92 protein-coding genes and 3 pseudogenes (1 of these 95 running past the window's edge) are annotated in these 115,343 nt (G+C 52.2%); 45 read left to right on the forward strand and 50 right to left on the reverse strand.

The genetic code is table 11. The features are described from left to right. Positions 1-53 precede the first annotated feature (53 nt). From CFLAV_RS02430 to CFLAV_RS02445, 4 genes and pseudogenes are all read left to right on the forward strand, one after another. Complete coding sequence (locus tag CFLAV_RS02430; protein ID WP_007413012.1) at positions 54-1,445, forward strand: homoserine dehydrogenase; 1,392 nt, start codon at positions 54-56, stop codon at positions 1,443-1,445. A 59-nt stretch (positions 1,446-1,504) separates the two neighbouring features. Continuing rightward, positions 1,505-2,565, forward strand: a pseudogene (gene thrC, locus CFLAV_RS02435) (threonine synthase). Positions 2,566-2,583: 18 nt separating this feature from the next. Further along, positions 2,584-3,801 (forward strand): aspartate kinase, encoded by a 1,218-nt coding sequence (locus CFLAV_RS02440; RefSeq protein ID WP_007413015.1) that lies wholly within the window; start codon positions 2,584-2,586, stop codon positions 3,799-3,801. Positions 3,802-4,023: 222 nt separating this feature from the next. Beyond that, positions 4,024-5,598, forward strand: a complete 1,575-nt coding sequence (locus tag CFLAV_RS02445; RefSeq protein ID WP_007413016.1) for a 2-isopropylmalate synthase — start codon at positions 4,024-4,026, stop codon at positions 5,596-5,598. A 176-nt stretch (positions 5,599-5,774) separates the two neighbouring features. On the opposite strand, the gene CFLAV_RS35380 is transcribed toward CFLAV_RS02445, so the two are convergent. Next, the gene (locus CFLAV_RS35380) at positions 5,775-5,912 is read right to left on the reverse strand and encodes a hypothetical protein (protein ID WP_160164462.1); all 138 of its coding nucleotides are present in this window, start codon (positions 5,910-5,912) and stop codon (positions 5,775-5,777) included. 84 nt (positions 5,913-5,996) lie between these two features. On the opposite strand from CFLAV_RS35380, the gene CFLAV_RS02450 reads away from it, so the two are divergent. The 6 genes from CFLAV_RS02450 to CFLAV_RS02480 all read left to right on the forward strand — a co-directional run bounded on the left by CFLAV_RS02450 (position 5,997) and on the right by CFLAV_RS02480 (position 13,574). Then, a complete protein-coding gene (locus tag CFLAV_RS02450) occupies positions 5,997-6,680 on the forward strand; it encodes a PEP-CTERM sorting domain-containing protein (protein ID WP_007413017.1) in 684 nt (227 codons plus the stop codon). A 177-nt stretch (positions 6,681-6,857) separates the two neighbouring features. Beyond that, complete coding sequence (locus tag CFLAV_RS37800) at positions 6,858-7,541, forward strand: FxLYD domain-containing protein (RefSeq protein ID WP_007413018.1); 684 nt, start codon at positions 6,858-6,860, stop codon at positions 7,539-7,541. 171 nt (positions 7,542-7,712) lie between these two features. Beyond that, a complete protein-coding gene (locus tag CFLAV_RS02460; protein WP_007413019.1) occupies positions 7,713-9,134 on the forward strand; it encodes a DUF1501 domain-containing protein in 1,422 nt (473 codons plus the stop codon). Between the two features lie 35 nt (positions 9,135-9,169). Then, the gene (locus CFLAV_RS02465; RefSeq protein WP_063816400.1) at positions 9,170-12,571 is read left to right on the forward strand and encodes a PSD1 and planctomycete cytochrome C domain-containing protein; all 3,402 of its coding nucleotides are present in this window, start codon (positions 9,170-9,172) and stop codon (positions 12,569-12,571) included. 266 nt (positions 12,572-12,837) lie between these two features. Further along, the gene (locus CFLAV_RS02475; RefSeq protein ID WP_007413021.1) at positions 12,838-13,146 is read left to right on the forward strand and encodes a glycine zipper domain-containing protein; all 309 of its coding nucleotides are present in this window, start codon (positions 12,838-12,840) and stop codon (positions 13,144-13,146) included. A 146-nt stretch (positions 13,147-13,292) separates the two neighbouring features. Then, complete coding sequence (locus CFLAV_RS02480) at positions 13,293-13,574, forward strand: hypothetical protein (RefSeq protein ID WP_150107239.1); 282 nt, start codon at positions 13,293-13,295, stop codon at positions 13,572-13,574. A 133-nt stretch (positions 13,575-13,707) separates the two neighbouring features. Here the strand turns inward: CFLAV_RS02480 and CFLAV_RS02485 are convergent, their stop codons facing one another. The 3 genes from CFLAV_RS02485 to CFLAV_RS35385 all read right to left on the reverse strand — a co-directional run bounded on the left by CFLAV_RS02485 (position 13,708) and on the right by CFLAV_RS35385 (position 18,047). Further along, complete coding sequence (locus CFLAV_RS02485; RefSeq protein WP_150107240.1) at positions 13,708-16,128, reverse strand: PSD1 and planctomycete cytochrome C domain-containing protein; 2,421 nt, start codon at positions 16,126-16,128, stop codon at positions 13,708-13,710. A gap of 31 nt (positions 16,129-16,159) precedes the next feature. Then, entirely contained in the window at positions 16,160-17,515 is a 1,356-nt protein-coding gene (locus tag CFLAV_RS02490; protein WP_237712355.1) for a DUF1501 domain-containing protein, read from the reverse strand. Between the two features lie 364 nt (positions 17,516-17,879). After that, entirely contained in the window at positions 17,880-18,047 is a 168-nt protein-coding gene (locus CFLAV_RS35385; protein ID WP_160164463.1) for a hypothetical protein, read from the reverse strand. A 505-nt stretch (positions 18,048-18,552) separates the two neighbouring features. Here CFLAV_RS35385 and CFLAV_RS02505 point away from each other — a divergent pair. Together CFLAV_RS02505 and CFLAV_RS02510 are read left to right on the forward strand one after the other, a co-directional pair. Continuing rightward, positions 18,553-23,664 carry a beta strand repeat-containing protein gene (locus tag CFLAV_RS02505; RefSeq protein ID WP_160164464.1) on the forward strand — a complete coding sequence of 1,704 codons (5,112 nt, stop codon included), beginning with the start codon at positions 18,553-18,555 and terminating at the stop codon, positions 23,662-23,664. Continuing rightward, positions 23,657-24,379, forward strand: a complete 723-nt coding sequence (locus CFLAV_RS02510; RefSeq protein WP_150107241.1) for a choice-of-anchor Q domain-containing protein — start codon at positions 23,657-23,659, stop codon at positions 24,377-24,379. The genes CFLAV_RS02505 and CFLAV_RS02510 overlap by 8 nt, the downstream gene beginning before the upstream one ends. A gap of 146 nt (positions 24,380-24,525) precedes the next feature. Here CFLAV_RS02510 and CFLAV_RS02515 read toward each other — a convergent pair whose 3' ends face one another. From CFLAV_RS02515 to CFLAV_RS02535, 5 genes are all read right to left on the reverse strand, one after another. Continuing rightward, positions 24,526-25,185, reverse strand: coding sequence for a peptidoglycan recognition protein family protein (locus CFLAV_RS02515; protein WP_007413029.1), 660 nt, complete (start codon positions 25,183-25,185; stop codon positions 24,526-24,528). Positions 25,186-25,318: 133 nt separating this feature from the next. Further along, positions 25,319-26,776 carry an efflux transporter outer membrane subunit gene (locus CFLAV_RS02520; RefSeq protein WP_007413030.1) on the reverse strand — a complete coding sequence of 486 codons (1,458 nt, stop codon included), beginning with the start codon at positions 26,774-26,776 and terminating at the stop codon, positions 25,319-25,321. After that, positions 26,769-29,948, reverse strand: a complete 3,180-nt coding sequence (locus CFLAV_RS02525) for an efflux RND transporter permease subunit (RefSeq protein WP_007413031.1) — start codon at positions 29,946-29,948, stop codon at positions 26,769-26,771. Before CFLAV_RS02525 ends, CFLAV_RS02520 begins: the two co-directional genes overlap by 8 nt. A gap of 14 nt (positions 29,949-29,962) precedes the next feature. Beyond that, positions 29,963-31,159, reverse strand: coding sequence for an efflux RND transporter periplasmic adaptor subunit (locus tag CFLAV_RS02530; RefSeq protein ID WP_007413032.1), 1,197 nt, complete (start codon positions 31,157-31,159; stop codon positions 29,963-29,965). A 3-nt stretch (positions 31,160-31,162) separates the two neighbouring features. Further along, positions 31,163-31,858: a TetR/AcrR family transcriptional regulator gene (locus tag CFLAV_RS02535; RefSeq protein WP_007413033.1), complete on the reverse strand. Its 696-nt coding sequence runs from the start codon at positions 31,856-31,858 to the stop codon at positions 31,163-31,165. 8 nt (positions 31,859-31,866) lie between these two features. Between CFLAV_RS02535 and CFLAV_RS02540 the strand changes: the two genes are divergently transcribed. Both CFLAV_RS02540 and CFLAV_RS02545 read left to right on the forward strand, forming a co-directional pair. Beyond that, positions 31,867-32,058 carry a hypothetical protein gene (locus tag CFLAV_RS02540; protein WP_007413034.1) on the forward strand — a complete coding sequence of 64 codons (192 nt, stop codon included), beginning with the start codon at positions 31,867-31,869 and terminating at the stop codon, positions 32,056-32,058. Further along, positions 32,051-32,734 carry an FxLYD domain-containing protein gene (locus CFLAV_RS02545; protein WP_007413035.1) on the forward strand — a complete coding sequence of 228 codons (684 nt, stop codon included), beginning with the start codon at positions 32,051-32,053 and terminating at the stop codon, positions 32,732-32,734. The genes CFLAV_RS02540 and CFLAV_RS02545 overlap by 8 nt, the downstream gene beginning before the upstream one ends. A 156-nt stretch (positions 32,735-32,890) precedes the next feature. On the opposite strand, the gene CFLAV_RS02550 is transcribed toward CFLAV_RS02545, so the two are convergent. Both CFLAV_RS02550 and CFLAV_RS02555 read right to left on the reverse strand, forming a co-directional pair. Continuing rightward, positions 32,891-33,274, reverse strand: a complete 384-nt coding sequence (locus CFLAV_RS02550; protein WP_150107242.1) for a hypothetical protein — start codon at positions 33,272-33,274, stop codon at positions 32,891-32,893. Between the two features lie 58 nt (positions 33,275-33,332). Continuing rightward, entirely contained in the window at positions 33,333-34,340 is a 1,008-nt protein-coding gene (locus tag CFLAV_RS02555) for a zinc-dependent alcohol dehydrogenase family protein (protein ID WP_007413037.1), read from the reverse strand. A 159-nt stretch (positions 34,341-34,499) separates the two neighbouring features. Here CFLAV_RS02555 and CFLAV_RS02560 point away from each other — a divergent pair, with 159 nt between their 5' ends. Beyond that, positions 34,500-35,213 carry a GNAT family N-acetyltransferase gene (locus CFLAV_RS02560; protein WP_040546651.1) on the forward strand — a complete coding sequence of 238 codons (714 nt, stop codon included), beginning with the start codon at positions 34,500-34,502 and terminating at the stop codon, positions 35,211-35,213. A gap of 335 nt (positions 35,214-35,548) precedes the next feature. On the opposite strand, the gene CFLAV_RS02570 is transcribed toward CFLAV_RS02560, so the two are convergent. From CFLAV_RS02570 to CFLAV_RS02585, 5 genes and pseudogenes are all read right to left on the reverse strand, one after another. Further along, positions 35,549-36,316, reverse strand: a complete 768-nt coding sequence (locus tag CFLAV_RS02570) for a hypothetical protein (RefSeq protein WP_007413039.1) — start codon at positions 36,314-36,316, stop codon at positions 35,549-35,551. Between the two features lie 78 nt (positions 36,317-36,394). Further along, the gene (locus CFLAV_RS02575) at positions 36,395-37,363 is read right to left on the reverse strand and encodes a hypothetical protein (protein ID WP_007413040.1); all 969 of its coding nucleotides are present in this window, start codon (positions 37,361-37,363) and stop codon (positions 36,395-36,397) included. 12 nt (positions 37,364-37,375) lie between these two features. After that, positions 37,376-37,957, reverse strand: a pseudogene (locus tag CFLAV_RS02580) (FAD-dependent oxidoreductase); the annotation flags it as partial. Between the two features lie 31 nt (positions 37,958-37,988). Further along, positions 37,989-38,336 (reverse strand): annotated as a pseudogene (locus tag CFLAV_RS37805) (DUF5009 domain-containing protein); the annotation flags it as partial. 257 nt (positions 38,337-38,593) lie between these two features. Further along, on the reverse strand, positions 38,594-39,706 hold the full coding sequence (locus tag CFLAV_RS02585) for an enolase C-terminal domain-like protein (protein WP_007413044.1): 1,113 nt from the start codon (positions 39,704-39,706) through the stop codon (positions 38,594-38,596). Between the two features lie 736 nt (positions 39,707-40,442). Between CFLAV_RS02585 and CFLAV_RS02595 the strand changes: the two genes are divergently transcribed. The 5 genes from CFLAV_RS02595 to CFLAV_RS02610 all read left to right on the forward strand — a co-directional run bounded on the left by CFLAV_RS02595 (position 40,443) and on the right by CFLAV_RS02610 (position 47,109). Further along, complete coding sequence (locus CFLAV_RS02595; protein WP_007413046.1) at positions 40,443-41,996, forward strand: DegQ family serine endoprotease; 1,554 nt, start codon at positions 40,443-40,445, stop codon at positions 41,994-41,996. A gap of 125 nt (positions 41,997-42,121) precedes the next feature. Further along, entirely contained in the window at positions 42,122-42,790 is a 669-nt protein-coding gene (locus CFLAV_RS02600) for a response regulator transcription factor (protein WP_040546728.1), read from the forward strand. Beyond that, a complete protein-coding gene (locus CFLAV_RS33840; protein WP_007413048.1) occupies positions 42,771-43,634 on the forward strand; it encodes a HAMP domain-containing protein in 864 nt (287 codons plus the stop codon). The genes CFLAV_RS02600 and CFLAV_RS33840 overlap by 20 nt, the downstream gene beginning before the upstream one ends. 41 nt (positions 43,635-43,675) lie before the next feature. Further along, positions 43,676-44,221 carry a sensor histidine kinase gene (locus CFLAV_RS33845; protein WP_007413049.1) on the forward strand — a complete coding sequence of 182 codons (546 nt, stop codon included), beginning with the start codon at positions 43,676-43,678 and terminating at the stop codon, positions 44,219-44,221. 134 nt (positions 44,222-44,355) lie between these two features. Next, the gene (locus CFLAV_RS02610; RefSeq protein WP_007413050.1) at positions 44,356-47,109 is read left to right on the forward strand and encodes a M16 family metallopeptidase; all 2,754 of its coding nucleotides are present in this window, start codon (positions 44,356-44,358) and stop codon (positions 47,107-47,109) included. A gap of 89 nt (positions 47,110-47,198) precedes the next feature. Here the strand turns inward: CFLAV_RS02610 and CFLAV_RS02615 are convergent, their stop codons facing one another. Beyond that, positions 47,199-47,744: a PRC-barrel domain-containing protein gene (locus CFLAV_RS02615; RefSeq protein WP_007413051.1), complete on the reverse strand. Its 546-nt coding sequence runs from the start codon at positions 47,742-47,744 to the stop codon at positions 47,199-47,201. Between the two features lie 131 nt (positions 47,745-47,875). Between CFLAV_RS02615 and CFLAV_RS02620 the strand changes: the two genes are divergently transcribed. Further along, positions 47,876-48,409 (forward strand): hypothetical protein, encoded by a 534-nt coding sequence (locus CFLAV_RS02620; RefSeq protein WP_007413052.1) that lies wholly within the window; start codon positions 47,876-47,878, stop codon positions 48,407-48,409. A gap of 86 nt (positions 48,410-48,495) precedes the next feature. Here CFLAV_RS02620 and CFLAV_RS31705 read toward each other — a convergent pair whose 3' ends face one another. Next, positions 48,496-49,125, reverse strand: coding sequence for a PRC-barrel domain-containing protein (locus tag CFLAV_RS31705; RefSeq protein WP_007413053.1), 630 nt, complete (start codon positions 49,123-49,125; stop codon positions 48,496-48,498). A gap of 672 nt (positions 49,126-49,797) precedes the next feature. Between CFLAV_RS31705 and CFLAV_RS02635 the strand changes: the two genes are divergently transcribed. The 6 genes from CFLAV_RS02635 (at position 49,798) to CFLAV_RS02660 (ending at position 57,441) form a co-directional block, all read left to right on the forward strand. Beyond that, positions 49,798-51,618: a thiamine pyrophosphate-requiring protein gene (locus CFLAV_RS02635; RefSeq protein WP_007413054.1), complete on the forward strand. Its 1,821-nt coding sequence runs from the start codon at positions 49,798-49,800 to the stop codon at positions 51,616-51,618. A gap of 10 nt (positions 51,619-51,628) precedes the next feature. After that, positions 51,629-52,090: a DUF2231 domain-containing protein gene (locus CFLAV_RS02640; protein ID WP_007413055.1), complete on the forward strand. Its 462-nt coding sequence runs from the start codon at positions 51,629-51,631 to the stop codon at positions 52,088-52,090. 79 nt (positions 52,091-52,169) lie between these two features. After that, positions 52,170-52,766 carry a type 1 glutamine amidotransferase domain-containing protein gene (locus tag CFLAV_RS02645; RefSeq protein WP_007413056.1) on the forward strand — a complete coding sequence of 199 codons (597 nt, stop codon included), beginning with the start codon at positions 52,170-52,172 and terminating at the stop codon, positions 52,764-52,766. 358 nt (positions 52,767-53,124) lie between these two features. After that, the gene (locus CFLAV_RS02650; protein WP_202796825.1) at positions 53,125-56,265 is read left to right on the forward strand and encodes an FAD-binding and (Fe-S)-binding domain-containing protein; all 3,141 of its coding nucleotides are present in this window, start codon (positions 53,125-53,127) and stop codon (positions 56,263-56,265) included. A gap of 91 nt (positions 56,266-56,356) precedes the next feature. Further along, positions 56,357-56,794: a PPC domain-containing DNA-binding protein gene (locus tag CFLAV_RS02655; protein WP_007413059.1), complete on the forward strand. Its 438-nt coding sequence runs from the start codon at positions 56,357-56,359 to the stop codon at positions 56,792-56,794. Then, positions 56,791-57,441 carry a superoxide dismutase family protein gene (locus tag CFLAV_RS02660; RefSeq protein ID WP_007413060.1) on the forward strand — a complete coding sequence of 217 codons (651 nt, stop codon included), beginning with the start codon at positions 56,791-56,793 and terminating at the stop codon, positions 57,439-57,441. The genes CFLAV_RS02655 and CFLAV_RS02660 overlap by 4 nt, the downstream gene beginning before the upstream one ends. A gap of 74 nt (positions 57,442-57,515) precedes the next feature. Here the strand turns inward: CFLAV_RS02660 and CFLAV_RS02665 are convergent, their stop codons facing one another. Then, positions 57,516-58,334 carry a helix-turn-helix transcriptional regulator gene (locus CFLAV_RS02665; RefSeq protein WP_007413061.1) on the reverse strand — a complete coding sequence of 273 codons (819 nt, stop codon included), beginning with the start codon at positions 58,332-58,334 and terminating at the stop codon, positions 57,516-57,518. 110 nt (positions 58,335-58,444) lie between these two features. Between CFLAV_RS02665 and CFLAV_RS02670 the strand changes: the two genes are divergently transcribed. From CFLAV_RS02670 to CFLAV_RS02680, 3 genes are read left to right on the forward strand one after another with little or no spacing between them, the layout of a single operon-like run. Then, the gene (locus CFLAV_RS02670) at positions 58,445-59,236 is read left to right on the forward strand and encodes a 3-ketoacyl-ACP reductase (protein ID WP_007413062.1); all 792 of its coding nucleotides are present in this window, start codon (positions 58,445-58,447) and stop codon (positions 59,234-59,236) included. A 6-nt stretch (positions 59,237-59,242) separates the two neighbouring features. Further along, positions 59,243-60,622 carry a glycoside hydrolase family 88 protein gene (locus CFLAV_RS02675; RefSeq protein WP_007413063.1) on the forward strand — a complete coding sequence of 460 codons (1,380 nt, stop codon included), beginning with the start codon at positions 59,243-59,245 and terminating at the stop codon, positions 60,620-60,622. Positions 60,623-60,628: 6 nt separating this feature from the next. Then, a complete protein-coding gene (locus CFLAV_RS02680) occupies positions 60,629-62,107 on the forward strand; it encodes an oxidoreductase (protein WP_007413064.1) in 1,479 nt (492 codons plus the stop codon). Here CFLAV_RS02680 and CFLAV_RS02685 read toward each other — a convergent pair whose 3' ends face one another. Together CFLAV_RS02685 and CFLAV_RS02690 are read right to left on the reverse strand one after the other, a co-directional pair. Next, entirely contained in the window at positions 62,108-62,758 is a 651-nt protein-coding gene (locus CFLAV_RS02685) for a bifunctional 4-hydroxy-2-oxoglutarate aldolase/2-dehydro-3-deoxy-phosphogluconate aldolase (RefSeq protein WP_007413065.1), read from the reverse strand. A gap of 23 nt (positions 62,759-62,781) precedes the next feature. Continuing rightward, positions 62,782-64,779 (reverse strand): YjhG/YagF family D-xylonate dehydratase, encoded by a 1,998-nt coding sequence (locus tag CFLAV_RS02690; protein ID WP_007413066.1) that lies wholly within the window; start codon positions 64,777-64,779, stop codon positions 62,782-62,784. Positions 64,780-64,907: 128 nt separating this feature from the next. On the opposite strand from CFLAV_RS02690, the gene CFLAV_RS02695 reads away from it, so the two are divergent. From CFLAV_RS02695 to CFLAV_RS02710, 4 genes are all read left to right on the forward strand, one after another. Continuing rightward, positions 64,908-66,209, forward strand: a complete 1,302-nt coding sequence (locus CFLAV_RS02695) for an MFS transporter (protein ID WP_007413067.1) — start codon at positions 64,908-64,910, stop codon at positions 66,207-66,209. Between the two features lie 4 nt (positions 66,210-66,213). After that, the gene (locus CFLAV_RS02700) at positions 66,214-67,071 is read left to right on the forward strand and encodes a fumarylacetoacetate hydrolase family protein (RefSeq protein WP_007413068.1); all 858 of its coding nucleotides are present in this window, start codon (positions 66,214-66,216) and stop codon (positions 67,069-67,071) included. Between the two features lie 368 nt (positions 67,072-67,439). Beyond that, positions 67,440-67,982, forward strand: a complete 543-nt coding sequence (locus CFLAV_RS02705; protein WP_007413069.1) for a hypothetical protein — start codon at positions 67,440-67,442, stop codon at positions 67,980-67,982. Positions 67,983-68,151: 169 nt separating this feature from the next. Continuing rightward, the gene (locus tag CFLAV_RS02710) at positions 68,152-68,829 is read left to right on the forward strand and encodes a response regulator transcription factor (protein ID WP_040546658.1); all 678 of its coding nucleotides are present in this window, start codon (positions 68,152-68,154) and stop codon (positions 68,827-68,829) included. 89 nt (positions 68,830-68,918) lie between these two features. On the opposite strand, the gene CFLAV_RS02715 is transcribed toward CFLAV_RS02710, so the two are convergent. The 7 genes from CFLAV_RS02715 to CFLAV_RS02745 all read right to left on the reverse strand — a co-directional run bounded on the left by CFLAV_RS02715 (position 68,919) and on the right by CFLAV_RS02745 (position 80,281). Next, entirely contained in the window at positions 68,919-70,265 is a 1,347-nt protein-coding gene (locus CFLAV_RS02715; RefSeq protein ID WP_040546737.1) for an erythromycin esterase family protein, read from the reverse strand. Between the two features lie 6 nt (positions 70,266-70,271). Beyond that, entirely contained in the window at positions 70,272-70,964 is a 693-nt protein-coding gene (locus CFLAV_RS02720; RefSeq protein WP_007413072.1) for a phosphoribosyltransferase, read from the reverse strand. Between the two features lie 275 nt (positions 70,965-71,239). Beyond that, complete coding sequence (locus tag CFLAV_RS02725) at positions 71,240-75,310, reverse strand: non-ribosomal peptide synthetase (protein WP_341849381.1); 4,071 nt, start codon at positions 75,308-75,310, stop codon at positions 71,240-71,242. Positions 75,311-75,695: 385 nt separating this feature from the next. Further along, complete coding sequence (locus tag CFLAV_RS02730; protein ID WP_150107245.1) at positions 75,696-75,908, reverse strand: hypothetical protein; 213 nt, start codon at positions 75,906-75,908, stop codon at positions 75,696-75,698. A 650-nt stretch (positions 75,909-76,558) separates the two neighbouring features. Beyond that, a complete protein-coding gene (gene lon / locus CFLAV_RS02735) occupies positions 76,559-79,060 on the reverse strand; it encodes an endopeptidase La (RefSeq protein ID WP_007413077.1) in 2,502 nt (833 codons plus the stop codon). A gap of 42 nt (positions 79,061-79,102) precedes the next feature. After that, positions 79,103-79,513, reverse strand: coding sequence for an Hsp20/alpha crystallin family protein (locus CFLAV_RS02740; RefSeq protein WP_007413078.1), 411 nt, complete (start codon positions 79,511-79,513; stop codon positions 79,103-79,105). Positions 79,514-79,702: 189 nt separating this feature from the next. Beyond that, a complete protein-coding gene (locus CFLAV_RS02745; protein WP_150107246.1) occupies positions 79,703-80,281 on the reverse strand; it encodes a hypothetical protein in 579 nt (192 codons plus the stop codon). Between the two features lie 341 nt (positions 80,282-80,622). Between CFLAV_RS02745 and CFLAV_RS02750 the strand changes: the two genes are divergently transcribed. Further along, positions 80,623-80,931, forward strand: a complete 309-nt coding sequence (locus tag CFLAV_RS02750) for a hypothetical protein (RefSeq protein ID WP_007413080.1) — start codon at positions 80,623-80,625, stop codon at positions 80,929-80,931. A gap of 356 nt (positions 80,932-81,287) precedes the next feature. Then, a complete protein-coding gene (locus tag CFLAV_RS02755) occupies positions 81,288-81,878 on the forward strand; it encodes a hypothetical protein (protein ID WP_160164465.1) in 591 nt (196 codons plus the stop codon). 130 nt (positions 81,879-82,008) lie between these two features. Here the strand turns inward: CFLAV_RS02755 and CFLAV_RS02760 are convergent, their stop codons facing one another. After that, positions 82,009-82,260 (reverse strand): hypothetical protein, encoded by a 252-nt coding sequence (locus CFLAV_RS02760; protein WP_007413082.1) that lies wholly within the window; start codon positions 82,258-82,260, stop codon positions 82,009-82,011. Positions 82,261-82,415: 155 nt separating this feature from the next. Then, positions 82,416-83,051: a peroxiredoxin gene (locus tag CFLAV_RS02765; RefSeq protein WP_007413083.1), complete on the reverse strand. Its 636-nt coding sequence runs from the start codon at positions 83,049-83,051 to the stop codon at positions 82,416-82,418. 164 nt (positions 83,052-83,215) lie between these two features. Here CFLAV_RS02765 and CFLAV_RS02770 point away from each other — a divergent pair, with 164 nt between their 5' ends. After that, a complete protein-coding gene (locus CFLAV_RS02770) occupies positions 83,216-84,949 on the forward strand; it encodes a glutamine--tRNA ligase/YqeY domain fusion protein (RefSeq protein ID WP_007413084.1) in 1,734 nt (577 codons plus the stop codon). Positions 84,950-85,049: 100 nt separating this feature from the next. On the opposite strand, the gene CFLAV_RS02775 is transcribed toward CFLAV_RS02770, so the two are convergent. From CFLAV_RS02775 to polA, 3 genes are all read right to left on the reverse strand, one after another. Beyond that, positions 85,050-85,499, reverse strand: a complete 450-nt coding sequence (locus CFLAV_RS02775) for a GNAT family N-acetyltransferase (protein WP_040546746.1) — start codon at positions 85,497-85,499, stop codon at positions 85,050-85,052. A 279-nt stretch (positions 85,500-85,778) separates the two neighbouring features. Next, positions 85,779-86,630, reverse strand: a complete 852-nt coding sequence (locus CFLAV_RS02780) for an MBL fold metallo-hydrolase (protein ID WP_007413086.1) — start codon at positions 86,628-86,630, stop codon at positions 85,779-85,781. Positions 86,631-86,828: 198 nt separating this feature from the next. Beyond that, positions 86,829-89,672: a DNA polymerase I gene (polA, locus tag CFLAV_RS02785; RefSeq protein WP_007413087.1), complete on the reverse strand. Its 2,844-nt coding sequence runs from the start codon at positions 89,670-89,672 to the stop codon at positions 86,829-86,831. A gap of 240 nt (positions 89,673-89,912) precedes the next feature. On the opposite strand from polA, the gene CFLAV_RS02790 reads away from it, so the two are divergent. Continuing rightward, the gene (locus tag CFLAV_RS02790; RefSeq protein ID WP_007413088.1) at positions 89,913-90,200 is read left to right on the forward strand and encodes a GlsB/YeaQ/YmgE family stress response membrane protein; all 288 of its coding nucleotides are present in this window, start codon (positions 89,913-89,915) and stop codon (positions 90,198-90,200) included. 359 nt (positions 90,201-90,559) lie between these two features. Here the strand turns inward: CFLAV_RS02790 and CFLAV_RS02795 are convergent, their stop codons facing one another. The 6 genes from CFLAV_RS02795 to CFLAV_RS02820 all read right to left on the reverse strand — a co-directional run bounded on the left by CFLAV_RS02795 (position 90,560) and on the right by CFLAV_RS02820 (position 94,326). Beyond that, complete coding sequence (locus CFLAV_RS02795; RefSeq protein WP_007413090.1) at positions 90,560-90,943, reverse strand: hypothetical protein; 384 nt, start codon at positions 90,941-90,943, stop codon at positions 90,560-90,562. 111 nt (positions 90,944-91,054) lie between these two features. After that, positions 91,055-91,519, reverse strand: a complete 465-nt coding sequence (locus CFLAV_RS02800; RefSeq protein WP_007413091.1) for a response regulator — start codon at positions 91,517-91,519, stop codon at positions 91,055-91,057. Positions 91,520-91,861: 342 nt separating this feature from the next. Beyond that, positions 91,862-92,401, reverse strand: a complete 540-nt coding sequence (locus CFLAV_RS02805; RefSeq protein WP_160164466.1) for a response regulator — start codon at positions 92,399-92,401, stop codon at positions 91,862-91,864. A gap of 178 nt (positions 92,402-92,579) precedes the next feature. Beyond that, the gene (locus tag CFLAV_RS02810; RefSeq protein ID WP_007413094.1) at positions 92,580-93,152 is read right to left on the reverse strand and encodes a response regulator; all 573 of its coding nucleotides are present in this window, start codon (positions 93,150-93,152) and stop codon (positions 92,580-92,582) included. Positions 93,153-93,281: 129 nt separating this feature from the next. Beyond that, positions 93,282-93,767, reverse strand: a complete 486-nt coding sequence (locus CFLAV_RS02815) for a response regulator (RefSeq protein ID WP_050785608.1) — start codon at positions 93,765-93,767, stop codon at positions 93,282-93,284. Between the two features lie 124 nt (positions 93,768-93,891). Then, positions 93,892-94,326 (reverse strand): response regulator, encoded by a 435-nt coding sequence (locus tag CFLAV_RS02820; RefSeq protein WP_007413096.1) that lies wholly within the window; start codon positions 94,324-94,326, stop codon positions 93,892-93,894. A 213-nt stretch (positions 94,327-94,539) separates the two neighbouring features. Here CFLAV_RS02820 and CFLAV_RS02825 point away from each other — a divergent pair, with 213 nt between their 5' ends. The 4 genes from CFLAV_RS02825 to CFLAV_RS02840 all read left to right on the forward strand — a co-directional run bounded on the left by CFLAV_RS02825 (position 94,540) and on the right by CFLAV_RS02840 (position 99,402). Beyond that, entirely contained in the window at positions 94,540-95,700 is a 1,161-nt protein-coding gene (locus CFLAV_RS02825; RefSeq protein WP_007413097.1) for an ankyrin repeat domain-containing protein, read from the forward strand. A gap of 87 nt (positions 95,701-95,787) precedes the next feature. Next, the gene (locus CFLAV_RS02830) at positions 95,788-96,555 is read left to right on the forward strand and encodes an SDR family NAD(P)-dependent oxidoreductase (RefSeq protein ID WP_007413098.1); all 768 of its coding nucleotides are present in this window, start codon (positions 95,788-95,790) and stop codon (positions 96,553-96,555) included. Positions 96,556-96,693: 138 nt separating this feature from the next. Continuing rightward, the gene (locus CFLAV_RS02835) at positions 96,694-97,989 is read left to right on the forward strand and encodes a hypothetical protein (RefSeq protein WP_007413099.1); all 1,296 of its coding nucleotides are present in this window, start codon (positions 96,694-96,696) and stop codon (positions 97,987-97,989) included. Between the two features lie 75 nt (positions 97,990-98,064). Next, positions 98,065-99,402, forward strand: coding sequence for a PhoPQ-activated pathogenicity-related family protein (locus CFLAV_RS02840; protein ID WP_160164467.1), 1,338 nt, complete (start codon positions 98,065-98,067; stop codon positions 99,400-99,402). 64 nt (positions 99,403-99,466) lie between these two features. On the opposite strand, the gene CFLAV_RS02845 is transcribed toward CFLAV_RS02840, so the two are convergent. Then, positions 99,467-100,048, reverse strand: a complete 582-nt coding sequence (locus tag CFLAV_RS02845) for a class I SAM-dependent methyltransferase (RefSeq protein WP_202796827.1) — start codon at positions 100,046-100,048, stop codon at positions 99,467-99,469. A 153-nt stretch (positions 100,049-100,201) separates the two neighbouring features. On the opposite strand from CFLAV_RS02845, the gene CFLAV_RS02850 reads away from it, so the two are divergent. Continuing rightward, positions 100,202-100,390, forward strand: coding sequence for a hypothetical protein (locus tag CFLAV_RS02850; RefSeq protein ID WP_007413102.1), 189 nt, complete (start codon positions 100,202-100,204; stop codon positions 100,388-100,390). 17 nt (positions 100,391-100,407) lie between these two features. Here the strand turns inward: CFLAV_RS02850 and CFLAV_RS02855 are convergent, their stop codons facing one another. Together CFLAV_RS02855 and CFLAV_RS02860 are read right to left on the reverse strand one after the other, a co-directional pair. Then, the gene (locus tag CFLAV_RS02855; RefSeq protein ID WP_160164468.1) at positions 100,408-101,931 is read right to left on the reverse strand and encodes a HAMP domain-containing sensor histidine kinase; all 1,524 of its coding nucleotides are present in this window, start codon (positions 101,929-101,931) and stop codon (positions 100,408-100,410) included. A 4-nt stretch (positions 101,932-101,935) separates the two neighbouring features. After that, positions 101,936-102,700, reverse strand: coding sequence for a response regulator transcription factor (locus tag CFLAV_RS02860; RefSeq protein ID WP_007413104.1), 765 nt, complete (start codon positions 102,698-102,700; stop codon positions 101,936-101,938). 158 nt (positions 102,701-102,858) lie between these two features. Between CFLAV_RS02860 and CFLAV_RS02865 the strand changes: the two genes are divergently transcribed. Further along, positions 102,859-103,302 carry a hypothetical protein gene (locus tag CFLAV_RS02865; RefSeq protein ID WP_007413105.1) on the forward strand — a complete coding sequence of 148 codons (444 nt, stop codon included), beginning with the start codon at positions 102,859-102,861 and terminating at the stop codon, positions 103,300-103,302. 155 nt (positions 103,303-103,457) lie between these two features. Here the strand turns inward: CFLAV_RS02865 and CFLAV_RS02870 are convergent, their stop codons facing one another. Genes CFLAV_RS02870 through CFLAV_RS02880 form a run of 3 tightly spaced genes read right to left on the reverse strand, consistent with a single transcriptional unit; the run spans position 103,458 to position 109,407 of the window. Further along, the gene (locus tag CFLAV_RS02870; protein ID WP_007413106.1) at positions 103,458-104,927 is read right to left on the reverse strand and encodes an efflux transporter outer membrane subunit; all 1,470 of its coding nucleotides are present in this window, start codon (positions 104,925-104,927) and stop codon (positions 103,458-103,460) included. 20 nt (positions 104,928-104,947) lie between these two features. After that, entirely contained in the window at positions 104,948-106,174 is a 1,227-nt protein-coding gene (locus CFLAV_RS02875) for an efflux RND transporter periplasmic adaptor subunit (RefSeq protein ID WP_007413107.1), read from the reverse strand. A gap of 11 nt (positions 106,175-106,185) precedes the next feature. After that, a complete protein-coding gene (locus CFLAV_RS02880) occupies positions 106,186-109,407 on the reverse strand; it encodes an efflux RND transporter permease subunit (protein ID WP_007413108.1) in 3,222 nt (1,073 codons plus the stop codon). Between the two features lie 166 nt (positions 109,408-109,573). Between CFLAV_RS02880 and CFLAV_RS02885 the strand changes: the two genes are divergently transcribed. Beyond that, the gene (locus CFLAV_RS02885) at positions 109,574-110,473 is read left to right on the forward strand and encodes a LysR family transcriptional regulator (RefSeq protein ID WP_007413109.1); all 900 of its coding nucleotides are present in this window, start codon (positions 109,574-109,576) and stop codon (positions 110,471-110,473) included. 78 nt (positions 110,474-110,551) lie between these two features. Here the strand turns inward: CFLAV_RS02885 and CFLAV_RS02890 are convergent, their stop codons facing one another. The 5 genes in view from CFLAV_RS02890 to CFLAV_RS02910 are tightly spaced (at most 42 nt apart) and all read right to left on the reverse strand, a layout consistent with a single transcriptional unit that may run on beyond the window. Next, positions 110,552-111,613, reverse strand: a complete 1,062-nt coding sequence (locus CFLAV_RS02890) for a UDP-glucose--hexose-1-phosphate uridylyltransferase (RefSeq protein ID WP_007413110.1) — start codon at positions 111,611-111,613, stop codon at positions 110,552-110,554. Between the two features lie 42 nt (positions 111,614-111,655). Beyond that, entirely contained in the window at positions 111,656-113,248 is a 1,593-nt protein-coding gene (locus CFLAV_RS02895) for a family 43 glycosylhydrolase (RefSeq protein ID WP_007413111.1), read from the reverse strand. A gap of 21 nt (positions 113,249-113,269) precedes the next feature. Then, on the reverse strand, positions 113,270-114,238 hold the full coding sequence (locus tag CFLAV_RS02900) for an ABC transporter substrate-binding protein (protein ID WP_007413112.1): 969 nt from the start codon (positions 114,236-114,238) through the stop codon (positions 113,270-113,272). 28 nt (positions 114,239-114,266) lie between these two features. Continuing rightward, a complete protein-coding gene (yjfF, locus tag CFLAV_RS02905) occupies positions 114,267-115,238 on the reverse strand; it encodes a galactofuranose ABC transporter, permease protein YjfF (protein ID WP_050785609.1) in 972 nt (323 codons plus the stop codon). Beyond that, positions 115,235-115,343, reverse strand: partial view of an ABC transporter permease gene (locus tag CFLAV_RS02910; RefSeq protein WP_040546662.1) — the 3' end only. 908 nt of this gene lie beyond the right edge of the window; the window shows 109 of its 1,017 coding nt (coding positions 909-1,017); its start codon lies beyond the right edge, outside the window; the stop codon is at positions 115,235-115,237. The genes yjfF and CFLAV_RS02910 overlap by 4 nt, the downstream gene beginning before the upstream one ends.

Here is a 115,343-nt window from a genome sequence, read left to right on the forward strand (position 1 = left end):
GGAGTTAACGGGAGCTATCGTGAGTTAACGGGAACATTTTTTATTTTTTAGCCATGGAGAACCGCCAAGCAAAATCAATCAAAAAGGGATTGTCGGGTAACGGGTTTCAAGGCAATCTCGCCGTCCTTATGCAGCAGGTGAATATCGGCATCATTGGCGGCGGAACGGTCGGCGGCGGCGTATACAAAGGGCTCCAGGTGAATGGGGCTTTGATGGCGTCGCGGCTGGGCGTGCAGTTGCGCGTAGCCAAGGTGGCGGTGCGGGATTTGAAGAAGGGTCGCGCAGTGAACATCCCCCCCGCCCTGCTGACGACGGATTGGCAGAGTGTGATTGATGATCCGAGCATTCATTTGATCGGGGAATTCATCGGCGGCACCACGACGGCGCGGACGGTGGTGTTGAATGCCTTCAAGAAGGGCAAGTCGGTCATCACGGCGAACAAGGCGTTACTCTCGGCGCATGGCGAGGAATTGTTTGCGGCGGCGGCGAAATATGGGACGAATCTTTATTATGAGGCGAGCGTGGCGGGCGGGATTCCGATCATCAAGGTGTTGCGCGAGGGGTTGATTGGGAATCGGATTACGCGGATTTATGGAATCGTGAACGGCACGTGCAATTACATCCTGAGCCGGATGAAGTTGGAAGGTGCGGATTTTGGAGAAGTATTGGCGGATGCGCAACGTTTGGGTTATGCGGAAGCGGAGCCTTCGTTGGACATCGATGGCCATGATGCGGCGCATAAGACGGGGATTTTGGCATCGTTGGCGCACGGATTTTGGGTGAAGCCGAAGGATATTTATGTGGCAGGAATCACGGCGATTTCGAAGCTGGATATTCAGTTTGCCGGACAGCTTGGGTATACGATCAAGCTGCTGGGGATCGTGAAGAAATTTGAAAGCGGCAAAGGCAAATCTGCAAAGATCCAGGTGAGCGTGTATCCGGCGTTGCTGCCGAATTCGCATGTGTTGGCGAGTGTGAATGGGGTTTTCAACGCGATCCTGGTGCGCGGTGATGTGGTGGGTGACACGCTTTATTACGGTCGCGGCGCGGGTCAGGATGCGACGGCGAGCGCGGCGTTGAGTGATTTTGCGGATGCGGCGCTGGATTTGAAATGCGGGACAAAGAGCCGGATTTTGCCGTTCACGCCGCATGAGCAGGATGGCGCGGTGTTGCCAATCAGCGAAGTGGTTTCGCGCTACTACGTGCGGTTAAGCGTGATTGACAAGCCAGGGACTTTGGCAAGAATCACGGCCATTTTGGGCGAAGCGAACATTGGGATTTCGTCGGTTATCCAACCGGAAGGTCACGAGGGCAGCAGCGTGCCGTTGATTCTGATGATTCATGATGCGACCAACTCCAATGTGACAAAGGCTTTGGGCAAGATTGCAAAGTTAAGCGCGGTAAAGGCACCTCCGGTGATGATTCGCGTGGAGAGTTTTGAGTAAATGCCGAGGCAGCGTTAAAATTTAAAATGAATTCGCAAGCAGCATTGAAAAGCGGTCCGATGGCATGGCACGGAGTGATCCACCGTTATGCCAAACACCTCCCTGTCTCCGCTACGACGCCGATTATTTCGCTCAACGAGGGCAACACGCCGTTGATTCGCGTGGATAATTTCGTGAAGGCAATCGGCGGCGAGTTTGAATTGTATTTGAAGTACGAGGGATTGAACCCGACCTGTTCGTTCAAGGATCGCGGGATGACGATGGCGGTTTCGAAGGCGGCGGAGCGGAAGGGCGCAAGTGGTGATTTGCGCGAGCACGGGAAATACTTCCGCCCCGGCGGCGGCTTATGCGGCGCGCGCTAAAATGAAGTGCGTGCTGTTGTTGCCACACGGGAACATTGCCTTGGGCAAGCTGGCACAGGCGTTGATGTATGGCGCAATTACGGTTTCAAGTGCAGGGGAATTTCGATGAAGCGTTGAGGATAGTGCGCGAGCTGGGCGAAACTGGAAAAGTGGAAGTGGTGAACAGCATCAATCCGGTTCGCATTGAAGGTCAAAAGACGGCGGCCTTTGAAATCTGTGATCAGTTGGGGCGCGCGCCAGATTTTCATTTTCTGCCAGTGGGCAATGCCGGGAACATCACAGCGTATTGGAAAGGCTACAAGGAGTATCATGCTGCAGGCACAAGTGACCGGCTGCCGAAGCTGTGTGGTTACCAGGCTGCCGGGGCCGCGCCGATAGTGGATGGCGCCCCAGTGGAAAAGCCGAACACCGTGGCGACGGCGATTCGCATTGGCAACCCTGCCAGTTGGCAAGGCGCGACGAATGCGATGAAGGAATCGGGCGGCCACATTGGCAAGGTGACTGACGAGGAAATTTTAAGCGCTTATAAATTAATTGCGCGCACCGATGGAGTTTTTGTTGAACCGGCATCAGCCGCTTCGCTCGCTGGCTTGATCAAGCAGGTGAAGGCCGGGCAGATTCCATCAGGTAGTGTCGTCACCGCGACGATGACCGGGCATGGCTTGAAAGATCCTGACTGCGCAATCAAGACGGCGGGCTTTGAACCGTTCGTGGTGGAAGCGAAAAAAGAAGCAGTGATGAAAGTCATCGGCCTCTAACAATTTCGAAGATTTAACATGGCTCTAATTGTCCAAAAATACGGTGGCACTTCGGTGGGAAATCCGGAGCGCATCAAGAACGTTGCGAGGCGTGTTGCCGGTTATCGCGCCAAAGGTGACCAGGTGGTCGTGGTGGTTTCTGCGATGAGCGGAGTCACTGACAATTTGATCAAGCTGGCCAACGAAATCATGCCACTCCCCACCGAACGGGAGATGGACATGCTGCTGGCGACTGGTGAACAAACCACCATCGCGCTGACAGCAATGGCCTTGCATGCGCTGGGCTTGCCAGCGGTTTCGCTCACAGGTGCACAGGCCGGGATTGTGACGGATGGAGTTCACACCAAGGCGAAGATTCAGAACATTACACCGAAGCAGGTCCATACACTTTTGGATGAAGGCAAGGTCGTGATTGTGGCGGGCTTTCAAGGGCAAACTCAGGAAGGCCACATCACAACGCTTGGACGTGGCGGATCAGATTTGACTGCCATTGCTCTTGCAGCCGCGCTCAAAGCGGATTTGTGTCAGATTTATACGGATGTGGATGGCGTTTATACTGCTGATCCGCGCATCGTGCCGAACGCCAAAAAACTGGAGGAGATTTCCTATGACGAAATGCTCGAACTGGCCAGCCTCGGGGCGAAGGTGATGCAGTCGCGTTCGGTTGAATTTGCAAAGAAATTTGGCGTCGTGTTTGAAGTTCGTTCCAGCCTGAACGAGAATCCAGGAACCATTGTGAAAGAAGAAACGAAGAATATGGAAGACGTCGTCATTCGCGGCGTCGCACTTGATAAAAACCAGGCCAAGGTGACCTTGGTTGCGGTGCCGGACAAACCGGGAGTTGCCGCACACATTTTCAAAGCCATTGGCGAAGCAGCGATCAATGTGGATATGATCGTGCAGAACATCAGCCATGGCTCGGGCACTCCGGCGACGGACCTCTCCTTCACGATTGATAAGCCCGACCTGCTCAAGGCACGCAAAGTGATCGATGGATTGAAAATGTCAGTCGGTTTTCGGGAAGCAATTGCTGATGAAAAGATCGGCAAGCTTTCCATTGTTGGAGTGGGCATGCGTAGTCATTCGGGGGTGGCGGCGAAGATGTTTGAGACCCTCGCGAAGGAGGGAGTGAACATCGACATGATCTCCACCAGCGAAATCAAAATTTCCGTGGTCATTGATCTGGCCAAGGGTGAACAGGCCACCCGGGCGCTGCATACTGCGTTTATTGGTTGACCCCAACCGGCGGAAGAGCTAATAGTAACCTTGTGAATTGCAATTTGAACAACCAACTGCTGCTAACAAATGCGCTGCTGCTGAGCAGCGTGGCGGTTGGGTTTTAGTCTGTTCACGAGAATTTCGAGACCCCACTGCCAAAACGGCGGTGGGGTTTTTTGTTTCCATATTTGCAACCCCATCTGCTGAAACTTTGCAAATCTGGAAAAACTGAAAAAGCATATGAAAGATAAACGGATTATCATCTTCGACACGACGCTCCGCGATGGCGAGCAATGCCCCGGCGCCTCAATGAATTTACGCGAAAAATTGGAAGTGGCCCGCCAACTCGCTCGTCTGAAGGTGGACGTGATCGAGGCTGGTTTTCCAGTTATCAGCGACGGCGACTTCGAAGCCGTTCATACCATCGCGAAGGAAATCAAAGGGCCCGTCATTTGCGGTTTGGCTCGTTGCGTTACGAAGGATATTGATGCCGCAGGTGCCGCATTGAAGCCCGCCGGCAAGAAGGGACGTATCCATGTCTTTTTGGCGACTTCCAAGATTCATCGCGAATTCAAGCTCGGCAAAGCGCAGGATGAAATCATTCGTCTCGCAGTGGAGGGCGTGAAGCGTGCCAAGTCTTACGTACAGGATGTGGAGTTTTCGCCCGAAGACGGTTCGCGCACGGAACCTGAATTTCTCGTCCAGGTTTGCAAGGCAGTAGTCGCTGCCGGTGCAACCACAGTTAATATTCCTGATACCGTTGGCTGGGCTGTGCCGGAACAATACGGCGCCTTGATCCAGCGTTTGCATGATGAAGTGCCGGAGTTCCGGAGTGGCAAGGCTATAATCAGCGTTCATTGCCACAATGATTTGGGCTTGGCGGTTGCCAACTCACTCGCTGCGGTGCGTGCCGGTGCGCGTCAGGTCGAATGCACGCTCAATGGCATCGGGGAGCGTGCCGGCAACGCTGCGCTCGAGGAAATTTCCATGGCCATCAAAACACGCAGCGATTTCTTCGGCGGAGTCACCTGTGGCGTGAATACGCGTGAAATCTTGAAGAGTTCCCGCCTGGTTTCACGCATGAGCGGTTTGGTCGTGCAACGCAGCAAGGCCATCGTTGGAGAAAATGCCTTCGCTCACTCGAGCGGCATTCATCAGGACGGCATTTTGAAGAAACGCGAGACTTACGAAATCATGGATCCCAAGGAGGTCGGTTGGGGCGGAACCGAATTGCCATTGACCAAACACAGTGGACGCGCAGCCGTTGCCTCCCGCTTGAAGCATCTTGGTTTCAAAATGAATGAAGCGGATGTGCAGGCGATTTTCGCCCGGTTTAAGGAAATTGGAGATAAGAAAAAGTTTGTTTACGACGACGATTTGGCCGCCCTCGTCGAAGGTCAGATTACAGAAGTGCCTGAAACCTGGTCCTTGGAATATCTCAACGTAACCAGCGGAAGCCAAACTGTTCCCACCGCCACCGTGCGGTTGAAAAGGGTCAGCAAAAAAGATAAAGGTGAACCAGAGGTTCTTCAGGACGCGGGCATTGGTGATGGTCCGGTGGACGCAACCTTAAAGGCCATCGATCGACTCGCCAAAACTCGCGGACGCTTGATGGACTATTCACTTCGGGCAGTGTCGCAAGGCAAGGATGCGCTCGGGGAAGTAACTGTCAAAGTGAACTTCGATGGTGGAGAACTTGTTACCGGCAAAGGTGCCAGCACAGACGTTATCGAAGCCAGCGCGCGAGCTTATCTGAACGCGGTGAATCGCTTTCTGAGTGAAGGATCCAAAGGCCAAAGGTCTTCGCAGCCTTGAAGGCAAGTCGTCAGCGGGATCGCTCTTCGATCCCGCTGGAATTTAGAGCTTTCCCCTGCCCTTACAAGAGGTCTTTAGTTTCACTCGAAAAGTGTTCGTTCCTGGAAAGCGCATCACAACATTGCTGCTGAGGAAGTCTGTGACCGGAACAAATATATAACCCGAGTTCCCGATACTTATGGCAATACCTGAACGCGGTAAAATTTATTCGTCGCGTTATCTCCCGCACTGTCATAATAAAAACTCGACATGTCGCTGGCCTGGATGAAGGGGCTGATGATTGTTAAAGGCGACTGTGGGGTAAATATATGCATAACTACGAAAGTAATGAAATGGGTTGCCAAGGAAGTCAGCCCGTTGTTAGTATTCTGCAACTCAATTCACGATAGGTATTAACCATGAATCAATTGACCAGGACGGGGCTCGTTTGCGCTGTGGCCATGATCACCACACGGGGTGCCTCTGGGCAGACCTCCACGACGGTTACCAACACCTTCACCGTCAACAAGAGCATTCCCGATGGTTCAGCCAGCGGGCTGAGTGACACCCGGCACCTGGATTTGACCGGGCAAAACCTCTTTAAACTCACCGACCTGCAGGTTTCCCTGAATGTCTCCGGCGGTTACAATGGCGACTACTACGCCTACCTGGTCCACAACGGGGGCTTTGCCGTGCTGCTCAACCGGGCGGGCAAAACCAGCGTCAACAGCTTTGGTTACGCCGACCGCGGCTTGAACATCACCCTGAGTGATGGGGCGGCCCATGACCTTCACAACTACCAGGATTTTCAGAACCCCGCCGGGGGCGTCCTGACCGGCACGTGGGCGCCGGACGGGCGCAATTTTGATCCCAGCCTGGTATTGGACACCGATCCGCGCAGCGCTTTCCTGAGTTCCTTTGTGGATGGCGATCCCAGCGGGGACTGGACGTTGTTCCTGGCCGATGTGGATTTTGGGGACCAAGGCACCCTGGTCAGCTGGAGCCTGACCATGACGGCCGTGCCCGAACCCTCCACCTATGCGCTGCTGGGCCTGGGATTGGGGGGACTGGCGCTGGGGCGCAGGTGGCGGCGGAAGAGTTAAACCCTCAAAGGCGTTTGCATTTTCCACCGGCAACAATGCAATTTCATCTTAACTTGTCGCAGTGTCGAACCTTCGCAGTCCTTCCAAACACGCTTGTCAGGCCCCACAAAATATGTTTTTCTTTCGATGACCGCATTTAAGAACACGTAGAATATAAAGGGGTGAACCCAGTTCAAAATGGAAGAAACACGATATCAGAAGTGCGCCTGTGAAAACTGTGGCCAGACGATTCAGTACACACCTAATGAGGCCGGACAAATCATTAGGTGCCCTCGTTGCAATCAAGAAAGCCGACTTCCCGGGACGCCGAAAGAGTTGAAGGTTCTTGAACCTCGCCCGCTACCTCCGAAGGCTCTTAAAAAATGCCGCATATGCTACGCGGAAATTGATCCCGAAACCAATAAGTGCCCTGAATGCAGTGAGCGTCGTAAGCAACGGCGCATTAAGAATGTAATATTCCTGATAATCGTGGTTTTTGGACTTTGCATCCTTGGCGCTGTCGCCCGGACAGTTTGGCAAAAGCGCAACACTCCCCCGCCCCCACCTGCCGGACCTTTACTGCAACCGGAGGTCCGACTGCCTAAATCCATCAACGACCTTAAGATTGGTAACTTCTATATCGAGCAAAAAAGAGGCAGCGATTTCAGGACAGCTGTCGGGACTGTTGAGAACGCATCTCTGAATGTACATTTTGGAATCAGAGTTGATTTAGACCTCCTCGATGCCCAAGGCACGAAAGTGGGGAGTCTTAACGACGTGGTCAAGGAACTGGGTTCCCATGAGAGTTGGCGATTCGTAGCACAGGTAAATGATACTAACGCAGTTACAGTAAAAGTGGTCAGTATTAAGGAAAATCAATAACGGAGCGGCCAGCCTTGGATACTTAAGTTTTTCTTCTACTTACCTGACCGAGTGTAACCTTTGTAACCTTGGCGGTAATAGCCTTGTCTCTCAATATAGATATGGCATGGTTCATGATAGCAATCCATTGAATGATGCCACGGCTATGACAGTCTAAAACGCTATACCGTTATGATCGAACAAACTTGCCAGGATCACGAACATCGGCCTCAAGACTCAATTTTCACCCGGCGCCAGTTTTTGAATCGACTTGGAATGGGCTTTGGAGCTCTCAGCCTAACCAGCCTTGTAGGAATGGGTATACTGTCTCCACCTGACGCGATTGCAGATTCCTTTTCACCTTACTCGCCAAAAAGCCCGCCATTTCCTCCCAAAGCGAAGCGTGTCATTCACATCTTCGCCTCAGGTGCGCCGTCTCATCTTGATACCTGGGATCCCAAACCCGCTTTGCAGAAGCTGGATGAAAAGCCAATGCCTGATGACAAGAACGGCACGGTGTTTGCCTCCCCTTTCAAATTCAAGAAGATGGGCCAAAGTGGAACCGAGGTAAGTGAGGTCTTTCCCTTGCTTGGCCAACATGTCGATGACATGTGCATCGTCCGCTCGATGTATACGGACATTCCCGATCACATTGCCGCCAGCCTGATGATGAATACAGGTTCAGTGCGGTTGCCTAAACCGAGTGTCGGTTCGTGGGTAACCTATGGGCTGGGAAGCGAGAATCAGAATCTACCCGCCTTTATCGCACTTTCTCCCGGCGGAGTTTCTGCTCAAAATCTACGCTCTGCCTTCCTTCCAGGTGCTTATCAGGGCACGTCGGTGAACACTCAATACACATCCATCGACAAGCTGATTGAGAATATCAAGAATAAGTACACCTCCCTGCCCGAACAGCGAAAGCAACTCGACCTGCTGCATCAACTCAACGAGGTGCACAGCCAGAATTTGAAAAAGGATGCGCAGCTGGAAGCTCGCTTGCAGGCATATGAACTGGCTTACCAGATGCAAATGGAAGCATCCGACGCCTTCGATATCAGCAAAGAACCCGCTGATGTACGCGCCATGTACGGCGATAATACGCAGACCGGCAGACAGATGCTGATAGCACGCCGGTTATTGGAAAAAGGGGTGCGTTTCGTGCAGGTCTGGCATGGCGGCTGGGATCATCACACCAACTTGGAAACCAACCTAGCGAAGAAGGCCGAAGAATGTGACAAGCCGCTGGCTGCACTACTTACAGATTTGAAGCAACGCGGAATGCTGAAAGATACCCTGGTTGTCTGGGGTGGAGAATTCGGACGTTCACCTACCGCCGATGGCAACATTGCCGGAGGCACTCCAGGCCGCACCCATAACAACAAAGCCTTCAGCATCTGGATGGCGGGGGGAGGTGTTAAAGGAGGAATGACTTATGGTGCTACTGATGAATTTGGCGCGCGAGCAGTCGAGAACAAGGTCCATATTCATGACTTGCACGCCACCATGCTTAAGTTACTTGGCTTCGATCACGAGAAGCTCACTTATCGCTACAATGGACGCGACTTCCGCCTGACGGACGTTTTCGGAAATGTCGTAAAAGAAATAATAGCCTAGTTGTGTTTGGCAATCTGTTCAACCGGCCTATCTCCTTGAAAAATACCCAGTTCTCCTGGCTGGGCTCAGCGCTACTTGCCTTGAGTCTCTCTACCTTGTCGCACCTGCAGGCTGCCGAGCAAAAACTCACTGCTGAGCAAACTGAGTTTTTCGAAAAAAAAATCCGCCCAATTCTGACCGACAACTGTTATAAATGTCACAGCCACGACAGTGAAAAGGTAAAGGGGGGACTGCTATTAGATACGCGTGATGGCTTGCTCAAGGGCGGCGATACCGGTCCTGCCATTGTAGCCGGAGACCTTGAGAAAAGTCTGCTTATTAAGGCAGTTCGCTATAAAGATAAAGACTTGCAGATGCCGCCCAGCGACCAGCAATTGGCAGCCAATCAAATTCAAGATCTGGAAACCTGGGTGAAAATGGGCGCTCCGGACCCACGCACGACGGTCGAGACGAGTCAACACAGTTACAAGGTTGACTTTGATAAGGCCAAACAACATTGGTCCTTTCAACCTGTCAGGAAACCTTCGATTCCTGACGCGCAGGACTCCCAGAACTGGGCTCAAACCCCTATCGACAAGTTCGTGCTGGCAACTCTCTCAACCAAAAATCTTAGTCCATCACAGAAAGCGGATAAAGTTACGCTGCTGCGCCGGGCTACGTTTGATCTCATAGGGCTTCCCCCCACTCCGAAGGAAGTAGATGAATTTCTTGCGGACGATTCTTCGGATGCTTTCGCCAAGGTTGTCGACCGCCTGCTCGCCTCGCCCCACTATGGTGAACGTTGGGGGCGTTATTGGCTTGATCTGGCTCATTTCTCCGACACCCGTGGAACTCAAGGCAATAACCGTGATGAACGCTATCCTTACGCTTACACCTATCGTGACTACGTGATCCGGGCATTCAACGAAGACCTTCCTTATGATCAATTCCTGATTCAACAAATCGCCGCTGACAAGTTGGATCTTGGCGAGGACAAACATGCCCTCGCAGCCATGGGTTTTCTTACCTCTGGCAATCGCTTTAATAACCAGATTAATGATATCATCGACGATCGCATCGACATCATTGGCAAAAGCACGATGGCTCTAACAGTCACCTGCGCCCGCTGTCACGATCATAAATTCGACCCAATTCCGACAAAGGATTATTACGCGCTGCATGGTGTGTTTAACAGTTCAACCGAGCCGAAGGAGGAACCACTAATTGAAAAGCCCAGGAACAGTGCTGCCTATCAGGCATTTCAAACCGAATACACCGCGCGCAAAGCTGCAGCTCAGGAATTCCGTGATGAAATGGGCAAAAAGCTTAAAGCCGAAATGATTGGAAAATCAGGGTCGTATCTGCTGGCTCTCAACGAATATAAACGCAAGACCAATGATATTTCGCGCGCTGCCTTTCTCGAAAAACGTGGGCTAAACGCCCAACTCGGGGCGGCCTGGGAAAATAGTCTCAAGAACTGGGAAAAGAGGCACAACCCAATCTTCGCTCCGTGGATTGCCTTCGCGCAGTTGCAACCGGACGAATTCGCATCCAAAGCGAAGGACCTTTCAGCAATGTTTTATACGAATAAGGAAAAGGGCAAACCGATCAATCCTTTGATTTCCCGCATGTTCTCAAGCGCTCCGACCTCACTCGGACAGGTTGCGGCCCGTTACAATTCCGTCTTCAACGATATTGAAGAACGCTGGCAGGAAGTGATGAGCGGCTATGAGGCCAGGAAAAAAAATTCTACCACACCTGCACCCGAACCCAAGGGGTTATCCGACACAGATCAGGAACAAGTGCGCCAGCTCATGTATGCCAACGGCTCCCCCATGCTGCTCGATGATCAACGTTTGAATGCATTCATCAACCGGGAAAACAAACTTCGAAACAAACGGGATGAACTGGAAAAAGCCGTAACCGAACTGCTCGTTTCTCATCCAGGCTCCCCTGCCCGTGCTTCCGTCCTGGAGGATACAGAAAAACCAAAGGACTCCGTCGTTTTTATCAAAGGAAATCCGGGCAATCGTGGTCCACAAGTTCAAAGGCATTTCCTTACGATTCTTTCCGGTGATGATTGTCCTCCCTTCCGCGATGGCAGCGGACGATTGGAACTGGCGAAAGACATAGCTAGTAGGAACAACCCCTTGACGGCTCGGGTAATGGTGAATCGCATTTGGCTGCATCACTTTGGCGAGGGATTGGTGCGCACTCCGGATGATTTCGGCACCCGCGGTGATACGCCATCCCATCCAGAACTCCTCGATTATTTGGCTTCGTATTTCGTGGAAGAGGGATGGTCCATCAAAAAAATGCACCGTTTAATCATGCTTTCGAGTGTGTATCAACAAAGCAGCGATAACAGCCCGCGTTATGATGTGATTGATCCGGACAACCGATGGCTCTGGCGCCAAAACCGTCGCCGACTGGATTTCGAGTCCTTGCGCGATACCATCCTCGCCATTGGTGGCGATCTTGATCTGACCATTGGCGGAAAATCCGTGAAGTTGGATGCGGAGCCATACTCACTTCGGCGCACGATCTATGGTTTTGTAGATCGAAAAAACGTGCCCAACATGTTTCAAGCCTTCGATTTCGCCAGTCCCGACCTCACCACTGGCAAGCGCGAAACCACAGTTGTTCCCCAACAAGCGTTGTTCATGATGAACAGTCCTCTGGTGATTGAACAGGCGCGCAACGTAATTCGACGCGTGGATGTAAAATCACAACCCGGCGCCGAAGCACGAGTCAAAACTCTTTATGAACTGATTTATCAGCGCGAACCAACAGAAATCGAAACGAGACTCGCCATGGAATACCTGCGTTCCGACGCCACGACCGAATGGCAAACAAACGCCGCTGCCGCGTGGGCCTATGGATACGGTGAATATGATGCAAGTATGCACCGGACGAAGCTCTTTATTCCGATGACAACTTACGCTGGAAGATCGTGGCAACCTGACAGCAAAAATGCCGACGCCAGATTGAAGGGAATGAACCTCACACCAGATGGTGGCATGCCCGGCAAACTTTTTGCCGTTATCCGCCGCTGGACCTGCCCCAGAGATGGATTCATTTCCATTGATGGCATTCTCAATCACCCCGCCAAGGATGGCGATGGCGTACAGGGCCGAATTGTTTCCAGTCGCCTGGGCGAGATTGGAACCTTCGTTGCTTTCAAGAGCCAGGTGCCTGTCAGACTTCCCCGCTTAAACGTGAAGCGGGGAGATGTAATTGACTTTATAGTGGAATGCCGCGAGAACCCCAGGAATGATGCTTTTAAATGGGCGCCAATCATCAAAATGGAACCCACAACGACCATGGCCAAGGACTGTGTCATGGAGTGGAATGCGGCAAAAAATTTTAGCGGTGACATGCAGGCGAAACATCTAGGCACCTGGGATAAATTTGCCCAGGTTCTGCTGGAAACCAATGAACTCACTTTCATAAATTGATTGGCCATCGAAATTGGGGCGACTGCATGCCACCCTCTTGCATTTGCTCGGGATTGATCGCGAGCGTTTGAGCTATTGTTTTCCAGGCCGGGATTTTCATCCAACCTCTCTTGCTGGAGAGAAGGTCACCGATCCCAATCTAATTATTCCCAGCGCATGTAAAAGCCGGGCGTCCGCCAATTTCATCCAGCCGCTTTAAAGTTTCCATTTTTGTTGTATAATGGAGAATGCAGTTGGAGGAATAAACCACTGTTGAGGAATCAAATATGGAAACCTATTTCAAGAACCTTACCCCTGAGGAAGGTACACCGGCAAAGCTTCTGCAAGACTTGCGAGTTTTAAGGGAAGATACTGAGGAATTGTTTCGCGCTGCAGGGGGAAAAATGGCAGCCAAATCCAAGGAAAAATTCATTGCTGCCGTCGACCGATTAAGGGAGAACTGCGCTCGCATCCAAGGGAAGGCTGTTGCTGGTGCCAAAACGACCAACCGCGCCATTCAGGACTACCCCTACTCCGCAGTCGGGCTGGCACTTGGCCTCGGTTTGTTAGTGGGGGTACTTGCAACCCGAAAATAAGTGACATGTTTAAAACGCACATCAAACTGGAAATCAACTACTTACATTCATATTTATCTGGCTATACCATAGTTTTTCAGGATGTAACCTGCGTCCGGTTCCCTGCGTCTCATCAGTTGCAGTCTGAACAAATTAAACTAAATCATATGAAGAAATTCGTTTTATTAGCCCTCGGGCTTTTCTGTGCAGCCTCCGTCGCAGTTCATGCTGAAGACGCGAAGCCAAAGCATCACATGACGGATGAGCAGAAAGCGCTCATGAAGGAAATGGTCGCCAAGTACGACACCAACAAGGATGGCAAGCTCGACAAGGAAGAGCGCGCGAAGATGAGCCAGGAAGACAAGGACAAGCTCGATAAGGCTGGCATCGGCAAACACAAGAAGGACAAGGACGGCGAAGAGAAGAAGACCGACTCTGCTGCCAAGTAAAAGTTCTGCCTTTTCTCAAATCATAAAAGCTCCGTTGGAATCCAACGGAGCTTTCCTTTTTCAACTGCTCGATCCAAAAAGTTGTTGTTGCAAATGCAGCTACTGAACCATCTGCGGGAAAGCAAAGCCGATTTCAGTTGATGAACATCGCTTCGTTAGCTTGCAATAAAGCATGAGCATATTTGGCCCATGAGCCAACAGGGCGCAGTTGGGAAGGTGGTATATTCGCCAGACTCATTGCGGGCCCGGTCTTCTTCTTCCCTCCCCCGCCTTTCTGCTTGCGCTGTTCCTTCACATCTTCACGCAAGGCAGCAACATCCGGTGTTTCCGCGGGAGGAGAATCATCGAGGAACCGCAAGCCCAATTTGATCTCGATGGCGCTCGGGTCGCGTTGATAAACAATATTGTAAAGCAGTTTGATGCGCTTCTCATCGTCCCGCAAATTCAGGAAATCTGGAAGGTTCACCACGTTCCGCGCCTGTTCCACCACGAGCGGACTGTTCATCATGAAGAGCGCCTGCTGTGGAACAATGGTCTCGTAACGTTTGCCCGTTTCAATGTCGGGGTTGGCAAAGTCAAACTGATTGTAAACTTCAGGCAAATTTCTCCGATCAACATAGCCATAAACCGTTCGCCGCACAGAGTAAGGTGCCGCACCCAGATTTACTGGACGCCCTCCCATGGTCAAATCAAGCTTGCCTCCGATGTACAGCAGGGAGTCGCGAACAGCCTCGAACTCGAGTCGGCGAATGTTCGCCCGCCATAGAAGGTGATTATTGGGATCCTTGATGGCATAACGTGGATTGTTATCGCTACTTTGCTGATAAACACTTGAGAGCATGATCAATCGATGAAGTTTCTTGATCGACCAGCCATCCTCCATGAACCGGACTGCCAGGTAATCCAGCAACTCAGGGTTGCTGGGCGGAGCGGATTGATTTCCGAAATCATCCGGAGTTGTCACAAAACCTTCGCCGAAATGATGTAGCCAAACGCGGTTCACCAGCACCCGGGCCGTCAATGGATTGTTGGTGGTGATGATTGAAAAAGCGAGTTCCAGACGACCGCTGCCATTCTTGAAAACGGGTCGATTCGGGCCGCCAATAATTTCCAGGAACCTTCTCGGAACCAAATCTCCCTGATTTTCGGCCTCACCACGAATGAATACGTGCGAATCGCTGGGACGAGCCTTGTCCACCAGGGTCATGGCTCGCACGGGCGCGCCCGGATGCGTCATTTCCAACTGGGAGATTTCCCGCCTCAGTTGAATCTCCTCCTTTTTGACATCCTTGTTATTCTTCTTACCCTTCCCTTTTTTGCTGGCCTCAAGCCCCGCCAACTCCTGATTCAGTGTATTGTATTGTTTGGCGAAATCATTGTAGTCGGGCGTGAAATTTATTTTGCTTAACAATGGTTGCTGATCCTCAGAAGGTTCAACCGAACTCGCAAAAATTCCGTGCAATGAATAATAATCCTTCTGTGGAATGGGGTCGAACTTATGGTCATGACAACGGGCACAAGTTACAGTCAAGCCCAACGTACCCTTTGTGACTACATCGATTCGGTCGTTGATAATATCGTTGATATTACCGTTAAAACGTTCTCCTAACGTCAGGAATCCCAAGGCTGCGAGTGAACTCCGATTGGTTCCAAGATCCATTTTGTCAGCAGCAATTTGCTCCAGAACAAATCGGTTGTAGGGCTTGTCCTCGTTAAAAGAACGGATTACGTAATCCCGGTACGTCCACGCATAAGGATAACGAAAATCCTCCTTGTTTACTTTTACATCGCCCTTCGTGTCCGAGTAACGCGCCACGTCCAGCCAGTAACGCCCCCAACGCTCACCGTATTGCGGCGAGGCGAGCAGTCTGTCAACGACCTTGGCAAATGCATCAGGTGAATTATCAGCCAGGAAAGTATCCACTTCCTTCAACGTGGGCGGTAACCCAATCAGGTCAAATGTCGCCCGCCGAATCAGCGTGCGCTTGTCCGCCACCGGCGATGGCTTCATCCCATTCTCCTCCAATTTCGCGGCAATAAATGCATCAACCGGCGTCTTCACCCAATCCTTCCCGGTCACTTCCGGAACAGTGGATTTCTTCACTGCTTTGAATGACCAATGATTGCGATCAGATTCACCATAGGTCTTCGCCGCAACCGCCGTCAGCACGCGTGGGTCAGGTGCGCCCATTTTTACCCAGTTCACCAAATCGGCAATCTGCTCGTCCGAAAGTTTCTCGCCTTTTGGTGGCATCTGCAGATCAGGATCAGTATAGCGCACTGCTTTTATTAAAAGGCTCTTCTCGGGATCACCTGATACAATGGCCGGACCTGTGTCACCACCCTTTAATAAGGTGTCGCGATATTCAACAGACAGCCCACCCTTTAACTTGGTGCTCTCGTGGCTGTGACATTTGTAACAGTTGTTTGCAAAAATCGGGCGAATCTTGTTCTCGAAAAATTCGAGATCGGCCTTCGAAGATTCCGCTGCCGGCAGGAAAGTGCCAGTCAGACTGCAGCCCAACACAACCACTGCAAACAAACTTTTCTTCATCGACTTTAAGATGGTCATGATAACCTGCAGTTCAAGCAATAACTCCCTTCACCGCATTCCCGGCGACATCCGTGAGTCGGAAATCCCGCCCGTTATATCGGTAGGTAAGCTTGGTATGATCGAACCCAAGCAAGGCGAGTATGGTTGCATGCAAATCGTGGATGTGCACTTTATTCTCAACTGCGCGCGCGCCAAACTCATCCGTGGCACCGTAGATCGTTCCGCCCTTCACGCCGCCGCCAGCCATCCAGACGCTGAATGCCTTGCTGTTGTGATCGCGCCCCGGATTATCATTACCATTGCGATCACGCGTCGCTGTGCGTCCAAACTCACCACCCCAAATCACCAGCGTGCTGTCGAGCAATCCCCGTTGTTTCAAGTCAGCCATAAACGCTCCGAGCGGCTGATCGATCTGGTTTGCCTGCTCAGGCAACCGTTCCTCAATATTATTGTGATGATCCCAACCTCCAGCCCACACCTGCACGAACCTCACTCCTCGTTCCAACAACCGCCTCGCAATAAGCATCTGCCTGCCTTGCGTCGTATTGCCGTACGCTGCCTTGACCGACTCCGGCTCCTTGTGCCAGTCGAATGCGTCGCTCGCCGCCGACTGCATTTTGAACGCGATCTCGTAAGCCTGGATCCTCGCCTCCAACTGCGCATCTTTCTGCAAATTCTGACTGTGCAAATCATTCAACTGATGAATCAAATCCAATTGTCTCCTTTGTTCTTTAAGCGAGATGTATGGATTCTTAATGTTTTGAATCATCTCCTCCACCGTCGATGCCTGCGTATTCACACTCGTGCCTTGATAGACGCCCGGCAAAAACGCTGCCTGCCAATTCTGCGTTCCACCCGGCGGCAATCCACCGCCTGGACGCAATGAAATGAACCCCGGCATATTCTGATTCTCCGTCCCCAATCCATAAACCGTCCATGACCCCAGGCATGGCTTCGCCAATCGCAACGACCCGGTGTTCATCATCACGGTCGCCACTTCATGCGCCGGAATATCCGTATACATCGATCGAATGATCGCCATGTCATCCACATGCTCGCCGATCTTCGGAAACACCTCGCTTACCTCAATCCCCGACCTCCCCTTTTTCTCGAACTTAAATGGCGAAGGCATCGCCACTCCTCCCATGCCCGGCAATGATTTGCCCGAATACTGTGCCAGCGCGGGCTTCGGATCCCACGTGTCCACTTGCGACGGCGCACCCTGTGCAAAAATGTGCACCACGCGCTTGGCTTTCGCGGGCAATGGCGGATTTCTCGGTTCCAACGGCGACCCCAGCACGTTCTCCGCCCGGGCATCCCTGAACATCTCCTGCCCCAGCAATCCCGCCAACCCCAGCGCGCCAAACCCCATTCCAAATCGATTCAAAACTGCCGACGCGTAATCGCAAAATCCTCGGGCTTCGCTGTATGCTCGTTAATGTTCATAATCTCATTTCGCTCTAAATAGTTAAAATCGAAATCGCGCTTTATTCCTCAGACGTAATCCGGGCTCCCCGGGTTTCACCAAATCCAATTTCTTTTTCCGATCACACGTCATCTCACCACACCCAAGCGCAGGTTTCGAGCCAATTCTCAATCCTGGCGCACTCCGCATCCTCCGGAAGCGGCCAAACCCCAGATTTCCAACCAGCTTTTTCATATTTCTGAACCCGATACCAAATCCAAGCTCTTTAAAAAAATAATTATCCCGTTAACTGCCGTTAGCTCCAGTTAACTCGTGTTAACTCAGGCTACCACGCATGCGTATTAAAATCTTTTCCTCCCCACCGTTCCTTAACGCCCGCCAATTTGCCGTCATATGTCGCCCGCCAACCGAGTCTATCCAGCAGGCAACCAGGTTCACAGCCGACTTCCTTAAATTCGAAGATTTCATCTCCCCCTTTCCTCTTTATATTCATAGTAACCACCATACACATGAATCATGGACATACGCTGTCCAACCGTACAACTACGGACAAAAAAGTTTATTCCTCACAATCCCTTTCATGCGAGCCACTTACCTTTTCCACCCGTCGCCACCCTGAAAAAAGTTTAGGCTACACCCTCAGAACGACGCATTAACTTCCAATCGCGCAGATGAACCGCGATTCCCTTCCCGCACCTGGGAAGCAGGTGATCCTCCGTCATGGGCTTGCCACACCCAAGTCCTCCGTCGCTTCTTCTGCCGGGTTCACCCATCAACATGTATGCCATTGGTCCGGAATTCATTTGCACCAAATCGGCACTGGACAATCTCGCCCTTCTTCCAGAGAATTCGAAACAGAATCTGGGAACCCACTTCAAGGTGAAGTGACGTCCTCACGGAGAGGTGAAACCACAGAAGCGCAAAATCATGCATGGGGCGGAGGGAGGCAACTTTTGCCAATCCCCTGCTCCTTCAATCCCATGAAATCCTTTCAATCCATGAATCGACCTATCGCCACTTTCCTGCTCGCCAGCCTATTGCTGCTATGCGCCACTCCGGGAGCTTGGGCCGAGACCAAGTACGTGAACGTCAACAACCCCACCCCATCCCCTCCCTACACGAGCTGGGCCACCGCCGCCACCACCATTCAAGATGCAGTGGATGCGTCCGTGTCATATGACGATATCCTTGTGACTAACGGCGTGTACACCACCGGGGGGCGCGCCGGCAGCCGGGTTGCCGTGACAGTGCCTTTGAACATCCGTAGCGTCAACGGCGCAGCCGTAACCATAATTAGGGGCTATCAAGCGCCCGCCACCAACGCTAGTGCCTCCTTGCGGTGCGTCTATTTGGCATACGGCTCCTATCTGACTGGTTTCACATTGACCAATGGCGTCACCACGGGCTCAGGCGGGGCCATCTTTTGTGAATCTTTTGCCATAACAGTATTCTCTTGCGTAATAGCTGGAAACTCGGCGGTGCAGTCTGGCGGAGGAGTTCAGAACGGCAACCTGAGGAATTGCACGCTGATCGGCAACTCGACGGGTGGTGATGGCGGCGCGGCTGGGAGTGCCACAATGTACAACTGCACATTGATTGGCAACTCTGCTGACTATGGCGGCGCGGCTTCGTCCTGCACGCTGAACAATTGCACCCTGAGTGGCAACTCCGCGAATTACGGCGGCGGCGCTGTCTATTCCTCCCTCTACAACTGCACAGTGACTGGTAACTCAGCTTCCCATACGGGCGGCGGAATTGCCACTTTCGGTTACGCTAACAGCGCAAACAAGAACTGCATCATCTATTACAATAGCGCTCCGAATGGCCCGAATTTCGACTCGTCCTCCATTTTGAATAATTGTTGCACGACGCCTCTCCCTTTTAAAGGTTCCCACAATATCACAATGGAGCCGCAGCTCGCCAGCTTCTCACATATCAGCGCCAACTCCCCCTGCCGCGGCGCGGGCGATTCCCCGCAAGGTGTCGATATCGATGGCCAGTCATGGCTTAGTCCCAATTCCATCGGCTGCGATGAATACATCAGCGGTTCGGTGACCGGTCTCCTGAGCGTGGCGATCAGCGTTTCCCAAACCAATGTGCCCGTCGGCCTTGGGATAAATCTAGGCTCGCTCATTTCCGGGCAGACCGCCGGCTCCAGTTGGGACTTTGGTGATGGCACGGTCGTAAACAACCAGCCTTATGCCGTTCATAGTTGGACCACACCCGGGGATTATTCCGTGATCCTGCGCGCCTGGAATGAATCCTATCCCGCCGGCATCACGGCAACAGCCGCCGTGCATGTCGTGACGCAACCAATCCACTATGTGGCCTTGGGCAACAATTCTCCCAGCGCTCCTTATGATTCCTGGGCCACTGCAGCAACCAACATTCAGGACGCCGTGGATGCCGCTATACCAGGGGCGCTGATCTTGGTGAGCAACGGTGTCTACCAGACCGGCGGACGCGTCGTTTATGGCGCGATGACCAACCGCGTGGCGGTAACAAAGCCGTTGACTCTCCAGAGCGTCAATGGCCCGGGCGTAACCACCATCATGGGCTATCAAGTCCCGGGAACTACCAATGGCAACGCAGCGGTGCGGTGCGCGTATTTGGCCAGCGGTGCGCTGCTGTCCGGATTTACTCTTTCCAACGGCGCCACGCGGAGTTTGGGTGATACTTTTTACGAGCAATCTGGTGGCGGTGTTTGGTGCCAATCAAGCAGCGCGGTGGTGTCCAACTGTGTCATTGCTGCGAACTCAGCCAGGGCGTCCGGTGGTGGGACCGAGTCTGGCACGTTCAACAATTGCGTGTTGAACGGCAATTCGGCAGTCACCAATAGTGGCGGAGCTGACTTCGCCACTTTGAACAACTGCACGATGAGCAGCAACCGGGCTGGTAACGGCGGCGCAGCTGGCTTCAGTCTGCTGAACAACTGCACCCTAAACGGCAACTCGGCCACGAACGGCGGCGGGGCTTTCAATGCCTTGCTGAACAATTGTGCCGTTATTGGCAACTCAGCCACTTACTCTGGCGGTGGTGCTTTCGGTGCTATGCTAAACAATTGCACCTTGACCGGCAACTCAGCCGATAATGCGGGTGGGGCATTTGCTGCCACGCTAAACAACAGCATCGTTTATTATAACAATGCAACGATGAGTCCGAATTTTGACCCAACCACCACCCTTAACTACTCGTGCACAACGCCGATGCCGATGGCAGGCACAGGCAATCTCACCAGCGAACCGCAACTCATCAATTCTTCGCACATCAGCGCAGGCTCCCCCTGTCGAGGTGCGGGCAGCGCCGTCTACAACCAAGGTCTCGATATCGATGGTGAACCCTGGCTCAATCCTCCCTCCATTGGCTGTGACGAATATCAAGGTGGTTTGGCTACCGGACTCTTGAGTGCGGACCTGACTCTTTCTTTCACCAACGTCTCGGTTGGTTTTGCAGTGAACCTCACAGCACTCGTTGGCGGCCATCCAACCGCTACAGTCTGGGACTTTGGCGATGGCGTCCTTGCAACCAACCAGCTCTATGCCGTCCATGCCTGGGCTGCCCCCGGAGATTACTCCGTGGTGCTGCGGGTCTGGAACGATTCCTATCCGGATGGCGTGACTGCCACAGCCATCGTGCACGTGGTGGCACAGCCCATTCATTATGTGGCCTTGACCAGCGGCGCTCCCACAATGCCCTATGACTCCTGGAACACGGCGGCAACCAACATCCAGGATGCGGTGGATGCCGCCTCAGTGCCGGGTGCACTGATCCTGGTGAGCAACGGTGTCTACCAGGCTGGAGGACGCGTGATCTATGGAGGAATGACGAACCGCATCTCCGTAACTAAACCATTGGCCCTTCTGAGCCTCAACGGCCCGGGCACGACCACCATCATGGGTTATCAAGTCCCCGGAACCACCAACGGCAATGCAGCAGTGCGGTGTGTCTATCTCTCCGGCGGGGCGGGACTATCAGGTTTTACCCTCACCAATGGTGCCACTCTAAGTGCGGGTGATGCACTTTATGAACGATCGGCTGGTGGCGTATGGTGCGAGTCAGGCAGCACGGTGTCCAACTGCATAATTGTCGGCAACTCAGCCAACTTTTCCGGCGGTGGGAATTTCTCAGGCACGTTGAACAATTGCACGGTCGGAAACAATTGGGTCGCAACTAATGGAGGCGGGGCATATTTAAGCATCCTCAATAATTGCACTGTCAGCGGCAACTACTCAGGCACCAATGGTGGCGCAGCTTGTTTTAGCTGGATGAACAATTGCATCGTGACCAACAACTCCGCTCGATACAACGGCGGCGGGACTTATTCCAGCTCACTGATCGGCTGCCTGGTGAGCAGCAACTCCGCCTTGGGCGGTGGCGGGGCCTACCGGGGCATGTTAAGCAATTGCACGATGAACGGTAACGTGGCTAACGGTGGCGGTGGGGCTTATCAAGCCACGTTGAACAATTGTACCATTAGCGCCAACTCGGCCGGTGATGGCGCTGGGACTTACGGTTGCACGGTCTTCAACTCCACGCTCACCAGCAACTCAGGCTATGATGGCGGCGGGGCTGAACAGGGCACCCTGTACAACTGCACATTGACAGGCAACTCAGCCACTTACGGCGGCGGAGCTTACCAGGCCACATTGAACAACTGTACCATAAACGCCAACTCGGCCTCCACTTCCGGCGGTGGGGCTTATTACGGCACACTGAACAACTGCATGGTAGCCGGCAACTCCTCCGCTTCTACCGCGGGTGGAGTCACCCTTTGCACGCTGAACAACTGCACTGTCACCGGAAACTCAGCACTCTTTTCTGGAGCCGGAGCTGAACAAAGTACGCTCAATAATTGCATCGTCTATTATAATAATGCGCCAACAAATTCCAATTTTGAGGGAAGCGCACTAAATTATTCCTGCACGACCCCTCTGCCGAACAGCGGTGCCGGCAATATCTCGGCCGATCCTCAACTTGCCAGCGCCTCGCACATCAGCGTCAATTCCCCCTGCCGTGCTGCAGGCAGTTCTGCCCACACCCAGGGCGTCGATATCGATGGCCAGCCATGGCTTAATCCTCCATCCATTGGCTGTGATGAATACCAAAGTGGTTCGGTGACCGGACTCTTGAGCGCGGCCATTACTCTTCCTTACACAAATTGCTCGACAGGTTTTATCCTGAATTTGGGCGCGATTATTACCGGACAGGTCAGTGGCTCCAGTTGGGATTTTGGAGACGGCGTGATAGTGAGCAATCAGCCCTTTGTCTCCCATGCTTGGACGGCAGCGGGAGATTACTCGGTGGTGCTGCGGGCCTGGAATGAAACCTACCCTTCAGGCGTAACAGCAACGACTGTCGTTCACGTGATCGCGCATCCAACCTGCTATGTGGCCATTAACAGCATTACGCCCAGTGCGCCTTACAACTCTTGGTCCACGGCTGCTAACAACATCCAGGATGCCGTGGATGCAGCCGCTCCAGGGGCCCTGATCCTGGTCAGTAACGGTATGTACCAAACAGGGGGACGTGTGGTCTATGGTGCCATGAGCAATCGGGTGGCGGTCACCAAACCATTGACCCTGCTTAGCGTCAATGGCCCAGGCGTGACTACCATCTCAGGATATAACACCTACGGTGATGCTGCCGTGCGATGCGTCTATCTGGCCAGCGGTGCAGTGTTGTCCGGTTTCACGTTGAGAAATGGCGGCACACGCGCCGCAGGTGATATTAACCAGGAGCAATCAGGCGCTGGGGTGTGGTGTCAATCGCTTGGCACAGTCGTGTCGAACTGCGTGATAACTGGTAACTCGGCTGCCAATTATGGCGGGGGAGCTTACCTTGGTGTGTTAAACAACTGCAGCCTCAGTGGCAACAACGCCAATTATGGCGGCGGCGCTTCCTCTGCCACATTGAACAACTGTATTGCCATGAACAACTCTGCGAGTTACGGCGGTGGAATATCCTACGGAACCGTAAACAATTCCCTACTGGCTACGAACGGCGCCGTTGCGGGCGCTGGAGCTTATGGAGGTCTGTTGAACAATTGCCTAGTGAAGGGTAATAGAGCCTCAAACTCTGGCGGCGGCACATCGGGTGGCATCCTTGAATAACTGCACGGTAAGCAGCAATTCCGCCACTTACTACGACGGCGGAAGCAGTGGTGGTACACTCAACAATTGCATCGTCTATTTTAATAACGCTCCGAGCGGTGCGAATTTTGGCTCCACTCCCACCTTCAATTACTGCTGCACAACACCTCAGCCTGCAAATGGCACAGGCAATTTCACCAGCGCTCCAGCGTTTGTGAACCCGGCCGTCGGTAACTTTCACCTCCAGTTTAATTCCCCCTGCATCAATTCCGGCGTCAATACCTTTGCTCCCGGCACGGTGGACTTCGACGGCAACCCTCGCATCCGCGGTGGCACCGTGGACATCGGGGCTTACGAATTTCAATCCCCTACCTCCACCATCTCCTATGCCTGGCTTCAGAATTACGGCTTGCCAGCAGATGGTTCGGCGGATTTTGCGGATGCAGACCTCGACGGCATGAACAACTGGCAGGAATGGCGCGCAGGCACCAACCCATACGATGCCGCTTCCCTGCTTAAACTGTCCACTCCCTCGCGCTCTGCAGGACAAGTTACTCTCACATGGACCAGCGTTGCCAACCGCAGCTACTTTGTGCAGCGAGCCACCGACCTAAACACGCCCACCTCTTTTTCAGTCATCCAAGCCAATATCCCGGGATTGCCCGGCACCACCTCTTACACCGATGCCACCGCCCCTGCGTCCGGCCCTGTCTATTACCGCGTGGGTGTGCAGTAACCGGCAGAAACAGTCAATGACCGGAAATGTCTCGCACGGCTTTTCAGAACTGGTTCGGTCAGGCCTTTCCTCCACCGGCTATCGATCATTCTGCCGCTTCGGCTTGATATATGTGCCCGGTTTCAATTGTAAAATCTTGCCTCAGGCTAGGCCAGATTCGTCGGCACAAATGGCCCGTACAGCCGATGCATTTGCTCCGTCGGAAAATACCGGCCAGGACATGCCGTTCGCCCCGGATCAATCTCCCTGTGCACCGCAAAACGTATCTTCTTTCCCACAACTTCGGACCGCAAATAATCCATCAACTCTCGAAAAGCCATCAACTGGTTCCGTGTCGGCTTCGTCTCCTCAAAATTCCCAACCAGACAAATTCCGATACCCACCTCATTGATTTCCTCCCGATGCACATGTCCGCCCTGCAACTGTTTCAACCACCTCGGCCCCATCTCAATCTCCCCATCTCCAGAATCAATTCCGTTGCCGATCACGAAATGATACGCCAGGCCGTTCTCCATGCCACGCTCCCGATGTGCCCGATCGTAAATGGCCGCATTCCCATTCTTGATCGCACTATGATGCCCGACAATCCACTGCCAACGCCCTTGTTCCACCGAAAGCTTCCTAGTCCGCTCACGAACATGTTTGGTAAAACGAACCGAATTGCCAGGCTTCCCTTTTGCGTAAAGGTCTCCTCTCGACGCGAACGCGAGGCCGGCCACGCCGAAAAATTTGAGAAAGCCACGCCTGGAAGTCAGGAGAGAAAAATGGTCGGCTAAAATGCCAGTTTGCACCCTGTCATTTTTCATATGGCGCACTCTGGCCGCGACAACTCACCTTGTCCAGAACATTTGCCATACACGGTCAGGCCGAATGGCTGTTTATTCATATGGACTCAGATGTTTGGTGCGCCCGACGTCACGCCCTCCAACTTTCTCCCGCTCACTTCCGGGCCACCGCCGTCCGTTCCAGCCATCCGCCTCCCAGCGCCTTATAGAGCGTAATGAAGTTGGAAAACCGGGCCAATCGTGACTGCAATAAACTCTGCTGCGCCGAGTATAAATCCTGTTGCGCGGTCAAAACGGTGAGATAACTATCCACGCCCTGCCGATACCGCCGATCCGCCAGCAAATAACGCTGCTGTTCCGCCTTTACCTGGGTTTCCTGCGCTTGAATTTGATCCTCCAACATCGCCCGCGCCGTCAAAGCATCCGCCACTTCACGAAACCCATTCTGAATCGACCTCTGGTACTGCGCCACCTCGATTCGCTTGGTGATTTTTGCCACGTCGAGTTCGGCCTTGTTTCTGCCGCCGGTGAAAATAGGCACCGTGATCTGCGGCGAAAAGCTCCAGGCGGCCGCCGGACCTTTAAAGAGATCAGTCAGTTGCAAACTCGCCCCACCCGCCGCGCCGGTCAGTGTCACCCTCGGGAAAAATGCCGCCCTGGCTGCGCCAATATTCGCATTCGCTGCCCTGAGCTGATACTCCGCCTGCACAATATCCGGTCTGCGTTGCAGTAAATCAGATGGCAATCCCTCGGGCAAATCGTTCGCGAAATTTTGCGCGTCCAATGCCCTGCCCTCCGGCAGGTCTGCCGGAATAGGCTGTCCCACCAGCACTTCCAGCGTATTCACTGCCTGCGCCCTCAATCGCATATAGGCTGCCACATTCGCCTTCGCCGAGCCCACCTGTGCCTCCGCCGACCTCAAATCCAGTTCAGACGCCACACCCGCCTCAAAGCTGCGCCGGTTTAATTCGTAGGATGATTGCACCGCGTCCAGTGTCTGGCGGCTCACCACCAGTTGCTCGTCCAGTTCGCGCTCGGTAAGATATTGAATCGCCACCTGCGCCACCAACGAGATTTGGACGCTCTGTCTCGCTTCCTCCGTGGCAAAATACTGTTCCAACGCTTGCCGGCTCAAACTCCGCACCCGTCCGAACAAATCCAGCTCGTATGCCGTTGTGCTCAGATTCGCAGTATACTGGCTCGCCGTAATCGCCCTGCCATTAAATGAAAACGCAGCCGGTGTACGGGCTCGCGTAAATCCGGCGCCAGCGTCGATGGTCGGAAATAATTCGGACCGTTGTATCCGGTACTGCGCCTGTGTCTGCTCCACATTCAACGCTGCAATCCTTAAATCCAGGTTGTTCGTCAATGACAACTGTATCAGCTGTTGCAAACGCGGATCGCTGAAAAAATCCCGCCACCCAATGTCTGCCGTTGCCACTCCCTTTCCGGCCTTCGCGTCCAACCCGCTGGTGCTGGCCCCCTTGACATAGGCCGGACCGCTCGGCCAATTCGTCGAAACCGGCGCAGTTGGACGTTCGTACTTCGGAATCATGGTACAACCCACTAATCCCATTGAAGCGGCTAAAACATACAAAACAGATTTACGCATGAGAATTGCCCCCTTTACCACTGGATGAGTCTGTCGTCGTGATCGCAATCGGTGCGACCACCGCCTTGCCAACATGCACCTTGCCCTTGAATATCCGTCGCACAACTACGAAGAACACCGGCACCATGAAAATCGCCAGCACCGTCGCGGAAATCATACCGCCAGCCACCCCCGTCCCGATGGCGTGTTGGCTCGCTGATCCTGCCCCATGGCTCAAAGCCAGCGGCATCACCCCCAGCACGAACGCCAGGGAGGTCATCAAGATCGGACGCAATCGCAAATGAACCGCTTCCAATGTCGCCTGGATCAAGCCCATGCCCGCCGCCTGCAAATCCTTGGCATACTCAATAATCAGAATCGCGTTTTTCGTCGATAACCCGATGGTGGCCAGCAAGCCAACCTTGAAATAAACGTCATTCGGCAATCCACGCATCGTTGCCGCCACCAACGCCCCCACAATTCCCAACGGCACGACGAGCAACACCGAGAATGGAATCGACCAACTCTCATACAATGCCGCGAGACATAGGAATACAATCAGCAGCGACAAGGCATACAACGCCGGCGCTTGCGAACCGGATAGTCGTTCTTCGTACGACTGTCCCGTCCATTCATAGCCAATCCCCACCGGCAGTTGCTTCGCCATCTCCTCCATCGCCTTCATCGCTTCCCCGGAACTCTTCCCCGGTGCCGCCGTGCCGACGATTTCCATCGATGCCAATCCGTTATACCGCTCCAGTCGCGGTGACCCGTAAGTCCACTTCAAAGTCGCCAGCGCGGAAAGCGGCACCATCGTCCCGCTCCTGTTCCGCACGTACACCTTGTTGATATCCTCTGGTTGCATGCGATACGGCGCGTCCAACTGCACAATCACTTGCTGCACGCGATTCCCGTTCACGAAGTTGTTCACATAGAAGGAACCAAAATTGGCCTGTAACGTCGTATTGATGTCCGCCAATGAAACTCCCAACGCTCCGGCCTTGGCTTCGTCAATATCGATCTTCATCTGCGGCGTATCCTCCAAGCCCTGCGGACGCACTCCTGCGAGCAATGGATTCTTGGCCGCCATCTGCAACATCTGGTTGCGAGCCGCCATCAACGCTTCATGTCCCAACCCTGCCTTATCCTGCAACTGGAAATCGAACCCGCTCGCATTTCCCAGTTCAGAAATCGGCGGTGGATTCAGCGGAAAGATGATCGCATCCTTCACCGCCATCAGCGATCCAAACGCCCGCCGCACCACGCCCGATGCCGAATGTTCCACTCCCACGCGCTGCCGCCAGTCTTTCAATCGCACAAACGCCAGGCCGTTGTTCTGGCCACGTCCGCTGAAACCAAACCCGGCCAGTGTGATGAGGCTGTCTGTCTCCGGCTGCTTGAGATAATAATCCTCAGTCTTCTTGAGCACCTCGAGTGTTCGTTCCTGCGTTGCTCCCACCGGCAACTGGATGCTCGTGAGGATATAACCCTGATCCTCTTCCGGCAGGAAGGACGAAGGCAGCTTCACATACAACATCGCCACCGCCACCAGGATCACTCCGTAAAGCAGCAGGTAAGCTGCCGCATGCCCCAGCATGCGCGCCACGATGCTCTGATATTTCCTACTGCTCGCCGCAAAGCCTCGGTTGAACCAGCCGAAAAATCCTTTCTTTTCATGATGATGCCCCTTCTCCACCGGCTTCAACAATGTGGCGCACAATGCCGGCGTCAACGACATTGCCAAAATCACCGAGAACACCATCGATGCCACCAGCGAAAGTGAGAACTGACGATAAATCGCTCCCACCGAGCCACCAAAGAATGCCATCGGAATGAACACCGCCGTCAGCACCAACGTGATGCCAATCAACGCCCCGGTAATCTGACTCATCGCTTTCTTCGTGGCCTCCTGTGGCGAAAGTCCCTCTTCGCTCATGATGCGCTCCACGTTTTCCACCACGACAATCGCATCATCGACCAGCAAACCAATCGCCAGTACCATGCCGAACATCGTCAACACATTGATGGAGAATCCAAAAGCCGACATCGTGGCAAAGGTTCCCAACAACGCCACTGGCACTACAATCGTAGGAATCAACGTCGCCCGGATGTTTTGCAAAAACAGATACATCACCAAAAACACCAGCACGATGGCCTCCACGAGAGTCTTGATCACTTCTTCCACCGAGATGCGCACGAACGCCGAACTATCGTAGGGAAAATCGACCTGCACGCCTTGTGGAAAGAACTTCGCCAACTCCTTCACCTTTTCCCGCACTGCATCTGCTGTCGAAAGCGCGTTCGCCGTCGGCGTCAGTTTGATCGCCACCGCCGCCGATGGACGCCCATTCACGCGCGCCTGCGTCCCATAGTCTTGGCCTCCCAATGAAACTTTCGCCACATCCCGCAACAACACGCGCGATCCATCCGCATTCACGCGCAACTGAATCCTTCCAAATTCCTCCGCCGTCCTCAATGTGCTGCGTCCCTGCAACGTCACGTTGAGTTGCTGTCCCTCAATCGCCGGTCTGGATCCCAATTGACCAACCGGCACCTGTATGTTCTGCGCCTGGATGGCATTGATGACATCGCTCGCTCCCAGGTTGAAACTGTTCATCTTGTCCGGGTTCATCCAGATGCGCATGGCATACTGGCTGCCGAACAAATTCGCTTCGCCCACTCCGGTCACACGTCGGATCGGATCAAGCACATTCGCCGCGATGTAATTGCCCAACGCAATTTCATCCATGCTCCCATCGCCGGTGGATAGCGTGAAAAACAGCAGGAAGTTGCGGGTCGCCTTCGCCACCGTGACACCTTGCTGCTGCACCGAAGCCGGCAGACTCGGTGTCGCCAATTGCAATTTGTTCTGCACCTGCACCTGCGCGATGTCCGGGTTCGTGCCGGGCTGAAAATAGAGTGTGATGGTCGACTGCCCTGCCGCTTCACTGGTCGACGACATATACAACAACCCATCAATGCCGTTCATCTGCTGCTCAATGACAGATGTAACCGTGTCCTGCAAAGTTTCAGCCGAAGCCCCCGCATAAATCGCCGTCACCGACACTGAAGGCGGGGCGATGTTCGGATATTGTGCGACCGGCAATTTGGTAATCGCCAACCCGCCCATCAACATGATCAGGAGCGAAACGACCCAGGCAAAAACCGGACGATCAATGAAAAATTTAGCCATGATGAAAAGCTTCCTTAGTTGGCTTTGGGAGTCGTCTGCGCGCTCGCTTCCTGCTTTTCAGATTCAACAAAAGGAACGGTCTTAACCGTCGCGCCCGGACGCACCTTTTGCACTCCTTCGACAATCACGCGATCTCCCGCTTTCACTCCGCTGCTAACCACCCACTTATCACCCACTGCCGTCTCGGCTTGCACCAACCGGCTTTGCACTTTGTTATCCGCATCCACAACCAATACTGTCGCCGTTCCGTTCGGGCCACGTGCCACCCCTCGTTGTGGCACCGTCAGCGCTTCATTATTCACGGCCTGTTCCAATCGCGCCCGCGCAAACATCCCGGGCAGCAGCATCCGCTCAGCATTGGGAAATTCCGCGCGCAAGGTAATCATCCCCGTGGTCGGATCGACCGAAATATCAGAGAACATCAGCTTTCCCTCGTTTGCGTAGGTGGTGCCATCTTCCAACAACAAGCTGATCTTCACTGCCTCTGGAGATACACTCTGCAAATTGCCTTTCTTCAGCGCCTGCCTCAACCGCAGCACGTCGGTGCTCGACTGCGTAAAATCAAAATAAACCGGGTCCATCTGTTGAATCACGGCGAGTTCCGTCGCTTCGTTCTGCCCTACTAGCGCCCCTTCCGTTACCTTCGCCTTGCCGATCTTTCCGGAAATCGGCGCCGTAACTTTCGCGTAACCCAGGTTCAACGAGGCCGTCTCCAACGCCGCCTTCGCCGCCAGCACCTCCGCTCCGGCCTGCTCCGCCGTCGCGACAGCATCCACGTAATCTTGTTTGCTCACCGCATTGAACTCCACCAGGTTTTTGTAACGATCCGCCTTCGCCTGCGCCTGGGTCAGGTTGGCTTCCGCCTTCGCCACATTTGCCTTGGCACTGTCATAAATGGCATGCAGCGGTGCCGGATCGATCTCGAACAGCACGTCTCCCTCGTTCACATCGGCGCCTTCTTTGAAAAGTTGCTTGAGCAAAATACCGGCCACCCGCGCCCGCACCTGCGCCATCCGAACCGCATCAATTCGTCCCGGCAACTCCGTCGTCACCGGCACCGCTTCGGACTTCACCGTCACCACCCCCACCTCCACCGGCGGCCCCTCGCCTTGCTTTTGACTTGCCGCCTCGTTGTGACTGCAACCGGTCATCGAGATCACGGCCAACAGGCAGAGACCAAGCGAACGAAATACTACTTTGGATGAATGCATATTTTAGGATTTTGAAGATGAAGATGGAAGATGCGCCCGAACACCCGCAGCCGCGAAAGTGATAAGACGTTGAATCTGCTCCTCGATATCAACGCAATTTTTGACCCAATTCGGGGCAAGCTGATCCATGGTCAGAAGACAGTGATGCAACGCCCCCACGGTAAAATGCAGTCGCCAGAAAACATCATCTCCAGCCAGCGAGGGAACCGCGCGCTTCATGGCGGCATCAAAACGTTCCATCAATGGCTGAAATTGTTTCAGCATAAATTTTTCCAGATTTACATTCGGCTCAGCGAGACAGCGTCCCATCAATTTGCAAAAATTAAGCCCGCCTTGCTCAGGATTCTGCGCCTGTTCGAAAGCCGGCCTGATGAAACTGTCCAGCACCTCCTCAACCTTCAAAGGCTTCCTGCCTGTCGCTTTCTCCAAAACGTCCAGTTGCGCCAGTCGCGCCCGGTTCAAAGGCGTCAACCGTCGCTCAAACACCTCCGCAATCAAGGCTTCCTTGGTGCCAAAGTGATAATTGATCGCACCCAGGTTGACTTCCGCCGCCTGCGTAATGTCGCGAACCGACACCGCTTCCAAGCCCTTCTCTGCGAAGAGCCGCTCGGCAGTGTCGAGCACCCGCTTACGGGTTTCTGAATGGGATTCGCTCCCACCACCGACGCTGGCATGCTTTAGCTGAATTCTGACATTCATACGAACGTATGAAACATACGTATGAAATATTTTGGGTCAATCTTTTTAATTCACCTGGTTATTTGCCCGCTCTGGGTGATTCTCCTCCTGAACAATTCTGCCTGCGCACGCGTCTTCTCAATCGTGATGTCGAATATTTTATCCTTGTCCTCCTGCGCCTCTCCCCTTATGGGGTTTCAGCGATTTATAACCATGAGTGACGCGAAGTATTTAAAAGGCTCCTGCCAACACTGCGATAACCACATCGAATTCCCCGCTGAAGCCGCTGGTTCAGTCGTCGATTGTCCCCATTGCGGCAACCACGTCCGCCTGGTCGCGCCCGCCACTCCCATAACAAAATCCGACACGCCCGTTTCGCCCGACCTCGCCCCCCGTAAAAGTTCCCGGCTAATCGCTCTTTCTGGCATCCTCGGTGCACTAATCTTTTTGGTTGTCCTCGTGATTGGCTGGTTTATGTGGAAGCACCGGCAAACCACCACCACCCCCGTCGCGCCTGCGGTCGTTGCCACCGGTTCAAACGAAGCCAGTTCAACTGCCACTGTCCCTGGCCCGGAAACCAATGCGATTTCAAATCCCACGGTCATCAATAAAAAAGCCAAATCCATTTCGGATCTCACCGTCGGCGAAATCAAACTCGAAAAAACCAAGGGCAGCAGCCTCGTCTATGCCACCGGCACCCTCAAAAATGATTCCGACTACCAACGCTTCGGCGTTCGTCTTGAACTGGATATCCTCAATGCCAACGGTAAAAACCTTGGCACCGCACAGGATTACATCACCGTCATAGAACCCCGCCACGACTGGCAATTCCGCGCCCTCGTAGTCGATTCCAAAGCCACCTCTGCAAAGGTCCACTCGATCAAGGAAGAGGAATAATCGCGCCTCTCAGTTTAAAATGCACGCGCCGCCTTCAGTATGGAAGGCGGCGTTTACGCAGATTCACTTATGACAGGATTGCGAAGCTCTCAGTCCTCTTCTTCTTCATCATCTTCGTCCTCATGTTCATCTTCCTCTGCACCAATTGCGAGATGATCACCGCGCGCTCTTCAACTCGGCAACAGCTTTGGACACATGGGCGGGAGCATAGCCTTTTGTCTTCGCAATAATGCTGCCGAACCAGACCCAAAAGGCGCAGCACAGCAACAGAATCGGCCAGCGGGTTAGTCGCGAAGCAATCATGAAGCACCAAAGCGTCACGAAGGTAATGAACACTTCAACGATCAGGAGATAAAAAATTTCTGGGATTGGATGATGAAGCAACTGCCACAGTTGCGTTTTATCGTAACCATGCCGGTTCAGAACCCATACCGACTGTATGCAGGCGGCAAGCAAGGAAACAAAGAGCGACATCGCTCCGACAGAAACAAGTTCCCTCCAGCATAAAGCTCTACGTCGACTCGATTGGCTGCCATCCATTTGCCATAAGACTGAGCTTTTGGCCCGGCGTTGTCAATCTGGCCATGACTCAGAATGATTAGGAAATCTTCACCACTATCTTCCCGAAATGCGCTCCGGTTTCCATGTATTTCAGCGCTTGTGGTAATTCCTCAAAACGAAACACCTTGTCCACCACGGGACGCAACTGGCTCTGTTCAATCGCCCGGTTCATCGCTTCAAACATCTCGCGTGACCCAACATAAATGCCCTGCACCCGCACACTCTTCATCAAAATCGGAATGGGGTTTACCTCACCTCCGCCGGTCAACACGCCAATCAACGCAATATGTCCGCCCGCGCAAACTGCTCGCAACGATTTCGCCAATGTCCCCGCGCCGCCCACTTCCACTATATGGTCCACGCCCGTCTTGTGTGTAAGTCCCCGCGCTTTCTCCTCCCAATCCGGTGTCGTTTTATAGTTGATCAACTCGTCCGCACCCAACTTCTTCGCCCGTTCTAATTTGTCATCACTGCTCGAAGTAATAATCACCCGTGCGTTGTGCAACTTCGCAAATTGTAACGCAAACAATGAGACCCCGCCTGTCCCCTGCAACAGCACGGTATCTCCTGCCTTCACCCGGCCCGAAACCATCACCGCATTCCACGCCGTCACTGCTGCACACGGCAATGTCGCCGCTTCCTCATCGGTCAAATGCTTTGGCACCTGCACCAACCCATCCTCGTCAAACAGGACATACTCCGCAGCTACCCCATTAATTGCACCGCCTAAAGCCGAGTCCGCCACTTCGTCACTCACACCTCCGGCGAGCCAGCGCTGCATAAAAATTCCACACACCCGATCTCCCACCTTCACGCGCTTCGCTCCCGGCCCAACCTCCACCACCTCGCCAACCCCATCTGACAAGGGAACAAGTGGCATCTTCAGCTTGGGATTATAATGCCCCTTCACCATCATCAAATCGCGAAAGTTCAGCGAGACTGCCCGCATCTTCACCAATGCCTGTCCTGCCGCAGGTTTTGGCATGGGCCGTTCCGCCATTGCCAACGATTCCAATCCAAATTTTTGAATCTCAAAAGCCTTCATGGTTCCCTTTCTTCCAATGTGGTTGACTACTGCCGCCGGTAACTTTCAGCAGGAACAGACAAACAGCAAATGAAAAGGAGTTCTCATGCAGACGGGATTCAACCGCGCCTGATTAATCGCTTCTCCAATATTTGTTCTCCTGCTATCTCTCTCACTGGCATGTCACAGTACAAAAACCATCTCGATCAGCCAATCAGCTTTCCCCTGCCGAACTGGCAGGCGCCGCCATATCCTTTGCGCGAACCCATGCAAGGCCGCTTTTGCCGTTTGGAGCCACTTAATCCCGATCTTCACGGCCCTTCCCTCTTCGCGGCTTGCTCGCTTGACCTGGAAAACAGGATGTGGACCTATCTCCCTTACGGTCCCTTCGAAACATTTGAGGCCTACCACAACTGGATGGTCGCCACTTACACGGGCAACGACCCGCTCTGTTTTACTATCATTGATCAAAAACTCCACCGCCCGGTCGGCATGGCCGCTTATCTCCGCATTACACCCGCCGCTGGTTCCATCGAAGTCGGTCACGTACAATTCTCTCCTCTTCTGCAACGCACTCCCGCCGCTACCGAGGCCATGTATCTCATGATGGAGCGTGCCTTCTCTCTCGGTTACCGTCGGTACGAATGGAAATGCGACACTCTCAATGCTCCGTCCCGCGCAGCCGCACAGCGTCTCGGTTTTCAATTCGAAGGCATCTTTCGCCAGGCCGTGGTCGTTAAGGGGCGCAACCGCGATACCGCCTGGTTCTCCATCATTGATTCCGAATGGCCCATCCTTCAGCAAGCCTTCACGCGTTGGCTTAATCCCGACAACTTCGACCAGCAGGGAAATCAAAAAAGCCGGTTGTCAGACTTTCAACAGGCTACAGGTTAACTTGCTGTCCTGCCAATGACGCTCTGCATTGGAGAGGGACCCACCCCAGACCAGCGGCCCGGGCATTGCTTGCCTTACCGCTGCACTTTGGTCCCAAGCTCACAAAATCTTCATCGGCACAACTGTATAAAGTTCTTCTCGAGACCTTTTTCCCGTCTTGCCTTGTGAGTAAAAATGAAAAGTCTCGTCTATGCTTGAATCAATTTTCCAAGTTTGGCGTGTTCCGCTCCCATGATAAATTATCGTGCCGTCACCTTTGGTGATGACGGTCTCCACAAAATCACTTTGTAAAAAATTTTCCCATGAAAACGCGACCGACTTCCCATCCGCCGACTTCACAGCCTTGATCTCCAAAGGTGGTGCCAGTTCCAACTCGGAGATCTGCTCCGGATTCTCAGCCGCGCGGCCATAGCCTGAATCCTCTGTCCAACCCTGCTTGTAATGACTCGCGCCTGTCTTAAATGCTGTCGTGCATCCCAAATATTATAATTCGTATTCACCTCCAGGATTTGTGCCAGTTTAATTGCGACCGCGATTGCACCCGCGTTTTGAGATGTATCGGCAGGCCGGTTTCCATGCGCTGGCAAAAAATCGAAAAACTCCAACCCCGGGCCATGCGTGCATTCGTTTTTGCCTTCTCCACCGCCAACCACGATCGCGGAAAATAAACGCGGAGGCGTATCTTTATACGCACTTTTCTCTCCTGCCGACAATGCACTGGAATTGTGTGCGAGGACCACCGCGATGCCATTCACCACCGCTCTGTCCCATTCCTCCTTGAAGTCATACAAGCCGTTCGTTTCCGCGCGAGGCGCGAGCACTGTCATTAAGTTGTATCTCCTTTCAATCGCCTCCGAGACAATCGATTTGTAATCCGGCACTCCTTTCACCACCTCGACAGGAGGAGCATTTGTGATGGGCTTAATGCTCGGAATGCGCGACCTGAACTCCAGGTCGCATTTCCATCTCGGCATGGCTTCCCGAAAGGCTTTGTAACCTTGCCGCAGGAACAAATCATCGCGTGTCAGCGTTCCCACGATGAGACAGCTCAGGTCTGTGTGATTCGCCAGTCCCGTAACCCGCCGACTGTTGAAAGTTTCCATTCTGGAAGTCTCTCCCGATTTATTTTTGGACCAGAACTTGAATTCTTCATCCCCTCCTTATCGCTGACCCAGGTAAAGTTAGTGCCGTGCTTCGTAGATAATTTGACCATTCTTGCGCGCGATTACCGTGGCCGCAAAATCGCTCTGCAAAAAATTCCTCCAGGTAAACTTCACCTTGCGATTATCAGGCGATTTCGCCCCCCAAAATCCAACCGGCGCTCCCGGAAAAAGGTTCGTGACGACCGTGCTTTCATTCACCCGGCCAAAGCCTTCTGCCTCCGACCAACCCTGCGCAAAACGGCTGCCTGCCTGTCGCAAATGCTCACGGGCATCCCAAATGTTGTACTCCGAATGCGCATCCAAAATCCTGGCAAATTTCGCTGCCACGGCCTGGTTGGCCCAGCTTTCAGCCGCATCCTCAAACTGCCCGCCGGAAAATGACTTCGGCAAAGCATCGTAAAGTTCAAGGCTCTCCCCATGGCTGTAATAATTCACGGTGGTGCCCCCACCCACGGCCACAGCGGCTTTCAATCCTACAGGATCATTATACCTTACATGGGTGTTGTTATAATGCGGCGCAAACGGCATCATGCCGTTGTCCACTGCCGCCCCCCAAAAAGCCATTGATTGCCCCGCCGCCATGTTTTGCATCACAATCCTATAACCAAGCCGATGTGTTCCGATATACCTGAACAATTCTTCAAACGACGTGGTTTCCGGGTTCATCCCCAGTTTCTTCATCAAGTCCCACGATAGATCACACGTCCACCCTTTCCTGGGATCATTCTTCAGGTTTCCCATCAGTTTAAGAAAATTATCCTTTGCTCCCTCCGGATGAGTCGGACCTCCATTAGGATCCTTCAAGGGCAGACCTCTTCCCAGAACGAGTGCTTTCCTTGAACTATGAACTGCGTTTGTTGAGATGCCTTTTACAGAAGCAGCGACAATCCCGTTCACTGCAAACAACGATGCAATGACCAGCCACAGTAGCTTGCCAAAGACCGCCCGGCAGCGGGTACTCGTTCGTTCTGCTCTGTTATTTTGCATTAACTTGAAGTTCTAGATGGGCCAGACCTTCCCTTTTGGCCATTCAATTGGCATACCGTCATTACCCAGCATTTTCTGAAAATCACTCAAATGTTCATCGCTATTGCGAACTTCTCTCGGCATCCGGTGTTGCTTCAAACAAAATGCCACCAACATCCCTGCTGATTCCCCAATGTTCCATTCCACCGGGTGCGATCGATAGCAACCGTTTGTAATATGCGTTACTCCCAGGTTTTTGCAGGCTGGAAGAAGGTTCTCCATCCGTTGTGGAATGAGTGCACCCAATGGAATTTGGAAAGGCACCGTACTCAGGTAAACGCCGGCATCCCCGGAACTCGTAGCATGCACATCGATGCGGTAGCTTCCAATGCCCACCGAATCCTTGAAGGGTGCTGCGGTCACTTGCTCTCTATTCAACCCGGTTTCCAGCATTCGCGCAAGTGTTGCCACGTGTTGCTCCAGAATCGTAAATTCCGCCCGTATGCGACGGCTTTCGCGAATGTAGGGATACTTTGCCAATCCATCCTCTGTTCCCACAATCTTCGACCTCAGCCGTAATCCCTTCCAGCCAGGCCGAACGGTTTGTACATAAAGTCCAAAAAATTCCCAATAGAAAGCCTCTTTCGAGAATGGAACACGTGACTTTGGAGATGCCTTGCTCGGTCCCTTGCGTCAGAGCCAAAGGAAAAGCCGGACCAATTGAGTAAAGGAGGAATGGGAAGTCGAGATCGACCCGTGTGGTGACAGGCAGGGTTAAGTCCACCCCATGCGTTAGCGACGGCTCCTGTGCATGATACATCCGCGCTGGAAGGGAGTTTTGATCAAATGGAAGTTGCCCGGAGAGGACCATGGCCAGAATTGCAAACGCTCTGAGTGCCTCCAATGCATAGGTACGACCTTGGGAGGTGCGCTTCGGAGTGGTAATCTCGTTTGCAACAACCGGTCGCGGTACTGATGGAACTAAGTCAGGCATTTTACAACCCGACTAGTTAGCCTTAATCACACGCGATGAATCAATCAGGAACCCGTGATTGCAACTACACTTCACTTTTCTTAGAACGGGGGCGGCAATCCGCGATCATCCTTGTCAACCAAGGTCTTGCCTTCCTTCCTCACCCCTTCTCCTCCCGACCTCATGATCCGGATGTAAAAAACCCAGATACCTATTATAACAGCCAGCAATACTGGAACGAACCAAAATACATCCATAACATTTCCTTTCTTTTCGACTTAGATTTTAAATTGCTCGGCATCTCTTTTCTTAAAATCCAATCCTAATCCTGGTTTCGCAAGATTGGGGTGCAAATCCCCCTTTACTGGTTCCGCTGCTCCTTCAAAGAGCAAATGTTCAATGCGTGCGTGATCATGAAAATATTCCACGTTTCGTGCCGGCACCAACGCACAGCAGGGATGGACATGCACGGACGACGCCGTGTGTGCTGAAAGTGGTCTGCCAAACGCCTCGCAGAGGGTACCAGCATGCATAAAACCTGTAATGCCTCCGCAACGCGTGGCGTCAGCCTGCTGCACGTCCACTGCCTCCGCACTCAACATTCTTAGAAAATACGTTTGATCATACCCATATTCTCCCGCTGCAATGTCCATTCCGAAAGGTGCATGCTCCCGCACAAAACACAGGCCCTCCAAATCGTCCGAAGAAACCGGCTCTTCGAACCAGCTTACGCGGCACTCCGCAAACTGCGAGGCCCGCGCCAATGCCCCTTTGGGATGGTAAGCGCCGTTCGCATCCACAAAAAGCCCGACTGTTTCTCCAATCGCTTTTCTCGCCTCCAGCACCCTGGACGGATCTTTCTCAGAATCTCGTCCAACTTTCATTTTTACGTAGCGCAATCCCTTCTTAGCCCAGTCTTGCAATTGCCTTCTTAATTGTTCATTCGAATAAGACGTAAATCCGCCACTTCCATAGGCCGGTATGAAACCACGGACTGCTCCCAACAATTTTACCAGTGGCACACCGAGCAGACGCGCTTTCAAATCCCATAGGGCAATATCGACCGCTGATATCGCCATCGACGCGATTCCTGGCCGTCCCAAATTTCGAATGGATCTCACCATGGATTCCCAGGCTCCCGGCACATCCATTGCATTTCGACCGATGACAACCTCAGTGAGCTTCTCTTGAATTAATACACCTGTGCTTTCGCTTGCATAACTGAAGCCCAGTCCCTTTGTCCTCCCCGCAAATGCCTCTACCAGAATCATCGTCGTGGATGTCCACTCCATGGTGCCATCGGACTCGGGACCATCGGTGGGAATCTTATAGGCTGAAACCTGAAGCTTGCGGATGTTTGGAAAATCTTTGGAAGACGCCTTTTCAAACATTCTCTGTTCTGAATTGCGAGAAATCTTCACGAATGAGGAAAACAATCTGGTCGTTGTCAATTGACCTGTTTAAAAAATCCGTTACTCCGCTGGTTCGCTCCAGAGGGGTCTTCACCTCATGCGCGGCCACATATACCGAATGCCGAAAGAAATTTCCGAATGGCAGGAGGGATTTTGGTTTAAGAGCCTGATTTTAAAATTAGGGAGGGTGCTGTTTTCGCGCAAAAGGCCGGATGGCAAGGCGCGACGAAGGAGAATATCCCTGGTGGATCTTCGACTGAGGAGCAACGCCGCCAGACGGCCTTTGGCGCGAAAACCCTCCGGGCGGCGGTGCTTTTGGCCGCAGCCTGCGTTGGCTCGGCCCTCCCGCTGGCGGGGATGCTCCGGCCTCGCCGACTTGGCCGCAGCCAAAATCCCCAACCGCAGCACCCTCCCTAATTTTAAATCAGGCTCCAAGGCAAGGCCGACAACGCCGCCTCAAATCAAAAGCACCCTGTACCCAATGACTAACGAAGTTCCTCGTCCCCAAGGCCATGGCTTTTTCAGTCTCCACTTTCATCCGGCTTATTGACTCCTTTCATTCCGGTTCTTTTCCCCATTCCGGAAATTAATTTTGGCATTCGGTATAGGCCTGCTTCCTTACAAATTTGTAATATTCCGGAAAGATTCCTGTCAGCTTGTGGTGTAATTTTAACAGCACGACACGGTAAATAATTTGAAACCGTAATCACAAAATATGAAACGCTCATTTCTCAAACTCTGCTCTAATCTTCGGGTGAGCCTGCTGGCCGGCGCACTCGTTGTGGCTGGCTCCAGTCTGGCCGTCAATCACCTGGTCATGGCCAATGACGCACCCAAGGTCACGACCGTGGCTCTCAACGTAAATGACACCCCCGTCCAGCGGGATGGCCGGTTTGGAACCAGCTTCGCGCCGGTAGTCAAAAAAGTTGCCCCCAGCGTGGTAAAGGTTGAAGTCACCAGCAAATCCAAAAATATGGATTTGCCGAACTCTCCCTACCCTGACGAAGATTTCCTCCGTCGCTTCTTTGGTGATCAATTCAACCCGCGCGGTGGCGCTGGTCCCAATCGTGGCGGTCGCACGATGCGCTCGCCAAAGCAGTATGGCTTGGGCTCCGGTGTCATCGTCAACAAGGACGGTTACATCCTGACCAATAACCACGTCGTTGAGGATGCGGATGAAATCAAGGTATCCCTGAATGACGGTCGTGAATTCACCGCCAAAGTCATTGGACGCGATCCGAAGACGGACATTGCGGTTATCAAAATCGATGCCAAGGATTTGCCTCCCATCACCATCGCGGACAGCGATAAGATTGAAGTGGGCGACATCTCCCTCGCCATTGGTAACCCGTTCGGCATTGGTCAAAGTGTCACCATGGGTATCATAAGTGCCACGGGTCGTGGCAACGTGGGAGTCGACTACGAAGACTTCCTCCAAACCGATGCTGCCATTAATCCTGGCAACTCGGGTGGCGCGCTCGTCGATGCTGATGGCCGCCTGATCGGCATCAATACTGCCATCCTCAGCCGCAGCGGTGGATACCAGGGCGTCGGCTTTGCCGTCCCCATCAATCTCGCCCGCAACGTCATGGAAAGCTTGATTAAAAACGGTCGCGTGGTTCGTGGGTTCCTCGGTGTTAGCATTCAGGATCTGAATCCCAGCCTCTCCAAAACCTTCAAACTGCCTGATGAAAAAGGTGCGCTCGTCGGCGATGTCTCGCCTGATAGCCCTGCACTCAAAGCTGGCATCAAGAGCGGTGATGTAATTCTCACCTTCAATAACAAACCAGTGAGCGACAGTCGTCACCTGAAACTGCAGGTCGCACAAACAACTCCAGGCTCGTCTGTTCCGGTGAAGGTCCTGCGCGAAGGCAAGGAGCAAACTCTCAAGGTTTTGCTGAAGGAGTTGCCAGGCTCGGAAAAAACCGAGAGAGCCGATAACGGCAATAGCAACGATAACGATGCCCTCCATGGGGTTGCCGTGGCTGATTTGGATAATCAGGCTCGCAATCAACTGGGCGTGCCCAAAAACCTCGAAGGAGCGGCAGTGAGTGATGTGGACCAGGATTCCGCCGCCTACGAAGCGGGATTACGCCCGGGCGATATCATCCAGGAAATCAATCGCCAACCCGTGCACAACGCGGATGAAGCGGTAAAACTTACTGAAAATCTTAAGGATAAAGCCATTTTGCTCAAGGTTTGGAGCAAACGCGGCGAAGCGAGTGGTAGTCGCTACGTCGTGGTGGATGAGAGCAAGTCGGGTAAATAAGGGTTCATGGTTCTCAGCCGCCCTCTTGACCTGGACACCAGGGGGGCGGCTGTTCTTTTTTGCAACCAACCACGCTTTCAGCTATGTCTTTGCAAGTATTTGAATTAAATTCTGCTGAACCTGATATGCGAATCCTCGTGGTCGAAGACGATGCCAAAATCGCTTCGTTTGTGGTCAATGGCCTCAAACAAAGCGGTTTCGCCGTGGACCGTTGTGCCGATGGCGAGGAAGGCCACACCTTCGCAGCCACCACCAAATACGATGCGGCGGTTGTGGATGTCATGCTTCCTAAGCTCGATGGACTCAGTCTGGTCCAGCGCCTGCGGAAGGAGGGAATTCGTATCCCGGTGATTTTCTTGAGCGCCAAGGCCTCGGTCGATGATCGTGTCAAAGGTCTTCAGGCCGGTGGAGATGATTATCTGACCAAGCCGTTCGCCTTCTCAGAACTTCATGCACGCATTCAAGCGCTGATCCGGCGAGCCAGCAATGCCACAGAACCGACGAGGCTCACCGTTGGCGATCTGGGCCTGGATCTCCTCACCCGTGAGGTCACTCGTGGCGGGGAAAAAATTGAACTTCAATCCCGTGAGTTTGCCCTGCTTGAATACTTGATGCGTAACACCGGCCGTGCAGTTACGAAAACGATGATCCTGGAGCATATCTGGGACTATAGCTTTGACCCGCAAACAAATGTGGTCGATGTCCTCGTTTTTCGCCTGCGTAATAAGATCGATAAGGACAAGAAAATGCTGCACACCATTAGAGGAGTTGGTTATGTCCTCAAACCTGCTTAGCCGCCTCGGGCGCACTTTCAGTTTTCGCCTGAACATTTGGTACGCGTCGATCTTCACGATCAGCGCCTGTGCGCTCTTTGCATTTCTTTACTTTATGCTGTCGGTCGCCGTGGAGCGCAAAGATAAGGAAATCATCGAATCCCGGCTTAAGGAATACTCCGCAGTGTATCAAAGTGGTGGCCCGGCTGCTCTTCAACGCTGGATTTCCAGTTCGCAGGAATCCAAGCGCCAGAAATCCTTCTTCGTCCGGGTGGTCAATCCTCGTAACAGTGTGCTTTTTGCCACGGTGCCGCAGGATTGGGTTGAGTTCGACCCCAATGGACCGTCAGTTGGCGGCTACCGCAGCGGCACGGCTTGGATTCGTATTCCCAAGGATGAAGAGAAGGACTTTACTCTGGCTTACACCACTCTCTTTGACGGCTCCATGCTCCAGGTGGGTCGCAGCACGAACAATCGCTCCACCGTGCTCGAACCTTTTCGCCGCACATTCTTCGCTGTGATGACCCCCATTGTGGTGCTGGGATTTCTGGGAGGAGCCTTCTTCGCCCATCGAGCCATGCAACCAATCCGACAGATTGTTGCCACGGCCCGTTCCATCATCAATACCGGCAAACTCGATGCCCGCGTTCCAGTCCGCCGTTCCGACGATGAATTGGATGAGCTGGCCCAACTGTTCAACCGCATGCTCGATAAAAATCAGGCTCTCATCCGGGGCATGCGCGAATCAATCGATAACGTCGCCCATGATCTCCGCACCCCCTTGACCCGGCTGCGTGGCACTGCTGAAGCCGCTCTCCGCTCGGGAGCCAGCGAAGCCGAAGCACATGAAGCCCTGGCTGATTGAGGGGGAAGTCCGATCGCGTCCTTATCATCCTCCAGACTCTCATGGATGTCGCCGAAGCCGAAGCCGTCACTGTAGAATTGCGACGTGAACAGGTCAATCTTTGCCCTCTGCTCGAGGAAGTGATCGACCTATACCAGTATGTCGCGGAGGAAAAAAAGATAACCATCACAACTGAATTTCCAGAAATATGTGATGCCTTTGTCGATCCCATTCGCCTGCGCCAGGTTTTTGCCAACCTGCTCGATAACGCCATCAAATACACGGCAGAGGGTGGTTCGGTTCAGATCAAAGCCGTTCATGAAGGTCCCAACATCGTGGTGCGCATCCGTGATACCGGCATGGGTATTGCCCCGGAGGAACAGGAAAAAATCTGGGATCGCTTATATCGGGGCGACAAAAGCCGTTCGCAGCGCGGTCTGGGGCTGGGCCTGAGTCTCGTTCGAGCCATTATCCATGCTCATCAAGGCCGGGTCGCGGTCGAAAGCCAGCCAGACCAAGGCTCCGAATTCTCTCTTTTTATTCCCGTGAACCCGTCTTCCCCGGCTGGGCAACTTCGCACTATTGCTGCAGCACAACTTGCAAAGTAATTTGAATGGCTTCAATATAAGACTTGTCTCATTTGAGTGGCTGGCAGGTTCCAGCCCGTCCAGGATTAAGCACTGCCATTGTTTTCCACTCCCTCCGGGTGATTGATTCTCCGTGGCAACATGCATTTTATAATATGATAAAGAAAACGATTATTTTTTCACTGCTCGCAGCCTGCTTGGCACTCTGCCTGCCTTCCAGCCGCGCCGTCGAGTCCGTCGTGGACAGCAAGGTGGAAATTCCCTTCAAAAAGTTTGTCCTCAAAAACGGCCTCACAGTCATTGTTCATGAGGACCATAAGGCTCCCATCGTGGCCGTGAACGTCTGGTATCACGTGGGCTCCAAAAACGAAAAAACCGGCAAAACCGGTTTTGCTCACCTGTTCGAACATTTGATGTTTAATGGCAGCGAGCACTTCAATGACGATTACTTCCAGGCCATGGAGCGCATCGGCGCCACGGATATGAACGGCACCACCAGCGAAGATCGGACAGATTATTTCCAGAACGTTCCCAAAAATGCTTTGGACACCGCCCTCTGGATGGAATCCGACCGCATGGGTCACCTCGTCGGCGTGATTGACAAACCCCGCCTGGATGAGCAACGCGGCGTCGTGCAAAATGAAAAGCGCCAGAATGAAAACCAGCCTTACGGCGTCACTGAGGAATTGCTCGTAAAAGGCACCGCACCTGCCGGCCATCCTTATTCATGGACCGTCATCGGGTCGATGGATGATCTCAATGCCGCTTCACTCGATGATGTGAAGACCTGGTTCAAAACCTATTATGGCGCAGCCAATGCCGTTCTCGTACTTGCCGGCGATATCGATGCCGAGACTGCCCTTAAGAAAGCGGAACAATACTTTGGCGATATCCCGGCGGGTCCGCCCGTGGCCAAGTTTGAAAAATGGGTCCCAAAAATGGGCGGCACTCGCCGTCAAGTTGTCAGCGACCGCGTGCCACAAGCCCGCATTTACAAGGTATGGAATATTCCCGGCTACGGCGAAGCCGACACCACCTATCTCGATCTGGCCAGCGACGTGCTTGCTTCAGGCAAAACTTCGCGTCTGTATAAGCGGCTCGTTTACGACGACCAGCTTTGCACCGATGTCTCCGTGTCCGTCGATCCGCGAGAAATCTGCGGCCAGTTCGGAATCATCGCCACTGCCAAACCAGGTGGCGATTTAAGGCAAATCGAAAAGGCCATTGATGAAGAAGTGGCCCGTTTCCTCGCCAAGGGTCCGACTGAAAAGGAACTCACCCGCGTGAAGGCCGCCAACATCGCTGCTTTCATTCGTGGCGCGGAACGCATCGGCGGGTTTGGCGGCAAGTCCGACCTTCTGGCCATGAACCAGACTTATCGTGGCACCCCGGATTTTTACAAGACCATCAATAATTATGTTCGCAACGCCACCGCCCATGATGTCCAGGATGCTGCCAAACGCTGGCTGACCGACGATGTCTACATTCTCGATGTCTATCCGTATCCCAAGCATGATACGGCGAGTTCCGGCGCGGACCGCACCAAGCTGCCCACCCCGGGCGCACCGCCGGAAATCAAGTTCCCCGCCTTCCAGCGCACGAAACTTTCGAACGGCTTGAACATCATTTTAGCCGAACGCCATTCCACTCCCTTGGTGAGCTTTAACATGCTCGTGGATGCGGGGTCGGCAGCGGACCAATTCGCCACGCCCGGCACGGCGCGCCTGGCCATGGATATGTTGGATGAAGGCACTACCAAACGCACAGCCCTCGATATCAGTGAAGAATTATCCACACTCGGCGCCAACCTCAGTTCCGGCTCTGATCTCGATACCTCAACCGTTCATCTTTCCACGCTCAAGTCCACCCTGGATCGTGCGTTGGACATCTACTCCGATGTGATCCTGAACCCTGCTTTTCCCGAAGCCGATTTCAAACGCCTGCAGAAGCAGCGGATTGCGGGCATTCAACGTGAAAAGACCGAGCCAACCAGCATGGCCCTGCGCGTCTTCCCTGGCCTGCTCTACGGCAAGAGTCATGCCTATGCAAACCCAATGACCGGTTCCGGCACCGAGGAGACCGTGGCCAAATTGACCACTGCCGACATGCACAAATTCTACAACACCTGGTTCAAGCCGAACAATGCAACCCTCATCGTGGTGGGCGACACCACCTTGAACGAAATCGTTCCAAAGCTGGAGAAACAGTTTGGAACCTGGAAAAGTGCCTCTGTGCCAAAGAAGAACCTCGGAAATGTGGAGCAACAAAAGAAATCCGTCGTTTATCTGATTGATCGCCCCGGCTCCATTCAATCCGTCATTTTTGCCGGACATGTGGCTCCGCCGAAGAATAACCCCGATGAAATTTCCATCGAAACCATGAACAACATCCTTGGCGGCGCCTTCACCTCCCGCGTCAATATGAACCTGCGCGAGGATAAACACTGGGCATATGGCGCGCACACGTTCATGTCTGCGGCCCGCGGCCAGCGGCCATTCATTGCTTACGCTCCCGTGCAATCAGACAAGACCAGCGAATCGATGGTTGAGATGGAAAAGGAACTGCGCGGCATTCTGGGCAAGCGTCCGATCACCGCCGAGGAACTGGAAAAAGCCCAGAAATATCTCACCCTCAAACTGCCCGGTTCCTGGGAAACCAACGACCGGGTCGCCGGATCGATTGGCGAAATTGTGCGGTTCGGGTTGCCTGAAGATTACTTCAAAACCTACCCTGACAATGTGCGCGCACTCAATCTTGATCAGGTCGCCAAGGCTGCACAGGAAGTCGTGCATCCCGACCAACTCGTCTGGGTTGTCGTGGGCGACCGTTCAAAGGTTGAACCTGAAATCCGCAGTTTGGGCTGGGGTGACATTCAGCTGATGGATGCGGATGGCAATCCCATCAAATAACGTCTCATGGCGGGCCTGCCAGGAAGGATGCAAATCATCCCCTGGCAGGCTCGATATCCCGCAATGCGTGCCAAACCAGTTGTCCGAAATCACCGAATGCTGTCAAACCGGCTTTTATCCGCATTCATGACCACATAATGCCGGTCAGGGCCGCTGGTGATGTCAGTAGTGAGAACAGCAACATTGTGACTTGTGCCTTTAACCCGGTCTGCTTTGTCAATGATGGCATATGTCTCATTTCCGCCTTGTTGAGCAACCACCACATCCTTGATTTTGCCCAGCTTCTGGCCTTGCTGGTTCTCTACTTTTTTCCCAATAAGGTCGCTGGATTTGACGCTTTTGGATCTGATCCCAACTCGATCCGGGGGAGGGTTTTGATGGGACCAAGACGTGCTGGACATGGATTCGGTAGTTTGGCCCGAGCTCATTCCGGTGGCGCCGGCACTGGTCCCCACTGTATAGGAACTATTGTCATTGTAAGCGTAAGACCCGGCCTCGGGGGCGGGATTGTCGTAATGGTGGTGTTTCGATGGATCCTGCTGATACATGCTTACGTTATCGGCACGCAGATGATTCGGTGCGGCAAGGCACAGTGCCGATATGGCCATGGTTGCAATGATGGTATGCGATTTCATAGTACTCCTTTTTTAAGAATTTATAATTGCCTCTTCGCAGACAAACTCTGTCGGCAATGCAGGTCAATTTCCTAATAGAAACTAACACATCCTGAACCGCACAAATCAAAAAACATTTTCTTATTCGTAAAATGACACAAATCAGAGACTTACTTCATCGGCGTCTTGCCAGTCTGGTTATCCTGGCCATAATCCTCCCTTTTCTGGCGCACCCGCTTCACGCAGTCACGTTCCAGGAGCTTCAAGCCGATAAAAACCTGACCCCGGAAAGCCTCATGCGCCGCCTCGCGCACTTTAAATTCCGCCTTACCGCCGACCTCCAGCCCCGGGATCAATTCCTCGCTTCAGAAACGGGTGATTGTGATGACTTTGCGACCCTTGCGGCTGATGTTCTGAAGGCAAAAGGTTTTACTACCCAGTTGATTGCCGTTCACATGGAGAAGCAATTCCATGTGGTCTGCTATGTCAAGGAAGTGAACGCCTATCTGGATTACAATAACCGAAAAAAACCATCTCCTCTCGTATCCACGGATGGATCCCTGGATGACATCGCCGATAAGGTCGCCCACTCATTTCGAACCCCGTGGAGCACTGTGGCTGAGTTCATTTATAATGCAGGCGTTCGGAGAGTCATCGCTCTTGATTTTTGCCAGCGAAATGGCTGAGCATGCGCATCGTTTCTTCTGCCCTTACGAGTCCGCCATCTGGATGGTTCAGGACCCATTACTACCATGGCAGGCTGGCTGCCAGCTTAAAGGTATCTCTGAGGATGGTTCGCATCTGGCTTCAAACCATGGCCACTTTCAGGATTTGTATCTCGCTCCTCATCCTGTCCCTGGTTTGGATGCTGTGGTGAAACGGGGACCGGAACAATGATGATATGCTCTGGCATTTGCGGCTCTGCTCCATAAATCGGATTGCTTACCGATGGCAGATTTTCCATCGCGAATCCATGCGCGTTTTGGAACCTTTCCTTGTCCACATTTAATGTCAGTGAATTCTTATCCGCCGAAGGCGTGAACGCCATCATTGGAACAGCGACATTGGCATCCTGCTTTTGATCATGATCCGCCTTTTCCAAAACGATGTAGGCTACCCGAGCATTATCAACATTGAAAACAACGTCCCGAATGGTGCCCAGGTTTTCGTTCTTTTGATTCTTCACTTTCATCCCAATGAGATGACTTGCGCGATCAATTGAAGCCGGACTTTCCTTTTCACTTTGATCAGCTTTGGGGGAACCCGGTGCCGGCTGCCCCGGAATGATTGCTTCGGGCGCTTCACTGCTGCTTTTGCCATTGGTATTGCCGGAAGATTGTCCTGGAACGCCAAGGCAAAACACAGCCGCTGCTCCACCTAAAATTAAAGCTTTTGATTTCATACTGCTCCTTTGCATTTTTTGTTAAACCGTCACGTCACTGCAAATCGGTGACAGATGCAGTCTCTGTTCTCAATAACGCACCCATGTCAGACTATTTCAAAAGAAAACGCCATATCTTTGAAAATAGTTTCAGTGTCCGCTGTATCCGGGTTGAGAATACATCTGCATTGCATCGTTGTGGATGTTTCCCATCAATGCCGGAGCACATTACCCCATTTGCAATGTGAGCCTCTGCGAGAGAGATTTTCTTCGGAAGAGGAACACCGGCGGATTGAAGTTTTTGCCGCTTCCTTCAAAACTTTCTGTTGGTTCAGCGAGGGCGAAAGTCCTCGGGAAGGCACCCTGAATCCAGCGGTCGCCGGCAGGGGGAATCAGATCGGCAGGGACTTTTGGTGCAAAGGTCCTTTGTCAAAGGTCGAAGGAGAGCGGCGTCAGACCTTGAACGATCATTTCCTGCCTCTTCCAATTCTTTTCTCCTCCGCTTAACTCCACCATCATTACTGATTCGCTCAACCTCCCTGTTCAATCCCACGGCTTGGGGGCTTCTCCCCAATACCTGCGCCTCTTTCCGCGAACTATGTTTGGTTGGTTGAGGCTGATATTTTCTTGAGATCCAAAATCATTCTTAAGTTTATAGTTTCCTCTTCATAACAATTAATTCCGGAGGACATCATGGCAGAAACAGTCGGCGACTTCATGATAAAACGATTTTCCGAGTGGGGAGTGAAGCGCATCTATGGATACCCAGGCGACGGCATCAACGGACTCATGAACGCTTTGGAAAAGTCAAAAAAAACCATGAGCTTTGTTCAAACGCGCCACGAGGAGATGGCCGCTTTCATGGCGTGTGCTCATGCCAAATTTACAGGGGAAGTGGGCGTCTGCTGTGCCACTTCCGGCCCGGGAGCCGTTCATCTGCTTAACGGCCTTTATGACGCGAAAATGGATCATCAACCGGTGGTCGCCATCGTTGGCCAGCAATCCCGCGCCTCACTCGGTGGCGACTATCAACAGGAAGTCGATCTGGTCTCACTCTTTAAAGATGTGGCGCATGAATACATTCATATGGCCACAGTTCCTTCTCAAATGCGGCATTTGGTGGACCGTGCAGTTAGAATTGCCCTCGCAGAAAGGACCGTGACCTGCATCATAGTTCCCAACGATCTCCAGGAACTGGACGCTGAACCAGTGCCGCCACATAAACACGGAACCATTCATTCCGGGATAGGCTACAGCTCTCCACGCATCGTACCATTGCATTCCGATCTCAGGAAGGCGGCCGATGTCCTCAACTCCGGCAAACGCATTGCCATGTTGGTTGGGGCTGGTTGCCTGCGGGCCTCGCAAGAGGTCATGGAAGTTGCCGATATCCTCGGCGCTGGCGTGGCCAAAGCGCTGCTTGGCAAAGCAGTCCTTCCTGATGATCTTCCCTATGTGACCGGCTCCATCGGTCTGCTCGGGACCAAGCCAAGCTGGGATATGATGATGGAATGCGATACTCTGCTCATGGTCGGCAGCAACTTCCCCTACCCCGAATTTCTGCCCAAGGAAGGAGCAGCACGTGGGATTCAAATTGACATCGATGGCCGGGTGCTAAGCATCCGGTACCCGATGGAGCTAAATCTGGTGGGAGACAGCGCCGAAACTTTGCGGGCGCTCATCCCACTGCTGGAACGGAAGCAGGATCGCTCCTGGCGACAAAAAATAGAAAAGAATGTTGCCGACTGGTGGCAGGTGGTTGAGGCGCGGGCAATGGTTGCCGCCAATCCCATCAATCCACAAAAGGTTTTTTGGGAACTTTCGCCTCGCCTGCCTGACAACTGCATTTTAAGCGCGGATTCCGGAACCACGGCCAGTTGGTATGCCCGCGACTTGAAGTTTCGTCCGGGCATGATGGGTTCTCTTTCCGGGACACTGGCCACGATGGGGCCCGCCGTTCCCTATGCCATCGCGGCAAAATTCGCATTCCCCGACCGCGTGGCCATCGCCCTGGCCGGTGATGGAGCCATGCAGATGAATGGCATTAACGAGCTGATAACGATTTCCAAATACTGGAAGGAATGGAGCAATCCTCAATTGATCGTGCTCGTATTGAACAATCGCGATCTAAACATGGTTACCTGGGAGCAGAGGATCATGCTGGGCATGCCCAAGTTCAATGCCTCGCAGGACATTCCAGATTTTCCCTATGCCGAATATGCCGCCATGCTCGGATTGAAAGGAATTAACGTGGCTGATCCCGACAAAATCGACGCGGCATGGGATGAAGCCCTGGCTGCGAAATGCCCCGTGGTGATTGAAGCACATACCGACCCTGAAGTTCCGCCCATGCCTCCACACATTACTTTCGAACAGGCGGTGAATTTTGCGAAATCGATCCTAAAGGGTGACTCGCGGTCCGGATCAATGATCACGCGGTCATATAAGGAAATGGTCGAGGGTTGGATTCCTCACCCTGCGCACCATGAAGAACATGAAGTGAGGAGCAAATGAAAGGCAATTTATGGAAACTACAGCAAGCATTAAAAAACACCCCATCCACGTTATGCTCATCGCATTTCCGATTGGACTTTGGGGCTTTTCACTTATTTGTGATTTGATCTACTTCTTCCATTGGAGTGGCAACGAATGGGAAACCGTCGCCTACTTCACCATGGCGGGCGGCATTATCACGGCATTGATAGCTGCCATTCCCGGGTTCCTTGACCTCCTATCCATCACCGAACCCAAGCTACGCCGCATCGGTCTCACGCATATGACTATCAATCTCGTTATTGTTGCCTTGTATGTGGTGAACTTTTTCATTCGCCGGAACAGTTCCATGGATATCAAAATTCCCCTCATTTTATCCATTGTGGGAATTCTACTGCTCTCAATTTCCGGCTGGCTCGGCGGTGAACTCGTGCATGTTTATCGGGTGAGTGTTGCGGAAGGCTCCCCCACCAAGCTGCCACGGCAGCCCTGAATCCAGCTGGCCCTTTATTATAGGAATGATTTTGCCGCCAGCTGTTGACAATACCGGCACATAAGTTGAAAGGACACAAATGAATCATGATTTGAATGGAAAAAAAGTAGCCATCCTCATCGAGAATGGTTTTGAACAGGTTGAAATGACGGCGCCGCGCGAGGCCCTGGACGCAGCGGGGGCTGAGACCGATATTATTTCCCCACAGGAAAAGAAAGTTAAAGGTTGGGAACATACAAAATGGGGAAGAAGCTTCAAGGTGGACGTCCCGTTGGCCGAAGCCAATGCTGATGATTATGACGCCTTGCTGCTTCCTGGCGGAGTCATGAATCCGGACAAGCTGCGCATGAATCAACAAGCCGTGGAGTTCGTAAAAAACTTTGTGAATGCCGGCAAGCCGATCGCTGCGATATGCCACGGCCCCTGGACTCTCATTGAAACCGGCATGGTCAGAGGCCGGCGAATGACTTCGTATCCTTCAGTTCAGACTGACCTCAAAAACGCTGGTGCAGAATGGGTCGACGAAGAAGTGGTGGTCGACAACGGTTTGATTACCAGCCGGCAACCTTCAGACATCCCTGCTTTCAACAATAAAATCATCGAAGAATTCGGCGAGGGCACACACAGGAACAAGGAGGAATCTGCACATGCCATGGCTGGCTCGGACGCCCATTAATAATCTAATTTAAACATGAAACGAACTCTCAAGCTCATGGTTAATGAGCTTGGGAGTTTCTAGTGAGGAAAAAATCATATGGGATGGGCATGGATTCTTTGGGCGGTTATTGTCGCCGCAATTTTTGTAACCCTGCTTATTCAGGGCAGCAGGAGTCGGAGCGGCCGCAATCCAGGTGGAGATCAGCCTTCGGATGCCGGAAGAAATGATGATTACAGAGAGCCATAGGAACGTCAGGTCAACCCGGATTAACGCCACCCCACACTTGTAGATGGCAGATGATTTTAGTGGCTCCAAATCGCTTTAAAAGCAACATCGAGGAGTCACGACACGGAGGCAGATGCGAGGAGAACAAAAATTGAAAGACGAACCGCCGATGAGTTTTACCAACCAATCAAAGGAACCAGCGAAAGTTATTTCCCAGCCCAGTCCTGCATCCTATGTCGATGCTGAAAAACTGGCTCGCCGTCTCAAAAGGAACCTCAAGGGTGAAGTGCGCTTTGACGACGGCAGTCGGGCACTTTACGCAACGGACGGCTCGAATTACCGCCAGGTACCCATCGGAGTTGTGCTCCCAAAGGACAAGGAGGATGTGGTCGCAACCGTGGCAGAATGCCGGCGCATGGGTGCTCCACTGTTATCGCGCGGAGGCGGCACCAGCCTCGCCGGCCAATGTTGCAATGTGGCTGTCGTCATGGACTTTTCCAAATACATGCACGATGTGTTGGAGATTGATACCGTCCGCAAGTTGGGACGCGTTCAACCGGGATGTGTGCTCGACACCTTGCGGAACGACGCGACGAAGTTGGGGCTTAACTTTGGCCCTGACCCAGCCACGCACAATCATTGCACGCTTGGCGGCATGCTGGGAAATAATTCCTGCGGCACACACTCTCTGCTCTGTCGGGATGAAGGTCTGGGTTTGCGCACCTCTGACAATACACATGAGCTGGAGATTTTGACTTATGATGGCTTGCGCATGCGCGTCGGTGAAACCTCTCCCGAACAAATTGAACGTTTCATTCGCGAAGGCGGGCGTCAGGCAGAAATCTACGCGCAACTAAAGGGTTTGCGCGACAAGTATGCCAATCTCATTCGCGCTCGTTTTCCCAAGCTTCCCCGGCGCGTGTCGGGTTATAACCTGGACGAGTTGCTGCCTGAGAATGGCTTTAATCTGGCCCGCGCTCTGGTGGGAACCGAAAGCACGTGTGTCACCATTCTCGAAGCCAGCCTTCGACTGGTCAGTAATCCGGGGGCTCGTTCGCTTCTGGTGCTGGGTTATAAGGACGTTTTCTCCGCTGCCGATCATCTGATGGAAATTCTTGAGTTCAAACCCGCCGCACTTGAGGGTATGGATGATCTTCTGTTCCAATGGGTCCAACAAAAAGGAGACAAGAATGCGGATATAAAGCTGCTGCCGCAGGGAGGCGGCTGGCTCATGGTCGAGTTCGGCGGCGACTCGAAAAAAGACTCCGATGAACAGGCCCGCCGTTGTGCGGAAATGCTGAAAAAGCAAAAAGATGCCCCGAACATCAAGCTATACGACAATCCGGAACAGGAGGAGATGATTTGGAAGGTGCGTGAAGGCGGACTGGGCTCCACTGCCTGGGTCCCTGGGCATAGGGATACCTGGGAGGGCTTCGAGGATTCTGCAGTGCCTCCGCACAATGTCCCCGCTTATCTGCGCGATTTCAAAAAACTCCTGGACAGTTATGATTATGACACCTCGCTCTACGGCCACTTTGGTCAGGGTTGCATCCATTGCCGGATTCCATTCGATCTCTATACCGCCGAAGGGATTCGTAAATTTGAATCCTTCCTCGAAAAAGGCTGCGAGTTGGTGATGAAATATGGCGGCGTCATGTCCGGCGAGCATGGAGATGGTCAATCGCGTGGCCAATTTCTGCCCAAAATGTTTGGCGAGGAATTGATGGAGGCATTCCGCGAGTTCAAGCGCATCTGGGACCCGGAATGGAAAATGAATCCGGGCAAAGTGATTGATGCCTACAAGGTCACAGAAAACCTGCGCCTGGGCACCGATTATGATCCCCCCAATCCCACCACCTACTTTCAATATCCAGCTGACAGGCACACTTTCTCCCGGGCCGCACTGCGTTGCGTCGGCATAGGAGAATGTCGGCGTCACTCTGACCAGGTGATGTGTCCCAGCTATCAGGTTACCATGGAAGAGAAGCATTCCACTCGCGGACGCGCCCGCCTGCTTTGGGAAATGCTGAACGGCGGATTGCTCAAGAAGGGCTGGAAGAATGAGGCGGTGAAGGAAGCTCTTGACCTGTGTCTCGCGTGCAAAGGCTGCAAGCATGATTGCCCGGTCAATGTGGACATGGCCACATATAAAGCTGAATTCCTGTCACACTATTATAAGCATAAGCTCCGCCCTCGTCATGCGTACGCTTTTGGCTTCATCCATGTTTGGACCCGTCTTGGAAGCATCATGCCGGGAATTCCAAACTTCATTACTCATGCCCCGGTTCTGGGCAAAATTGCGAAATGGATTGTGGGCATGCAGCAGACTCGTGAAGTGCCCGCCATGGCAAGGGAGTCTTTCAAAGCCTGGTTTAAAAATCGCCCGCTCAAAAATTTGGACCGCCCACCTGTCGTCCTTTGGCCTGACACTTTCAATAATTATTATCACCCTGATGTCGCCAAGGCGGCTGTAGAGGTACTGGAAGATGCAGGCTTCCGTGTGCAGGTTCCTACGAACGATATGTGCTGTGGCCGCCCACTCTACGATTATGGATTTCTCGATAAGGCTAAAAAGTGGCTGCAGGACATCCTGGAAATAATGCGCGTGGATATTCGTAACGGCATCCCATTTATCGTCCTTGAACCCAGTTGCTGCGCTGTATTCCGCGACGAATTAGCCAATCTCTTTCCCAATGATGAGGACGCCAAAAAACTTCACCAGCAAACCTTTGTGTTAAGCGAGTTTTTAGTGCATCATGCTCCAGGTTATCCCCACAAACAAATCACCAGCCGGGCGATAGTGCATGCTCATTGCCATCATCGATCCGTTATTGGTTTCAGGGAGGAAGAGACGCTGCTTAAAAGAGTGGGTCTGGATTTCCAAATCCCGGAACCAGGTTGCTGCGGCATGGCGGGAGCATTTGGATTTGAGCGGGGTGACCACTACGATGTTTCCATCAAATGTGGGGAAAGAAGCCTTCTTCCCGCGGTGAGGCATTCCTCTGAAGACACGCTGATCATCGCTGATGGCTTCAGTTGCCACGAACAAATTGTCCAACGTTCCAATCGCAAACCGCTTCACATTGCCCAGGTCCTGCAGATGGCGATTCACGAAGGTGAAATTAAACCTGTGGAACCCGCTCAATCGATGGCCTTGGTCAAGATTCCACCCTCTGACGGCCAACACGAAGAGAAGGAGCATGGTTATCTCCACAATCGCGTTAAACAGTGGACCTCCAGTGTTGAAGAATGGCTTGGGAAGCACAAGAAGCCAAAAGATGACCGCCATTAATTCGTCTGCCGTATGGGGTCTATGTCCACTAGGCATAAACCGATAAGCAACCCATCCTCGTATCTATCGGGTATTCTCAAATCGGTGGATTATGAAATCAAAACTACTTTTGGATGAGGGCGAGAAGGTCTATGTGGTAGTTTTGGAGACGGGAGAGGAAGTAGTTTCTCTCCTGATGGAATTCGCACTCGAAAAGCAACTCACCGCCAGTCAGATAACCGGCATAGGTGCCCTGCGCGAGGTAACCTTGGGCCATTTTAACCTCGAAAAGCGCGATTACAAACGCATTCCGCTCAAGGAACAGGTCGAGGTCCTTTCCCTGGTCGGAAACATTGCCACGGATAAAAACCAACCAAGAATCCATGCTCACATTGTTGTGGGAAGGTCTGACGGTTCCGCGTTTGGCGGTCATCTCATCGAGGCATATGTCCGCCCTACTCTGGAAGTCATCATCCAGGAAACCCCGGAACATCTCTGGCGCAAAACGGACCCCGCAACCGGTCTGGCCTTGATCGATTTGGACCGATGAATTCCCAAGCATTCAACCCCTTGGCTCGCCAGGCAGTAAAAATGCTCCTGCTGATGATAAAATCCATGAAACCAGCCTTGCTTATATGTTCGGTGAGCTGTTGTGTTCTAATTCTCACACAACCGGGTTGCGCCTCCAGATCTGCCAGCGCCGGAGCCCCCGGCTCAAATATCTTCGGAGACCAGGGCCAGCAGGATCAATCAGAACCGAAGGCAATCGCGTACCTTAATGCAACGGCAGGCCATAAGGCCAATGGAACGGTCACTTTCACCGCTGTTCCCGGCGGAGTTCGCATTATTGCTGGAATCATGGGACTGGCCCCCGGTATCCATGCCTTTCATATTCACGAAAATGGAGACTGTTCCGCACCTGACGCCTCCAGTGCTGGTGGACACTTTAATCCTGCGGGCAAACCCCACGGTGGTCCAGAATCAGTGGACCGTCACTTGGGCGATCTCGGCAACATTGCCGCTGATGCCGATGGCGAGGCCCATCTGGACTTCATCGATTCCCAGATCTCCCTTACCGGCACCAACTCAATCATAAACCGCTCACTCGTGGTTCACGAAGGTGCCGATGACTATGTCTCTCAACCGGCTGGAAACTCAGGAGCTCGTGTTGCCTGTGGAGTTATCCAGAAGCAATAGCCGCAGTTCTGTCAGCCTTCGACAGGGTCAGCAAAAAATTTTACGACTCTTGCCTGGCAAGCTGATCGTCCGGTTCAATTTGCGGTGGTGGCTTTCCGCCATGTCCGCGGTGTGAGGTTGGTCTGTTTGCGAAACCAGCGTGAGAAATAGTTTGGATCACTGAATCCCAGCGCCTCGGACACATCACTGACTGAACCCGGTTGCTGCAACAGCTTCTGCGCCCTCTGCAACAGGTTTTTGGATCTCAACTGACCCAGGGTTAGTCCACTTTGTCGTTTCAACAGGCGGTTCAGATAGTCGTGCTGATATCCTGCTCGTCGCGCCAAACTGTTCAGCGTGACATTGGCGTAATCCGGAGTATTCAACAGCGTGTTTACTTTGCGCGTGATGGGAGATGATATCGCTCTGGCAGGTATTCCAAAACCAGACGCCTCCAGAAGCAGGTTCATCAATTTTAGAATTTCAACGCTGAGTTGCAACGATCTCTCCTTGGCCTGTTCCCGCTGCAAGTGCGAGATCATGCTGATGATCTGTCGCCCCTCCCTCAGTGTGGCGGAAGGCAGCAGCACTACGCTGCAGTTGCGCGCCGCTGCTCCCTCCCAGTCAAAATCCAATGCGAGACAAATCGGCCGCCTATCTGACTCACGATGAAAGGCATGTTCCACATTCGGAGGCAGAAAGACCAGGTTGCCAGCAACTATTTTCGAGGATTGCCTTTTAATTTGCTGGGTTCCCTGCCCGCTCAGGTAAAGAAGAAATTGCGAAAACCGATGCTTGTGACACTGCACGTCCGTCGTCTCCGGCAGGTGCTTGTGCAACGCGAACTGCCGAATATGAAAGCCGGGCACACGAATATGCAATTTTTGCAAAACTAATGGCTGATACAGTTTCATCGCATTTCAAAATGGTCGGGTTAATTAGCACAAACATAAAGTCGATTTTGTGCTACTTTGCAAGGATTTAGTCCTCACCAGTATTCCCAAACTTTGGTTAATTTTGAATTATGAACTCTCGTCCGGTGGTCCTGGTCACTGGTTCCAGTCGCGGGTTGGGCCGTGGCATCGCAATTTGTTGCGCCCGCGCAGGCCTTGATGTTGCCATTCATTACGCCAGCAATGAAGCCGCCGCGCAGGAAACCAGCCAGCTTTGCCAATCCGTTGCACTCAATAACACACAGCAGTTCCTGCCCTTCCAGGCAAATATTGGAATGGCAATTGATCGCATTCGGCTCTTCGAGCAATTACTCGCCCGCTTCGGCCGGCTGGATGCCCTGGTAAACAATGCCGGCATGGCTCCGCGCGTGCGTGCTGACATCACGGAAACAGGCGAAGAAAGTTATGATGAGGTAATGAATGTAAACCTGAAAGGACCTTACTTTCTCTCTCAGCTGGCTGCGCGCCATTGGTTGAAGCACCCGGATAAAAGCCTTCTGCCTGGCGGATACAAGTTGCTCTTCATCACTTCCATCTCCGCTGATACCGCCTCCATTAATCGAGGTGAGTATTGCCTGTCCAAAGCTGGCCTCGCCATGGCTGTGCAATTGTGGGCAACTCGCCTCGCCAATGAAGGAGTGCAGGTGTTTGAAATCCGCCCCGGTATCATGGAAACCGATATGACCTCCGGCGTAAAAGACAAATATAATAAGCTCATTGCCGAAGGCCTTGTCCCACAGAAGCGCTGGGGCACGCCTGAAGACGTCGGCCTCGCGGTCGAATCCATCCTTAATGGAGCTTTTCCCTTCTCCACGGGCCAGGTGATTTCAGTCGATGGCGGTTTTCATCTCAAACGACTTTAAAACGATATGTTGAACATTGATTCTTCACTCACGACAAAGAAACTGCTGCCAGCAGTGCAAAATGTCTTCGAACTGTCCGCGAAAAAGATTTCCCTCCTTGAAAAGCGTTGGCGGTCAGGCTCCGGTGCGCCCGTATTTACAGTAAAAGGCAAGTATACAGCCCGTGGTTGGACTGAGTGGACTCAAGGCTTCCAGTTTGGTTCCGCCATTTTGCAGTTCGATGCCACCGGCGATAAAGCCTTCCTCGAACAAGGTCGCAATGCCACCGTCGAGCAGATGGCCTCTCATATCAGTCACGTTGGCGTTCACGACCATGGCTTTAATAATGTCAGCACCTACGGAAATTTGCTCCGCCTGATGTTGGAAGGCCGCACTCCCGCCAACGAGTGGGAACGAAACTTTTACGAACTGGCCCTCAAACTTTCCGGTGCCATCCAAGCCGCCCGCTGGACTCAAATCTCGCCCGAACTTGGTTACGTTTATTCGTTCAATGGACCGCATTCCCTTTTCAGCGATACCATCCGCTCGATGCGTGCATTGGCACTGGGCCATCAATTTGGCCATAGCCTCATGGGTGAACGGGATCAACCCATTTCGCTCCTGCGCCGTTTGCTTCAACATTGCGAAGCCACCGCTCGTTTTAATGTCTATTTCGGCGCAGGCCGTGATGCCTATGATGTAAGCGGACGCGTGGTGCACGAATCCGTTTTCAACCTCAATGATGGCAGTTACCGCTGCCCGAGCACTCAACAAGGTTATTCTCCCTTCTCCACCTGGACACGCGGACAGGCCTGGGTACTGTGTGGTTATCCCGAACAACTCGAATTCCTGCAGCATCGTTCCGACAAGGAATTCAACGAGTTTGGCGGCAAGGCAAAAGTGATCCAACGCTTTGAACAAGTCGCAACCGCCGTCGCAGACTTCTGGCTCACCCAAACGCCCACTGACGGAATCCCTTACTGGGATACCGGGGCACCTGGCCTCAGCCATCTCAAGGATCACCTCAACAAACCTGCTGACCCTTATAATTCTTACGAACCAGTTGATAGTTCCGCGGCGGCGATCGCGGCTCAAGGTTTGATCCGACTTGGCAATTACCTGCGTTCCAAAGGAGATAAGAAGACTGGCAATCGTTATTACCAGGCTGGACTCACCATTGCTCAACACCTCTTCACTGAACCTTATCTTTCCAAGGACGCCCGCCACGAGGGCTTGCTTCTCCACTCAGTGTATCATCGTCCAAATGGCTGGGACTACGTGCCACCAGGCGCCAAAGTGCCTTGCGGAGAATCCTCCATGTGGGGCGACTACCATGCTCGCGAACTGGCTCTCATGCTCCTCCGCGATGCCACCCATCAACCCTACTACACTTTTTTCAAAGTTTAACCGGCCATGACACCGCCAAAAATCGTCCGCATTCCAGCCCTGAAGACCGTCGAGACTTTTGAAGAGCATGTTCGAAACCTTGGCATTGATCTGCAATTCGAAAAGACCATCGCTACTGGTAAGGACTCTGCACTCACTCAGCCAATCAGTTTCAACGGATGCACCATCGGCAATCGTTGGGCGATTCATCCGATGGAGGGCTGGGATGGCACCACCACAGGCGGCATCACAGAACCCATGGTCCGACGATGGCAGCGGTTCGGCGAGAGCGGTGCCAAGCTCATTTGGGGCGGCGAAGCCATGGCTGTTCGCGCCGACGGTCGCGCCAACCCAAACCAGCTGATCATAAATGAAGAAAACAAGACTGGCATTGCACAGCTCCGTCAAATTCTGGTGAAGGCGCATCAGGAGAAATATGGTCGCACGGACGATTTAATCATCGGCTTTCAACTCACGCACTCCGGTCGTTTCTGTCGTCCATCGGATAAGAAAAAACTGGAACCGCGCATCGCCTTTCGCCATCCCATCCTCGATAAAAAATTCGGTATTAACAGCGATGAACCAATCCTGACTGATGATGATTTGAAACGGTTGGTGGAAGCATACATCAAAGCGGCCAAAATTGCCGCAGAGGTCGGCGCTGATTTCGTTGATATCAAACACTGCCACGGCTATCTGCTGCACGAATTCCTGGGAGCCCATACCCGTCCCGGCCCTTATGGTGGCTCCTTGGAAAATCGAACACGCCTGCTCCGTGAAATCGTTGACGGAATTCGCGCTGTTGCGCCCAAGCTTGAAATCGGTGTGCGCCTCAGCGCTTTCGACTGGGTCCCTTTCAAGCCCAACCCCGAGCTTGCTGAACCCGGCAAACTCGGCCCTGGCATGCCCGATGATTTCTCACAATACCTCCCATACAAATATGGCTTTGGCATCAACCAAAATAACCCAGTTGAAGCCGACCTCAGTGAAACCGTGCAGTTCTTGAAAATCATCGAAGGTCTGGGCATCAAACTGATTAACTTGTCCGCTGGCAGTCCCTACTACAATCCTCATATTCAACGGCCCGCCATCTACCCTCCTTCAGATGGCTACCAACCGCCTGAGGACCCGCTGGTAGGCGTCGCGCGTCAAATCAACGTAGTGAAACAATTGAAGGCTCAATTTCCGCATTTAATTATGGTCGGCACTGGTTACTCCTACCTTCAGGAATATCTGCCTCACGTGGCCGGGCATTACGTCCGCAACAAACATGTGGACATCGTTGGCATTGGCCGCATGGTACTCTCTTATCCTGACCTGCTTGCCGATGCCACCAACAAAGGGAAAGTGGAGACACGCTTTGTTTGCCGCACCTTCAGTGACTGCACCACCGCCCCACGTAATGGATTGCGCTCCGGTTGTTATCCCCTGGACGATTATTACAAATCTTTTGAAGACGCGCCGAAGCTCAAAGAAGTCAAAAAAGCCACTGGCGCAAGCAGGTAATCAATCTTTCCTGAAGGCTTGCACGGCTTTTACAAACTCAGTGGCACGGCGGGTTAATTCAGACCAGTCCGAGTCCTGCAGGATTTGTGCACTGACAAGAGACGATCCCACTCCCAATGCCATACAACCGGCTTTCAGAAAGTCAGTCACATTGTTCACATCCACACCACCCGTGGGCACAATCTTCAGGTGCGGCAGCGGTGCTCGCAGAGCTTTGATATAATTTGGCCCCAGACCATCCGCGGGAAAAATCTTGATGTAATCTGAACCCGCTTCATAAGCGAGTTGCGCTTCCGTGGGGGTATAAGCACCCAGCATAACCGGCCGGTCTGCAGCCCTTGCTTCCCTGGCAATCTCCGGTCGCATGATCGGACTCACCACGAATTCCGCACCAGCTTTAATTGCCTGTCTGCAGGTCTGTGCGTCCAGGACAGTCCCCACACCAATTAAGGCTCTCGAACCAAACGCCTGCGAAGCCTCGCGGATTGCCTGGATGGCATTCGGTGTGGTCATGGTGACTTCCACTGCAATCACTCCCCCTGCAATCAAAGCTTCTGTCAGAGGAATTATCTGGTCATCACTCGTGGCACGGACGACAGCAATAATCCCTGGATTGAGGAGCAGGGAAACAATTTCAGTTTTTGAACGCATATAATTCCTCTTCTAAATAATTTCTAGAATTTATTTACTTCATTCCCGGTGTGCTTTCCCAAAGCGCGTTGCCCCGCTTGCAAAGTTTCAACGATACGCTCCACGTCGTAAACACAGCCAGCCCACGTCCCTCCGCCAGCCATCTGCAGCGCGGCCCAAAGCCGGGTATCATCCGGCAAAGCGGGATTGGCTGCCAGGTCCTTGCGCGACGACCGCTTTGACAACACGATCGCTCCTTCTTCGGGAGTAAAACGCTTTAATCCCTCTCCCACAAGGTTGACGCTTCCCTGCATGTTGTTCCGATCGATTTCAATGCGAATGACATCTCCCTCACACAGCTTGCCAATTGGACCGCCCGCCAGGCCTTCCGGCCCCACGTGACCAATGCATGCGCCTGTGGACACGCCCGAAAAACGCGCATCCGTAATCAATGCCACGTGCTTTCCAAACGGTAAATGTTTCAACGCACTGGTCACCTGGTACGTCTCCTCCATGCCCGTGCCCATTGGCCCGATCCCAACCAGGACCATAATGTCTCCGGCCTGAATGCGGTTTTGCTTGATGGCTGCCATCGCATCCTTCTCGTTCACGAAAATGCGCGCCGGCCCCTCCTTACGATAAACTCCATCGGCATCCACAACTGAAGGATCAATCGCCGCACTCTTTACAACCGAACCTTCCGGAGCAAGATTCCCTCGCGGGAAAGTCAACGTGCTGGTCATGCCACAAGCTTTGGCCATTTCGGGAGACATGATGACCTCATCAGGTTCAACTCCATCTGCCCCCTTCAAAATCTCGCGGAACTGTTGCCGCCTCTCTGACTTCTCCCACCAGTTCAGAACGTCATCCAAAGTCCTGCCAGCAACCGTTAGCACCTTGGTTTCCAGCAAGCCCAGTCGGCGCAAATGGAGCATGACTTCCGGCACACCTCCGGCTAGAAAAACTCGCACAGTCGGATGATGCACTGGACCATTCGGCAAGACGCTCACCAATCGTGGCACACGCCGATTGACTTCAATCCAATCCTCCACAGTCGGAATTCTCAAACCAGCTGCATGCGCAATCGCCGGGATGTGTAATAACAAATTAGTTGAGCCTCCAAAGGCGGCATGCACCACCATCGCATTCCGAATGCTGGCATCGGTAAGAATGTGGGCCATGGTCTTCCTGCCCGCTTCCAGCTCGCACAGCGCGCGCGCCGAACGGGTCGCCATATCGAGCCAGACAGGCTGCCCCGATGGAGCCAGTGCAGAATGAGGCAAAGACATGCCCAACGCTTCGCCAACCACTTGCGAGGTGGCCGCCGTTCCCAAAAACTGGCATCCGCCGCCAGGTGAAGCACACGCCCGGCAACCAAGGTCGGCAGCTTCTTCCAAAGAAATTGTTCCATGTGCAAATCGGGCTCCGATGGTTTGGATGGTGCCTGCATCTTCACCCGTTTCTGGCGGCAATGTCACTCCTCCTGGAACCAGAATACAGGGAAGGTCTCGCATTCCCGCGAGTGCCATCATCATGGCTGGAAGACCCTTGTCACAGGTGGCCACGCCCATCACCCCTGCCCTTTGTGGCAGCGATCGCGCAAGTCTGCGAAAAATAATCGCCGCATCATTGCGATACGGGAGGCTGTCAAACATGCCGGTCGTACCTTGTGTGCGGCCATCGCAAGGGTCTGAACAATAGGCAGCAAAAGGTATCGCTTTGAGCCTGCGAAACTCTTCTGCTGCTTCCTTCACGAGCAGTCCGATCTCCCAATGTCCTGTGTGATATCCCAGTGCAATCGGTTGTCCATCAGGCGCGCGCAAACCGCCCTGCGTGCTCAGAATCAGAAACTGCTTTCGTCCCAATTCGGAAGGATTCCATCCCATGCCTGCATTCTGAGTAAGGCCAAAGAGATCGCCGCTCGGACGATTCAACAGCAAATCTTCCGTCAAGGGTAATTGCCCAACCGGGCCCTTCGCTTTGGTTTGAATCTGATAAATCGACGGTGAAGCCGATTCCAGAATTTCCACACTCGCGCTCATACCCCCATTCAACCACCTGTGGGAGAAAGTCAAAAGCAAATTTACATGACAACAAATTCATCGTTTGTGTGGGAATATCATAGACGTCAAAGCACCTAATTCCTAAACTGAAGCCAATCACCGGCTGTATGACACAGAGACGTTGGCTCCGAATCATTCCAGTGGCACTGATCATGTACACGATTTCGTACGTGGATCGGACGAATATTTCACTGGCTTTGGATCCTAACATCTCCTCCATGATGAATGACCTGCTCATGGACGACCGGCTAAAGGGAATCGTGGCCGGGATCTTCTTCTTCGGCTACGTTCTGCTCCAAATTCCTGGCGGCTATTGGGCTACGCACTGGAGTCCTAAAAAGATCATTAGCATCTTTCTCGTGGCTTGGGGTATCTGCGCTGTCGGGTGCGGTCTTTCCAGAACCTTCGTGCATTTTGGAGTAATGCGTTTTTTCCTTGGTGTTGCAGAAAGTGGCGTTTTTCCCGCGACTACCGTTCTGCTCGCCAATTGGTTTCCCCGTTCCGAGCGAGCTCGCGCCAATGCTTATTGGAACCTCTGCCAACCTCTGGCAGTTGCGGCCTCGGCTCCGTTCACAGGCTGGTTGTTAGGGGCTTATGGATGGCAAAGAATGATCGTCATCGAAGGTGCGCTTCCATTTATTTGGTTGCCGATCTGGATTTATTTCATCACGGATCATCCGCGAGATGCCAAATGGATCTCAGAGGAAGAGCGCACTTACCTCGAGACAACCCTCAAACGGGAAATCGCGGAACTGGAACCAGTGAAGTCCGTATCGATGCTCGAGAGGCTTTTGCAGCCCAGCATCTTTGTGATGATTGCCATCTATTTCCTTCACAATTGCGCTGCTTACGGATGCATGACCTTCTTCACCAGCGGCTTGAAGGAGAGAGGGTTTAGCGCTACCCAGTATGGAATTCTTTTCGCCATCCCGTATGCAGTGACGGCCGTCATAATGGTCCTGAACTCCTGGCATTCCGATAAAACTCACGAACGGCGCGGACATATTGCCTTGGTTTATGCCATGAGTGGCATCAGCCTGATTGCCAGCGTGCTCTTGCGCAATCATTTCTGGGTTTCTTATGCCTTCATGTGTCTGGCAATCCCAGGACCGTTTGCCGCCATGGCTCCGTTCTGGGCCATCCCAAGTGAAACCCTTCCGCGTGCTGTTATGGGCCTGGTGGTTGGACTTGTGAATGCATTCGGCAACCTGGGCGGTTTCTTCGGCCCTTACATCGTGGGATGGTTGAAGGGCAAGTATCATGACATCTCCGTGCCCTTCAATCTCCTCGGTGTCGGCATGCTGCTGGCGGCAGGACTCTCCCTGCTGCTCCCTAAAGTCCCCCGCCAACTTCGGGTTATTGAAGAAGAAGTAAAACAATCAGGATCGGTTCAAGGCTCTCTCAAATAATAACATGAAACTGTGTCGTTTCAGAACTTCAAACCACGAGCCTCGTGTCGGTCTTGTAGTGGAAGACTCGTTCGTTCTGGATTTGTCATCCGCTGGCATCTTATCCCTCGAAAGCTTGCTGGAAGCGGAAGACTTGCGGACTCAGCTTGAGAACTTATCAACGAAACCCCTGCCCCGTTTTTCCATTGGCGATATCCGGTTCTGCGCTCCAGTCGAACGTCAGGAAGTTTGGGCTGCAGGTGTGACTTATCTTCGAAGCAAAAAAGCCCGGATGGAAGAATCCAACTTCAGCGCCACTGCCTATGACCGCGTCTACGAAGCGGAGCGACCGGAAATCTTCTTCAAATCCCTGCCGCAAAAGGTGGTTGCAACAGGTGATGCCATTGGTATTCGCAAGGATGCTCGCTGGAATGTTCCCGAGCCTGAACTGGCCTTGGTCCTCAACTCTCGGGGCAGTCTGGTCGGTTACACCATCGGCAACGACATGAGTTCACGTGACATCGAGGGCGAAAATCTGCTTTACCTGCCCCAAGCCAAGACCTACAGCCGCTCGTGTGCCCTTGGGCCTTTCATCACCGTGGGAGTGGGTGAATCAGAAGCTCGCAGTTGGGAGATTCGAATCCAGGTTCAGCGTTCGGGAGAAATCGTGTTTTCGGGTGACACTTCTGTCAGCAAAATCAAAAGAAGCTTCAAGGAACTCATCGACTTCCTATTTCGCAGCCAGGAGTTTCCCCACGGAGCAGTGCTGCTGACTGGAACCGGGGTTGTTCCACCGGATCATTTCAGTTTGGAAGAAAAGGATGCGGTGCGCATCACGATAAGTGGCATAGGCACTTTGGAAAATCCTGTAATCCGGGTCTAAATAGCAGCCGTTCAAGCCTTCCAACCAGCCCGGGCTTCGTTTGAATGTCCGCCATCACATTACGCGAATCCACAATGCTGTTAGCCCACTCCGCCAACTCTTTATAATTCAGCACCTTGAGGGCCGTGGAGATGAGCACGAGATCATGGCGGGATATTGTTTAGTGATTGAGTGTCTAAAGTTTTCGACCAGAAGCCTCGGCGATAGGAATGTGACAGTGCTCGATCCATTTCCCAACTGCGCTATTGGCTTTAAATAAATTCTTAAAATAGCTCTTGATTTCTCGTTGGGCGGACTGAAGTTGATTCTGTCAGTTGAGAAACCGTCAGAAACTCATCCGTTAAAATCAATGGTGTAATCAGTAGCTTATGGATGACGTGGCAAGGAATATAAGGGGTTGGGAGCTCGAAGGGAAACTCCAGCATGATTGCGAGATAATGGTGGTTTATCAAGACCGCGCAACGCAGCAAGTTGCAAGTGTGTTATGCGATCACCTTGAGCATAGCCTGGAACCTGATCTTGATCTTACGTTCACCTGGCTTTCACTCGCCAAGCTGGATGTTCCTCACTGCATGCAAGGTGCAATTCACGCCGCCAGCTCGGCGGATTTGCTTATCTTTTCGCTAAGTACCGATCTGCCGAAGTCAGTTGAAGGTTTGGTCCAAGGGAGTTTGCAACACCGGACCAAGCGTAACGGGGCCATCATTGGATTGCTCGGCAAACACCTTCCCAGTGCAGGCATCAAACCACCTGTTCATCAGAAATTCGAGGCATTGGCCCGGCAAACAGGCTTCCAGTACTGGGCTCCTCAGTCTTGGAATGATCTCGGCGAAATTCCGGGATCGCTGGACTCCTTCCTGCGGCGTGCCTATGAAGTAACACCCCTCCTTGAAGAAATATTGCACCGTTGAACTCAATTTACTTTTGGACACAAAATTAGCCAACTCACCCGGGTTACATAATGTAACAACCAGCAATATACCCCATGAGGATTTTCCCGCCCCGTGCTTGAGGGTTCTTACCCCATATCTGACTGCAATTCCGTGGAATACCTTCTGCTCACAACGCGACTGATTTATTGTGAAAAAAATACACGTTCTTTTGGCTGACGACCACATGGTAGTTCGACAAGGCCTGCGTGCTTTGTTAACAACGGAAGAGGATATTGAAGTTGTTGGCGAAGCAGAAACAGGCCGGCAAGCCGTGGAAATGGCCAGACAACTGAACCCGGATGTGGTCTTAATGGACATCGTAATGCCATCCCTTAACGGACTGGAGGCAGCACGCCAGATCACGAAGCAAATGCCTGATTGCAAGGTTCTCATTCTGTCTTCATATGGCGATGACGAATACGTTCAACGCCTTACCGAGGTGGGCGCGACTGGCTACCTCATTAAACAAACGGCTGCAGACGATTTGCTCAAAGCCATCCGTGATGTGGAAAGGGGCAAAACTGTTTTCAGTCCTTCCATCGCGAGCAGATTTCAAGATACCCGGAAGGATGCTCTGGGAAAAACCCAAACGCTTCAATTACGCACGGAACATCTCACCTCCAGGGAGGCTGAAGTACTGCAGTTGATTGCGGAAGGTCAAACAAACAAGCAAATTGCGTTCGAATTGGGGATCAGCGCCAAAACAGTTGAGAAACACCGTCAGCAGGTGATGAATAAACTGAAAATCCACGATGTCGCAGGTCTCACCCGATATGCTTTGTCGAAGGGCATTATTAAGGCGAACGCCGAGTTGAAGCTCAGTTAACCGACTAACCTGCTTTGGGTGCACCATTGAGGTTATAATGCCCGGCGGGAACCCTTGCTTTGGAAAGTGTTCATTTAAAGGCTCTCCGATTACACTCCGAACGGATATGTTTCGTCAGGGTCGTGCGGCTCCCAATGCATTGTTCTTTCCAAAGGTTCGACCGCCCGGGTCTTATCAAAGTGTATAATGAAATCAAACTGCTCTGATAGCCGGGCATGGAAATAGTGACTCATTCGTTCTGTTTCAGGTCGATAAATCACCCCAATCGCTCTTTCGAGGCGGGCTTCTTGCAGACTCTCCTTCAACTCCCGTTCCTCCTGCAACGGTAGCAGGAAATTTGATACGCCAGTTTCATGAAAAAGAGTTTCGTAACTCCCCCGCAAAGCCGAACGCACACGTTTGAGTTGCGCCGGTTCATCCCATTCAGAAGCAGCCGTTACCGTGCCGTGATAGGTTGTAAAGCCAACCAGTACCGCCTGGGAACCATGTCTCTCACGAACCAGTTGTCCCACATTCCACTCTCCTCGATCACCCATTTGGGTCGCACGGGCATCACCCAGATGGGAGTTATGCGCCCAGACGACAATTTTTGGACTATGCACCTGCCTTTCGAGGTGTAACGACAGGGCCTCCAAGGTTTCAGCCATATGGCGGTCACGAAGGTTCCAGGATTCAATATGGCCCTGGAACATCACCCGATAATATTCCTCAGCATTTTTCACCAGCCGCGCATTCTGCTCCGCGTAAAAGAATTCATCTTCTGCAAGGCGCCCATCACCTGCAAGATACGCTCCCGCGCGCCGCCGCAGTTCGACCAACTCGCTTACCGCCTCCTGTTGACACGATTCGCTCAAATCAAAGCTCGCGGCATAACCATAAGCTTGAGGATTCTCCCCATGCTGCTCAAAACAGGAATAGCGGCCCCTCGCTCGCTTTCCAGCATCAGGATCAATCCTGTCCAAATAGTCCAATACGGCCCTGATTGAGGCATGAAGACTGTATAAATCCATGCCGTAAAACCCCACCCTTTTCTCATTGGCATTTACCTGATCGTTATGTTCACGCAACCACCCGACGAGGTCGAGAACATCGGCATTCCGCCACATCCATAAGGGAAAGCGCTTGAAATTTCCCAGCGCCTCGCTGGCCTCAACATCTTCACTATCACTTCGAATGTATCGGTTCACCCGATGTGCATCCGGCCAATCGGCCTCCACCGCCACGGCTGTGAACCCCTTCTCTATTATCAGTCTCTTTGTAATCTCCGCCCGGGTTCGATAGAATTCATGCGTACCATGGGTGGCTTCTCCCAAAAGTACAAACCGCGCATCTCCGATCGATTCCAATAAAAAGTCGTAGTCACAACTGGAACCCGTCAGAGGTATGGCAACTTCACGAATTAAATCGATCAGGGAACTGGAAATGCCTAGGGCCATAACCATTTATATTTCGCCATTTGCTCCATGCGAGTGCGCTCCCATCGTGGCGACATCTTCGGCGCATTGATTTATCATTTCCCGCACTTCCTCGTCACTTACCTGGGGGAAATGGCGGTAATACAGCCCGACCGCATAAAACGGTTCTGGTGTTTCAAGGCAAACGGTTTGTTCAACTTCTGTTTCAAAAGCCGCGCAGGTTTCCGGGGCCGCGACCGGCACCGCCACGATGATGCCTGCAGGTCGCTGTTGTCTTAACGCAAGCACGGCCGCACGCATGCTGGCGCCGGTGGCCAGCCCGTCATCTATTAAAATGGCAATCTTCCCTTGAATATGTGCTGGCGGCTTGCCGTTGCGATAAAGCATTTCCCGTCTTTGCAACTCACTCCATTCCTGCTCAGCTGCCTGCATGATGAGTTGCTCCGAAATGCCGAGCATATCCACCACTTTTTCGTTCACAACCCGGATTCCACCAGACGCGATTGCTCCCATCGCCAACTCTTCGTGTCCCGGAACACCAAGCTTGCGCACAACAAAAATATCCAACGGCACATGTAATTCTTCAGCCACCTCGAAACCCACAGGCACACCGCCTCGCGGGAGGGCAAGCACCACCACATCCGGGCGATCAGCCAGATACCTCAGGCGGGTTGCAAGTATTTGACCTGCTTCGGTTCGGTCGGAAAATAAATCTGCCATCGTATGTCCTGTCTCGTTATATCGCCAATTCATGAAATTTTGCTCAAGTAGTTTGAAATCTTAGGCTCTCATGGTTGCCAGCATCGTGCGCCTTTGAATTTGTCTTACGATTTTGACTTAAACCCATGAGTTCTGGAGTTTTTCGAGGATTACAGTTCCGCTGCACCCGGATATCATCACCTCCATAAACTGATGGCGATGGACTCCCATCGCAAAGTAGGTAAAGACCGTAGTCCCCAATAATTTAAGTATGAACGCGAGCCAAGCAGGTCGGATTAAGCAGGCAAGCGCTCCGAGGTAGCTCTTAAACAGCTGCGAAGCTCCCCGGCAAGCTGGCTCACATTTGGTTCCGTAAAGATGCTCCCATGAGAACCGGAAATGATCCTCACATCAACACCACCCAGACTAAATTCATCCCAGCCAAGCGAGCGGTCAAAGGAACAAAGTAACGGCTGCCTGCGTGTCCTAAACAAGGTTATGCGGCCAACATAAGGTTTTGTGACGTATTCCTGAAAGGCCCGAAGGTGAATCTGCCACAGATTTAATTCGTTCTCTGGTATTTGCTCGGTATTAATGACCCCTTCCAGGTCAAAATGCGACCGTCCCATCCGCTTTGGTTTAATTAAATTTAAAATTCTTCGTCGAATAACCCTGGCCTTCCGTTCGAAGAGATTGCGGCGGATTTCGGGTTTAAGCCTGCAAAAATCTTCCAACCCATAATAAAGATTAAGCAGGAATCCCCTGTAAAACTTTGCCCGTCTCCATGGCGCTTTGGTGTATGAAGTATTGATGGGCATACTCTCGAACAGCGCCAGGAACGCAACCTCTTCTCCCATCCGGGATAGCTGCCGCGCCATTTCGAAGCTGACATTTCCTCCAAAACAGTAGCCGCCAAGATAATAGGGGCCTCGAGGTTGCAACGTTCGAACCTCCTCCACGTACCGGCTGGCCATCACTTCGATACTTTCCAGCTCTGCCATTCCTCTCATACCTGGTGATTCAATCCCATAGATGGGTTGATCATCAGTAAAGCATGCTCCTAAATTGGCATAGCCCCAAAGAATGCCTCCACCTGCTCCGTGAACCAGGAACAATGGAGGCTTGGAACCACCATCCTTAATTGCCACCAGCAAGGATCTGGAGGCGGACAATTCTTTTTCACGAATGGCATTGGCCAACTGCGCGATGGTTGGAGTTTCAAACAGTATGGTAAGCGGAAGCCTCTTTCCGAACACTTTTTCAATTCTCGCAAATAATCGGACTGCCAGCAACGAGTGGCCTCCCAATTCAAAAAATTTGTCGTGAACTCCGATGGGGCGAATACCCAGGAGCTCCTCCCAGATACCCGCCAGTTGCTCCTCTGCAGAATCCCTGGGAGCCAGATACTTATGGTCGAGCGCAGGCCTGGTGCCCTCCGGATCAGGCAGGGCCAACCGATTTACCTTTCCGCTGGCAGTAAGTGGGAGAGTTTCCAGAAATACGTAAGCGGACGGCATCATATATTCCGGCAACTTATCTTTTAAATGCGACCGAAGCGCTTCGGAAGTCGGCTTTGATTTCCCTTTTGGCACAACGTAAGCCACCAGCTGCTTCTCCGTGGTCGAGATTTTGCGCGCCACCACCACACAATCCCTTACGGAATCATCAGCGGCGATGGCGGCTTCAATTTCTCCCAGTTCAATGCGAAATCCGCGGATTTTGACCATGGAATCAGTCCGGCCAAGGAATTCCAGATTTCCGTCAGAAAGATATCGGACAGTATCTCCCGTATGATAAAGTTTTGATCCTGTTTGAATTTCAAATGGATTGTCGATGAATCTCTCGGCAGTTAACTCATTTCGTTGTAGATACTCCAACGCCAGACCGTCTCCACCTGTGTAGAGCTGTCCGTATACTCCGATTGGGACCGGCCGCAAATTACAATCCAAAACATAACAAGTGGTGTTGGAAACTGGTTTTCCAATCGGGATGGAGCGATCTGCCGGCACCCGATGTGGTATGGCATGATAGCAGGTGAACGTCGTATTTTCTGTCGGGCCATACCCATTGATCAACTGGCAGTCCTCAAGAATTTCAAGGGCCTTTTCAACATGCGGCACAGAAAGGACATCCCCACCCGCCAGCAACTGGCGGACGTTCTTTAATCTTTCAACCTGCTCCTCCACCATTTGATGAAACAATCCGGCCGTGAGCCACAAAATTGTGATCCGCTGTTTTTCGATAAAACTGCCTAGATCAGATAACGAGGAAGGAATGGGAGGAAAAATCACCAGCCGTGCGCCATTCAACAGTGCACCCCAAATCTCGAAAGTGGAAGCATCAAAAGAAACTGGCGCCAATTGAAGGAAAACATTGTTTCCGGTCAGCGAGGCATAATTTGTCGCCTTCACCAACCGAACTACTCCACGATTGGGAACGCAAACACCTTTGGGACGTCCAGTCGATCCGGAAGTGAAGCAGACGTAGGCCACACTCTCAGGTCCACAAGAGGAAATTGGACGCTCTCCACTTTGCTCACTGACAGCTTTCCACTCCTTGTCCAAACAAATGGCTTTGAGGATATCGTGACCTGGTTCGGATTTCTTTGTTTGTCTCGGCAGGGCTTCGCGCAGTCTGGATTCGGTCAGGAGTACCCGGATCTCTGCATCCTCCATCATCAATGCCAATCTCTCCTTGGGATAAGTAGGATCCAGGGAAACATAACCGCCTCCGGCCTTCAAAATTGCCAGCAAGCCAACAATCATTTCAAACGACCGTTCCAAACAGAGTCCAACCAACTCGCCCGACTGCACCCCCGACCTGATCAGGTAATGCGCCAATTGGTTCGATTGTCGATTAAGCTGCCGGTATGACAGGCTTTTGCCTTCAAAGACTAATGCCACTGCATCGGGACTTGCAGAGGCTTGCTCCTCAAATAATTCTGCTATGGTTTTATTCTTTGGATAATCCGTTCGCGTCTGGTTCCATTCCACCAGCAATCGGTAGCGCTCCCCGGCCGTTAATATCGGCAAATCGGAAATGCGCTGATTAGGATTGGAAATAATGCCTTCCAGCAGAACTCGGTAATGCTCAAGCAGGCGATCAATTGTGGCATCGTCAAAAAGATCCGTTTTGTATTCCACAGCCAAAACCAACCCCTCCTCCGATTCCGTTATGGATAATGTGAGGTCGCACCTGGCCGCTCCTTCTTCAATCGGCAGGAACTTTAACTCCAGCCCTGAAAGCTTCAGTTTCTGCACCGGATCATTTTGAACCTGAAACATGACTTGAAACAAGGGATTATAGGTAAGACTTCGTTCCGGCTTTAGTTCCTCAACCAGTTTCTCGAAAGGAGCCTCCTTGTGAGCGAGTGCTTCAAAAAATGTTTCTCGAACTCGTGTCAGCAGTTCCCTGAAAGTCGGCGCTCCGGAAACATCGGTCCGCAGGACGAGGGTATTTACGAACAAACCAATCAGCCCTTCGATGGCGGTCTGATCGCGATTTGCCACGGGACTTCCCACCACGATATCCTCCAACCCGGTGTACCGCTGCAGCAGAACCTTATAAGCCGTCAGCAACAGGAGAAACAAAGTTGTTTCCTCAGTTTGCGCCCGCTTGCGTATGGAATCAGAAAACTTCTCCGACCATTGGATTCTGCGAACCGCTCCAGCATGAGAAAGCATTTTTGGACGTGGACGATCTGTCGGCAGTTCGAGCATCGGCAAAGGGTTTCTCAATTTTGTCCGCCAATAAGCCAACTCTTTTTCCAGACGTTCACCCTGCAACCGTCTTCTCTGCCAGCCCGCATAATTGCCATATTGAACTGGCAACTCAGCTAAAGGGGATTCTGCACCTTGAACCCGGCAGGAATATAATTTTCCCAGTTCAACGTAAAGCAGTTCCATTGACCAGCCATCTGAGATGATGTGGTGCATCATCAGCAGCAGCACATGATCGGAGGAACTCAAGCCTAGCAGCTTTGCTCGCAACAGCGGATCTTTGGTCAGATCGAATGGAACCTTTGTCTCGGCCCTGCACAGACGATTCAGGGTTTGTTCCTGATTCGCTGGTTCCACCTCTCCCAAGTCAATTGTTTCCAACTTTGCATAGAAAGGCGCACAGACCAAGGCCTTGGGATGACCGTCCACCGAAACGAAATTTGTTCGCAGACTTTCATGCCGGCCCACAATTTCATTCAGACTCCACTCCAAAGCCTCAACGTTCAGATTCCCCGTGATTCGGATTGCAGCAGAAACGCTATAGAGCGGACTGGCTTGCGTTATCTGGTCCAGAAACCATAAGCGTTCCTGCGCATACGAAAGCAGAACCTGTGTGGTGCCACCGTTTTGTGTAATCTCATTGTAAATTGTTCATCCCCCCCTTCTTGTTTAACTGGGATTGCCAGCAACTCCTCCTGATCCTAAGAGAGCTCAGATTCAGCAATTACGACCTTATTTCCCAATTTCCCATAATGGGGATGTCACCCTGACACGCTGCCATGGCCTTTTTGCCCGCAACAACTTGCGCCCGCTCTATAGACATTTGATTTATCTTTTGCGCGGCTCAGAAGCAGCATTAACTTTTTGGTTTCCAAGGCATCCAATGCCGCAGCTAGTTTTGCAATGGTTTGATGTTGAAAAGATACTCTGGCTTTAAATTTAAACCCGCCTGAATGGGTTGAAAGACCTCCATAATGTTATTGATATTTCGCTCTCGCGGAATCTTCGAAAGAGTTATGCATAACCTTTGGTCTTATGGTGTGAGATGACGCGGTAATCGCTTTAATCGGGGCAGCAAAACACTGAGCAGACCTAATTTCGAATTGGAATCCAACTCCTTTTGATTTTCAACCAACAGGGCTGTAAGTTCCTCAATATCGAGCAGCTTGGCCTTTTCAGGCCGTTTATGGTTCAGTTCAGTGCCAGCCGACACCCTCTGGATTACAACCTCGTCCACTTTTTCCATTTCAAATCTACAAGAGACGACTGATGATCCTGTGCCAGCTTTGTTTTTTGTATCAGTGTTGCTCTGATCCATAGAAAAAATAATAATTCCGTTCTTTAGCTTCCTCCATGGGGAAAAACCCTGAAAGCCAACGGTTTTCCTTGATGGAACCTGAAAAACTAGTCATCCCCAAATCTTGGGATGAAGTAGCGATTCTGTTGACCGTTGTGGTCCAAATTCAGCGCTAATTAATATTCGCACCCGCGGTTGTGTGTGTGCGGTAAACAGGATAGTTTGAATCAGTAAATGTCGTTTTATGCAACTTCACTACCATCCCGAAGCTTTCTAAAAGGAATATTATGCCCATCTCAGTGCGAATGAAAAAAAGCGGGGTTAAACGAGTCCACCCCAGACCACGAAGTCAAAATCCCAACTTGGACGCAGCTGCCCGCGGTCTGTGGCGCACCGAAGGCGCCAACTACACAACTGGTCCGGTCGGTTTGGCAGATCCGGTTAAACCGCTCCAGTCCAAAAATCCGCTCATAGTATTGGAAAACAACAGAAGACGAAAGTTGGCTTCACTGCACAAGTCGGCATAACTCATCCATTCAATAATAAATCTGATAGTTGCGGCCTGTAGTTGCAGCCAACCTCAGGTCGAAACGGGAGGGTCATTGGCTTCTCGGCCTTGGCTTCGTGCCATCGCCCCCACTCCCCTTCAGCCGGTTGTGAATTTTTTCTTCCTCTTCGCGCTCCAAGGCGGCCCGTAATACATCATCAACGTTCTCTGCCAAGGTAAACTTCAGTTTGTTCTTAACCTCTTCGGGCAAATCAAACAAATCTTTCTCGTTAAGCTTGGGAATAATTACCTCTTCGATTCCCGCGCGCAAAGCGGCCAGCGTCTTTTCCTTTAGTCCGCCAATCGGCAACACCAAACCGCGCAAGGTAACCTCACCCGTCATGGCCACTTCAGATCGTACAGGCGTATCACTAAAAAGTGATGCAATTGCCGTGAACATCGCCACGCCTGCCGACGGCCCATCCTTGGGAACCGCACCGCTGGGCACGTGCACATGAATATCCATATCCCTGAATGCATCCGCACTGATGCCGAGTTCCTTCACCCGGCTCCGCACCAGGCTTAAGGCAGCCTGCACCGATTCGCGCATGACATTTCCAATTTGCCCGGTCAAAGTAATATTACCTTTGCCAGGATACCTGGTTGCTTCAATGAACAACACCTCGCCTCCAATGGGCGTGTACGCCAATCCGGTCACGACCCCGGGCTTGCTGGTCTTCAGCCGTGTCTCGCGAATATAACGGGGTGGCCCAAGCATTTCTTGAACAATTTGTGGAGTTACTGTCATGGCTTGTATTTCACCTCGAGCCACTCTCGCTGCAATCCCACGGCACACGGCTCCGATTTGCCGTTCCAATTCGCGAACGCCAGCCTCCCGCGTATAATCTTCGATTACCCTGGATAGCGCACTCTTCTCCCACTGGCATTGCTCCGGCTTTAATCCGTTCTCTTCAAGTTGCCGAACCACGAGATAGTTTTTCGCAATCTCAAGTTTCTCGCGCTCGGTATAGCCTGGTAACTCAATTACTTCCATGCGATCACGCAATGGCGCTGGCACTGCATCCATGTAATTCGCCGTCGCAATAAAAATTACCTCCGAGAGATCAAATGGCACGTCAATATACCGGTCAACAAATGCATTGTTTTGCCTCGGATCCAATACTTCGAGCAATGCACTGGCCGGATCTCCTCTAAAGTCAGCCCCTAACTTGTCAATTTCATCCAGCATGATTACCGGATTTTTCGTCCCCACTCTTCGCATCTCCTGGATGATCCGACCCGGCATGGAACCAATGTAAGTTCGCCGATGTCCGCGTATCTCCGCTTCATCCCGAATTCCCCCCAAACTCATCCGCGCAAACTTGCGACCCAAAGCGTCTGCTATCGATTGCCCAAGGCTCGTTTTTCCCACTCCAGGGGGACCAAGGAAGCAAAGAATCGGTCCTCGTCCGCGCGGATTCAACTTACGTACGGCTAAAAACTCTATCAACCGGCGCTTAACTTTCTCCAAATCGTAATGATCCCTGTCCAAAATTTTCTGCGCCTGATTCAGATCCAGGTTGTCCTCGCTTCGCTTGTTCCAGGGCAAATCGGCCAACGATTCCAGGTAGCCAACAATGACCGAAACCTCCGGGCTCGCCTGTGGCAACGCCCGCAAGCGTTTAAGTTCCTTCTCCGCCTGCTCCATGACCTCCGGGGGCAGCTGAGCCTCCTCAAGTTCTTTCCTTAACTCCTCGATCTGCTCATCGGCTCCTTCAGGTTCCTCACCCAATTCGCGTTGAATTGCTTTGATTTGCTCCCGCAAATAAGCCCTCCGCTGTGCATCCGTAAACTGGGACGCCACATCCTGCTGCAATTTCTGCTGCAATTGAGCAATTTCATACTGGCTCGAAACCCGCAATTGTACAGCGCGCACGCGCTTCGCCACGTCCAACTCCTCCAATAGCTGCTGCTTGTCAGGTACCTCCATGTTCAGATTGCTCGCCAGAAAGTCCGCCATTTGTCCGGGATCCTGCATCCCTTCGATAATGGCTCTGGCCTGCTCCGGCACATCAGGCGTCACTTTGATCAGTCGCAAAGCCGTCTCCCGCAAATTGCGCACCGCTGCTTCAAATTCCTTATCCTCTTTCGGCGGCATAATCGGCCAGAGCACCTCCACCTCCGCCTTGATGAACGGATGCGTTAGGACCACCTTCCGGATCGCAAACCTCCTCATGGCCTGTACTGCAATGACCGCCGAACCATCCGGTTGCCGGATCAGCTTCAAGACATTTGCCGCTACTCCGATTTTATAAAGATCGTCCGGCCCGGGCGATTCCTCATTGGTCTGCTGTGTGACCAGCCCGATGACCTTGCTCTGGGGCAAAGACTCCTCCAAAAGTTTCAGGGAGGTTGGCCTTCGCACTGTTAATGGCACGACCGTCCCGGGAAAAACCACCAACCCTCGAATCGCCAGTATTGGCAAGGTTTCCGGTATGACTGGCTGATCCGGATCGTCCTCCTTGCGCGCCACTCCGATCACGTGAGGATTTTGTTGGCCTCCTTCACCATCTGCCGGAGTTGGGTCAATCATGAAATTGTCTTTGGCGGTCATGGTAAAATCCTTGCTCCTTCCCGATTGTATATTCGCTCCATTTCACGCGTGCGATTGCAATGGCAGGTATATCCACAGCATCCCGTTGTGCTGCTCAGCTTTAACCCGTTCTGTGTCCACATCCACAGGAAACTCGATTTCACGCTGGAACGGGCCATGATCGATCTCCATCGTCAAAACCTGCACCGCCCTGCATTCATGGTCCGATGGCTCTGGTGCCTGCCGATTTCCACTGATGAGCAACCGCCGGGGTTCAACCTCCAGATCGATGGTTTCCTTATTCACCCCTGCCAGGTCCACGCAGATGGTCATGCACTCCTCGCAACGATAGGCATTGATCGCGGGTTTCCACGTTTCGCTGGAGGAAAAGAATTGAACCTTCGTCAGCTCGTATACCACCTCTCCCAACTGGCCGTGCAACTGTCTCAATCTCAGGCTGCGAATGTTCGACATATTTAATCCCTTTCAATCTGCATACAGACTCAAATTAGCACCTTTCTTCCAATGCTCCAAAATCCCTATAACCCCCTCAACCCAACGCCGAGCCAATTTCCTGTTTCCACGGGTGGGTTTTAATCTCAGGTACTACCATCGGCCGCCATCTGCTCAGCTTCTCTTGTTTCCGTCCGACTACGCCTGGTGCTATTTTGCCACTCTCCGCTCAATTACAAAATCATGCTCAAACGTCATTCCCTGGCGATCATAGGATAAACTGATTCGTGCACGCCCAGTCTTCCAGTCCCAATTGTAAGGAGTGATAACCTGGTAGGTTTCGACCAACGGCCCATAATAGAACTCATCATAGAATCCGCCGTAGTAAGGAGTATAGGGATACGGAAAACCGGGCCAGGCGCCGAAACCGTAATTTGGAACTACTCGCTGAAATGATTGGGGGGTTTGGGGCAGCAACATTGAAGTGTGACTATGCGGCCCAATTACTCGTCCTCTGATCGGGTGCGATTCACCTCTGGGATCGACGACGTAGCTTCTATTGTCCAGCAGCGTCATCCGATCATCGGTGGGGTTGATGATTCTCATGGACAAATATCCCGCCTGCTTCGTAAAACGATATTCAAAAGGCTCATAATGAACTACTACCGGCTCTTTGTTTATCGTCTGCGCCAGGTTTGGTGGTTCAATGATTTGATACTCATAGGTTTTGCAACCCGTGACGATGAAACTCACCAAGAACAAGAGTGATTGTAAATACTTCGCTTTCATTTTCTCCCTTTTCGCTGTCACTTCCTTAAGTTCCCCCTGCCTTACGGTTTCCTTTTGATTGGAAAATACCAGCACAAGCCGTGAAGCTATTCTTTAGCTCGCCCTGTACGCTTTTGCCGTCAATGGGATGATGAACTCTCTTCCTCATTATCATGCGCTTATATTTCAAGCAGCGTATTTCTCCCGGGAACACGGTTACAAAAGCTGTCAACCGGGGACAATCCCGGCTAAAAAGCAGGTTTCACTCTCATTGACTCTTGTAAGATCGGCATGGACGGTACGCAACAGGTAATAGCCATGCTGTTACGCTTAAGAAACTTAACTCAAAAAGGAAAAAATATATGCCTAGAGGTGCCAGTTCAAAACGTGAACGCGAATATAAAGGTTTGGTTCAGAAATTCAGCCGCTCCGGTCGATATGGCAGTCGCAAGAAGGAGGTCGCTGCCCGCATCGTAAATAAGCAGCGTGCGGAAAAAGGCGAAACCAAGGCAGCCAAACGTCCGGCTTCCGCCAGGAAATCCTCCTCCCAGAAGAGAGCGTCAACCGCACGTGGAGGCTCCTCACGCACGCGTTCTGCCAAGGCTTCTTCCTCACGAAGAAGTACCGCTCGAACAACCACAGCACGTAAAACCGCCAGCTCCCGTCGCTAGCTCGGCCCTGCTTTACGACTGCCAGCGGAGATTGAAGTGCTCCGCCAGCAGTCCTCGATAGTCCTTGATCCGGCAGGTGTAGGTGGCTTGGCAGCCTGGTTTTTCCACCTCATTAAAACCTTGCTTCCAAGCTGAACGTCCAACTTTTATGGAATAGGGAGCAGCAAAACCAATCGCTCTTTAAATCCAGGATGCATTAAAAAAAAATTTCACTCCTCTCGTGGGGTACACACCCCATTTTCTCCTCCTTGGGATTCTGAAATTATTCTCATCGTAATGATCAGGTTCCTCCCCGATCAAACAGGGCGAGAGTGCGCGACTATCCGGAAGCCACCTCGCCCTTTCGTGTCATAAATGTGGGTGGAGGGGTCGCTCAATTGGTTACATCCATTAAAATCAGAATGAAAATAATTCTTATAGCTGGCACAGTTGCAGCAGTCGTATTGACAGGTACTACTGCAAAAGCCCAAATAGTTGACAATACGACTACATGGTTTAGCGAACATTTTCAGGCATCAGAATCCTCTGGAGCCCTGTTCAATCCCGAGGAAATCGCTCTCGACCTTGGGCTCAACTGGTACAGCCGGGATCGTGGCAGGAATGAAGGGCAGTTTGGTTTTGGTTTTGGTGGCAAATATTTCTTTACTCGTGAAATCGGGTTAAGTGTTGATTCCAACATCGGCTTTAATGGCCATGCATTCTTCGATTTCCTTCACGCCAGTGCCATTTACCGCTTCCCAATCGAAGAATATCGTATTGCTCCCTACGCCATTGCGGGTACGGGCTGCGAATTTGACCCAAGCACGCAGCTCAGTGGCCATTTCGGTGGCGGCGTGGAATTTCGGTTCAATGCTGTAACCGGAATTTATGGTGATGTGACCTATAATCTGGTTCACAGCGCTTCCGACTATTTTCTCCTTCGTGGCGGTATCCGAATCTTATTCTAACTCTCGTTAGCCTCTTTCAAGCAGAACGGGCGCAACATGATTGCGCCCGTTTGCTTTCACTGTCTGCCCTATACCCCTCTTTCGGAGACCAACTCAACAAAACTCCCTGTTACAAACCGCTGTTACCGCTCTATTTTGGGTTTTCTGAACTTGATCCGCTGGAAGTATTGGTGCCGGTGCTTTTATACGAACCGCCTCCGCTCGAAGTGCTGCTGCTCGTGCCAGGCCCGCCAGCAGCATTTGTATTCATCTTTTCCATGTTACTGCTGGCATTGTAGCCCCCGCTTGTGCCGGTACTGCTCCCAGTGCCTCCTGTGTCCCTTTGGCCACATCCTGCGGCAACCAATGCAAGCCCGGTTAAAAGAATCCATAATTTTTTCATAAGACAATGTGAATTTAAGTTTACCTTATCAAACCTCCTTTCAATTTTATGGTCTTAAATAGGGAATATCCCACCGGTAGTTTGACCCATGCCAAAAGAAAAATCCCGGCCGCTGCACGCAACCGGGATTTCGCGATTCTATTTTTAAACCGTTTTTACTTGTTGGGTTGTGGTGTGTAGCGCAAGTACGGTTTCACCCGGCGCTGGCCCTTTGGAAAGAGCTTCGGCACATCATCATCCTTCACCGCTGGCGAGATGATGCAATCTTCCCCATCCACCCAATTCGCCGGTGTTGCCACCTTATGCTTCGCGGTCAATTGCAGTGAATCTATCACGCGCAGCAATTCCAAAAAGTTACGACCGGTCGAAGCCGGATACGTGAGCGTCAGCTTCACTTTCTTATCCGGCCCGACAATGAACACCGATCTCACAGTCGCCGTATCATCGACGTTTGGATGAATCATGTCGTACAAATTGGCGACCTTTTTGTCGGGATCGGCGATGATTGGAAAATTCATCGTGGTCTTTTGCGTCTCATTGATGTCGCAGACCCATCCGTGGTGCGAGTCCAAAGGATCGACACTCACAGCAATGGTTTTCACACCGCGTTTATCAAACTCGCTTTTCATTCGGGCCACTGCGCCGAGCTCAGTTGTGCAAACCGGCGTATAATCCTTGGGATGGGAGAACAAAATCCCCCAACCATTGCCGAGCCATTCGTGAAAGTTGATTGTACCTTCAGTTGTTTCCGCCGTAAAATTCGGCGCTTCATCGCCTAAACGCAGTGCCATATGGTATTCGGTTCTTAGATTTAACTTTCTGCCGCTACCGGCAGGATGGTGAAACTACACTGCTTCACATTTCGTTTCAATACCCGAGTATGTTGGTAAAAATGCTATTCATTAGCAAATTCGTCTGGCAAAATTGTCATTTATATAAGAAATAAAGCTTAGACATGACTACGCCAAATAACGAACCTGCTGCCGCACCCGTGGAGAATGCTGCCAACGGTGCCGCTCCCCAGCCAGCCGACTTTATCCGCGATATCGTTGCCGAAGATAATCGTACAGGTAAACACGGTGGCCGCGTCGTCACCCGCTTTCCTCCAGAACCCAATGGTTACCTCCATATTGGCCATGCCAAGTCCATCTGCTTGAACTTCGGCATTGCCTTGGAAAACAAGGGTATCTGCCATCTCCGCTTCGACGACACCAATCCAGCTCGTGAAGACGTCGAATACGTTGATTCCATCCAGGAAGATGTCCGCTGGCTCGGCTTCGACTGGGGACAAAAGAAATTCTACGCCTCCGATTATTTCGGCAAGCTCTATGACTTCGCTGTACAGCTAATCAAAATGGGCAAGGCCTATGTCTGCGATTTGACCCCGGAGCAAATGATCGAGTTTCGCGGCGCTCCGACTGTGCCCGGCAAGGAAAGCCCTTTCCGCAATCGTTCCGTTGAGGAAAATCTCGATCTCTTCGCCCGCATGCGTGCCGGTGAATTTGCTGACGGCTCCAAAACGGTTCGCGCGAAAATCGACATGGCGTCGCCCAACATCCACATGCGCGACCCCGCGCTCTATCGCATCCGCAAGGTGGAACATCATCGCACGGGCAACCAATGGTGCATCTACCCGATGTACGACTACGCACACTGCCTGTCGGACTCCATTGAAAGCATCACCCATTCCATCTGCACCTTGGAATTTGAAGTGCATCGCCCCCTTTATGACTGGATTCTTGATGTGCTCAAGACTCCCAGTCACCCGCAGCAAATCGAGTTCGCCCGCCTCAATCTCGGTTACACAGTGATGAGCAAGCGCAAGCTGCTGCAACTGGTTGAAGAAAATCTCGTCACCGGTTGGGACGATCCTCGCATGCCAACCATTGCCGGCATGCGGCGCCGCGGCGTCACCCCCGAAGCGCTGCGTCATTTCTGCGCCCGCATTGGTGTCACCAAATACAACGGCTTGACCGACATCGCCCTGTTGGAACACAGCATCCGTGAAGACCTGAACAAACGCGCCCTTCGCGTAATGTCTGTTCTCCACCCGATCAAAGTGGTGCTCACGAATTATCCGGAAGGCAAGGTCGAGGAACTCGAAGCAATTAATAATCCGGAGGATCCAACCGCCGGTACACGCAAGGTTCCATTCTCTCGTGAAATCTACATCGAGCGCGATGACTTCATGGAGAATCCGCCGAAGAAATTCTTTCGCCTTATGCCTGGAGGTGAAGTCCGCCTCCGCTACGCCTACATCATTAAGTGCGAGCAGGTCATCAAGAATGATGAAGGTGAAATCATCGAACTGCATTGCACCGTCGACCCCGATTCCAAGAGCGGCGGCGCTACAGCAGGCCGCAAGGTGAAAGGAACCATTCATTGGGTTTCCGCCCAGCACGCCCTCAATGCCGAAGTGCGCATGTATGACCGCCTCTTCACCGTGGAAGAACCTGATGGCGATAAGCAAGGCCGTGACTTCAAGGAATTTCTCAATCCTCATTCGCTTGAGCTCTTGAAGGACGCCAAACTCGAACCCAGCCTCGCCAACGCGAAGCCGGAAATTCGCTACCAGTTCGAACGCCTCGGCTATTTCTGCACCGATCCCAAGGATTCCAAACTAGGCAGCCTGGTGTTCAACCGCACCATCCCCCTCCGCGACTCCTGGGCGAAGGAACAAGGCAAATAGTCATTCCTTGCGAGACAATCTGCCAGGACGCCTCCTCACGAGGCGTCCTTTTTATCTCTGGTAAAGAACCCTTTAGTCTGTCCTCTCCAGAGAATCCGCCCTAACTCTCTACACGCAGACGTAGCGGCCTCATGGGCGAAGCCTGGAAGCCATGCTTATGATAAAAACGAATTGCTTCAGCGTTATCCCCATCCGTCAGCAAGGTAATTCTGCTGATCCCATTTTCCTTTGCGAACGCAATGCATGCTTCCATCAACATCGTCCCCAACCCCCTCCCCCTATGCTCGCGTCGCACAATCAAGTCTTCCAACAAGATCACCCGCCCGCCTTCCGCCGTGCTAATGGTGAAAAGAAGATTCACCATTCCCAGAATTTCATCCATCTCTCGCAGCACCAAAATGCATCCCAGCTCCGGCTGCCCAATAATCTGCTTCAACGCCCGCACCTGCCTCTCGTGATCCGGCATAAAGTCCGCCTCCTGCGTAAACAATTCATGCAAAAGCTCGGCTAACTGTGGAACATCTTGAAGCGTTGCGGATTCGATTTTTATCACAATTCGATTCGTATTGGACAGCCAGGGAAATTGGGATTGTCCAGGCCGAGGTTAAAGCTGCGCCCGTCTGATTGGAACTGTAAAGTAGGATGATTGCAGGTACTCCAGGCAATGGTAATTCAAATCAAGATCGCCATGTGCTGAGGGCTGGAATCAATTTTTCGTCTGCGAAGTAAATTCTTCGGCCTGTCACTTTCTGCACCGCTTGATGTTACAAGCCCGGATGATAGCCCGTCTGTGGTGAGATTCCACAGGGTGCAGATAGTAAAATCTCAATCATGACGCATGAGCCGGCTGTAAATCGGGAGCAGCGATTTCTTGTTCTCTTTTACGCACATAACGCCCATGCCTCGGCACCGCCACCTGATTGAAACTCCTGGCCAACTCTTGCAATTGGTTCAACATATGAGGCCCGCTCATCGGGATGCCGTGCCCTGTGCAGGCATTGTACGGCTCCAATCTGGCCAGTTCCTGCACCGAACGACGCGCCGCATCCCAATCCGGCGTAAAATAAGCCGGCGGCCGATGCACTTGTTGCTTCCGCGAAATGATGGCGCTCAAGGATTCCTGTTTTACCGTGACAAAGGCATCCCCTGCAATCAACGCCTTGTCTTTATCGTGGAAAAAGGAAACGTGCCCTCGAGTGTGTCCGGGTGTGTGTATCCAGCGCCACTCCTTCATGCCCGGCACGGAACCATTTGCCGGCAAAGGTTGCACGCGGCCTGAAATGTCAATCGCCCGGCGCGGAAACATCCACGACATCAGCGTCATCAACCCGCCACCCGCGGTGGGATCGGGTGCTGGATAATCTTCCTTGCCTGTCAAAAACGGCATTTCCTCCTCATGTGCATAAACTGGCGCATCCCAGTGGGCCGCCAGTTTTTTCAAGGCTCCCCTATGATCAAAATGCCCATGTGTAAGCACAATCGCCGAAGGTTTTGTCCCCCTGAACCAGTGGTCGGCTGCTCGCAAAATCTTGGCCGTCGAATAAAACAGCCCTGCATCCACCAACACCCAACTCCCATCCCTGTTTGCCACCATATAGGTGTTTACCAATGAAAATGGAATGCAGACAACATTCGTTGCCACCACTCTGCCTGGACCAGGCTGTTTTAATTTGGCACTCATCCTTTTCCTTCAAAGTTTGCCGCCTGCGCGGGCTTTTGTTTGATGAATTTTGCAAAACAAGAAGTTTTACATTCTCTCCTGCTCCATCAAGTTAGGTTTGAATTCGTGCCTGCGCAACAGATTGGAAAGTATTTTACTCATGGAGTATCAACCCTATTGAGAACGCTCAATCCCATCATCGCTGCCCTAAACCACAAATCAATGCGCCTCGAGCCAGGTCTTCCCCGAGCCAATCTCCACTTCAATTGGCACCTCCAACTGAATTGCCGTTCTCATCTTCTCTTCCACAATCTGACGCACCTCATTTTCTTCAGTCTGGTGAACATCGAAGACCAATTCGTCATGCACTTGCAGCAACATCCGACTCTTCAACTTCCGCTTCGTTAGTTCACCGTGGATGTTGATCATCGCAATTTTGATCATGTCCGCCGCTGTCCCCTGAATGGGTGCGTTAATCGCATTGCGCTCCGCGCCTCCTCGCACGGCCGCATTGGCAGAACGAATATCCCGCATGTAGCGTCTTCGCCCGGTCACCGTTTCGACGTATCCATGTTGCTTCGCAAAATCAATCGTGTCCCGCATGTATTTGGCGATTCCTGGATACTGCGCAAAATATTGTTCAATGATCGTCGCGGCCTCCTTGCGCGGAATCCTGAGTCTCTGCGCCAGCCCGAACGCCGAAATCCCGTACGCAATCCCATAATTCACCATCTTGGCCTTGCGCCGCATCTCCGGCGTCACCTGGTCCAGCGGCACTCCATACACACGCGCTGCCGTGGCCGTATGAATGTCCAGCTTCCTGCCAAAATCTTCCAACATCCCTTGCTCATGACTCAGCGCCGCAATGATCCGCAGTTCAATTTGGGAATAATCCGCCGACAGCAATACATAGTCCTCGTTCCTCGGCACGAACGCCTTGCGAATCTCCTTCCCCTGCTCGGTCCGAATCGGAATGTTCTGCAAATTGGGATTCTGCGAATTCAATCGTCCCGTGGTGGTCACTGCCTGATTGAATGTCGTGTGCACTCGCCCCGTTGGCTTCCAAATCGTTCCCGGCAATGCATCGGCATACGTCGACTTCAGCTTTGTTGCCCCGCGATAATCCAACAGTCGCTGCACGATCTCATGATCTGCTGCCAAATCCATCAAGGTCTGCTCGTTCGTCGCATACTGCCCGGTCTTGGTCTTCTTCGCATTCTCGGAAATTTTGAGTTTATCAAAAAGTATCTCCCCCAGTTGGCGCGGTGAGTTCAAGTTAAACTCCTGCCCGGCCAGCCGATAAATCGTTTGCTCATGATTGGCCATTTCCTTTGATAGTTGCGTCGAAAATTCCGCGAGTGCCGAAGCATCCACCTTGATTCCTTCATATTCCATGGCTGTCAGCACCGGAATCAGTGGCGCCTCAACCTCGTAAAAGACCCGTTCCTGCCCCTTTTCCTTCAAGAGAGGCTCCAACTTCTCCCACAACTGCCACGTCACATCTGCATCTTCTGCCGCATATTCCGCAACTTTGGCCACCGGCACGTCAGCCATGTTCAACTGCTTCGACTTCTCGTCGCCTATCAGTTTCGTAATCGAAATGGGGCTGTAACCCAAATAAACTTCCGACATGTAATCCATCCCATGACGCATCTCCGGCTCAATCAAGCTATGCGCCAACATCGTGTCAAACAGCTTTCCGTGCACCCCCACTCCATGCCATTTCAATACCGCGAGGTCATACTTCAGATTGTGCCCCACCTTCTGAATCTGCTCGTTCTCAAACACCGCTCGAAATTCTTGCAAAATCTCCCTCGCCTCTTCCGGATCGGCCGGCACCGCCACGTAAAATCCCTTCTGCTTCTCGAACGCAAACGCCAACCCGATCAAGCGTGCCTCCTTCGTGTCCAGGCTTGTGGTCTCGGTATCAAAACAAAATGTTTTCAACCCCGCCAGTTGCTTGATCAGCTTGGACCGTCCTTCTCCATCCGTGATCAACCGGTAGTCGTGCGCGACGTCGTTAATGGTTTTTAAGTTTGATGCGATTGGCGCCTCCTCCGCCTGATTTGGCTCTTCGGTTTCCGAAAAAAGAGCAAATTCTTCTGTCACCTGATTATCCCGCGCAGCCGAAGCCTTCTTTGCACTTTGAGGCTGGGCCGTGGTCTCATCGAAACCCCTGCCTGCCTTGTAGTCGTCGCCAAACAACCGCCGCCCGATGGAGTTGAATTCAAATTCAACGAAGAGATTCTTCAACGCCTCCTCGTTACACTTTTTAACCTCCAACCCCTCCAAAGTCACCGAACATGGCGCTTCGCAGTTAATCGTCGCCAGGCGTTTCGACAACAAGGCCTGTTCACGATGCGCTTCCAGATTCTCCTTCAGCTTTCCCTTCAACTCCGCAGTGTGCGCCAATAAATTTTCCACCGACCCATATTGCGCGATCAACTTTGCGGCGGTCTTTTCTCCAATGCCTGGCACACCGGGAATATTGTCCGAGACATCGCCCCATAACCCGAGCACGTCAATCACCTGTTCCGGCCTTTGCACACCCCACTTCTGCAAAATCTCCGGCAATCCTAGAATTTCAATTCCTTCGCCCATGCGCGATGGCTTATATAGAAAGGTATTCTGGTCCACTAATTGTCCGAAGTCCTTATCAGGGGTCACCATATAGGAAACGAAACCCTCCTTTTCCGCCTTGCGAACCAAGGTCCCGATAAGATCATCCGCCTCATAACCGTCACAGATGATAAGGGGTATGTTAAAAGCCTCCACCATCCGGCGTACATGAGGTAACGCCTTGCTCAAATCCTCCGGCATCTCCTCCCGCTGTGCCTTGTATTCCGGAAATTCAACGTGCCTTGCCGTCGGTGCAGCCGTATCAAAGGCCACCGCAAAATGCGTCGGTTGCTGATTCTTTATAATTTCCAGCAACGTTTGCGTAAACCCATACAGCGCAGACGTATTTACACCTTTCGAAGTAAAAATCGGACGGGCGACCAGTGCGAAGTGAGCCCGGTAAACCAACGCCATCCCGTCCAACAAAAACAGTTTCTTTCCCATGCTGGAAAAATAAACCAATTCCACCCAACCTGCCCATTCAATTCCTTTCTTCGGAATTCAGTACCGGCCCTTGGCGCAAAACATCGGCGTTATCATGCATATCAATGATCCAGCACCAGTTTGGATTCCGGAGGCAAATACCCCACTACCACCATTGCCTTTCCTCACTGAAATTTTCTTCAGGGCGTTTGGCTGGTGCCGAATTCCTCAGTTGTAAAATGAGACACAAAGGAAACTAGTATGCACATTCTAGGAACCATAATCATCGGTTTTATTGTAGGTGTGATCGCAAAGTTATTGATGCCGGGACGTGATCCGGGTGGCTTTGTTATTACCACGTTATTGGGTATTGCTGGCGCTTTCATCGCTAAATACATCGGTCAGGCCTTGGGTTGGTATCGTGAGGGACAAAACGCGGGCTTCATCGCGTCTGTAATAGGTGCAATCATCCTTCTGGCTATTTATCACCTTGTTCGCCGCGGTGTTAGACACGACAATGTCCACGGTGACTCACCTAAAATCAGGTAAATGGACGGTTTTGAGCTGAACCTGGGAATGTTGAGTTCCAACTATACCGATTGCCGAAAGAAATTTCCGGATGGCAGGAGGGATTTTGGTTTGAGGCAAGGCGGAGGCTGCAGGCGCTATCCTTAGATAGCGACCAGGCCGACAACGCCGCCTCAAATCAAAAGCACCTGTACCCAACGACTAACAAAGTCCTCATGGCTTTTCAGTCCCACTTTCATCAGGCTTATCGCCTCCTTTCATTCCCGGTTCCTTTCCCCATTCCGGAAATTAATTTTGGCATTCGGTATATAACCACACAGGGTGGAGTCCGTGAGTTCTGGTCAATTTGCCGGAATACATTGTTGAAAATCTCAGCGGGCTTATTCATGAGCTGCAAGCCATGCAACGGCTTCCTCTTCCGTCACAAAAACGTCAGTCGTAAGGCCGCGGTTGGCGCCTACGACTTCGTGGAATTGCTGGGCGTCCATACGTTCCGGTTTCGTAACCAGGGCAACGTGAACAGCGCCCATCGCAACTGGAGCACAGCGTGTCACAGCTTCATAGCGCTCAGTAATGCTTGGAGGTGAATAACCGAAAAGCGAAGTGGTATTGAACACAAGTTTTGAAATCTTACGCTCCCGCGCATAGATAATTCCTACAATGGCCAATTCCGTAACCTTCCCTATGGTCACGTTGCCCCTTGGCCGAAAAAACACGCAGTCTCCCACAGTCTCGAACTCTTCGGCTTTGCTCGTCTCTGTCATACCACTCCACTCTTCCTCCTTCTGGTGCAAAGTGCAATGCCACTCCAGCTACATAAACCAAGTCAGAGGAAGCGACCAGATTTCAGTTCGAACCATTTAAGCAAAGACACTTCAAGTTACGCAATTCTCCAAAATCTCAGGCTTTGCACAGATTCTCCAGTAATCGATGGTGAGACGCATCATTCCGGTAAATTCCTCAATCGCAGTTGGTTTGACCATGTACGCGTTCGCTCCCAACCGATAAGCCCGCTTGATGTCATCCGGTTCTGAAGAGCAAGTCATGACAATGGTGGGAATAACAGCGCAATCAGGATGCTTCTTCAACCACTCAAGCACGCCGAAGCCGTCGCGCAACGGCATTTTGAGGTCAAGAAAGATGGTGGCTGGAAAGGGGTAAGTCTTGCGATCATTGTAAGGACTATCGGCGCGCAAGTATTTAATGACCTCTTCACCATTCGGCACTATGTGAATTGGGCCTTCAATGCCATTTTTGCGTAACGCCATCTTCAGCAAAACCACTTCCTGCGGATTATCCTCCGCTATCAAAATAGGCTCAGTCTGAATTGTTCCAACCATCAGTATTATAATTCATCCATCGCACACTATACGCAATTGGCAACCATTCGGATTCATTGGACTGTTCCCGACGAAAGTGATGCCTCGGGCCGTGAGGTATGGGTGAGACGTGGCAGGTTGCGCTCCAAACCGGGTTGGCCATGGTCAAAAGAGAGCGGTTGAACGCATGCATGGCCGGTTGGAGATGAAGCAGAAACTAATTAAGGGAGCTGATTCTGGATTGAGCTTCCCGCTCCTGTTCACACCAAACCACTGATTCTGGCTTTTCCGCACGATATGGAGAATTTCAATTGGAATCATCCCCACGTGGTCGCTGCGCTCCATCTGCATGTGCCGAAAAAGTTACGGCGTCGCTGGGGGCTCGAAGTCCGGCCAATCCGGCTTGATGTAAAAGAAGGATGCTCCGCGAGTATCAGCGGACGGTTTGCCAGGATTGGGTACAGAAGCTGAGAAATCAGCGATCAGGTTGTGTGCGACCCAGAAGCTGTTCATGTCGCGAAGCGTCTTGGCCATTTCCTCAACATCGCCGCTCTTGCTGATAAAGGAGTTGGCCCCCAGTCGATAGAGCTCGGCAATATCCTTGCCATCTCGCGATCCGGTCAGAACCACAATCAGCAGCTTTTTGAACTCCTTTTGCTCTCGAATCCATTTTACCAGCGCCTTGCCGGGAATGGCCGGGAGAGTAAGGTCTACAAACACGCAGCTAGGAAAAGGAAAGAGCTCGCGATCACGGTAGGGCCCGCTGCCATAAAGATAATGCAAGGCAGTAGGGAAATCGGGTGCCAAATGCAAACCGGCTTGGGGATAGACCCTGGCTATTGCCTGCTTGAAGAGCAAATAGTCTTCAGCATTGTCTTCAACGAGCAATATTGTAGGCTGCATCTGCATCGAATCAGGAACTGCCTTTCTGTAATGTGTTCGTTGGGTTCAGCAACAACATCAGGAAAACTACGTCCGCTTAATGCTTAATAGCAAGGTTAACTTACTCAGGCTTGGCACGGTCGTTTTGAGATTCATGGGTGCACTACTGTCCTTGGAATAAAAACATCCCTCCGAAAGGTCATATGCCGGAAGGTTGGAAACCAGTGACCTCTAAGGACTTCTGCGCCAGGACCAAAAGGCTCTTCGCCAGCGGAATAACTTGCCGACGAGAAGGCTCATCATGGTTTGAACCTCCCCGCTCATCGCTTTGCGGCGCCTGAAGCTGTTGATTCAAGCTCAACCAGTATTTAGCGGTTGTCCCAAGAACATTATCCAGATCCTCACCGTTTGAGGGTTTGATCAGGTACGCATTCGCACCGAGTTTGTAGGCGTGGTTCAGATCGAATTCCATGCGCGAGCCACTTAGGATCACGACTGGCAATGCCAACATTGAATGTTGCTTTCGGATCCATTGCAGCACACCAAAGCCGGTAACGACCGGAAGGGTCAGATCTAAAAAGATAAGCGAAGGAAAGGGATACTTGCGCCGATCGGCATACTTGCCCTTGCCGTCGAGATAGGCAATTGCCTCGTCACCATCGGAAACAACCTGGAGTGCTTTCGAAAGGCCGATTTTCTTCATCGCCTGATGCATGAAGAGCACGTCCGACTCATTGTCTTCTACATAAAGAATGATTTGAGATAATTGCATATCGAAGTATTAAACAGAACCAGCTAATCGCTAAGTGTCAAGTCCAGATGCTGCTCTTTGAGTTGGTTTTAAGGAAAAGTTTGTGGATTTTTCCGCACTTGGGGAATATGCAAGGCGGCTGGAGATGGATTAGTTTCTCTGATTCTTTTCAAGCCCGGGCGGAGGAACTTCGAGGCCGGCCGGGATCTTTCCCTCAGTGACATTAAACCTCAACCAGAAGTCAATCACGCGGCGAACTTGGGACTCGAAGGCTTTCGGGTCGCTGGCTTTCACAATGTAGGAGTTTACTCCAATGTTATAAGCCTCCTGAATGTCCGACGACATTTCCCAACTGGAAAAGATAACGATGGGTATCTTGCGTAAATTTTTTTGAAAACGAATCCACTGCACCAGGTCGCGCGCAACGCGTCCTCCCAGCCTGGTTTCCAGCACAATAAGTGCTGGCAAAGGAAACAGGTCCCGGTCGGCGTATTTGCCTCTGCCTGACAGATAAGCAATAACCGCATCGCCATCACCAACCGTTATCAGGTTTTGGGTGAAGCCGTAGCGCTCGAAAGCACGACGAACGAGAACTTGATCCGATTCTTTTGAATCAGCGTATAATACTAAACGCATAACCCTCAGTCTGTGTGTGGCTTCCATTTATTCACTCAAAAATCAAACAATGTCAAGCTCGCAACCAAACCGCATGTCTCGACACATATAATGCCTGCTGAACACATTATCTTCACTTGTCCGCCTATCTTTCAGGAAGTTTTTGGTTCACGTCGAACCAGTATTTTAACAGGAGTTGCAGCGATTCCCGGAATTTCCCCATGTCGCCCGTTTTCACCAGATACGAGTTAGCCCCCAAACTTAGGGCTCTCAAAATATCATCCCGTCGGTCTGAGGATGTAAGCATGATAACAGGCATGGCGGTAAACTGCATTTGCTGCCGTATCCATTTGACGACCTCATGGCCATCCACTCTCGGCAACTTAACATCAAGCAAAACGAGGTCGGGGACCTGGGAATCCTTGGTATTAGCCGTGGGCAGAACTTTCGTAAGGTGGTGAAGGGCTTGTTCACCATCCGACACTATCTCCATCGCAACTGGTTGAGGTGTGTCTTTGATTGCCATCTGCAGCAACAGCACATCATCTTCCCTATCCTCAACCAACAAAATTCTTTTCATTGAATTTTATAAAATAGATATCCGCCACAGGTCTTCAATCGGGCAGATACAGAATTAATATAACCTGCAGTTTCAACCCATGGCCAGTCAATAGCGCTGTGATGTAATAGGTTGTACGCATATTTACTTTTTGCAACGCATCGCATTACCATTGCAACCAGTGCGCGAGGAAATTAAACTCCTGTCAGATCACCTGTGACACCTGAGCATCGCATGAAAGAATTTACGAAATTCCTCACGACGACGGTTTGTTCATCATTGATTGCCCTCTCATTCTTCGGCTGCAGCAAGCCGGTTCAGCCGAACCAATCAATCTTCGAGGCAGCCAGGAGTGGTAACGCGGAAGAAATTAAACTGAACATCAGCGCGGGAGTGAATCCCAACCAACCCGACGATAAAGGCGAAACCCCGCTGGTCATCGCCGCCGAAAACGATAAAAAGGACGCCGTGGCCAAGCTTCTGGATAAGGGCGCTACGATCGATCTGGGAGACAGCGTGGGCAACACGCCCCTGCATCACGCAATTGGCAACAATCATCCGGAAGTCGCCAGATACCTGATCAGCCGGGGGGCCAATGTGAACACTGGCAATAAAGGCAAAATCACCCCCTTTCATATGGCGGTGGCCTTTGGTGTCAGGGATCTCGTGAACTTCATGTTGGAAAAAGGTGCGGACGTAAACGCGAAGGATGAGGCCAATGAGACTCCTCTTTCACTTGCACTGGGCGACGAAGGCCATAAGGAGCTGGCTGAGACCCTCATCGCCAAGGGGGCGGACACAAATGCCAAAGGCAATCACGGTCAGACTCTTCTTAACACCACGATGCTTCAAGGGCTGACGAATCTCAGTCTCCTCTTAATCTCGAAAGGGGCGGACATAAATGCCAAAGGCTCCTCAGCCGATCCCCCCATCCTCATGGCCACTAAGCGCGGGTACACGGATATTGTAAAAGCTCTGCTCGATAAGAATGTCGATCTGAAAGCCAAAGACAGCGCAGGAGACACTTCACTGCACGTTGCCGTTAAAACCGGATCGTTGCCAATCGTCGAACTTCTCATCAGCAAAGGCTCAGACATAAATGCCAAAGGTTTCTTTTCGTTTACTCCTCTGCATACAGCGGCTCTCAACAATAGAAGAGAAATTGCCGAACTTATTATTTCCAAAGGGGCGGATCTTAATGCCAGGGATGATTGGAATCAGACGCCGTTGCACCGGGCCGTGGAGAAGAATCACAAAAGCGTGGTGGAACTACTCATTTCCAAAGGGGCGGATATCAATGCCAGGGAAAGAATGGGTAAAACCCCTTTGCAATTGGCTCTCGCATCCAGCAACTCCGATTCGGCTGATCTTCTAAAAAAGGCTGGAGCTAACTAGATTATTTGCATCTGCTCTGAACGGAATACCCCAAAACCTGACAATTACTGACACACCTGCGAGTTTGGTTTGGTGTCCCGCTATTCCATGATCGATCTAACTGGTAAAGTTGTGCTAATCACGGGCGCGGGTTCCGGGATCGGAGCTGCCATGGCCGAAGCCTTCGCAGTAGCTGGCGCCACACTTCTGATCGCCGATATAAATGTCCCTGCTGGCGAACAGATCGTTACAACCCTGAACTCATCGGGAGGAACAGCCTCATTTATCCCGCTCGATGTGGCCAACGAAGAGGTGTGCAACCAAGTCTCCAAAAAGGTGCTTGAGACACATGGCCAGCTTGACGTGCTCATCAACAATGCGGGCGTCGGTTCCGTTGGCACCATTTTACAAACAACCGGCGTCGAGCTTGATCGCCTCTATTCAGTCAACGTTCGCGGCGTCTTCAATCTCACCAAAGCTTTTCTGCCGTCCATGTTGGACCGGAAGTATGGCGTGATCATAAACATGGCTTCGATTGGCGGCATCGTCGGCATTCGTGACCGTCTTGCCTACTGCACAACCAAGTTCGCCGTGGTGGGTATGACCAAAAGTATGGCCATGGACCATTCACATCAGGGCATTCGCATAAATTGTATCTGCCCGGGTCGGGTCGAAACTCCCTTCGTCAAAGCCCGCATCGCGGAGTACCCCAACCCGGAAAAAGCCTACCAGGAGATGTCTTCCACTCAACTCACGGGCAAAATGTTGCGCCCGGACGAAGTTGCCAGTGCCGCTGTTTATCTGGCGAGTGATTCCGCTGCCAGCGTCACCGGCACTGCATTTATTATCGATGGCGGTTGGAGCGCTGGTAAATAAATGCTCTTCCAAATTCAATAAAATCTCATTCTCAGGCGTCGGAGCCTGTATTCGAGAATTTGAAATGAAACAGGGTTGGTTTTTGACAAAATAAGTGCAGCGCTCAGACCAGGATTTGGTAGAATAACACAGCTTTTTATGATGTGGTTTGCACAACGTCCCCTGGGACAGGTTCTTTCAAGGTTTTTGATCGCAGGCATTTTGTTTGTCAGTTGCTTAACTGGCAGAGCCGACTTCCAGGGCTCCACGCATATGATGCCTTTCGATGAGGGGACAATTAATTATAATAAGGTTCAACCCTCTGGACCGGTCTTTCGGCTGCAACAAAGTTTGGACAAAGGAGAGGCAAAACTAAAATATGATCCTGAGTTTGGCTATCTTCCTGCCGTTCTTGATGCCTTGAAAATCCCCCGTTCCTCGCAAATGTTGGTCTTTTCAAAAACTTCGTTTCAGCGTGAACGTATTTCCCCCAAAACTCCGCGCGCACTGTTCTTCAATGATGATGTCTACGTCGGATTCATCCCCGGATCTCCCATGCTGGAAATCTCCATGGCGGACTCAAAACTGGGCGGTGTCTTTTTCACCTTGAATCAAAGCGAGGCTGGCAAGCCCAGATTCGTGCGCAACGATCAATGCCTTGAATGCCATGCCTCCTCAAAAAGCATGGGTGTGCCGGGCCACCTGCTCCGCTCCTTTGCCACCGATGAATCGGGTGTTGTCGATTTAAGCAATGGCACCTCGGAAGTGGATGACACAACTCCCTTTTCTGAACGCTGGGGCGGTTGGTACGTCACTGGCACGCATGGCAAACAAATTCATCGCGGCAACCTCATCGGCAAGGAAGCATTTGAGCGCCAGGCGAAAGAACCTAATTATCTGGGCAACTTAACCAGTCTCGCGCAATTCATCGAGACCACCAGCTATCCAAAACCCACCAGCGATATTGTCGCCTTGATGGTGTTGGAGCATCAGGTTCACATGCATAATTTCATCACCCGCCTCAATTTCGAAGCCACCATCGCCCTCCAAACTTATGGTCACCTGCGGTATCTGAAGACCATTGAAAAGGCGTTTCTGAAAACACTCCTGTTTACGGAGGAAGTTCCCCTTAAGGATGCAGTCAAAGGCAGTTCCGACTTTAGCAAGGATTTTGAAAACCTTGGCCCCAAAGATCATCAAGGACGTTCATTGCGTCAGTTCGACTTGCAAACAAGGTTGTTCAAGTATCCGTGCAGTTTCCTGATTTACTCCGAATCCTTTGAAAATCTTCCTGACAAGATGAAACAGGAGCTTTATTTGCAGCTCCACGACATCCTGACCGGTAAGGATCCAGACCCGGATTTTCAAACTCTGTCCGCCCCAACCCGCCAGGCGATTCTGGAGATCCTGATCGAAACCAAACCAGGACTGCCGGATTATTGGAAAAAGAGCTGATTTTCATCAAAGGCCTTGTTTCTTTCGCCTGCTCGCTGTCTTGCTTTTTCATGCTCGATGTTCGACGCTCATGATATGCCATTATCAATCCAACGTTTTCCTTATCGGCTGCTGCTTCTGGTCGCCCTGCTCCATTCCTCCTTTTTGGCACCTGTGCGCGGAGGTGCTTTGGAGGACTATGTCGGCCAGGCGGACGATTCTTACTCATGGAAATTGATCAACAAGCAGGAAAAGGATGGGGTCACAATTGCGCACATCGACCTCGTTTCGCAAAAGTGGCGGGATACAGTTTGGACTCACAAATTGGTGGTGGTACGCCCAAAAACTGTTAAGTCCCCTGACATTGGACTGTTGTTCATTACCGGTAATGGCAATGGAGATCGCCAAATACCAGTTCTGCAGATGCTCGCTGAAAGAGCCGGAGCCATCACCGCCGTGATTACCTCCGTTCCCAATCAACCTCTTTATGGCGGCAAGAGTGAGGATGCCTTGATTGCTTACTCCTTTTCCAAGTATCTGGAAACGGGAGATAAAAGCTGGCCGCTGCTCTTCCCAATGGTGAAAAGCGCCGCCCGTGGAATGGATGCTGTCCAGGCTTTTTCGAAACAGGAATTCAACCAGAAAATGGAACGCTTCGTCGTCACCGGCGCCAGCAAACGTGGTTGGACCACCTGGTTGACGGCTGCAGTGGATAAACGAGTCGTTGCCATCGCTCCCATGGTCATTGATATGCTAAACATGAAAGCCCAGACCGAATGGCAAAGACAGGTCTACGGAACCGAGAGCGAGCAAATTAATGATTATAAAGATGCCGATCTCCTCTCTCACATGAATGAACCGCCAATGCGCGAACTGGCCAAATGGGTCGATCCCTACAGTTACCGCTCTCGTTACAACATGCCAAAACTGCTTTTGCTTGGCACGAATGATCCTTACTGGACAGTGGATTCATTGAGACATTATTGGAATGACCTGCCCGGCCCAAAACTGATCTACCAAACACCTAACGCCGGGCATGATCTCAATGGCGGTAAGGAAGCCATGCAAACCCTGGCAGCATTTTATCAAATGATTGCCGACCATCAAACTCTCCCGCAAATGAACTGGAATATTTCCTATCGAACCAATGATACGGCCAGCATCACCGTGACGGTGGATCAACCGGTTAAATCCGTCCAACTCTGGACGGCGGTTTCAACCAATCGGGATTTTCGGAAAGATCGATGGTCCAACCATCAGTTGAAAACAGTCACAACCAGTGGCGGGACTGAGGCAACCATTGAGCGCCCGAAGACTGGTTATGAAGCTTTTCTGGTGGAAGCGGAACTGACTTCATCCAGCGGCCAGACCTATAAACTTTCCACCGAAGCGCGCGTATTGCCGGACACGCAACCAAAAACATCAGCCCCTTAAACTTCCACCCTTCCCAAGGCGGGACATTGAGCGAACGGTCGAAACCCATTCAAGCTGTTTAGCTTCATTGTCTCCAACAATAAAAGAACCACACCGGCAGGACACGCGAAAGCATAAAACTCCGCTGCACTTTGCCGAAAATCCTTTCCAAACTCGATAGCACTCGTCGCGAATACTGGTAAACCAGAAACGCGCCCTTCGGTTGCAACACCGAATATGTTCTCTGCACGATTTCATCCCTCATGGAAGGAGGCATTGTGCTGAAAGGAATTCCCGAGATGACATAATCTGCCTGCGGGTGTCCCAACTCTTCGAGCACGGATTGCACCTCTGCGGCAGAACCTTCCACCACCCGCAAACGCGCATCCTTGAAGCTCTCTTTAAGATATTCAACAAAATCATGATTCATCTCTATCACCACCAGAGTTGCTTCAGGATGCATTCGCAGGAGTATCTCCCTGGTAATGGTTCCCACACCGGGTCCATACTCGACGATCACCCGTGCCGAATTCCAGTCCACCCTTTTTAATAGTTGCTCAATGAGCGAACGCGGACTCGGTATGGGGGAACCCAACATTTTGGGATGTTTAAAAAAATTGCTGGCAAACAACAGCACCTGATCACCTGGCGATTTAACTTCTCTCACACTTTTCTCCACTTTGTTTCGAATTAAGACTTAGTCAACCTGCTGGAAAGTCTTATAAATGCAAGGCAGGTCAAATCCTTAGGCCAATTGGGGGACTTTGGCGCATATTCTAAACTGGTGTAGTTTAATGTATCGGCAACGAAAAGGAATATTATGGAAGACGAACCTGCAGATACACGGAGTTATTTGGCTGAATTTGAGATGGTGCTCGCCTGCCTCGGATTCATGATTGCAGTCAGTGGCATGATCGTCACCTCAATCCCATGGGCAATCTTCGGAGTGGTGCTCATGGTCATTGGCTTGCTCTATTTTTACCTCAAGCCCGACAAGGAGACGGACTAATTTACAAACTGGCTCCATCAGGCTGCTTTTAACCGGACGAGCACTTCAAAACCAGAGGGTTTCCGGTTACGACAACTTACCTGCCCGCCACAGGATTCAACACAGGTTTTCACGATCGCGAGCCCCAGGCCAACGCCCCCGGTTTCACGCGCCCGGGAAACATCGATCCTGTAAAATGGATCAAATAACTGGGCTATTGCAGCCTCAGGAACGCCGCTTCCACTATCGGCGATTGAAATCAAAACTTCATTCGCACCTTCCTTACTTGCTGAGATTACAATTGGCCCGGCCTCACTGGCATATCTGACTGCGTTCCTCAGCACGTTCGCCAATGCGCGATGCAATAAATCGGGTTCAGCCATTATCTGAAGGTGTTCAGCTATTTCTGTTTGGATATTTACTTCAGTGTTTCCTTCACGATGAATGACTTGATCGATTATTGGTTTCAGATCAACTGCTTTAAGCTTGATCCTGGCTGGCTCCAATGAGGCTTTCGAGAAGGAGAGCAGTTCGTTCACCAAACTGGACATATGCTGCACTTCTTCGCGAACATCTTCCACATAGCTGGATTGTTCTGAATTGGCGCGTTGCTCCAGAACTCCCAGCGCCATTTGCACGCGCGCGATCGGAGTACAAAGCTCGTGGGCGATGTCCCCCAGAAACCGCTTTTGTCCAGAAACGAACCCGGCCAGCCGTTCGGTCATCCGATTGATCGACCCGCCAAGCCTTCCAAGTTCATCATTGCGTCCATCCTTCACTCTTACCTCAAAATTACCAGCCGCTACCTCTTCGCTGGCTCGGGTAATCTCCCTAATGGATCTCGTTATGCCACGGACGAGAGGAAACCACAGCAGCGCGGAAACGACAAGCACCCCCAGCCCAACCCCAATCCATGGCACAAAATCAAAAAACAGACCACCACCCTGAAGCGACCTCGACATGATCAGGAGTGTCATCGGCGGCGATGGTCCGGGCCTGCCTGGGACATCGACTTTCATCCTCACACCCACCCAGTACTGGCTGGGATCAGAGGTATGCACAATAAAACGTGAATGGGGGCCAGTCAGGAGCGGATCAGGCACGACAGGGCGCCTCAACGGGCCTTGAGGCCCTGCTTCTGGAGGACCAAAATCATCCTCCGGACGTGGAGGCCGACCTGGTTCGCCAACACCGACCTGTTCCGGAGGTTGGGGCAACCGGCGATTCTCCATGACATTGTTTAGAACTGCCTTTGGAACGCTGGTACTTTCATCCCCCGCCAGTTGTTCCCCATCATTTCTGTAGAGGAGGAACTGCACGTGATAAGAGCTGCCCAACCTCTGCAAAATTTCATTCCATCTGGTTCGGGGAGCTTCGCTCAGGGAGGAGCTGACGACCTCCGACACAGATTGTATCCGCTCGCCCGCTTTACCAGCGATCAGGAAATCCAATCCCAAGTGTAACTGGCCGCTTACAAACACGAAAAAGATCAGGGCAAGGATAACGAAATTCAGGACCAGCCAGAGCAGTATCTTCGAGTAAAGTGGAAATCTGACCTTCATTCGATCAATCATATCTCTCTGCTGGATTCATCAGCATATAACCCGCCGTGCGGACGGTTCTGATGAACCGCGGGCTTTTAGGGTCGTCTCCCAGCTTTTTGCGCAAGGCTGAGATATGCACGTCGATTGACCGGTCAAAGACGTCGTAATTTCTTTCCGCAATTTCATCCAGTAATTGCTCACGACTTTTTATCCTTCCCTTGGCACGCGCAAGTGAAGCCAGCAAATCGTATTCAACCGGGGTGAGATCCAGCGGCTTATCTCCCAGAACAGCAGTCCTCGAGCCTTCATTGACCCTTAGATCCTGGATAACAATTTCTTGAGCGTCCGGCGTTTCAGTCGCTTTCGTTGTCTGATTACTCCTGCGGGTAACGGCTCGCAACCTTGCCAACAATTCACGAGTGGAAAAGGTTTTTGGCAGATAATCGTCAGCGCCAATCTCCAGTCCAACAATCCGATCCGATTCGTCACCACGCGCCGTCAGCATCAGCACCGGAACATTCGACGCGCGACGTATCTGCTTCAACACTTCAAACCCATCCATGCCTGGCAGCATGACGTCGAGAATCACGGCAGCAAAAGTTTCGCTCACCGCCTTCTCTGCCCCCTCAGGTCCGGTATGGGCAAGGGCGATCTCATAACCCATCGGTTCCAGGTAATCCTTGATCAACCGACAGAGCTTCCTGTCGTCATCGATGACCAACAAACGCGTTTTGATAAAACCTTGTTTGTCTGAACTCTTGCCTTGGTTCGATTCGATGTGTGCCATGGGTCAGGTAGTTGCTGTTATGTTGGCAGTTTAGCCAGGGTTCTCACGAAAAGCCGCAACTTTTACAATTGCTTAACAATTTTTCAGTTCTTTACACATACACGCTTTACACCACTGGAGTTTATTTAAAGTGCATCGTATGTGAACCGATTAAGAACATGAATAACAAATCGAAGGCGTTATATATGAAAATGAACAAACTCGTCCTGCTTTCCACGCTTGCCCTCGGAATGACTGTCCTGTCGACCAGTGCTGAGGACAATCAACCACCTGCCGGGCAACCGCCACAGTCAGGAACTCCAGGCCCTGAACATAGAGGACCGCGTCCGCCAAAGCCGCCAATCGAAGTCGTACTGGATGCGAATGGTGACGGCATCATTTCCGCTGAAGAAATTGCCAATGCCTCCGTGGCCTTGAAAAAGCTTGATAGGAATGGCGATGGTCAATTGACTCCCGACGAATATCGCCCTCCCCACCCCCATCCTCGTCAAGGCGGTCCCGATGGCCAAACTGGTCCCGGAACTCCGGACCAACAACCGCCTCAGGATGGCACCGGTCGGCAGTCCCAAAACGGGCAGAGGCCGCCACCTCCAAACCAGTGACTATCAAATAGTATCGAAAATATTCACTCCGCTCGAAGACTATCTGAGCTACCTTCGGCGGAGAGTTTCATCATCTGGATGGTTGTAGCTTTCAAATAAATCTGGTTGCCTAAATGACCCAGCGGCACGCAATCGTTGTCTGACAATATCCCCAATTAGTGCGAACTGGAGAGTTGCTTTGGTGCTTCCCATCCGCCACCAAGCGATTTGATTAAGGAAACCGTAGAAAGCAATCTCTCGCCCCGCAAACGCACATTTTCCCGCTCACGATCCAAGGCAGCATTCTGGGCGGTGGCTACTTCCAGATAGGTGACGAGCCCCGCGCGATAGCGATTATTGGCAATCTCCAATGTCTTCTCTGCGGCTTTCAATGCCGCATTCTCTGCTTCCTGCTGGCTCCACAATAAATGTTGGGCTGCCAGATTATCTTCAACTTCAGAAAATGCCACCAACACACTCTGGCGATAACGCGCCACGTTTTCCCGATAGGCCGCTTGAGCATGAGTCAGATTTGCGCGGTTCTCCCCACCTTCGAAAATCGGCAGTTTGATCGAGGGACCCACTGCCCAAAACCTGCTGGGCCAGTCAAAAAGAGTTCCAGCACTCACGCTCTCAAACCCTGCCAGTCCATTGATTTTTATGGTTGGGTAGAATGCGGCTTTAGCCACGCCGATGCCCGCATTGGCTGCAGCCATAAGACGCTCCGCGGTTGCGATGTCGGGACGGCGCTCCAGCAAGTCTGAGGGCAAACCCGACGGCACATTCGGCGGTTGGGCCAGGAATGGCATCTCGGGCACGCTAAAGCTCGAAGCAGGTTTTCCAGTCAACACCGCCAAGGCATGTTCCGCCTTCGCGCGCTGCAAGGCGATTGCGGGCAATTGGGCCTCGGTGGTCTTCAGGATGGTCTCCGCCTGGGACACGTCCAGGTCCGAGGCCACGCCCCCGGCGCGCCTGTTTCGCGTCAACTCAAGCGATTTCCCAAACACCACCACGTTCGACCTGAGCAATGAAATCTCACTGTCCAGCGCGCGCAAATTAAAATAATCGTTCGCGACTTCGGCCTGGATGGATAGTTTAACGGTGGCCAGATCATCAGCGCTCGCCTGCATGGTGGCTTTTGCCGACTCAACACTCCGCCGCACACGGCCCCAAACGTCCAGTTCATAACTTAAATCCAACGGAAACGAAAACGTGTTGAAGGTGTCGGCCCGCCCGATGGAAACGCCATTGATCGGCCGGTTTGCAGAATCGCGCTCACGAGTAACCGACGGAATTGCTTCGATATGGGGATAATAGCCACTCCGTGCCACGCTTAACAGTGCGCGCGCCTGTTCAAAACTCTCCAGTGCCACCTGTAGCTCCTGATTCGCCTTGGCGGCCTCAGTTTCTAATGCATTCAACGATGAGTCCTGGAAAATCTCCCACCATGCACCTCTTGGAATATGCGCCTGAGGCTCAGCCAGTTTCCAACCATTCGTCCCTTCCTTATAAGCCGGGGGGATGACGGTGGCCTCCGGCCTCTTGTAATCCGGCCCCACCGCGCACCCTGCCACGAACAGGGTTACGAGTCCTGAACTCCAAACACACGCGACTGGGAACAGTTTTGAAAGCAAAGCTGGTTTCATCTCTTGCCCGGGTAGCAATTTTATTTGTTTGTATCTGCCAGCTTGGTTTCGGGGAGACGAACCGTGGCACCGGAAGTAAGAGAATCGGAAGGATTCACGATCACCTTGTCAGTGACGCTGATTCCGGAAAGGATCTCCAATGACCGGCCATAATCGCGTCCCAAAACAATATTCCGCAATTCCACTTTTCCGTCCGGTTTAACAACACCCACCTGCGGTCCATCTGAACGGAAAATCAATGTATTTGAAGGCAGTACCAGCGCGGGATCCTGCTTAATATCATTGAAGGCGACCTGCGCATAACTTCCGGCCAGCACTTCGTCGTTTGTGTTGTCCACTTCAAGCTCCACCAGCAACGTTCTGGAATTCGCATCAATCGCTCCGGAAGTGCGCACCACTCTCGCTTGAAATTTCTTTGCGGGCCACTCCGGCACCATCATCACGGCCTGGAGTCCTTTTTCAATATTCGGTGTGGCGGATTGAGGCACACGGACAAAGACACGCAAGGTATGCACATCAGCCAGTCGAAACAGCTCTCTGCCGCTGGTTGCATTAATCAAATCCCCTACGTCGATGCTGCGTGAGGTGACCGTCCCGGCAAACGGCGCTGTCACATGAGCGAAGGATTGGAGATCGGTCAACCGTTGCATATTGGCTTTGGAGGCATCCACGGTTGCTGCCTTGAGCTTTAAGTCAGCCTGTTTCTCAGCCGCCTCCTGCTCGCTGACACTGGAGGTTTTAAGCAGTTCAGTCCAGCGTTCCGAGGTGGTCCTGGCCAGCGCCAGATCTGCTTCCGCTCGCACCAGGGCGGCACGCGCCGCTTCCAATTCCTGGTTCAATTCCGGAGTATCGATGTCAGCCAGGACTTCTCCGGCCTTCACCTGTGCACCGATGTCGACATACCATTTCTTGATAAATCCACTGGCCCGGGCATAAATGGGTGCTTCCACGACCGGTTTGACCTCCGCGGGCAACGTCAACGCAGCGGTGGCTTTCCCTCGAACTGCTGATGTCACTTCAACGGTCGGAACCCCCATTTCCAAGGTATCCTTGGCCAATTGCTCACGATGCCGCAATCTCGGCACCAATCCTGCCACCACGCCGACGATTACCAGCACCACAACCAGCAAGGCCCACCAGCCAAGTTTTGGACGGTGAGTCGGAGTTTCTTCATCGTGGCGCTCTGAATGTGCGTTCAATTCAGGCTTCTTTTCCACTGGTGCAACATTAGGTTCCAAGGTTTTCATGAAAAATAGACTTAGGCTGAAACCGCTTCCAAATTTAATTCATCCTTCCCGGGGTTTTCGGTCACTGGCTTGCCTGCTCGGCGGTGCATCAAGCTGAATACCACCGGCACAAAGAACAGTGTCGCCACGGTCGCAAACACCAACCCGCCAATCACGGCCCTGCCAAGCGGGGCGTTCTGTTCGCCGCCTTCTCCCAGTCCCAAACTCATGGGCAACATGCCGATGACCATCGCCAGCGCGGTCATCAACACGGGACGCAACCTTCCGGCTCCTGCTGTCAAAGCTGCTTTGATCGGGTCCATGCCGCTCTGTAAATTGCTTCGTGCGAAGCTCACCACCAACACGGCATTCGCCGTGGCGACGCCCATACTCATGATGGCCCCCATCAAAGCAGGCACACTCAAGGTTGTGAATGTCAGGTAGAGACCCCAGGTAACTCCGGCCAGCGCACCAGGTAATGCGGTAATAATGATGAACGGATCCAGCCAGCTCTGGAAATTAACCACAAGCAACAGGTAGATTAGCACAATCGCTCCGCACAAGCCGATGCCCAAACCAATAAAACTGGATTGCATGGTTTCAGCCTGGCCACGCAAAATAATATGACTACCGCGAGGAAGTGTTTTTTCAGCCTCCTTCAGAATTGGTTTAAGTTCGTTCAAAACCCCGCCCAAATCACGTCCGCTCACGCCGCCGAAGACATCAATAACCGGCAACACATTGTAATGCGTAATGATTGGACTCCCCATGGTGCGGGTCATGGTTGCAACGTTTGCAAAAATCTGGCCATTTCCTTCCCCCGGTCTGCCGGCACTGATCGGCAGGGAATTCAGTGCCGCGACAGAATCCAGCACATGCTCCGGTGCCCTGGCATTCACCAGATATTGAATGCCGTAAGTGGGATTAAGCCAGTAGGAGGGTTGCACTTGACCGCTGCCGCTCAGGCTCAAAAGCACGGAATTAGCCACATCTTTTTCCGAAAGGCCGATCTCGGCAGCCTTGGTGCGATCAACGGAAAACTTAAGCTTGGGCAGGTCACCGGGTTGCTGTACTCGCACATCCACTGCACCATCTATGCTCCGCATCTTTTCAACTAGCCTGGCTGCGACTTCCCGGTTTTGCGCGAGATTGCGGCCAGTGATCTGCACGTTGAGCGGCGCCGGAATGCCAAAGTTCAACGTCTGGCTCACGATGTCCGCCGGCAGGAAGTAGAACATGTTTCCCGGAAATTGCCGGTTCAACATTTTCCGGAGGCGCCTTACATACATATCCGTTGGATGATGCCCCTCCTTGAGGGAAACCAGGATATCTGCATCACCTGCCCCGATCAAACCGTTATTACTATAACTCAAGCTGATTCCTGAATTAGGAATGCCAATATTATCAAGGATTCCTTCAAGCTCATCCCTTGGAATATCCTGGCGAATGGCCTGCTCGATTTGATCGACCAAATTCGCGGTTTCCTCCACTCGGGTTCCGCTTCGGGCACGCATATGCAAACGAAATTGACCGGCGTCGACGTTCGGGAAGAAGTCCTGGCCCAATTGTGGAATCAAAAACCAGGAACCAATACAGAGCACGAGAAACAAAATCGCGAAGGTAATACGATACTCCAGAATAGCGCAAAGGAGATTGCGATAGCCCGCGCGAAGCTTGTCGAACCCTCGCTCAAAACGATCCTGGATCATCAGAAAAGGCCGTAGCCAGGCTGAACTGTTTTTGTAATCAACCGGTCCGTGAAAATGTGCGAAATTAACGTCCTTGTAAAACCACTTCACCATGGTCGGAATCAATGTCCGTGATAACACATAACTGGCCAACATCGCGAACACCACGGCTTCGGCAAGCGGCACAAATAGATAGCGGCCCACCCCGGTCAGGAAGAACATAGGCACAAACACAATGCAAATACAGAGTGTGGAGACGAATGCCGGCAGCGCGATCTCCTGTGCTCCATCGAGTATCGCCTGCTCCAACGGTTTGCCCAGGCCCATTTGTCGATGGACGTTCTCAATCTCCACCGTGGCATCATCAACGAGGATACCAACCGCGAGCGCCAACCCGCCCAGAGTCATCAGGTTGATCGTTTCGCCCAGCGCACTCAAAGTTGCGAGCGAAGCCAACACCGATAGCGGTATTGAAATGGCAATGATGAACGTGCTCCGCCATGAGCCGATGAACAACAAGATCATCACAGCTGTCAGAGCCGCCGCCACCAAACCTTCCTTCACCACCCCGCTGATTGCCGCGCGGACGAAGAGCGATTGGTCGGCGAATTCCCTGACTTCGAGTTCCGGAGGCAACGTTGTTAACAATGGAGGCAGTGCCTTCTTGATGCCTTTTACCACTTCGAGCGTCGATGCCGAACCGGTCTTCAACACGGTCAACAAGGCCCCGCGTACTCCATCTTTGCGCACGATATTCTGTTGGGGTTGAAACCCATCTCGCACCTGCGCCACATCACGCACGTAAATGGTCGCGCCATTCACCTGTTTGATCGGCAAATCGTTCAATTCCTCCAGCAGCTTCGGGCTGGTATTCAATTCAATATTGAATTCGGTTGAACCGATCTTCGCCGTTCCGCTCGGCAGAATCACGTTCTGCGAACTAATTGCATCGACGACCTGCTGCGGCGTCAAATTCTTCGCCTTCAAGGCAGGAAGATCGAGGTCAACCGAGACAACGCGAGTCTTGCCACCATAGGGCCAAGGCAAGGCAGCTCCTTGTACCGTGGACAGTCCAACGCGCACGGCGTTTTGTGTCAGATCGTAGAGTTCCTGCTCTGCCAGTTTCTTGCTGGTAACACTGTACTGCAAAATCGGAACAGTCGAAGCATTGTATCGAATGATCAGTGGCGGCGTTTGCCCCGGCGGCATCTGGCGAAGAATGGTCTGCGCGACGGCTGTAATCTGCGCCACGCCGGCATCAACCGATGCTCCTTGTTGCAGGAACACCTTGATGATTCCCACGCCATTGTAGGAATTGGATTCAATATGCTCAATGTCGTTGACCGTGGCGCTCAGGGAGCGTTCGTGGTTATAGAGGATGCGCTGTTCGATTTCCTGGGCATCCAGCCCGGCGTATTGCCAGATGATGCTGACGACGGGGATGTTGATATTGGGAAAAATATCCGTGGGCGTGCGCAACAGAATGAAAGGTGTCAACAACACCAGGACAATCGCCGCGACAACGAACGTATAGGGCCTTCTAAGAGCTAAACGGACAATCCACATGTTCGACTTTCAGGTTAGGTCATGACACCAAAACAGGTTTTGAGCTCGGAATCAGCAGTTCCAGCCAAAGTCTTTTTCTTTTTTCAGCTTCTCACGTTATGCTCTTGAACAATGATATTTACAAATACATGTTTACTCCACTATTGATATGTTATAAGTATTAATCATGGAATTGCGCCATATTCGTTATTTTGTCGCTGTTGCCGAGGAACTTAGCTTTCGCCGAGCCGCCGAACGTCTCCACCTTGCGCAACCCCCTTTGAGCGCGCAAATCAAGGACTTGGAAGGTGAACTGGGGACGAAACTTTTCGAACGCACAACCCGCTCGGTTAGACTTACCGCCTCTGGCCGGGTTTTTCTTGATGAAGCCCGCGCGGTTCTGGCCGCCGCTGAAAAAGCAGAACAACGCGTGCGAAAAGCGGAACATGGTTTGGTGGGAACTCTTCGCATCGGTGTTCTAGCTCCTACTGCCACTTCGCGCCTGGCGACCATCCTGCGCAGTTATCGCAACCAGTTTCCCGGAGTTCAATTCTCGCTGCATGAAATGACCTCCGTCGAACAGCTCCAGAGCTTGCGACTGGACCAATTGGATGTCGGCCTGCTTCGTCCTCCCGTGGCTTTTCCTGAATTGGATTTTCACTTTCTGGAGGAATCTCCCATGGTGCTCGCCGTGCCAGCCGGACACCGTCTGGCCAAACAACGCCTTATCGAATGGAAGGATTTCCATAACGAACCGATGGTGATGATCCATCCTTCGCTGCAGCATGGCTACTACGATACCTTTCTCAACCTTTGTGCCAAAGCTGGCTCAACGCCAATCGTCGGACAATACGCCAACGATGTTCATTCCAAGATGTGGCTGATTTCTGCTGGTTTCGGCGTGGCTCCTACCACCAAGACGATTGCCGAAGTCAAACGGCCCGGCCTTGTTTTTCGCGAATTGCCTCCCGGCCTTCCACTTGTCCAAACACTCATCGTCTGGAAACGCACCAACAACTCGCCGATGGTTGGCAACTTCATTGAATGCTTTTCCAAACTGGATAAGTTGACTCCATCGAAACCTTAAAATTAGTGCAGCCTCTCGACGGCGCCAGCTTAACTCAACCACTCTGGGCCATTGGGATATGGGTGCCAGTGAAAGCGCTTAACTTTTTTGGGCCTGTTGCTTATAGTGGGCTTCCGGAACCTCCCGCAATCGCTGGGCCGCCTGTTCCGCCGTCAGGTCCCGCTGCGATTCGGCCAGCATTTCGTATCCAACCATAAATTTCTTCACCGTCGCCGAACGGAGCAATGGCGGATAAAAATGCGCATGCAACTGCCAGTGTTTGTAATCTCCACCATCCAGCGGAGCGCCATGCCAGCCCATTGAATAGGGAAACGAGGTTTCGAATAAATTGTCGTATCGAATCAAACTCTTCTTCAAAATCTCAGCCAGGCTGGCGCGCTCCTCAGATGTCAATTCCGGCAACCGCTTTACATGCCGGCGCGGAAGCAGCAGATACTCGAATGGCCAGGTGGCCCAATAGGGTACCAACATCACCCAATGCTGGTTCTGTTCCACAATCCGTGCCTTCCGTTCTAATTCCTGTCCCAGGTAATCCACAAGCAGCGGCTTGCCATGTTGCTTAAAGTATTCCCGTTGCGTTACTTCCTCCTGTTGCGGAATTCGTGGCAAAAAACTGCTGGCCCAAATCTGCCCGTGCGGATGTGGATTGGAACATCCCATCGCCGCACCCTTGTTCTCAAAAACCTGCACCCAACGATATTTGGCACCCAATTCTGTTACCTGCCCCGCCCACACTTCCACCACCTGCCGGATATCTTCGACTGGCATTTCAGGCAGTGTCAAATCGTGGCGCGGCGAGAAACAAATCACCCGGCAAATACCCCGAACCGGATCGGCCACGAGCAGCCCATCCTCAATCCCGCCAGTTAATGGTGTGTCGGGCAGGAGCGCAGCAAAGTCGTTTGTGAAAACAAATGTGCTCGAATATTTAGGATTGAGATGATCCCCTGCCCGCTTGTTTCCCGGACAAAGGTAACACTGCGGATCGTAAGCAGGACGAGTTTCATTCCCGACACTCTCGCGCTGCCCCTGCCATGGCCGTTGCGTTCGATGGGGCGACACCAATATCCACTCACCCGTCAAAGGATTGTATCGACGATGTGGATGCATCTCCGGTGAAAAAACATTTTCAGCACTCATTGCCCTTTAAAACCCGACCGAGCGTTTTGCGCGGTCTTTCAATTATTGCAAATTCGCCGCTTGGGGTGTGATGCGCAAGGAGTTAAATTCGGCCGTCGCATTCGGACTGCCTCCGACTGTCAGTGCCACCCGCACACTCCGATCCCAAGGAGGCAGGAAACTGCCTTGCAGTTTCTCTCCGACTGGAATCCACTTCTTACCGTCCGCACTTGCGGCAAACTGAAACTCCGCTCCGTTTTTTGCGCTATAACGTAGATACAGCTTCGAGCACGATGGCGGGTCCATGATAGCCAGCGACTGAGTCTTTCCTCGCATGCTTCTCCACAACACCAGCTTGCCGTTCATTGCTGACAATCCAATCGCATTGGCCATATCACCAAATGCTGACAATCCTGCCATCGCTCCCCGGTTCAAATCTCCGAGGTCCAATACAGTCTCCGCGACATAATCCGCAGCTGTGGTGGAACGGGCTAATACCGAACCGACCACGTTCGTTCCGCGCGCGGGGTTGGCAACCAAGATCAGTTCTCCGCTCCTTACTTTATAAGTCGGCTCGTTATCTTGAGGCCATTGATAACCTGTGTTCAGTTTGTAACCTTTAAAATCATCCGCAAAACTCACCTCGGTCCTCTGCTGGACAACCTCATAGGGAGACACCGCCCTGGCACTGGGTCCCTTGCCGTTATTTATGGTCGGCCAATCGTTCGTGCCAAATTTCACTTCATCCAACAACGCTTCACGACCGGTGAAAACAGAGCCGATCGTGGAATACCCGTGATACAGCAGCCAATAACGACCACGTTCATCAGCAACGATGCTTCCGTGTCCGGGACACTTCCAAGTCACATTGCCAGCCAGGATGGGATTTGCAGGATTCTTTTCCCACGGTCCCAACAACGAATGAGACCTGGCCACCCCTAAAGCATAATCGCATCCGGTTCCGCAGCAGCCGCTCCCGGAATAAAACAAGTAAAACCAATCACCACGGCGCAGAATAAATGGCCCTTCGACTAACGCCCCTTCCCAGGGAGAAGTGTTCCTGATCAGCTCCTTCTTTTCGCCTTCCAACCTGGTGCCATCCGCATTTAGCTTCTGCGCCCAGATGACAGTGCTGACATGACGGCTATTCCCGTCCTCCTTCCAAACCAAATACCGCTCTCCATGCTCATCAGTGACGGGCACTGGATCAATCGAACCGTCCTCCTGTGCCACCATGGGACCATGATCTGTGTAAGGTCCGGAAGGTTTGTCAGCCGTTGCAACCGCAATCGCGAGCGGTCCACCCTTCTGACGGCCAACATAGTAGACGTAATATTTGCCCTTGTACTCCGAAATTTCCGGAGCCCAGAAATTGCCCACGGCCCACTCGGGTCGATGCGCGAACACTGGCCCGGCATCATTCCAGTTCACCAGGTCGGTTGAATGCAATAGTGGAAATTGCGGTCCCCACTCGGAGGAAGTAGCTGTCGCCCAATATTCCTTGCCGACGCGAATTACCGATGGATCTGGATGATCTCCCGCAATCACGGGGTTCTGGTAAAGAACCTCGGCATTTACCTGTGAAACCATTCCAATCCAGGCCGAGAGGAGAATAATGACGCCAAATGACCACCGGTGAAGCGCGCTCAATTTCATGCAGGAAAAAGAAAGTAAATTTTAATACTGGCGCGAAGCAATCACATCCTTGGCACCGGATTGATCGTAGGTCTTGTCCGGAACGATGGTCTTCTTCGGCAATTTCTCACCTTGCTTGGCTTTCTCCACCGCATCAAAAGCGAGCGGCCCGAGCAATGGATTGCATTCCACGGTGCAGTTTAACTTGCTATTCACCATCGCTTCGAAAGCGCCTTTCACACCGTCCACCGACACCACCACCACGTCCGTGCCTGGCTTCTTGCCTGCTTCTTCAAGAGCCTGGATGGCTCCCAATGCCATGTCATCGTTATGCGCGTAAACGGCGGTCACCTCGTTGCCATACTTTTTCAGCAACGCTTCCATTACTTCCTTCCCGCCGGAACGACGAAAGTCCCCGCTTTGGGAAGCGATGATTTTCATTTCAGGATGCTCCTTGATTCCCTCTTCGAAACCTTTCTTCCGGTCAATCGCTGGAGCCGCACCAGGCGTGCCTTGGAGTTCGACAATGTTGGCTTTGCCATTCACTTTCTTGGCGAGCCATTCCGCCGCCATCCTGCCTTCACTCACAAAGTCCGATGCAATCAATGTTGCATAGAGCGAGTCATCGGAAACCTTGATTCCACGATCAACCAGCACCACCGGAATCTTGGATCGCTTTGCTTCACGCAAAACCGGTTCCCATCCTGTTTCCACAACGGGTGCAATGATGATGGCATCCACTCCTTGAGCAATAAAACCGCGAACCGCCTTGATTTGGTTCTCCTGCTTTCCTTGTGCGTCAGAGAACTTCAGGTTCACGTTGCGCTTGGCCGCTTCGTTCTTGATGGAATCGGTTTCTGCAGTGCGCCAGGCGCTCTCCGCGCCGACCTGCGCAAATCCGACCGTTAATTGTTTGGCGATGACAGCCGACTGAAAACCCGCGGTCAACATGAGCGAAAAAGCCGCCACGCCGATCGAGCGAAGCCCTGATTTTATGAATGAATTCTTCATGAATTATTTGATTTTGATTGGTGATAGTTTACCTGGCCAGCGCCGAGGTGCGAGTCAGAAATCGTTGAAAAAGAATGAACGCCAACAGCAACCCACCGATGGCAATGCGCAGCCAGTAGGAATTCAAACGTCCGTCAAAAGTCAGTGCCGTATTAATAGTGCCAAAGATAAGCACACCCGCCAGCGTGCCAAGTTGCGACCCCACTCCCCCGGTCAGCAGCGTGCCGCCAATGACCACCGAGGCAATCACATCAAGCTCGAACCCCACACCGAGAGTCGGATTTCCGGAACCCGTGAAGATGGTCATCACCGCTCCGGCCAATGCTGAACAAAACCCGCTGATTGCATAAACCGCGACTTTGGTCGTTCCAATCGGCACACCCATGAGTCGGGCTGAGGGCTCACTGCCTCCCAAGGCATAAACATTTCTTCCGTAAGGGGTGTAATGAGTCACCAAAATCCCAACAAGGAAAATGGCGAGAAAAATAAGCGCCGGCACAGATAAACTGGCCTTTCCACCGAGCGGCACCAGGAAGTCGGTCAGTTTATTGTAAAGCGGATTCTCTATTCCCAAGGATTCCTTGCTGATAACAAATCCCATTCCGCGCGCCAAAAACATTCCTCCCAATGTAACCAAAAACGGCGGCAGATCGTAGCGGTTGATCAGAAATCCCATGAACGCTCCCAATGCAGTTCCGACCATCAACGCCAGCCCAATCGCTATCATGGGATTCACACCCTTCTGTTGTACCAGGGTCGCGATAAAAACTGTTGAGAACGCCAGGACGGACCCGACGGACAAATCGATCCCTCCCGATAAAATCACCAAGGTCATCCCCACAGCCGCAATCCCGAGTGATGCATTGTCTCCGAACAAATTTCCGACTACCCGCCCTGAAAAGAACCCTTCATACATTACGGAAGCGGTCGCGAACAAAACGACGAGTATCAGAATCGTCGCCGCCAGCGGCAGGTGTGGTGATTGCCAAAGTTTTCTCAAGTGGCCACCCTCCTTTTCCCGAAGAAACTCAGCATATGGGTTCTAAATCGTCCGGATTGCATGAGGCACACCGCCACAATAACGATCGCTTTTGGAACGGGTGCC

This window comes from Pedosphaera parvula Ellin514 (assembly GCF_000172555.1).
Classification (GTDB): domain Bacteria; phylum Verrucomicrobiota; class Verrucomicrobiia; order Limisphaerales; family Pedosphaeraceae; genus Pedosphaera.

Coding starts and splice junctions, on each gene's coding strand:
- CFLAV_RS02520 (WP_007413030.1), bottom strand. CDS start 26,776: ATGCGTAAATCTGTTTTGTATGTTTTAGCCGCTTCAATGGGATTAGTG.
- CFLAV_RS02690 (WP_007413066.1), bottom strand. CDS start 64,779: ATGAGCGCGAGTGTGGAAATTCTGGAATCGGCTTCACCGTCGATTTAT.
- CFLAV_RS02485 (WP_150107240.1), bottom strand. CDS start 16,128: ATGAAGAAAAGTTTGTTTGCAGTGGTTGTGTTGGGCTGCAGTCTGACT.
- CFLAV_RS02790 (WP_007413088.1), top strand. CDS start 89,913: ATGCACATTCTAGGAACCATAATCATCGGTTTTATTGTAGGTGTGATC.
- CFLAV_RS02445 (WP_007413016.1), top strand. CDS start 4,024: ATGAAAGATAAACGGATTATCATCTTCGACACGACGCTCCGCGATGGC.
- CFLAV_RS02635 (WP_007413054.1), top strand. CDS start 49,798: ATGGCAGAAACAGTCGGCGACTTCATGATAAAACGATTTTCCGAGTGG.
- CFLAV_RS02820 (WP_007413096.1), bottom strand. CDS start 94,326: ATGAAAAGAATTTTGTTGGTTGAGGATAGGGAAGATGATGTGCTGTTG.
- CFLAV_RS02805 (WP_160164466.1), bottom strand. CDS start 92,401: ATGCAGCCTACAATATTGCTCGTTGAAGACAATGCTGAAGACTATTTG.
- CFLAV_RS02555 (WP_007413037.1), bottom strand. CDS start 34,340: ATGAAGGCTTTTGAGATTCAAAAATTTGGATTGGAATCGTTGGCAATG.
- CFLAV_RS02830 (WP_007413098.1), top strand. CDS start 95,788: ATGATCGATCTAACTGGTAAAGTTGTGCTAATCACGGGCGCGGGTTCC.
- CFLAV_RS02870 (WP_007413106.1), bottom strand. CDS start 104,927: ATGAAACCAGCTTTGCTTTCAAAACTGTTCCCAGTCGCGTGTGTTTGG.
- CFLAV_RS02560 (WP_040546651.1), top strand. CDS start 34,500: ATGTCACAGTACAAAAACCATCTCGATCAGCCAATCAGCTTTCCCCTG.
- CFLAV_RS02760 (WP_007413082.1), bottom strand. CDS start 82,260: ATGAAAAAATTATGGATTCTTTTAACCGGGCTTGCATTGGTTGCCGCA.
- CFLAV_RS02850 (WP_007413102.1), top strand. CDS start 100,202: ATGGAAGACGAACCTGCAGATACACGGAGTTATTTGGCTGAATTTGAG.
- CFLAV_RS02595 (WP_007413046.1), top strand. CDS start 40,443: ATGAAACGCTCATTTCTCAAACTCTGCTCTAATCTTCGGGTGAGCCTG.
- CFLAV_RS02895 (WP_007413111.1), bottom strand. CDS start 113,248: ATGAAATTGAGCGCGCTTCACCGGTGGTCATTTGGCGTCATTATTCTC.
- CFLAV_RS02700 (WP_007413068.1), top strand. CDS start 66,214: ATGAAACTGTGTCGTTTCAGAACTTCAAACCACGAGCCTCGTGTCGGT.
- CFLAV_RS02600 (WP_040546728.1), top strand. CDS start 42,122: ATGCGAATCCTCGTGGTCGAAGACGATGCCAAAATCGCTTCGTTTGTG.
- CFLAV_RS02825 (WP_007413097.1), top strand. CDS start 94,540: ATGAAAGAATTTACGAAATTCCTCACGACGACGGTTTGTTCATCATTG.
- CFLAV_RS02620 (WP_007413052.1), top strand. CDS start 47,876: ATGACACAAATCAGAGACTTACTTCATCGGCGTCTTGCCAGTCTGGTT.
- CFLAV_RS02745 (WP_150107246.1), bottom strand. CDS start 80,281: ATGAAAGCGAAGTATTTACAATCACTCTTGTTCTTGGTGAGTTTCATC.
- CFLAV_RS02525 (WP_007413031.1), bottom strand. CDS start 29,948: ATGGCTAAATTTTTCATTGATCGTCCGGTTTTTGCCTGGGTCGTTTCG.
- CFLAV_RS02885 (WP_007413109.1), top strand. CDS start 109,574: ATGGAATTGCGCCATATTCGTTATTTTGTCGCTGTTGCCGAGGAACTT.
- polA (WP_007413087.1), bottom strand. CDS start 89,672: ATGGGAAAGAAACTGTTTTTGTTGGACGGGATGGCGTTGGTTTACCGG.
- CFLAV_RS02680 (WP_007413064.1), top strand. CDS start 60,629: ATGACACCGCCAAAAATCGTCCGCATTCCAGCCCTGAAGACCGTCGAG.
- CFLAV_RS02765 (WP_007413083.1), bottom strand. CDS start 83,051: ATGGCACTGCGTTTAGGCGATGAAGCGCCGAATTTTACGGCGGAAACA.
- CFLAV_RS02550 (WP_150107242.1), bottom strand. CDS start 33,274: ATGGATGGCAGCCAATCGAGTCGACGTAGAGCTTTATGCTGGAGGGAA.
- CFLAV_RS02670 (WP_007413062.1), top strand. CDS start 58,445: ATGAACTCTCGTCCGGTGGTCCTGGTCACTGGTTCCAGTCGCGGGTTG.
- CFLAV_RS02810 (WP_007413094.1), bottom strand. CDS start 93,152: ATGCAATTATCTCAAATCATTCTTTATGTAGAAGACAATGAGTCGGAC.
- CFLAV_RS02835 (WP_007413099.1), top strand. CDS start 96,694: ATGATGTGGTTTGCACAACGTCCCCTGGGACAGGTTCTTTCAAGGTTT.
- CFLAV_RS02645 (WP_007413056.1), top strand. CDS start 52,170: ATGAATCATGATTTGAATGGAAAAAAAGTAGCCATCCTCATCGAGAAT.
- CFLAV_RS02440 (WP_007413015.1), top strand. CDS start 2,584: ATGGCTCTAATTGTCCAAAAATACGGTGGCACTTCGGTGGGAAATCCG.
- CFLAV_RS02715 (WP_040546737.1), bottom strand. CDS start 70,265: ATGGCCCTAGGCATTTCCAGTTCCCTGATCGATTTAATTCGTGAAGTT.
- CFLAV_RS02450 (WP_007413017.1), top strand. CDS start 5,997: ATGAATCAATTGACCAGGACGGGGCTCGTTTGCGCTGTGGCCATGATC.
- CFLAV_RS02720 (WP_007413072.1), bottom strand. CDS start 70,964: ATGGCAGATTTATTTTCCGACCGAACCGAAGCAGGTCAAATACTTGCA.
- CFLAV_RS02610 (WP_007413050.1), top strand. CDS start 44,356: ATGATAAAGAAAACGATTATTTTTTCACTGCTCGCAGCCTGCTTGGCA.
- CFLAV_RS02430 (WP_007413012.1), top strand. CDS start 54: ATGGAGAACCGCCAAGCAAAATCAATCAAAAAGGGATTGTCGGGTAAC.
- CFLAV_RS02515 (WP_007413029.1), bottom strand. CDS start 25,185: ATGAAAAATGACAGGGTGCAAACTGGCATTTTAGCCGACCATTTTTCT.
- CFLAV_RS02540 (WP_007413034.1), top strand. CDS start 31,867: ATGAAACATACGTATGAAATATTTTGGGTCAATCTTTTTAATTCACCT.
- CFLAV_RS02675 (WP_007413063.1), top strand. CDS start 59,243: ATGTTGAACATTGATTCTTCACTCACGACAAAGAAACTGCTGCCAGCA.
- CFLAV_RS02615 (WP_007413051.1), bottom strand. CDS start 47,744: ATGAAATCGCATACCATCATTGCAACCATGGCCATATCGGCACTGTGC.
- CFLAV_RS02535 (WP_007413033.1), bottom strand. CDS start 31,858: ATGAATGTCAGAATTCAGCTAAAGCATGCCAGCGTCGGTGGTGGGAGC.
- CFLAV_RS02780 (WP_007413086.1), bottom strand. CDS start 86,630: ATGAGTGCCAAATTAAAACAGCCTGGTCCAGGCAGAGTGGTGGCAACG.
- CFLAV_RS02880 (WP_007413108.1), bottom strand. CDS start 109,407: ATGTGGATTGTCCGTTTAGCTCTTAGAAGGCCCTATACGTTCGTTGTC.
- CFLAV_RS02705 (WP_007413069.1), top strand. CDS start 67,440: ATGGATGACGTGGCAAGGAATATAAGGGGTTGGGAGCTCGAAGGGAAA.
- CFLAV_RS02695 (WP_007413067.1), top strand. CDS start 64,908: ATGACACAGAGACGTTGGCTCCGAATCATTCCAGTGGCACTGATCATG.
- CFLAV_RS02740 (WP_007413078.1), bottom strand. CDS start 79,513: ATGTCGAACATTCGCAGCCTGAGATTGAGACAGTTGCACGGCCAGTTG.
- CFLAV_RS33840 (WP_007413048.1), top strand. CDS start 42,771: ATGTCCTCAAACCTGCTTAGCCGCCTCGGGCGCACTTTCAGTTTTCGC.
- CFLAV_RS33845 (WP_007413049.1), top strand. CDS start 43,676: ATGGATGTCGCCGAAGCCGAAGCCGTCACTGTAGAATTGCGACGTGAA.
- CFLAV_RS02890 (WP_007413110.1), bottom strand. CDS start 111,613: ATGAGTGCTGAAAATGTTTTTTCACCGGAGATGCATCCACATCGTCGA.
- CFLAV_RS02750 (WP_007413080.1), top strand. CDS start 80,623: ATGCCTAGAGGTGCCAGTTCAAAACGTGAACGCGAATATAAAGGTTTG.
- CFLAV_RS02815 (WP_050785608.1), bottom strand. CDS start 93,767: ATGCGTTTAGTATTATACGCTGATTCAAAAGAATCGGATCAAGTTCTC.
- CFLAV_RS02505 (WP_160164464.1), top strand. CDS start 18,553: ATGAATCGACCTATCGCCACTTTCCTGCTCGCCAGCCTATTGCTGCTA.
- CFLAV_RS02660 (WP_007413060.1), top strand. CDS start 56,791: ATGAATTCCCAAGCATTCAACCCCTTGGCTCGCCAGGCAGTAAAAATG.
- CFLAV_RS02770 (WP_007413084.1), top strand. CDS start 83,216: ATGACTACGCCAAATAACGAACCTGCTGCCGCACCCGTGGAGAATGCT.
- CFLAV_RS02655 (WP_007413059.1), top strand. CDS start 56,357: ATGAAATCAAAACTACTTTTGGATGAGGGCGAGAAGGTCTATGTGGTA.
- CFLAV_RS35380 (WP_160164462.1), bottom strand. CDS start 5,912: ATGCATATATTTACCCCACAGTCGCCTTTAACAATCATCAGCCCCTTC.
- lon (WP_007413077.1), bottom strand. CDS start 79,060: ATGACCGCCAAAGACAATTTCATGATTGACCCAACTCCGGCAGATGGT.
- CFLAV_RS02585 (WP_007413044.1), bottom strand. CDS start 39,706: ATGTTTGAAAAGGCGTCTTCCAAAGATTTTCCAAACATCCGCAAGCTT.
- CFLAV_RS02530 (WP_007413032.1), bottom strand. CDS start 31,159: ATGCATTCATCCAAAGTAGTATTTCGTTCGCTTGGTCTCTGCCTGTTG.
- CFLAV_RS35385 (WP_160164463.1), bottom strand. CDS start 18,047: ATGAATATAAAGAGGAAAGGGGGAGATGAAATCTTCGAATTTAAGGAA.
- CFLAV_RS02875 (WP_007413107.1), bottom strand. CDS start 106,174: ATGAAAACCTTGGAACCTAATGTTGCACCAGTGGAAAAGAAGCCTGAA.
- CFLAV_RS02665 (WP_007413061.1), bottom strand. CDS start 58,334: ATGAAACTGTATCAGCCATTAGTTTTGCAAAAATTGCATATTCGTGTG.
- CFLAV_RS02545 (WP_007413035.1), top strand. CDS start 32,051: ATGAGTGACGCGAAGTATTTAAAAGGCTCCTGCCAACACTGCGATAAC.
- CFLAV_RS02475 (WP_007413021.1), top strand. CDS start 12,838: ATGGAAACCTATTTCAAGAACCTTACCCCTGAGGAAGGTACACCGGCA.
- CFLAV_RS37800 (WP_007413018.1), top strand. CDS start 6,858: ATGGAAGAAACACGATATCAGAAGTGCGCCTGTGAAAACTGTGGCCAG.
- CFLAV_RS02865 (WP_007413105.1), top strand. CDS start 102,859: ATGAATAACAAATCGAAGGCGTTATATATGAAAATGAACAAACTCGTC.
- CFLAV_RS31705 (WP_007413053.1), bottom strand. CDS start 49,125: ATGAAATCAAAAGCTTTAATTTTAGGTGGAGCAGCGGCTGTGTTTTGC.
- CFLAV_RS02640 (WP_007413055.1), top strand. CDS start 51,629: ATGGAAACTACAGCAAGCATTAAAAAACACCCCATCCACGTTATGCTC.
- CFLAV_RS02575 (WP_007413040.1), bottom strand. CDS start 37,363: ATGCAAAATAACAGAGCAGAACGAACGAGTACCCGCTGCCGGGCGGTC.
- CFLAV_RS02480 (WP_150107239.1), top strand. CDS start 13,293: ATGAAGAAATTCGTTTTATTAGCCCTCGGGCTTTTCTGTGCAGCCTCC.
- CFLAV_RS02840 (WP_160164467.1), top strand. CDS start 98,065: ATGCCATTATCAATCCAACGTTTTCCTTATCGGCTGCTGCTTCTGGTC.
- CFLAV_RS02460 (WP_007413019.1), top strand. CDS start 7,713: ATGATCGAACAAACTTGCCAGGATCACGAACATCGGCCTCAAGACTCA.
- CFLAV_RS02570 (WP_007413039.1), bottom strand. CDS start 36,316: ATGGAAACTTTCAACAGTCGGCGGGTTACGGGACTGGCGAATCACACA.
- CFLAV_RS02685 (WP_007413065.1), bottom strand. CDS start 62,758: ATGCGTTCAAAAACTGAAATTGTTTCCCTGCTCCTCAATCCAGGGATT.
- CFLAV_RS02900 (WP_007413112.1), bottom strand. CDS start 114,238: ATGAAGAATTCATTCATAAAATCAGGGCTTCGCTCGATCGGCGTGGCG.
- CFLAV_RS02800 (WP_007413091.1), bottom strand. CDS start 91,519: ATGGTTGGAACAATTCAGACTGAGCCTATTTTGATAGCGGAGGATAAT.
- CFLAV_RS02795 (WP_007413090.1), bottom strand. CDS start 90,943: ATGACAGAGACGAGCAAAGCCGAAGAGTTCGAGACTGTGGGAGACTGC.
- CFLAV_RS02730 (WP_150107245.1), bottom strand. CDS start 75,908: ATGGAAAAAGTGGACGAGGTTGTAATCCAGAGGGTGTCGGCTGGCACT.
- CFLAV_RS02860 (WP_007413104.1), bottom strand. CDS start 102,700: ATGGCACACATCGAATCGAACCAAGGCAAGAGTTCAGACAAACAAGGT.
- CFLAV_RS02855 (WP_160164468.1), bottom strand. CDS start 101,931: ATGAAGGTCAGATTTCCACTTTACTCGAAGATACTGCTCTGGCTGGTC.